This is a genomic window from Dyella sp. GSA-30, assembly GCF_027924605.1.
Classification (GTDB): Bacteria; Pseudomonadota; Gammaproteobacteria; order Xanthomonadales; family Rhodanobacteraceae; genus GSA-30.
The window spans coordinates 2,240,021-2,355,363 of the sequence record NZ_AP027042.1; the positions used below are offsets into that span (position 1 = coordinate 2,240,021).

At 62.0% G+C, this 115,343-nt stretch carries 97 protein-coding genes and 2 tRNA genes (2 of these 99 running past the window's edge); 63 read left to right on the plus strand and 36 right to left on the minus strand.

Annotation, left to right across the window (positions count from 1 at the left end; genetic code table 11):
• Positions 1–214, minus strand: partial view of an aminotransferase class III-fold pyridoxal phosphate-dependent enzyme gene (locus tag QMG46_RS09880; protein ID WP_281852342.1) — the 5' end (the start) only. The gene continues 1,286 nt to the left of window position 1, outside the view; only the first 214 of its 1,500 coding nucleotides appear in the window; the start codon lies at positions 212–214; the stop codon falls past the left edge of the window.
• A gap of 302 nt (positions 215–516) precedes the next feature.
• Here QMG46_RS09880 and QMG46_RS09885 point away from each other — a divergent pair, with 302 nt between their 5' ends.
• The 12 genes from QMG46_RS09885 to tgt all read left to right on the plus strand — a co-directional run bounded on the left by QMG46_RS09885 (position 517) and on the right by tgt (position 13,744).
• Positions 517–1,443 carry an ABC transporter ATP-binding protein gene (locus QMG46_RS09885; protein ID WP_281852343.1) on the plus strand — a complete coding sequence of 309 codons (927 nt, stop codon included), beginning with the start codon at positions 517–519 and terminating at the stop codon, positions 1,441–1,443.
• Positions 1,443–2,237, plus strand: a complete 795-nt coding sequence (locus tag QMG46_RS09890) for an ABC transporter permease (protein WP_281852344.1) — start codon at positions 1,443–1,445, stop codon at positions 2,235–2,237. The genes QMG46_RS09885 and QMG46_RS09890 overlap by 1 nt, the downstream gene beginning before the upstream one ends.
• A gap of 29 nt (positions 2,238–2,266) precedes the next feature.
• Positions 2,267–3,481, plus strand: a complete 1,215-nt coding sequence (locus QMG46_RS09895; RefSeq protein WP_281852345.1) for a sensor histidine kinase — start codon at positions 2,267–2,269, stop codon at positions 3,479–3,481.
• Positions 3,478–4,080, plus strand: a complete 603-nt coding sequence (locus tag QMG46_RS09900) for a response regulator transcription factor (RefSeq protein ID WP_281852346.1) — start codon at positions 3,478–3,480, stop codon at positions 4,078–4,080. The genes QMG46_RS09895 and QMG46_RS09900 overlap by 4 nt, the downstream gene beginning before the upstream one ends.
• A 624-nt stretch (positions 4,081–4,704) precedes the next feature.
• Positions 4,705–4,770 (plus strand) — tRNA-OTHER (locus QMG46_RS09905).
• Positions 4,771–4,777: 7 nt separating this feature from the next.
• Positions 4,778–4,844, plus strand: a tRNA-Ile gene (locus QMG46_RS09910).
• Between the two features lie 393 nt (positions 4,845–5,237).
• Positions 5,238–6,356: a slipin family protein gene (locus QMG46_RS09915; RefSeq protein ID WP_281852347.1), complete on the plus strand. Its 1,119-nt coding sequence runs from the start codon at positions 5,238–5,240 to the stop codon at positions 6,354–6,356.
• Between the two features lie 54 nt (positions 6,357–6,410).
• A complete protein-coding gene (locus QMG46_RS09920) occupies positions 6,411–7,631 on the plus strand; it encodes an RtcB family protein (RefSeq protein WP_281852348.1) in 1,221 nt (406 codons plus the stop codon).
• 91 nt (positions 7,632–7,722) lie between these two features.
• Positions 7,723–8,913 (plus strand): DUF3142 domain-containing protein, encoded by a 1,191-nt coding sequence (locus QMG46_RS09925; RefSeq protein WP_281852349.1) that lies wholly within the window; start codon positions 7,723–7,725, stop codon positions 8,911–8,913.
• Between the two features lie 37 nt (positions 8,914–8,950).
• Positions 8,951–11,431, plus strand: a complete 2,481-nt coding sequence (locus QMG46_RS09930) for a hypothetical protein (protein WP_281852350.1) — start codon at positions 8,951–8,953, stop codon at positions 11,429–11,431.
• Positions 11,432–11,532: 101 nt separating this feature from the next.
• Positions 11,533–12,555 (plus strand): tRNA preQ1(34) S-adenosylmethionine ribosyltransferase-isomerase QueA, encoded by a 1,023-nt coding sequence (gene queA, locus QMG46_RS09935; protein ID WP_281852857.1) that lies wholly within the window; start codon positions 11,533–11,535, stop codon positions 12,553–12,555.
• A gap of 58 nt (positions 12,556–12,613) precedes the next feature.
• Entirely contained in the window at positions 12,614–13,744 is a 1,131-nt protein-coding gene (gene tgt / locus QMG46_RS09940; protein WP_281852351.1) for a tRNA guanosine(34) transglycosylase Tgt, read from the plus strand.
• Between the two features lie 261 nt (positions 13,745–14,005).
• Here tgt and QMG46_RS09945 read toward each other — a convergent pair whose 3' ends face one another.
• Positions 14,006–15,445, minus strand: a complete 1,440-nt coding sequence (locus QMG46_RS09945; RefSeq protein WP_281852352.1) for a porin — start codon at positions 15,443–15,445, stop codon at positions 14,006–14,008.
• A gap of 275 nt (positions 15,446–15,720) precedes the next feature.
• Here QMG46_RS09945 and yajC point away from each other — a divergent pair, with 275 nt between their 5' ends.
• The 4 genes from yajC (at position 15,721) to QMG46_RS09965 (ending at position 19,647) form a co-directional block, all read left to right on the plus strand.
• On the plus strand, positions 15,721–16,065 hold the full coding sequence (gene yajC / locus QMG46_RS09950; protein WP_281852353.1) for a preprotein translocase subunit YajC: 345 nt from the start codon (positions 15,721–15,723) through the stop codon (positions 16,063–16,065).
• A gap of 86 nt (positions 16,066–16,151) precedes the next feature.
• Positions 16,152–18,032, plus strand: a complete 1,881-nt coding sequence (gene secD / locus QMG46_RS09955; protein WP_281852354.1) for a protein translocase subunit SecD — start codon at positions 16,152–16,154, stop codon at positions 18,030–18,032.
• Positions 18,033–18,047: 15 nt separating this feature from the next.
• A complete protein-coding gene (secF, locus tag QMG46_RS09960; protein ID WP_281852355.1) occupies positions 18,048–19,004 on the plus strand; it encodes a protein translocase subunit SecF in 957 nt (318 codons plus the stop codon).
• Positions 19,005–19,077: 73 nt separating this feature from the next.
• Positions 19,078–19,647 carry a DUF4339 domain-containing protein gene (locus QMG46_RS09965; RefSeq protein WP_281852356.1) on the plus strand — a complete coding sequence of 190 codons (570 nt, stop codon included), beginning with the start codon at positions 19,078–19,080 and terminating at the stop codon, positions 19,645–19,647.
• 149 nt (positions 19,648–19,796) lie between these two features.
• Here the strand turns inward: QMG46_RS09965 and QMG46_RS09970 are convergent, their stop codons facing one another.
• The 4 genes from QMG46_RS09970 to QMG46_RS09985 form a co-directional block, all read right to left on the minus strand.
• On the minus strand, positions 19,797–20,912 hold the full coding sequence (locus QMG46_RS09970; RefSeq protein ID WP_281852357.1) for a sterol desaturase family protein: 1,116 nt from the start codon (positions 20,910–20,912) through the stop codon (positions 19,797–19,799).
• A 66-nt stretch (positions 20,913–20,978) separates the two neighbouring features.
• Complete coding sequence (murU, locus tag QMG46_RS09975; RefSeq protein WP_281852358.1) at positions 20,979–21,695, minus strand: N-acetylmuramate alpha-1-phosphate uridylyltransferase MurU; 717 nt, start codon at positions 21,693–21,695, stop codon at positions 20,979–20,981.
• The gene (locus QMG46_RS09980) at positions 21,692–22,705 is read right to left on the minus strand and encodes an aminoglycoside phosphotransferase family protein (protein ID WP_281852359.1); all 1,014 of its coding nucleotides are present in this window, start codon (positions 22,703–22,705) and stop codon (positions 21,692–21,694) included. The genes murU and QMG46_RS09980 overlap by 4 nt, the downstream gene beginning before the upstream one ends.
• Before the next feature lie 64 nt (positions 22,706–22,769).
• Complete coding sequence (locus tag QMG46_RS09985; RefSeq protein ID WP_281852360.1) at positions 22,770–23,120, minus strand: DUF3147 family protein; 351 nt, start codon at positions 23,118–23,120, stop codon at positions 22,770–22,772.
• 111 nt (positions 23,121–23,231) lie between these two features.
• On the opposite strand from QMG46_RS09985, the gene QMG46_RS09990 reads away from it, so the two are divergent.
• The 4 genes from QMG46_RS09990 (at position 23,232) to QMG46_RS10005 (ending at position 29,112) form a co-directional block, all read left to right on the plus strand.
• Positions 23,232–23,621, plus strand: coding sequence for a hypothetical protein (locus QMG46_RS09990; RefSeq protein WP_281852361.1), 390 nt, complete (start codon positions 23,232–23,234; stop codon positions 23,619–23,621).
• Positions 23,622–23,739: 118 nt separating this feature from the next.
• The gene (locus tag QMG46_RS09995) at positions 23,740–24,930 is read left to right on the plus strand and encodes a TolC family protein (RefSeq protein WP_281852858.1); all 1,191 of its coding nucleotides are present in this window, start codon (positions 23,740–23,742) and stop codon (positions 24,928–24,930) included.
• Positions 24,923–26,014 carry an efflux RND transporter periplasmic adaptor subunit gene (locus QMG46_RS10000; RefSeq protein ID WP_281852362.1) on the plus strand — a complete coding sequence of 364 codons (1,092 nt, stop codon included), beginning with the start codon at positions 24,923–24,925 and terminating at the stop codon, positions 26,012–26,014. Before QMG46_RS09995 ends, QMG46_RS10000 begins: the two co-directional genes overlap by 8 nt.
• Positions 26,014–29,112, plus strand: a complete 3,099-nt coding sequence (locus QMG46_RS10005; RefSeq protein ID WP_281852363.1) for an efflux RND transporter permease subunit — start codon at positions 26,014–26,016, stop codon at positions 29,110–29,112. Before QMG46_RS10000 ends, QMG46_RS10005 begins: the two co-directional genes overlap by 1 nt.
• A 202-nt stretch (positions 29,113–29,314) precedes the next feature.
• Here the strand turns inward: QMG46_RS10005 and QMG46_RS10010 are convergent, their stop codons facing one another.
• Both QMG46_RS10010 and QMG46_RS10015 read right to left on the minus strand, forming a co-directional pair.
• Entirely contained in the window at positions 29,315–30,670 is a 1,356-nt protein-coding gene (locus QMG46_RS10010) for an ammonium transporter (protein WP_281852859.1), read from the minus strand.
• A 13-nt stretch (positions 30,671–30,683) separates the two neighbouring features.
• Positions 30,684–31,022, minus strand: coding sequence for a P-II family nitrogen regulator (locus QMG46_RS10015; protein WP_281852364.1), 339 nt, complete (start codon positions 31,020–31,022; stop codon positions 30,684–30,686).
• Between the two features lie 235 nt (positions 31,023–31,257).
• Here QMG46_RS10015 and QMG46_RS10020 point away from each other — a divergent pair, with 235 nt between their 5' ends.
• The 6 genes from QMG46_RS10020 to QMG46_RS10045 all read left to right on the plus strand — a co-directional run bounded on the left by QMG46_RS10020 (position 31,258) and on the right by QMG46_RS10045 (position 37,694).
• Positions 31,258–31,734 (plus strand): SUF system Fe-S cluster assembly regulator, encoded by a 477-nt coding sequence (locus QMG46_RS10020; RefSeq protein ID WP_281852365.1) that lies wholly within the window; start codon positions 31,258–31,260, stop codon positions 31,732–31,734.
• Positions 31,731–33,197 (plus strand): Fe-S cluster assembly protein SufB, encoded by a 1,467-nt coding sequence (sufB, locus tag QMG46_RS10025; RefSeq protein ID WP_281852366.1) that lies wholly within the window; start codon positions 31,731–31,733, stop codon positions 33,195–33,197. The genes QMG46_RS10020 and sufB overlap by 4 nt, the downstream gene beginning before the upstream one ends.
• 42 nt (positions 33,198–33,239) lie before the next feature.
• A complete protein-coding gene (sufC, locus tag QMG46_RS10030; RefSeq protein ID WP_281852368.1) occupies positions 33,240–34,004 on the plus strand; it encodes a Fe-S cluster assembly ATPase SufC in 765 nt (254 codons plus the stop codon).
• Complete coding sequence (gene sufD / locus QMG46_RS10035) at positions 34,001–35,314, plus strand: Fe-S cluster assembly protein SufD (protein WP_281852369.1); 1,314 nt, start codon at positions 34,001–34,003, stop codon at positions 35,312–35,314. The genes sufC and sufD overlap by 4 nt, the downstream gene beginning before the upstream one ends.
• Positions 35,315–35,333: 19 nt before the next feature.
• On the plus strand, positions 35,334–36,578 hold the full coding sequence (locus QMG46_RS10040) for a cysteine desulfurase (protein ID WP_281852370.1): 1,245 nt from the start codon (positions 35,334–35,336) through the stop codon (positions 36,576–36,578).
• Positions 36,579–36,683: 105 nt separating this feature from the next.
• A complete protein-coding gene (locus QMG46_RS10045; RefSeq protein ID WP_281852371.1) occupies positions 36,684–37,694 on the plus strand; it encodes a TPM domain-containing protein in 1,011 nt (336 codons plus the stop codon).
• 35 nt (positions 37,695–37,729) lie between these two features.
• On the opposite strand, the gene QMG46_RS10050 is transcribed toward QMG46_RS10045, so the two are convergent.
• Positions 37,730–39,763 (minus strand): M13 family metallopeptidase, encoded by a 2,034-nt coding sequence (locus QMG46_RS10050; RefSeq protein ID WP_281852372.1) that lies wholly within the window; start codon positions 39,761–39,763, stop codon positions 37,730–37,732.
• Between the two features lie 139 nt (positions 39,764–39,902).
• On the opposite strand from QMG46_RS10050, the gene QMG46_RS10055 reads away from it, so the two are divergent.
• Both QMG46_RS10055 and QMG46_RS10060 read left to right on the plus strand, forming a co-directional pair.
• Positions 39,903–40,448 carry a GNAT family N-acetyltransferase gene (locus tag QMG46_RS10055; RefSeq protein ID WP_281852860.1) on the plus strand — a complete coding sequence of 182 codons (546 nt, stop codon included), beginning with the start codon at positions 39,903–39,905 and terminating at the stop codon, positions 40,446–40,448.
• Positions 40,445–40,762, plus strand: coding sequence for a non-heme iron oxygenase ferredoxin subunit (locus tag QMG46_RS10060; protein ID WP_281852373.1), 318 nt, complete (start codon positions 40,445–40,447; stop codon positions 40,760–40,762). The genes QMG46_RS10055 and QMG46_RS10060 overlap by 4 nt, the downstream gene beginning before the upstream one ends.
• 205 nt (positions 40,763–40,967) lie before the next feature.
• Here QMG46_RS10060 and QMG46_RS10065 read toward each other — a convergent pair whose 3' ends face one another.
• The 6 genes from QMG46_RS10065 to QMG46_RS10090 are packed head-to-tail and all read right to left on the minus strand — an operon-like array spanning position 40,968 to position 47,110.
• On the minus strand, positions 40,968–42,077 hold the full coding sequence (locus tag QMG46_RS10065; RefSeq protein WP_281852374.1) for an acyltransferase family protein: 1,110 nt from the start codon (positions 42,075–42,077) through the stop codon (positions 40,968–40,970).
• 47 nt (positions 42,078–42,124) lie between these two features.
• Entirely contained in the window at positions 42,125–42,922 is a 798-nt protein-coding gene (locus QMG46_RS10070; protein ID WP_281852375.1) for a MipA/OmpV family protein, read from the minus strand.
• The gene (locus QMG46_RS10075; protein WP_281852376.1) at positions 42,919–43,848 is read right to left on the minus strand and encodes an HlyD family secretion protein; all 930 of its coding nucleotides are present in this window, start codon (positions 43,846–43,848) and stop codon (positions 42,919–42,921) included. The genes QMG46_RS10070 and QMG46_RS10075 overlap by 4 nt, the downstream gene beginning before the upstream one ends.
• On the minus strand, positions 43,845–44,600 hold the full coding sequence (locus tag QMG46_RS10080) for an ABC transporter ATP-binding protein (RefSeq protein WP_281852377.1): 756 nt from the start codon (positions 44,598–44,600) through the stop codon (positions 43,845–43,847). The genes QMG46_RS10075 and QMG46_RS10080 overlap by 4 nt, the downstream gene beginning before the upstream one ends.
• 3 nt (positions 44,601–44,603) lie before the next feature.
• Positions 44,604–45,737, minus strand: coding sequence for an ABC transporter permease (locus QMG46_RS10085; protein ID WP_281852378.1), 1,134 nt, complete (start codon positions 45,735–45,737; stop codon positions 44,604–44,606).
• On the minus strand, positions 45,737–47,110 hold the full coding sequence (locus tag QMG46_RS10090) for a TolC family protein (protein ID WP_281852379.1): 1,374 nt from the start codon (positions 47,108–47,110) through the stop codon (positions 45,737–45,739). The genes QMG46_RS10085 and QMG46_RS10090 overlap by 1 nt, the downstream gene beginning before the upstream one ends.
• A 381-nt stretch (positions 47,111–47,491) precedes the next feature.
• Between QMG46_RS10090 and QMG46_RS10095 the strand changes: the two genes are divergently transcribed.
• The 7 genes from QMG46_RS10095 to QMG46_RS10125 all read left to right on the plus strand — a co-directional run bounded on the left by QMG46_RS10095 (position 47,492) and on the right by QMG46_RS10125 (position 57,468).
• Positions 47,492–48,190: an MtnX-like HAD-IB family phosphatase gene (locus tag QMG46_RS10095; RefSeq protein WP_281852380.1), complete on the plus strand. Its 699-nt coding sequence runs from the start codon at positions 47,492–47,494 to the stop codon at positions 48,188–48,190.
• A 42-nt stretch (positions 48,191–48,232) separates the two neighbouring features.
• A complete protein-coding gene (locus QMG46_RS10100) occupies positions 48,233–49,639 on the plus strand; it encodes an aspartate aminotransferase family protein (protein WP_281852382.1) in 1,407 nt (468 codons plus the stop codon).
• Positions 49,640–49,833: 194 nt separating this feature from the next.
• Entirely contained in the window at positions 49,834–50,499 is a 666-nt protein-coding gene (locus QMG46_RS10105; RefSeq protein ID WP_281852383.1) for a response regulator, read from the plus strand.
• A complete protein-coding gene (locus QMG46_RS10110; RefSeq protein WP_281852384.1) occupies positions 50,496–51,908 on the plus strand; it encodes a sensor histidine kinase in 1,413 nt (470 codons plus the stop codon). Before QMG46_RS10105 ends, QMG46_RS10110 begins: the two co-directional genes overlap by 4 nt.
• A 147-nt stretch (positions 51,909–52,055) precedes the next feature.
• Positions 52,056–53,396 (plus strand): TolC family protein, encoded by a 1,341-nt coding sequence (locus QMG46_RS10115; protein ID WP_281852385.1) that lies wholly within the window; start codon positions 52,056–52,058, stop codon positions 53,394–53,396.
• Positions 53,393–54,433: an efflux RND transporter periplasmic adaptor subunit gene (locus QMG46_RS10120; protein WP_281852386.1), complete on the plus strand. Its 1,041-nt coding sequence runs from the start codon at positions 53,393–53,395 to the stop codon at positions 54,431–54,433. Before QMG46_RS10115 ends, QMG46_RS10120 begins: the two co-directional genes overlap by 4 nt.
• On the plus strand, positions 54,430–57,468 hold the full coding sequence (locus QMG46_RS10125) for an efflux RND transporter permease subunit (RefSeq protein WP_281852387.1): 3,039 nt from the start codon (positions 54,430–54,432) through the stop codon (positions 57,466–57,468). The genes QMG46_RS10120 and QMG46_RS10125 overlap by 4 nt, the downstream gene beginning before the upstream one ends.
• A gap of 294 nt (positions 57,469–57,762) precedes the next feature.
• Here QMG46_RS10125 and QMG46_RS10130 read toward each other — a convergent pair whose 3' ends face one another.
• Together QMG46_RS10130 and QMG46_RS10135 are read right to left on the minus strand one after the other, a co-directional pair.
• On the minus strand, positions 57,763–59,205 hold the full coding sequence (locus QMG46_RS10130; RefSeq protein WP_281852388.1) for a sensor histidine kinase: 1,443 nt from the start codon (positions 59,203–59,205) through the stop codon (positions 57,763–57,765).
• The gene (locus tag QMG46_RS10135; protein WP_281852389.1) at positions 59,202–59,894 is read right to left on the minus strand and encodes a response regulator; all 693 of its coding nucleotides are present in this window, start codon (positions 59,892–59,894) and stop codon (positions 59,202–59,204) included. The genes QMG46_RS10130 and QMG46_RS10135 overlap by 4 nt, the downstream gene beginning before the upstream one ends.
• A 241-nt stretch (positions 59,895–60,135) precedes the next feature.
• On the opposite strand from QMG46_RS10135, the gene QMG46_RS10140 reads away from it, so the two are divergent.
• The 9 genes from QMG46_RS10140 (at position 60,136) to QMG46_RS10180 (ending at position 69,758) form a co-directional block, all read left to right on the plus strand.
• Positions 60,136–60,768 (plus strand): PepSY-associated TM helix domain-containing protein, encoded by a 633-nt coding sequence (locus QMG46_RS10140; protein ID WP_281852390.1) that lies wholly within the window; start codon positions 60,136–60,138, stop codon positions 60,766–60,768.
• Between the two features lie 11 nt (positions 60,769–60,779).
• Positions 60,780–61,295, plus strand: a complete 516-nt coding sequence (locus QMG46_RS10145; protein WP_281852391.1) for a DUF2271 domain-containing protein — start codon at positions 60,780–60,782, stop codon at positions 61,293–61,295.
• Positions 61,296–61,321: 26 nt separating this feature from the next.
• Complete coding sequence (locus tag QMG46_RS10150) at positions 61,322–62,131, plus strand: DUF4198 domain-containing protein (protein ID WP_281852861.1); 810 nt, start codon at positions 61,322–61,324, stop codon at positions 62,129–62,131.
• 10 nt (positions 62,132–62,141) lie between these two features.
• Positions 62,142–63,104: an FAD:protein FMN transferase gene (locus tag QMG46_RS10155; RefSeq protein ID WP_281852392.1), complete on the plus strand. Its 963-nt coding sequence runs from the start codon at positions 62,142–62,144 to the stop codon at positions 63,102–63,104.
• A complete protein-coding gene (locus QMG46_RS10160; protein ID WP_281852393.1) occupies positions 63,101–64,735 on the plus strand; it encodes a sulfite reductase subunit alpha in 1,635 nt (544 codons plus the stop codon). Before QMG46_RS10155 ends, QMG46_RS10160 begins: the two co-directional genes overlap by 4 nt.
• Positions 64,736–64,827: 92 nt before the next feature.
• Positions 64,828–67,065: a M1 family metallopeptidase gene (locus QMG46_RS10165; RefSeq protein ID WP_281852394.1), complete on the plus strand. Its 2,238-nt coding sequence runs from the start codon at positions 64,828–64,830 to the stop codon at positions 67,063–67,065.
• Positions 67,065–67,958 (plus strand): hypothetical protein, encoded by an 894-nt coding sequence (locus tag QMG46_RS10170; protein ID WP_281852395.1) that lies wholly within the window; start codon positions 67,065–67,067, stop codon positions 67,956–67,958. The genes QMG46_RS10165 and QMG46_RS10170 overlap by 1 nt, the downstream gene beginning before the upstream one ends.
• An 11-nt stretch (positions 67,959–67,969) precedes the next feature.
• Complete coding sequence (locus tag QMG46_RS10175) at positions 67,970–68,497, plus strand: DUF6985 domain-containing protein (protein WP_281852396.1); 528 nt, start codon at positions 67,970–67,972, stop codon at positions 68,495–68,497.
• Positions 68,498–68,597: 100 nt separating this feature from the next.
• Positions 68,598–69,758, plus strand: coding sequence for a M23 family metallopeptidase (locus QMG46_RS10180; RefSeq protein WP_281852862.1), 1,161 nt, complete (start codon positions 68,598–68,600; stop codon positions 69,756–69,758).
• Between the two features lie 138 nt (positions 69,759–69,896).
• On the opposite strand, the gene QMG46_RS10185 is transcribed toward QMG46_RS10180, so the two are convergent.
• From QMG46_RS10185 to QMG46_RS10200, 4 genes are all read right to left on the minus strand, one after another.
• Positions 69,897–70,478 (minus strand): HutD/Ves family protein, encoded by a 582-nt coding sequence (locus QMG46_RS10185; protein ID WP_281852397.1) that lies wholly within the window; start codon positions 70,476–70,478, stop codon positions 69,897–69,899.
• On the minus strand, positions 70,475–71,014 hold the full coding sequence (locus QMG46_RS10190) for a GNAT family N-acetyltransferase (protein WP_281852399.1): 540 nt from the start codon (positions 71,012–71,014) through the stop codon (positions 70,475–70,477). The genes QMG46_RS10185 and QMG46_RS10190 overlap by 4 nt, the downstream gene beginning before the upstream one ends.
• Before the next feature lie 6 nt (positions 71,015–71,020).
• On the minus strand, positions 71,021–71,497 hold the full coding sequence (locus tag QMG46_RS10195; RefSeq protein WP_281852863.1) for an SET domain-containing protein-lysine N-methyltransferase: 477 nt from the start codon (positions 71,495–71,497) through the stop codon (positions 71,021–71,023).
• A 115-nt stretch (positions 71,498–71,612) separates the two neighbouring features.
• Positions 71,613–71,945, minus strand: a complete 333-nt coding sequence (locus tag QMG46_RS10200) for a ComEA family DNA-binding protein (protein ID WP_281852400.1) — start codon at positions 71,943–71,945, stop codon at positions 71,613–71,615.
• 184 nt (positions 71,946–72,129) lie between these two features.
• On the opposite strand from QMG46_RS10200, the gene QMG46_RS10205 reads away from it, so the two are divergent.
• The 3 genes from QMG46_RS10205 (at position 72,130) to QMG46_RS10215 (ending at position 75,280) form a co-directional block, all read left to right on the plus strand.
• Positions 72,130–73,551, plus strand: coding sequence for a M20 family metallopeptidase (locus QMG46_RS10205; protein WP_281852401.1), 1,422 nt, complete (start codon positions 72,130–72,132; stop codon positions 73,549–73,551).
• A gap of 52 nt (positions 73,552–73,603) precedes the next feature.
• The gene (locus tag QMG46_RS10210; protein WP_281852402.1) at positions 73,604–74,311 is read left to right on the plus strand and encodes a YggS family pyridoxal phosphate-dependent enzyme; all 708 of its coding nucleotides are present in this window, start codon (positions 73,604–73,606) and stop codon (positions 74,309–74,311) included.
• A gap of 258 nt (positions 74,312–74,569) precedes the next feature.
• A complete protein-coding gene (locus tag QMG46_RS10215; RefSeq protein ID WP_281852403.1) occupies positions 74,570–75,280 on the plus strand; it encodes a C40 family peptidase in 711 nt (236 codons plus the stop codon).
• Positions 75,281–75,499: 219 nt separating this feature from the next.
• Here the strand turns inward: QMG46_RS10215 and QMG46_RS10220 are convergent, their stop codons facing one another.
• Both QMG46_RS10220 and QMG46_RS10225 read right to left on the minus strand, forming a co-directional pair.
• Entirely contained in the window at positions 75,500–77,074 is a 1,575-nt protein-coding gene (locus QMG46_RS10220) for a M28 family peptidase (protein WP_281852404.1), read from the minus strand.
• 145 nt (positions 77,075–77,219) lie between these two features.
• Positions 77,220–77,936 carry a response regulator transcription factor gene (locus QMG46_RS10225; protein ID WP_281852405.1) on the minus strand — a complete coding sequence of 239 codons (717 nt, stop codon included), beginning with the start codon at positions 77,934–77,936 and terminating at the stop codon, positions 77,220–77,222.
• A 171-nt stretch (positions 77,937–78,107) separates the two neighbouring features.
• On the opposite strand from QMG46_RS10225, the gene QMG46_RS10230 reads away from it, so the two are divergent.
• Both QMG46_RS10230 and QMG46_RS10235 read left to right on the plus strand, forming a co-directional pair.
• Positions 78,108–78,746: a rhomboid family intramembrane serine protease gene (locus QMG46_RS10230; RefSeq protein WP_281852406.1), complete on the plus strand. Its 639-nt coding sequence runs from the start codon at positions 78,108–78,110 to the stop codon at positions 78,744–78,746.
• Between the two features lie 17 nt (positions 78,747–78,763).
• Positions 78,764–80,116 carry an amino acid permease gene (locus QMG46_RS10235; RefSeq protein ID WP_281852407.1) on the plus strand — a complete coding sequence of 451 codons (1,353 nt, stop codon included), beginning with the start codon at positions 78,764–78,766 and terminating at the stop codon, positions 80,114–80,116.
• 404 nt (positions 80,117–80,520) lie between these two features.
• Here QMG46_RS10235 and rapA read toward each other — a convergent pair whose 3' ends face one another.
• The 5 genes from rapA to QMG46_RS10260 all read right to left on the minus strand — a co-directional run bounded on the left by rapA (position 80,521) and on the right by QMG46_RS10260 (position 91,300).
• The gene (gene rapA / locus QMG46_RS10240) at positions 80,521–83,361 is read right to left on the minus strand and encodes an RNA polymerase-associated protein RapA (protein WP_281852864.1); all 2,841 of its coding nucleotides are present in this window, start codon (positions 83,359–83,361) and stop codon (positions 80,521–80,523) included.
• An 86-nt stretch (positions 83,362–83,447) separates the two neighbouring features.
• Positions 83,448–84,125, minus strand: coding sequence for a Fe2+-dependent dioxygenase (locus QMG46_RS10245; protein WP_281852408.1), 678 nt, complete (start codon positions 84,123–84,125; stop codon positions 83,448–83,450).
• Between the two features lie 101 nt (positions 84,126–84,226).
• On the minus strand, positions 84,227–86,560 hold the full coding sequence (locus QMG46_RS10250; RefSeq protein WP_281852409.1) for a catecholate siderophore receptor Fiu: 2,334 nt from the start codon (positions 86,558–86,560) through the stop codon (positions 84,227–84,229).
• 271 nt (positions 86,561–86,831) lie between these two features.
• Positions 86,832–88,967 (minus strand): M13 family metallopeptidase, encoded by a 2,136-nt coding sequence (locus QMG46_RS10255; RefSeq protein ID WP_281852410.1) that lies wholly within the window; start codon positions 88,965–88,967, stop codon positions 86,832–86,834.
• Between the two features lie 200 nt (positions 88,968–89,167).
• Positions 89,168–91,300, minus strand: a complete 2,133-nt coding sequence (locus QMG46_RS10260) for a M13 family metallopeptidase (RefSeq protein WP_281852411.1) — start codon at positions 91,298–91,300, stop codon at positions 89,168–89,170.
• Positions 91,301–91,567: 267 nt separating this feature from the next.
• Between QMG46_RS10260 and QMG46_RS10265 the strand changes: the two genes are divergently transcribed.
• Both QMG46_RS10265 and QMG46_RS10270 read left to right on the plus strand, forming a co-directional pair.
• A complete protein-coding gene (locus QMG46_RS10265; protein WP_281852412.1) occupies positions 91,568–93,274 on the plus strand; it encodes a phospholipase C in 1,707 nt (568 codons plus the stop codon).
• A 50-nt stretch (positions 93,275–93,324) separates the two neighbouring features.
• The gene (locus QMG46_RS10270) at positions 93,325–94,944 is read left to right on the plus strand and encodes a multicopper oxidase family protein (protein ID WP_281852413.1); all 1,620 of its coding nucleotides are present in this window, start codon (positions 93,325–93,327) and stop codon (positions 94,942–94,944) included.
• A 950-nt stretch (positions 94,945–95,894) separates the two neighbouring features.
• Here QMG46_RS10270 and QMG46_RS10275 read toward each other — a convergent pair.
• The 4 genes from QMG46_RS10275 to QMG46_RS10290 all read right to left on the minus strand — a co-directional run bounded on the left by QMG46_RS10275 (position 95,895) and on the right by QMG46_RS10290 (position 100,275).
• Entirely contained in the window at positions 95,895–96,494 is a 600-nt protein-coding gene (locus QMG46_RS10275) for a histidine phosphatase family protein (protein WP_281852414.1), read from the minus strand.
• 7 nt (positions 96,495–96,501) lie between these two features.
• On the minus strand, positions 96,502–98,298 hold the full coding sequence (locus tag QMG46_RS10280; RefSeq protein ID WP_281852415.1) for a M14 family metallopeptidase: 1,797 nt from the start codon (positions 98,296–98,298) through the stop codon (positions 96,502–96,504).
• On the minus strand, positions 98,295–98,957 hold the full coding sequence (locus tag QMG46_RS10285) for a DUF502 domain-containing protein (protein WP_281852416.1): 663 nt from the start codon (positions 98,955–98,957) through the stop codon (positions 98,295–98,297). Before QMG46_RS10285 ends, QMG46_RS10280 begins: the two co-directional genes overlap by 4 nt.
• A gap of 76 nt (positions 98,958–99,033) precedes the next feature.
• The gene (locus QMG46_RS10290) at positions 99,034–100,275 is read right to left on the minus strand and encodes a Dol-P-Glc:Glc(2)Man(9)GlcNAc(2)-PP-Dol alpha-1,2-glucosyltransferase (RefSeq protein WP_281852417.1); all 1,242 of its coding nucleotides are present in this window, start codon (positions 100,273–100,275) and stop codon (positions 99,034–99,036) included.
• A gap of 153 nt (positions 100,276–100,428) precedes the next feature.
• Here QMG46_RS10290 and QMG46_RS10295 point away from each other — a divergent pair, with 153 nt between their 5' ends.
• Positions 100,429–100,953, plus strand: a complete 525-nt coding sequence (locus tag QMG46_RS10295) for an RNA polymerase sigma factor (protein WP_281852418.1) — start codon at positions 100,429–100,431, stop codon at positions 100,951–100,953.
• A 2-nt stretch (positions 100,954–100,955) separates the two neighbouring features.
• Positions 100,956–101,606 carry a serine/threonine protein kinase gene (locus tag QMG46_RS10300; protein ID WP_281852419.1) on the plus strand — a complete coding sequence of 217 codons (651 nt, stop codon included), beginning with the start codon at positions 100,956–100,958 and terminating at the stop codon, positions 101,604–101,606.
• 4 nt (positions 101,607–101,610) lie between these two features.
• Here the strand turns inward: QMG46_RS10300 and QMG46_RS10305 are convergent, their stop codons facing one another.
• Together QMG46_RS10305 and trxA are read right to left on the minus strand one after the other, a co-directional pair.
• Complete coding sequence (locus QMG46_RS10305; protein ID WP_281852420.1) at positions 101,611–102,063, minus strand: DUF4442 domain-containing protein; 453 nt, start codon at positions 102,061–102,063, stop codon at positions 101,611–101,613.
• A 173-nt stretch (positions 102,064–102,236) separates the two neighbouring features.
• On the minus strand, positions 102,237–103,103 hold the full coding sequence (gene trxA / locus QMG46_RS10310) for a thioredoxin (RefSeq protein WP_281852421.1): 867 nt from the start codon (positions 103,101–103,103) through the stop codon (positions 102,237–102,239).
• Between the two features lie 106 nt (positions 103,104–103,209).
• Here trxA and QMG46_RS10315 point away from each other — a divergent pair, with 106 nt between their 5' ends.
• The 8 genes from QMG46_RS10315 to nadD all read left to right on the plus strand — a co-directional run bounded on the left by QMG46_RS10315 (position 103,210) and on the right by nadD (position 111,856).
• Complete coding sequence (locus QMG46_RS10315; protein WP_281852422.1) at positions 103,210–103,848, plus strand: paraquat-inducible protein A; 639 nt, start codon at positions 103,210–103,212, stop codon at positions 103,846–103,848.
• Complete coding sequence (locus QMG46_RS10320) at positions 103,845–104,471, plus strand: paraquat-inducible protein A (RefSeq protein ID WP_281852423.1); 627 nt, start codon at positions 103,845–103,847, stop codon at positions 104,469–104,471. Before QMG46_RS10315 ends, QMG46_RS10320 begins: the two co-directional genes overlap by 4 nt.
• Positions 104,464–106,170, plus strand: coding sequence for a PqiB family protein (locus QMG46_RS10325; protein ID WP_281852424.1), 1,707 nt, complete (start codon positions 104,464–104,466; stop codon positions 106,168–106,170). The genes QMG46_RS10320 and QMG46_RS10325 overlap by 8 nt, the downstream gene beginning before the upstream one ends.
• On the plus strand, positions 106,167–106,796 hold the full coding sequence (locus tag QMG46_RS10330) for a PqiC family protein (RefSeq protein ID WP_281852425.1): 630 nt from the start codon (positions 106,167–106,169) through the stop codon (positions 106,794–106,796). Before QMG46_RS10325 ends, QMG46_RS10330 begins: the two co-directional genes overlap by 4 nt.
• 193 nt (positions 106,797–106,989) lie before the next feature.
• The gene (leuS, locus tag QMG46_RS10335; protein ID WP_281852426.1) at positions 106,990–109,638 is read left to right on the plus strand and encodes a leucine--tRNA ligase; all 2,649 of its coding nucleotides are present in this window, start codon (positions 106,990–106,992) and stop codon (positions 109,636–109,638) included.
• Between the two features lie 14 nt (positions 109,639–109,652).
• Positions 109,653–110,183 carry an LPS-assembly lipoprotein LptE gene (lptE, locus tag QMG46_RS10340; RefSeq protein ID WP_345781793.1) on the plus strand — a complete coding sequence of 177 codons (531 nt, stop codon included), beginning with the start codon at positions 109,653–109,655 and terminating at the stop codon, positions 110,181–110,183.
• A 22-nt stretch (positions 110,184–110,205) separates the two neighbouring features.
• The gene (gene holA / locus QMG46_RS10345) at positions 110,206–111,219 is read left to right on the plus strand and encodes a DNA polymerase III subunit delta (RefSeq protein ID WP_281852428.1); all 1,014 of its coding nucleotides are present in this window, start codon (positions 110,206–110,208) and stop codon (positions 111,217–111,219) included.
• A gap of 4 nt (positions 111,220–111,223) precedes the next feature.
• A complete protein-coding gene (nadD, locus tag QMG46_RS10350) occupies positions 111,224–111,856 on the plus strand; it encodes a nicotinate-nucleotide adenylyltransferase (RefSeq protein ID WP_281852429.1) in 633 nt (210 codons plus the stop codon).
• Between the two features lie 148 nt (positions 111,857–112,004).
• Here the strand turns inward: nadD and msrB are convergent, their stop codons facing one another.
• Together msrB and QMG46_RS10360 are read right to left on the minus strand one after the other, a co-directional pair.
• Complete coding sequence (msrB, locus tag QMG46_RS10355) at positions 112,005–112,622, minus strand: peptide-methionine (R)-S-oxide reductase MsrB (RefSeq protein WP_281852430.1); 618 nt, start codon at positions 112,620–112,622, stop codon at positions 112,005–112,007.
• Positions 112,623–112,649: 27 nt separating this feature from the next.
• The gene (locus QMG46_RS10360) at positions 112,650–114,365 is read right to left on the minus strand and encodes a cytochrome c biogenesis protein DipZ (RefSeq protein ID WP_281852431.1); all 1,716 of its coding nucleotides are present in this window, start codon (positions 114,363–114,365) and stop codon (positions 112,650–112,652) included.
• 337 nt (positions 114,366–114,702) lie between these two features.
• On the opposite strand from QMG46_RS10360, the gene QMG46_RS10365 reads away from it, so the two are divergent.
• Positions 114,703–115,227, plus strand: coding sequence for an RNA polymerase sigma factor (locus QMG46_RS10365; RefSeq protein ID WP_281852865.1), 525 nt, complete (start codon positions 114,703–114,705; stop codon positions 115,225–115,227).
• A 5-nt stretch (positions 115,228–115,232) separates the two neighbouring features.
• On the plus strand, positions 115,233–115,343 hold the 5' portion of the coding sequence (locus QMG46_RS10370; protein WP_281852432.1) for an NrsF family protein. 543 nt of this gene lie beyond the right edge of the window; the window shows 111 of its 654 coding nt (coding positions 1–111); the start codon lies at positions 115,233–115,235; its stop codon lies off the right edge, out of view.

Here is a 115,343-nt window from a genome sequence, read left to right on the forward strand (position 1 = left end):
CCTGCGCCGTTTCCAGCTGTTCGACTTCGTCGAGCTTGAGAAAATCGGACAGGTCGTTACGCAGATCGCGATGACGCGCAACCGCTTCTTCAATCGCCTGCGACAGCGCCGGGTGGCTGCTGGCAAAACGCTCGATGGTGGCGTCGTCCAGGCCGGACGTACGCGGCTTGCCACCGAATTCGCGCATTTCGCGCAACTGATCGATCACACCCATGATGTTTCTCCTCGATCCGCATCGGCTGCTTTCTTTCTGTTGAGCCGAAACGGGTATTGTGAATACATGACGGAAGGCCGAAGACGGGGATTCTCCAGGGGTTTCCGTAGCCTGCTTTTGCACAAAACCAGCGGAGCAGGCGCGCCGGCATCAAAAGTTACAGATGCGACGAATGCCCAGCATAACCTGCCGCCAAGCCGCCCGTAACCCCCGGGTGACGGCTGTCATGCCCGTACGCTGACGTTGAGGACTGCCGGAAAAGGCCGTTTTTCCCCAGTATTTCAGCCACTGGAGGAGGGGCTATGTCGAATCTGCAAATACCTGTCGCAAGGCTTGTTGGAACGATCAAAACCTACGGCGCGCTGCGTGCGCTCGATGGCGTCGATCTCATGTTGCAGCGCGGCGAACTGCTGGCGCTGCTGGGTCCTAACGGTGCCGGCAAAAGTACGGCCATCAGCCTGCTGCTTGGCCTGATCCGCGCCGATAAAGGCACCGTGGAGCTGTTCGGCCAGGATCCGCAGAGCATCGACGCGCGCCGGCGCATCGGCGTGATGCTGCAGTCGGCATCGTTGCCGCCGGTCCTGCGTGTCGGTGAATTGTTGCGGTTGACCGCGAGCTACTACCCGTCGCCGCGTTCCGTGCAAGAAAGTGCGGAGATGGCGGGTATCGCCGATTTGCTGAAGCGACCTTACGCGAAGTTGTCGGGCGGTCAGCAACGCCGCGTGCAATTTGCGATGGCGTTATGCGGCCGCCCTGAACTGCTGTTTCTGGACGAGCCGACGGTCGGCATGGACATCGAGGCGCGACAGAAATTGTGGGCGGCGATTCGTCAGCTGGTTGCCGAAGGCTGCGCCGTGGTGTTGACGACGCACTATCTCGAAGAGGCCGAAGCGCTTGCCGATCGCGTCTGCGTGATGGCGCAGGGGCGCGTGATCAGTGAAGGCAGCGTTGACGATCTGCGCGCTCGCGTTGCCCTGAAACGTGTCCGCTGCATGACGCATATCGATCCGCAACAGCTTGCCGCATGGCCTGAAGTGGTCGAGGCTCGTCGCGATGGCGCAAAAGTATGGATGTCGACCGCAAACGCGGAAGCCCTGGTGCGCCGGTTGCTGGATGCCGACAGCTCGCTGAGTGAGCTGGAAGTTCAACGTGCCGGACTTGCCGAAGCATTTACCGAGTTGACGCGAGACGCCGAGACCGCCACCACCATCGATCGCGAGGCTGCCTGATGAACGCCGTGACGCATAAGTTTTCCGTTGCGCAGGCTGGCGCGACCATGTCGCCGCAGCGCGTGATCGCTGCGTATCTCGAAGAAATTCGCAGCGAGTGTCTGCGATATCTGCGAACGCCCAGTTTCCTCTTGCCGACGTTGCTGTTTCCAACGGTCTTCTATCTCATGTTTGGCATCTTTCTCGGGCATGCGAACGGCCCGGATGCGCCGCGCTTCTTTCTGGCGGCCTACGGTACCTTCGGTGTCATGGCGCCTGGCTTGTTCGGCTTCGGTGTATCGCTGGCGATGGAGCGCGATAACGGCCTCATGACGCTCAAGCGAGCTTTGCCGATGCCACCGGCGGCCTATCTTCTAGGCAAGATGGTGATGGCCTTGATGGTGGCGGCGGTCGTCATTGTGTTGCTGTTGGTCATGGCGATTGTGCTGGCACATGTCCCGCTGAGCCCTGGTCAGGTCGTCACGACATTTTTCACCTGTGTGTTCGGCGTGCTGCCGTTCTGCGCGATGGGCCTGTTCGTCGGCAGCCTTATCAAGGGACAAGGCGCCCCCGGTGTCATCAACCTGATCTACCTGCCGATGGCGTTCCTCTCGGGCCTGTGGTTTCCCTTGTCGATCCTGCCGAAGTTCCTGCAGCAGCTTGGACCGGTCTGGCCGAGCTATCATTTGAACCAGCTGGCCCTCGAAGCAGTGGGCCTGGAGCACGGGGAAGCTTTGACGCACGTGGCCGTACTGGCGATCTACACGGTGTTCTTCACGGTGGTAGCCGCGCGGCGACTGCGCAGGTACGGGTGAGCTGCAGTGATGAGGATGGGGAGTTCGGCATGAATCTAGAAAGTCTGCGCGTCTGGTTGAAGCCGGCTCCCGACTCGTCCATGACGGAAAATATGCGCAACGGCAAGTCGCCATGGACGGATTTCGTCCATCTGCTCTGGTCGTGCTGGATCTTCGTTACGCCATTGTTCGGAACCGGCTTCGATTGGCGTTGGGCGGCGTTTACCGCTGGCAGCTTTCCGATATTCGTCGCGCTGTATCTGTTCTATATGGCGGCCTCGCGCCGCGCCGCGCAGCGGTACGCGCTGGCTATCGCAGCGTTGGGCCTGGCATTGCTTCCCTGGTACCCGAGTTCGACGAGCTATTTCATTTTCGGTTGCGTGCTGTTGCGCAGCCGCGGCGTCGGCGTCATCAGGCACATACTTGGCGTGGCCGCCTTGAGTGCCTGTTATGCAGCGGTAGCCTATTTCTCGGGTTATCCCTGGCAGCTGATGGTGTCGATGCCGATGGTGGCATTCATTATCACCACCATCATCAATGTCGAGACGATGAACGAGGTGCACAACGCGCAGCTGCGTTTGTCGCACGATGAAGTGCGCCGTCTTGCGGCAACGGCGGAGCGCGAACGGATCGGGCGCGACCTGCACGACCTGCTCGGCCATACGCTGTCGTTGATCACGCTCAAACTGGAGCTATCGCGCAAGCTGTTCGACCGCGATCCGGAAGCGGCCCGTCGTGAAATAACCGACGCAGAAAATGTCGCTCGCCATGCACTGGCCGAAGTGCGTTCGGCGGTCACCGGCATCCGTGCCACCGATCTGGCGGCCGAGTTGGCGTCGGCAAGATTGTTGCTCGAGTCGACCGGTGTGCACCTGGATTATGTGCTGCCAGCATTGACCCTGCCGCTGGATATGGAGCGCGCATTGGCGTTGATCCTGCGCGAAGCGGCGACCAATATCGCCAGGCACGCGCAGGCAACGCGTGCGCTGGTATCGCTCGAAGCGGCCGATCAGTGGGTACGCGTGGTGATCTCGGACGACGGTCGCGGCGGTGTTGGCGAGGACGGCAACGGTTTGTGCGGCATGCGAGAGCGCGTGCGTGCGCTGGGTGGGCGTATGGAGATTCAGTCTGCCAAGGGACAAGGTACGACGGTGCGTATCGATCTGCCGATGCCGGTCCACCGACCGTTCGATGTCACTGCTCCCGCCTGTTCGCAAGCCGATACTGCACTTGCCCCCCATCATGAAAACCGAGGTCTTGCATGATCCGTGTGTTGCTCGCTGAAGACCAGGCCATGGTGCGTGGTGCATTGTCGGCCCTGCTCAAGCTCGAATCCGATATCGAGGTGGTTGGCTCGGCCTCCGAAGGCGAGGGCGCGTGGCGCGAGCTGCAGCGGCTCAAGCCCGATGTGCTGGTCACCGATATCGAGATGCCGGGCCTGACCGGCCTGGAGCTGGCGCAGCGCATTCAGCGGCACGAGCTGCCGATCAAGGTGATCATCGTGACCACCTTTGCGCGTCCGGGTTTTTTGCGGCGCGCGCTGGATGCCGGCGTGTCGGGTTATCTGCTCAAGGATGCGCCCGCGGAAAATCTCGCCGAAGCGTTGCGCACAGTGCATCGCGGTGGCCGTGCGATCGATCCGCAATTGGCGCTCGAAGCCTGGTCCGATGCCGATCCGCTCAACGACCGTGAGCGGCATGTGTTGCGTTTGGCTGGCGAAGGACTCTCGGCGACCGATATTGCCGCGCAGTTGAATCTGTCCCACGGTACGGTGCGAAATTATTTGTCCGAGGCGATTGGAAAGTTGGGAGTTACCAATCGTATCGAGGCATACCGCATGGCACGGCAAAAAGGCTGGTTATAAATAAACTCAAAAAACATTAAAAAAGTGCTTGCGTATTCTCGCAGGCCATCGTAATGTTCGCGCCCATCGCCGGTGTTCGGCGACATTCAATCATTGGAAAACATCTGCCGTCATGAACGTGTTTATCGTCCACAACCTGAAGCTACGCGATCGGCGCCATCATGGCGACGCATGCTTCGTTGTGCCGCGTGAACCGCAGGCAGTCGTTTTCTAGTCCAGACCGGATTCCGCTCGCGGAGATCGGTCACCCCGATCTCCCGAGGCCAAGCGAACGCCCTCGGGTCGCCATACCCGGGGGCGTTTTGTTTTTGGCGTTTGCGGAGGATGCGCATGCATCGAACAGTTTTGCTGGATAGGTCCCGAGAGAATATCTCGCTCTGAAGCATCCGGTTGCAGGACGCAGCCGTGGCAGGGGCGCGGCTGCAACAGGCGCATGTGCGCTGCACCTTGATGCTTCGGTGCGAGTGGCGCGGGGACGATTCAAGCCAAAGGATTGCCGATTGGCGACAGTCGGCAATAAGAGGGCATAACACGACGAATCGCTATGGCCTGGGCTTGTTGCCCAGCCGGTGCGCGCGGCTTTGCCGTCAGCGTATGCCGTGGTTCGCACGAGATGTTCTCACCAAGACGTTAGCTCAGTCGGATAGAGCAGCGGGAAACCGCAGGAGGCCGGTTCGAATCCGGCACGTCATCACTGGAAAGCTCAAATGGTTAGAGCATCGAACTGATAATTCGAGTGTCGTGGGTTCGATTCCCACTCCGGAACATGACCTGTCACGTCATGACAAAGGGACGAAAGTCCCGTAACAGGAAACGCCTCGTGCGAGGTGGTGGTTCGATGCCAGGAAGGCGTTGCGCCGTTTCGCAGCGAGGGTAACGCCGGGCAGCTGCCCTTGCGTCGCTCCGGTGAAGAGGCGTCGTCGCCAGCGATTCATAAGCGACGCCAGCTCTTTCACCGCATCGATAAAAGCGCAGCCGCTTCGCGATATTCACGTCAAGAGGCGTTTCCACCTTATTTTAAAACACGGCGATAAGCGCTTTTTATTATGGCGTGTCGCATGGGTTTTTATTGCCTTGAATAAATGCTGCGCCATGGCCCGGACGCGCTGCGAATTAAATCTACGGGCCTTATCCACCAGAATAAAAAGGAGATAACCATGTTCTGGACCAAGCAAATCGTGATCGGCGACGGCGAGCGCGGTTTGCTGTATCGCAACCGTCGTGCCGAGCGCGGCCTTTCACCGGGCGTGTACCGCTTTTTCGACCCGTTCAAGCGGATCGAGGTGGTGACCCACAACGTGACCCGTGCCGAGTACTCAGGCACGGACGCCGAGACCCTGATGGCAAGCGGCCTGTTTGCCAGTGCCTTTCTTGTCGCGGATATCGGGACCGACGAGGTCGGCCTGGTGTTCAAGCACGGCAAGCTCGAAGACATCCTCGCACCGGGCACGCGCAAGCTGTACTGGAAGGCGCTGGTGCCGGTGACGGTCGAGTCGGTGTCGATGGCCCAGAACCTGGATATTCGCGCTGACGTGGCCAACCGATTGCGTCAGCTTGGTGTCTTGAGCAAAGTCGCGGTGGTGGTGGAGGTGCCGGAGGAGTCGGCTGGCCTGTTGTTTATCGACGGCAAGCTGCAGAACGTGCTCGCGCCGGGTGCGTACGCCTTCTGGAACTTCCGCAAGAACGTCGCCACGGAGGTCATCGACTTGCGCGTGCAGTCGCTGGAGGTATCGGGTCAGGAGCTGTTGACGCGCGACAAGGTCAGCCTGCGCGTCAACCTGGCCGCGAGCATGCGCGTGACCGACCCGATTGCAGCGCGTACGCGGGTGGCGAAGTATCTGGACTACCTGTACCGCGAGTTGCAGTACGGCTTGCGTAAGGCGGTATCGGCCAAGTCGCTGGATGAATTGCTCGGCGACAAGGCCTCGCTGGACGCGGATATCTTCGCGTACGTGCGTGGCCGCGTGACCGAGCTGGGCCTGGAAGTGTTGGGTGTCGGCGTCAAGGACGTGATCCTGCCGGGCGAGATGAAGGACATCCTGAACAGCGTGGTGCAGGCGGAGAAGGCGGCGCAAGCCAATGTGATCCGCCGTCGCGAGGAGGCCAACGCCACGCGTTCGTTGCTCAACACCGCCAAGCTGATCGAGGGTAGCCCGGTGCTGATGCGCCTGAAGGAGTTGGAGGCCTTGGAGAAGGTCACCGAAAAGATCGACAAGTTCACCGTGTTCGGCGGCCTCGACGGCGTATTGAACCAGGTGATCGGGTTGAAGTCGTAACAAGCCGTCGTTGCCGAAGGGAGTCGGCAGCGCGGTCCTTTCAAGGAACGATGTATGAGCGAACAGAACTATCAACTGCTGCATGCCGAAGGCGGCCGTATCCCTATCAAGGGTTGGGTGAATGGCGTGCCGCTCGAAGAGCAGGCACAACGACAATTGCAGAACCTGTCCGGGTTGCCGTTCGTGGGGCCGTGGATTGCCGCGATGCCCGACGTGCATCTGGGCAAGGGCGCGACCGTGGGGTCGGTGCTGCCGACGCGCGGAGCGATCATTCCGGCCGCGGTCGGCGTCGATATCGGCTGCGGCATGGCCGCGGTGCGCACCACGTTGAAGGCGAGCGACCTGCCCGACAGTCTGGCGCAGTTGCGTTCGTCGATCGAGCGTGGCGTGCCGGTCGGCAACGGGCGCGGTGGCGAGCATGGGCGCATGCCTGGCAGCATCACCACGCGACTGGTGCAGTCCGGCCTGGGTGATCGCCTGGCGGCGATCAAGACCAAGCATCGCCGCATCCGCACCGACAAGATCGAGCGTCAGCTCGGCACGCTCGGCGGCGGCAATCACTTCATCGAAATCTGCCTCGACGAGTCGGATGCGGTGTGGGTGATGCTGCACTCGGGCTCGCGCGGCACCGGCAACCTGATCGGCACCTACTTTATCGAACGTGCCAGACAGGAACTGGCGCATCGTGTGCTGGGCTTTCATCTGCCGGACCAGGACCTCGCCTTCTTCATGGAGGGAGAGGAACTGTTCGACGACTATGTCGAAGCGGTCTCCTGGGCGCAGGACTATGCGCGGCACAATCGTGAGGCGATGCTGGAGCGCGTGCTGGGCGAAATGCGTCACCGCCTGCCCAAGTTCCAGTTGGCGAAGATGGCGGTCAACTGCCATCACAACTATGTGCAGCGTGAAACGCACTATGACGAGTCCTTGCTGGTAACGCGCAAGGGCGCGGTCAGCGCACGCGAAGGCGAGCTGGGGATCATTCCGGGCAGCATGGGCACGCGCAGTTACATCGTGCGTGGCAAGGGCAACCCGGAAAGCTTCCACAGCTGCAGTCACGGTGCCGGCCGCGTGATGAGCCGTACCGCGGCGCGTCAGAACATCACGCTGGCGCAGCACCGCGAAGCTACGGCGCACGTCGAATGCCGCAAGGACGCGGCGGTGATCGACGAATCGCCGGCTGCTTACAAGTCGATCGATGCCGTCATGGCGGCGCAGAGCGACCTGGTGGAAGTCGTGCATACCTTGCGTCAGGTGTTGTGCGTCAAGGGATGAAGATCCCACTGCGCCGTCTCGTTCGAGGCGGCGCTTTTTTTTGCTTTACCATGCCGCCTTCAGCGCCTGACCGGCGAGTTGCGGGAATACCATGTTGCGCTGTTCGATGCGGGCTCTGCTGTGCGTGTGCTGGGTGGCCCTTGCGGCTTGCGGCCGTGCACCTGCCGTGCTCGAAAACGATGCCTATATCTGGCAGCGACAATGGACGCCACAGCTGGTCGATGCGATGCGGCAGTCGGCGGCGGATGTGCGCGACTGGCGCGTGCTGGCGGCACAGACCGATGCACAAGGCCGGCTGCGCAGCTTCTCGGCCGATCGTGCTGCGTTGGCGGCGTCGGGGCGGCCAGTCATCCTGGTCGTTCGCATCGACGGCCAACTGGCGCAATGGGACGAGAATGCCTTGCTGGCGCAGATCCTGGCGTTGCGCCAGAGCTGGCGAGGCAGCCCGATCGCGGGTATCGAGATCGATCACGACTGCGGCACGGCAAGGCTGCCGGCGTATGCCCATTTCCTGGGACGTCTGAAGGCTGGCCTCGGCGATTTGCCCTTGTCCATCACGGCGCTCCCGGCGTGGCTGGAGTCGCCGGCGCTAGACGGCTTGCTGGCGCAGGTCGACGAAGCCGTGTTGCAAGTTCATGCGGTGCAGTCTCCACATGCCGGCTTGTTCGATGCCGGCTTGGCTACCGACTGGGCCCAGCGTTTTTCCACGCGCACCCATAAGCCCTTCCGGATCGCCTTGCCCACCTATGCTAGCCGCGTCAGCTTCGATGCGGACGGGCGGCAGCTGGGGGTGCAAAGTGAGGTGCCGAATCTGGCCGGCGGCGTGTCCTTCAGCGAACTTGCCGCCTCGCCCGAGGCCGTGGCCGGGTTCGTCATGGCGATGAAAAACCGGACGCCGGAACATCTGGTCGGACTGGTCTGGTTTCGTCTGCCGACCAGTGAGGATGCGCGGGCCTGGAGCCTGTCGACCTGGCATGCCGTCATGCGTGGTTTGCCGCTATCCTCACGCTTGTCGGTGCGGGCACGGCCAGCGGCGACGGCAGGGGCGGTGGATATCTTATTGAGCAATGACGGCGACGTGGATGTGTCGTTGCCATCCGCGCTCAGCCTCCCGGCCGACTGCAAGCTGGCCGATGGCATCAACGGCTACGTATTGGTTTCCGATCGAAACGGATTGCGTCTGCAGCGTCGGCAAGACGGCTGGCTGCACGCACATCGCGAACGCGCCGTGGGTTGGGCACGTTGCGCGGGTACCGATCCCAGGATCGCCATCCAGGCGTGAGTTTCTTCCATTGAGTTGCATGACAGGGTAGTTATCCATGTTCAAACGTAAAGCGATCGTGGCCTGCGGCATCGTTGGCCTGGCAGGCGCCGTGGCCTGGGCCTGCGGTCCGATGTTTCCCAACCAGCTGCTGGACAATCGCACCGCGACGCTCAATGCGGCGCCCGTGAACAGCTTCGCTTTCGAAGCGGCGCGGCTGCTGCCGGCCACCGACCAGCTCAAGCCGGTCGAGGCCGATACGTCCATCTATGCCGACAACAAGAAGGTCGAGCCCGACCTGGGCCTGACGGCTGCGCAGCAGGCCGATGTCGAAGCGATGAAAAAGCTCGACGACGATGATTCGGCCTATGCTGTAGGCAAGGATCTGCCCGAGGACGTGCGCCTGTACACCCTCGGCGCCAAACAGTTCGGCAAGGCGATGGACAGCTGCAATGCGCCGCAGGACAAGGACGCGAACGCCGAGACAGATCCGTATGGCGCCAGCAGCGAAGACCCCAATGATCAGCCGCGTCGCTGCATCGGTGCCGATCCGGCCTTGTTGGACAAGGCCGTGGCGAGTTTCGAAAAGGTCGCTGCGTTGCCACCCGAGCAGGCCACGCTGCGCTCGGTGTGGGCGGCCTACATGCTCGGCCGCATTCATGCCTTGCGCGCGCTATCACAAGCCGGCGACGCCGCCGCATTCAAGCGCGAGCGCGATGCGGCGGCAAAGGCCTTCGAACTGGCACGTACGCGCGCCGTTGCGGGCGCCTCCGATACACAGGGATTGGGCGTGGCCAGTTTCGGCGAACAGGCGCAGCTCTATCTCTACAGCGGCAAGACCTTGTGCAGCTGGGGCGATTTCTACAATGCCAACGATTGCGCCAAGAGCGTCGCACCGGCGGATCTGAAGCATGCCATCGCCCTGTATGCGGCACAGGCCGGACACGGCTCGGACAATGCCGTGCGCTCGTTGCAGCAGATCGCCTTTACCGTCCTGCAAAGTAGCGACCTGACCGAGGGCATCGTGGACGGCCCGCTGTCGCAACGGCTGATGGTGGTCTACGCGTTGTCGAGCGGCGGGTCGAGTTCGTCCTACGATCCGGCTACCGACAAGACGGATGCCAAGCCCGATAGCGCACTGACGAATCTGGTCGATGCGATCGTGGCAAAAGGAGGCGAACCCGCCGCCGGCGCCGACCGTCTTGCGGTACTTTGCTACAGCGCGGGACGTTACGACCTGGCCGAGAAGCTGGTGGCCAAAACCAGTGGCCCGCTGAGCAGCTGGTTGCGCGCCAAGCTGGCTTTGCAGAAGGGCGATTTGGTTGCCGCGGCTGCTGCATATGCCGATGCCGCCAAGGCTTTCCCGAAAGCCGATGATCCGCAGGCCACCATCGAAACGGCCAACACGCAGTTGATCCTGGGCGAGCAAGGTGTGCTTGCCTTGGCTCGCGGCGAGTATCTCGAAGCGATGAACCATCTCTACGATGCGGCCAATCGCGTCGGCGGCGACGGCAACGAGATTGGCGATGAGATGAATCCCGACGATCCGGGCATCGGTTATGGCAACGACATGCACTACGTCGCCGAGCGCGTGCTTACTGTCGACGAACTGAAAGCCTTTGTCGATGCACATGCGCCGGCCTCGCCCGCACCCGTCAAGGACAAGGATAAAAAGTCCGACGAGGGCGGCTACAGCCCCGCGCCGGTTGCCGACCATCTCCGTTGGTTGCTGGCGCGTCGCCTGATGCGCGCCGGACGTTACGACGAAGCATTCAACTATTTTCCCGCCAGCGGCGATTCGCGTTTCGGTGAGGTGGATCTGCGCGCCAAGGCACAGGAATACGCCAAGGATCTGCACGACGCCGAGCACAACTGGACCGATATCGGCAAGGCCGAAGCCGGTTACGCCGCCGCGGCGATTGCGCGTGAAAACGGCATGGAAATCCTCGGCTTCGAGCAGAATCCCGACTTTACCGACAACGGCGGTTCCTTCCCCGGCGGCAGCGGTCAGGAGCCCAAGAGCATGGAACAGAAGTTCGTCACCGACGGCGAACGCCAGCGCTACAAGGATTCCATGGCCAAGCCCGATCTGCGTTTCCACTATCGGTACGCAGCGGTCGACCAGGCATCTAAAGCCGCCGACTTGCTGCCGCCGCGTTCGCAGGCCTTCGCCGCCGTCCTGTGCAAGGCCACCGGTTGGATGATGGATGGTCCGGGTGACGGTTACGCGGACTATAGCGATCAGCCTTCGCCGGAAAAGCAGGAAGACGAGCGCAGCAAACGTATCAAGGCGCTGTACGCGCGCTACGTGAAGCAGGGGCCGTATGTGGATTGGGCGGACGACTTCGGTCAGAGCTGCCCGGCCCCGGATTTCGATGCTGCGCGCAAGCTCAAGCGGGCCCAACAGATTCGCGCGGTCAGGCACGCTATCCGTCGCCACCTTCCGCTCGAGATCGGTGGCTTGCTCCTGGTGTCGGGCGCCGTAGCATTCCTGGTCGCGCGTCGCCGCAAGAAGAAAAACGCGGCCAAGGCCGGGTAAAACGCGGGTCCGGTAGGGACGGTGAAGCCGTTCCTGCCGGGCCATGCCGGTGTCCGGCACGCTTTGCGCGATAATGCGTGTTCAATGACGCAGATATCGCCGTGAAAAAGTCCGATTTCGATTTCGAATTACCGCCCGAACTGATCGCCCAGTCGCCGCTGCCTGAGCGCTCGGCCAGCCGCCTGCTATGCCTCGATCCCAAGGCCGGTTCACGGCAGGACCGCATGTTCCGGGAGCTGCCGCAATTCGTGCGTCCCGGCGATTTACTGGTTTTCAACGATACCCGGGTGCTGCCGGCACGTCTTTACGGCCGCAAGGACACCGGTGGGGCAGTCGAAATCCTGATCGAGCGTGTGACCGGTGCGCACGAAGCCACCGTGCAATTGGGCGTGAGCAAAAAGCCCAGAGAGGGCGGCAAGATCGAGCTGGCCGATGGCAGTCATGCCACCGTGTTGGGCCGTGATGGTGCGTTCTTCAAGTTGCGCTTCGAGTCGCCGGAGCCGCTGGAAAAGCTCCTGTTGAAGCTGGGCGAAATGCCGCTGCCGCCGTATATCGAGCGACATGCCGATGCCAGCGATATGGAGCGCTACCAGACGGTCTTTGCGCGTGAGCCCGGTGCCGTCGCCGCGCCGACTGCGGGGCTGCATTTCGATGAAGCGATGCTGGCAAGCCTGCGCGAGCAGGGTGTGGATTTCGGTTACGTCACCCTGCATGTCGGCGCGGGCACGTTTCAGCCGGTGCGTGCGGACGATATCAAAGACCACCATATGCACCGCGAATGGCTCAATGTCGGGGCGAGCCTGGTCGAGCAGATTCGTCGTACCCGTGCCGCCGGCGGGCGTGTCATCGCGGTGGGTACTACGGTCGTGCGAGCGCTCGAAAGCGCAACCCGCGACGGCGAACTGCATCCCTTTGCCGGCGAGACGCAGATCTTTATTTTCCCCGGCTATCGCATCACGAGCATCGATGGCTTGCTGACCAACTTTCATTTACCGCAGTCGACCTTGCTGATGCTGGTATCGGCGCTGGCGGGACGGGAGTTTGTGCTGGATTCGTATCGGCACGCGGTGGCGCGGGGGTATCGGTTTTTTTCGTATGGGGATGCGATGTTGATTTTGGGGTAAAGGCCAGGGTTGCAGGGCCAGGAGGCAAAAGTCCCCCAAACGCGCGATAATTGCCTTTATGACCCCCCTGCAATTCGACATCTCCGCCACCGACGGCGCGGCGCGCCGCGGCCGTGTCACCCTCAATCACGGCACCGTGGAAACCCCGGCCTTCATGCCGGTGGGTACCTATGGTTCGGTCAAAGCCATGACGCCGCGCGATATCCGCGATATTGGCGCCGAGATCATCCTGGGCAATACTTTCCATCTGTTTCTGCGCCCCGGCCTGGAGGTAGTGGAGCAATTCGGCGGGCTGCACCGCTTTATCGGCTGGGACAAGCCGATCCTCACCGATTCGGGCGGCTTTCAGGTGTTTTCGCTGGCGCACAAGCGAAAAATCACCGAAGAGGGCGTGACGTTCGCTTCGCCAGTCGACGGCTCGAAGGTGTTCCTGTCGCCCGAAGTGTCGATGAAGATCCAGACGGTGCTCAACTCCGATATCGCGATGATCTTCGACGAGTGCACGCCTTATCCGGCGACGGAACAGGTGGCGCAGACGTCGATGGAGCTGAGCCTGCGCTGGGCCGAGCGTTCGCGTCGCAGCTTCAATGAACTGCATAACCCCAATGCGCTGTTCGGCATCGTGCAAGGCAGCGTGTATGAAAACCTGCGCCGCCGCTCCGCCGAGGGTCTGGTACAGATCGGTTTCGACGGTTACGCCGTCGGAGGGCTCGCGGTGGGCGAAACCGAGGCAGAGCGTAACCACACGCTGGATTTCACCGTGCCGCTGCTACCGCAGGATCGTCCGCGTTATCTGATGGGTGTGGGGCGGCCCGAAGACATCGTCGAGGCTGTGCGACGCGGTATCGACATGTTCGATTGCGTGATGCCCACGCGCAATGCACGCAACGGCTTCCTGTTTACCGCCGAAGGGACGCTGCGCATTCGCAATGCCAAGTTCATCGCCGATACGCGGGTGATCGAGGAGGGTTGCGATTGCTATGCCTGTGCAAACGGTTTTTCGCGTGCCTATCTGCGCCATCTGGACCGTTGCAACGAAATCCTTGCCAGCCAGTTGGCGACGATGCATAACCTGCGGCATTACCAGCGGCTGATGGCGGGGTTGCGCGATGCGATTGCCAATGCCAGGCTGGAGAGCTTTGTCGCCGAGTTTTATGCGCGGCGCCAGGTGTCGGAGCAAAAAGCATAACCTCAGATCTTTGTAGGAGCGGCTTCAGCCGCGACAAGCCGTGACGTAACCGTGTGTCGCGACTGAAGGGGACCTCGAATAACCTCAGTTCTCTTATCGTCATCCCGGCGCAGGCCGGGATCCATTCCTCAGTTGCCGCTTGTCAGACAGCTTATGGTAAGCATCTGCGCTGAGGAGTGGATTCCGGCCTGCGCCGGAATGACGAATAGGAAAGGTTTCTAGAGGTTCCCTGAAGTCGCGCCTACAAAAATGTAGCCGTCTTCAGTAATTGATCTGCAACTGCATCCGCAACAAATCTCCCTTCACACGCGCATACGGTGCAGCCGTGAGATTGCTCCGACGCATATTCGCGTAAGCAACGGCGATTTCCAGTGCCGATGACGGCCGCCATTCCATGCCGACCTCGGTTTCGTCGAGCAGGAAGCTCGGCGAGTTGGTGTCGAATTTCGACGCACCCCGAAAGGTCTGCCACTTCACGTAGGGAATCAGCGAGCCGTACGAGCCATCCATCTTGTACATGGCCTGCACATAACCGCCGCGCAGCGATCGCGTGCGAATCTTGCGTTGACTCAGATCCAGCTCCGGTCCACGTCCTACCGTCCATTCCGCCTGGAAACCGAACGGCTGCGGGTAATAGATGATGTGCGCGGCGACACGCTGATCGAGCGCACCGTTGGATGGCGCGGTGTCCTTGGGCGTGAAGGTCTGGTTGTTGACCGTGATGGAGGCCGGTGTGGCGACCTTGAAACGGCCCGAATAGGCGTCGGCACCGACTTCCAGGTACTGCCCGTTATCGAACTTGAACGGATAGGTCAGATGCAGCACGGTGTGCAGGCTATTGTTCTGCTCCGCACGATTGGCACCCTGGCCGTTATAAAGGCCAAGGCCGACGATGCCATAGTCGCCCGAGCCCTTCAGGCCCGACTGCACCAGATATTTGAAGCGTTCGGCGATCGGCTTGGGCGTGTAGTAGAAGAACAGCCCGATATCGCGCTCGTCGCGTACGCCGGTGTTCATGGCGTCAGCCCGGTCCGGGGCGATGCGGTTCTGGCTCGACTGCAGGTTTTCCCAGCCGTAGGGGACTTTGGACTGGCCCGCGCGCACGCGCCATTCCTTGCTAGCGTCGAAATAGATATCGGCGTAGGCATCGCGCAGCTGGGCGAAGTTGGACGTGCTCGAGCCGGTCGGCGTGCTGCCGAAATCCGGTTGGAGGTACAGCGAGACGTAGTCGTTCAGATCGCCGCTCAGCACGACACGGGCGCGGCGGATGCCGAAGCCCTGATTGCTGCCGATAAAGCGGTCGCCCGGTGAGCGCAGCAGACCCGCGTCGCCGCTGAGCTCATGGTTGTAACGCATCTGGACGTAGCCGCGCAGGCTGATCCTGTCGTACCACTTCTTGTCCGCGCTGGCGGGCTTGGCCGATGCGATGGCCGGTTTGGCCGGGGCGACGTCCTCGGTTGTCGCCGGCTTCCTGCCGTCTGCTGGGGAAGCGTTTTGAGCTGTCTGGGGAACCGTGGCGGCCGGCTGCTTGTCTTCAACCCGGACGAAGGTGCCGAGCTTGTCGCGGCCGGGGCCCGGCTCGGCGAAGATCTGTTGGGTCTTGCGATCGACGTAGAACTCGATCGCCGCGGTCGGGGCCGTTTCCGCCATGGCATTGGCACCCATGGTCCAAAGAATCGAGGCGAGGGCTTTTTTCTTCACAAGGTTTCCTGGCGGCGGGCCGCAAAGCAGGTCGGCTGCGGGGTCTTTGGGTGTGGGGTAGGGGAATCGCAATATCTTGCGATTCGGTCGCCAACCTTAGATTCCGCCTATGTCCGCTTTATGACAGGACTGAACCGCGTCACAGGCCCGCTCCGAGCGCGGGCTGGTGCCGATGACCAGCCATGCAAGCGTTCAGGTCGCATGGCATAATCGGCGATCTTTTTCATGGTGGCGGCAAAAAATCGCGCCGACACCGCAACTTGCGAGACATAACGATGAATTTGCCGATCTCTTTCATGCTGGCCCAGGCTGCCGCTCCGGCTGCCGGCGCGCAGAGCCCGGGTGGCCTGCTCAGCTTCCCGATCCTGATGATCCTGATGTTCGGCGTCATGTACTTCATCATGATCCGTCCGCAGATGAAGCGGCAGAAAGAGCATCGCGCGCTGTTGTCGGCCCTTTCCAAGGGCGACGAAGTGGTGACGAACGGTGGCATCGCCGGCCGCATCGACGAGGTGGGGGAGACGTTTGTTACCGTCGAGATCGCGTCGAATGTGAAGGTCAAGGTGCAGAAGGGGGCCGTGTCGCAGGTGTTGCCCAAGGGCGCACTCAAGGCCGACTAAGCAGCGGCTTAGCTTATCGCCACCGACTACGGTGCAATGACGCTTCCGCCGCAGCCTGAGTGCTGCGGCTTTTATGGATTCAAGGCATGAGTGATTTTCCACGCTGGAAATATGCGCTGGTTGTGATCGTACTGATACTCGGCATCGTCTATGCGTTGCCGAACGTATTCCTGCCGATTCAGGCCGTGCAGATCACCGCGAACCACAACGCGCCGGTCGATCAGGCGTTGCAGCAGAAAGTCGCTGCCGCGCTGACGCAGCAGAAGGTGGCCTATAAGGACATCAGCATCACCGGCGACCACCTGACGGTGGGCTTCGTCAACGGCGATATGCAAAAGGCCGGTGCCGATGTGATTCGTCCGGTGCTGGGCGACGACTACACCATCGCCTTCAACCTGGAGTCGAGCGCGCCCAAGTGGTTCCGCTCGATCGGCGCGAACGCCATGCCGCTGGGCCTGGACTTGCAGGGCGGCGTGCACTTTCTGATGGAAGTGGACCAGGACGGCGTGCTGGACAAGAAAGAAACCAGCTACGCCGACGACATCCGTTCGCTGCTGCGCCAGAAGAACATCCGTTACGACTCGGTGACCCGCAGCGCAACGCGCGGCCAGGGCATCAATATCGTGCTGCGTTCGGCTGACGATCGCACCACGGTATCGAATGCGATCGCCACGGAGTATCCGGACCTCAACGTCAAGGATGGTCCTTCGACCGGCGACCGCTTCGTGGTCAACGCCAGTATGAAGCCGGAAAAGCTGCGCGATCTCTCGCAGAACACCATTCGCCAGAACCTGGGCACGCTGCGCAATCGTATCAATGCGCTGGGCGTATCCGAGCCGATCATCCAGCAGCAGGGCGACAGCCGCATCGTGGTCGAGCTGGCCGGTGTGCAGGATACCGCCGAGGCCAAGAAGCTGATCGGTGCGGTCGCTACGCTGGAATATCGCGCCAGTATCGGTTTCCCGGGCGATCCGCGTGCGGTAGATGCGGCCAAGACCGGCAATGTGCCGCCGGATGCCAACCTGTACTACATGCGCGACAGCAAGCTGCCGGTGCTGGTAGCCAAGCGCGCGATTGTTACCGGTGACGAGCTGGTCGATGCCTCGTCGTCTTTCGACTCGCAATCGGGTTCGGCGGCCGTATCGGTGACGCTCAACTCCGCCGGCGCGAAGAAAATGCTGGACTTCACCACCAACAACATCAATCAACCGATGGCGGTGGTGTATATCGAGCGTGTGGTCGATACCAAGATGGTCGACGGCAAGGAAGTACGCACGCCGACGATCACCTACTCGGTGATCAACGACGCCAAGATCAATGGCGCGTTCGGCAAGAACTTCCAGACCACCGGCCTCAACGGCGCCAAGGAAGCCTCCGGTCTCGCCCTGCTGCTGAAGGGTGGTTCGCTGGCCGCGCCGGTCGACATCGTCGAAGAGCGCGTGATCGGTCCGAGTCTGGGTGCGGACAACATCGACAAGGGCCTCAAGGCCGTGTTGATCGGTCTGGGCCTGGTGCTGCTGGCCGCCGCGATCTACTACAAGCTGTTCGGTCTGGTCGCCGATATCGCGCTGTTCTTCAACCTGGTGATCCTGATCGCGGTGATGTCGATGATCGGCGTGACCCTGACCATGCCAGGTATCGCCGGTATCGTGCTTACCCTCGGTATGGCGATCGACGCCAACGTGCTGATCTGCGAACGCATCCGCGAAGAACTGCGCAACGGTTCGACGCCGCTGGCCTCGATTCGTGCCGGTTACGACAAGGCGTGGGCAACGATTCTCGATGCCAACGTTACCCACCTTATCGCCGCGCTTGCGCTGACGACGATGGGTTCGGGTCCGATCAAGGGCTTCGGCGTGACGCTGCTGATCGGTATCCTGACCTCGATGTTCACCTCGGTAACCCTGACCCACGCGATCACCGCGCTGATTCACGGTAACCGCAAGCTCAAGACCTTGTCGGTCTAAGGGGCACAGGGACTCATGGAAATTTTCAATCCCCATAGCAACATCAACTTCCTCGGCATCCGCAAGCTCTCGATCGGGATTGCCGTCCTGTTGATGATCGCCTCCGTCGCACTGATCGGCGTGCGCGGCCTTAACTACGGTCTGGATTTCACCGGCGGTATTTCGATCGTTGCCGACTATCAGCAGCCCGTGGCGATCAGCGACGTGCGTCTGGCTTTGAACAAGATCGGGGTAGAAAACCCGACGGTCACCAGCCTGGGCGGCACGCGCGAAGTGTCGATCCGCCTGCAGCCGACCGCCGGCATGCTCGACGAAAAGGGCAAGGTCAACCTGGACAAGGTGGTGTCGGTCGTAGCGCCCGCGCTGCAGGCTTCACGCCAGGATGCCTCGATCAAGAGCCGCGACTATGTCGGTTCGCAGGTCGGCGACGAGCTGCGCAGCGACGGCATCATCGCGGTGATCATGGTGATCACCGGCATCATGATCTACCTGTGGATCCGCTTCGAATGGCGCTTCGCCGTCGCGGCGCTGATCACCGAGGTGCATGACGCCCTGGTCACGGTCGGCATTTTCGCGCTGACCCAACGCGAGTTCGACCTGACCGTGTTGGCCTCGGTGCTGGCGGTGGTCGGTTACTCGATCAACGACAAGGTGGTGGTGTTCGACCGTATCCGCGAACTGTTCCGCCTGGCGCGCAAGGCCGAGCCGGAAGAAGTGCTGAATCGTTCGATCAACAGCACCCTGTCGCGAACCATCATCACCTCGCTGTTTACCGGTATCACGATGGCCGCGCTGTATTTCTTCGGCGGCCCGGTGGTGCACGGCTTCGCGATCACCATGTTGATCGGTATCGTGGTCGGTACCTTGTCCTCGATCTTCGTTGCCAGCCCGATCCTGTTGTGGCTCGGCGTATCGAAGAAGGACCTGATGCCCAAGACTCGCGAGAACCCAGAGTTGGCACGTCGCCCTTAAGCGTCGCACAGACAGTTACGCAGAGCCCGGTTATGCCGGGCTCTTTTTTTTCGAAGACAAGGAGCACAGAGGGATGAGTGAAGCGTCTTGGCACTACCAGGATGGCGACAAGCCTGCCGGTCCGGTGAGCGCGGCAGTGATTCGCGAAAAGATTCGCGAGGGCCATATTCGTCGTGGCACATTGTTGTGGAAAGAGGGTTCACCCGATTGGGTGTCGGCCGAACAGACGGAGTTTGCGCAGGACGCGGACTCGGCCTTGAACAACCCGTATGCGTCGAGCACCTCGGCCAGCGAGTACGCGCCTGAACTGCAGCGGACGTTGAAGCCGGTCAGTGCGGCGCCCGCCTGGGCGATCGCGTTGGCGCCGCTGTTCCTGATTCCGCTGGCCTTCGTTTCCTATACCGGTTTCATAGGCTTTGCGATCTATGTGAGCCTGTCCATCTGGGATCGCAACCAGATCAAGGAGTCGGGGCGCGAACCGTCGATGGCTTTCCTTTGGACGATTCTGCTGGGTGCTCTTGGTGCGCCGGTCTATCTGTTCCTGCGGGCGGCACGTATCGATCGTCAATGGGCTTATGCGATCGTGAGTATCGTTACGGTGTTGATTTTCTTCGCGGCGGTTTTCTACAAGACGATGCCGTAAGGACTCCGAAAAACCTTTCCTACTCGTCATCCCGGCGCAGGCCGGGATCCATCCCTTAGTCCTCGCCTGTCAGACAGCATGTAGCAAGCGTCCACGTTGAGGAATGGATTCCGGCCTACGCCGGAATGACGAGTAGGAGATGCAGTGGTTTATCCCACCGTCGAAGCAGACTCGGGAGTCCCCATCGGCAACTCTTCTTCCGCATCTTGCCGGTGCGCTTCTTGCGGATGGTGCCCCACCCCATGCGCTTCCCATTCCGCGATCGGAATCGGCCGATAGCTTTCGCCGAAGGCTACCTCGCCAAGCTTCCAGCCGGCCGGGCGGCGCACCGCGCCCCAGAAACGCTTGAGCGCGTTCCAGTGCAGGCCGATCAGGCCGTGTTCGTTATCGTTGTCCACCAGCGGATCGCCCACGCCGGTCGGGCGCGGCGCAAGACCGTAGAGCGCGGTGCCGAAGATCACGTCCCAGATCGAGAACACCTGGCCGTAATTGCAGTTGTGCAGGGTGGGGCGCTCCGGATCGACCAGCATGTGATGCAGGCGATGGAACTTCGGGTCGACGAAGATACGGCCGAAGACCTTGCCGAAACCAATGCGCACGTTGGCATGCGAGAAATTCTGCACCAGCTCGCCAAACAGCATCAGCCAGGCGAACTGATCGGGCTCCACGCCCATGACGATGCCGACCACGGCCAGAATGATCGACTGAATAAAACCGTCGACCGGGCTGCCGCGATCGTTGGTCCAGCAGCTCATCTGTCGCGTGCTGTGATGCATGCTGTGCAGCGCCCACCACCATGGCAGCGCGTGCTGCAGGCGGTGCATCCAGTAGTACACCAGGTCGTAGATGATGTAGTAGACGAAGAACAGCATCAGCGGATGCTGGTTCAGTACCGGGAACCAGTGCGTGATCGCCAACGGCGAAGCGCTCGCATCGCTGGGGCCGGTGTCCGGGCCGCCGAAGTAATTGGCGATCGGCGTAAGCACCAGAAAACTGAAGAGCGGGAAGATGCCCACCAGCATCATCACGGTGTACTGGAAGTCCACGCGGGTGAGTTTGCGATCGGCCCATTGCTCGGCCGGCACGATGCTTTCCAGCGGGCGGAAAATAAAGCCGATGATGCACAGCTGCAGCGTCGCGATCAGCAGCGAAGCGGCAATGTCATGGGGGTCGCCGGCCAAGCCTGCCAGGTGCAGGAAGTTCAGTACCGGGATAACCCCGTGCACGCTCAGCCAAGTAACCAGGTGGGACCACAACTCGGACATCGGAACACCATCAAAAAAAGAGGCTGCCAACCCCTCGCGAGCATACCGCCGCCATGGCGCTAACGATCACTCGCGAGATGTTGCGTTCAGTGCCGCGTCGAGCGTCGCCAGGCGTTCAGGCGTCCCGACATCGGTCCAGGCGCCGGTATGGAGGCTGCCAGAGACCGCGTGCTCGGTCATCGCGGCGCTGAGCACCGGCCTAAGCTTGAAGCGAGGCGGTTTCGCGGTGCTTTCAGCGGTCTCGCCGACCGCCGATCGCCAGTCGGCCAGCAGCTCGGGCCGATAGACCCCAACGCCGCTGAAGGTGAGGCGCGGTGAGCCACCGTCGACGAGTTGGCCATCGGGGCCGATCGCGAAGTCGCCCCCGGGATGGTGCGCTGGATTGTCGACCATCAGCAGATGGGCCAGCCCGGCAGGCTCGGCCGGTAGCGTCGCGAAATCGGCGTCGGTCCAGATATCGCCGTTGACCGCCAGAAAGGGCTCCGGTCCAAGCAAGGGCAGGGCGTTCAGCATGCCGCCGCCGGTTTCCAGCGGGATGGCACCCTCATAGGCATAGCGAATACGCAGTCCCCAGCGAGAACCGTCGCCGAGCAGATCGGGAAACTGATCGGCCAGATGCGAGGTATTGATCACCACATAGCGCACGTCGATAGCCGCGAGTTTTTCCAGATGCCACACGATCAGCGGTTTGCCGCCGGCCATCAACAACGGCTTGGGCGTGCGATCGGTGAGCGGACGCATGCGTTCGCCCAGGCCCGCGGCAAAGATCAGCGCGTGTCTCATGCGATCGGCTCGCGCAGATCGCGTCCGCTCGCATGACGCTGTAGCAGCGCTGCGAAATCCGCGAGCTCGTGATAACGGCTGGCGACACCAACGATGTAGTCGTAAACGCGAGGCAGGTCGTTGAGGTAACCGCGCTTCCCGTCGCGATACCACAGCCGGCAAAACAGCCCGAGCACCTTGATGTGACGCTGCAGCCCGATCAGATCGAACCAACGCTGGAAACGGTCGGTGTCGATGTCATCGCCGATCAGGCGTGCTTCGCGTAGACGCATGCGATAGTTCTCGACCCAGCCTTCGACACGCTCGCGGTCCCACACGATGTAGCAGTCGCGCAGCAGCGAGGCGAGGTCGTAGGTGATCGGGCCGACCAGTGCGCCCTGAAAATCGATCACGCCCGGATTGCCGCCTTGCCCGACGATCAGCAGATTGCGGCTGTGGAAATCGCGGTGCACGAAACAGCGCGGCTGATCGAGTGCATTGCGCAACAGCACGGCGAACGCGTTTTCCAGCACATCCCAGTCGGCGCCTGCAGGCGGATGACCAAGATGCTTGCCAAGAAACCATTCCGGCATGATCTCCAGTTCGCGACTCAGGAAGGCGTAGTCGTAGGGCTGCATGCCGCTGACATCGGCGTGCAATTGCATGCGCAGCATGGCATCCATGGCATCGCCATAGAGCCTTTCCACGCTGGCATCGTCCAGCGCAGGCAGATACAGCCGGGAGCCCAGGTCTTCGATCAGCAGCAGACCAAGGTCGAGATCGTGTGCGTAGACCTCGGGAACATGCAAGCCCGCTGCCGCCAGCTTCGCGCCTATTTCCAGCCACGGGCGCGGGTCTTCCTGCGCCGGCGGCGAGTCCATCACGATCCAGCTCTTGCCCTGATACTCGGTGCGCGAGTAGCTGCGAAAGCTGGCATCAGCCGATGCCGATTCCAGTTGCAAGCTGGGATCGTTCAGCACGCTGCGTACCCAGGCCAGGCGAACATCGGCGCGGTCGGTGAGGTGATTCATAAAAACCCGCAAGATCAAGTGTGTCGAGCTTAACGCCGAACCGGCGCGGTGCAAACGCAACCGATCAAAGCAGCTTGATGCCAAAGGGACGAACCGCAAGCGCGAAGGCCCCGAAGCACGCGATCGTGAGCAGTGCGCTGAAACCTAGCGCAGGCCAGAAGCCGAAACGCGCCAACAGGCGCGGAAACGCCAGAAACATGGGGAGTGTCGGCACCACATACCAGAAGGTATACCAGGCGTGGTTGGCGATCTTTTCCGTCGGCTGTTTGTCGACGTAAAGCCAGGTCAAGGCCAGCAGGGTCACCAGTGGCAGCGATGCGAGCAGGGCGCCCAGACGATCGCTACGTTTGGCCAGTTCGGAAACGGCCACGACAAGAGCGGCCGTAATCAGGTACTTGGTGATGATCCAGGGCATGGGGATACCGCCAGCAAGCGTGCAGTGGAGGATGGCATGACGGCTGGTACGCGGACGCCATGCGACGATGCAATTGTCTAACACACGGGCCGGCATTTAGCATGCGTGCCCATGTCCCGCGCATCACTGCCCCTGCTAACTCGCCTGCGCCGCCATCGCGGCCTGTGGCTGTTGGCGATGGCTGTGTTGATGATCAAGCTTGCCAGCGGCACCTTGTGCCTCGCCGATGGTCCCAATGCCCGACTTGCCGCGGATATGGCCGCGATGGGGACGACAGCGCTGGTGCTGGATAATGCTTCGGCTGCTGTCTCCGGCAGCCTCGACGATTGTTTGTTGGGCGAAGGCGCCGGTTGCCATTGCTCCTGCGCTCATTCGATCGCGCTACCGATGAGCGTGGCGCTGTCGGTGCAGGCGATGCCTGCTTCTTTTCATGTGCCGGTGACATCGCCCGGCTTTGTGCCCGCCATGACGGGCACCGAACTGCGCCCACCTATCGCCTGAGAACGTCCGTCCCTGCGCGCCCTTTATGCAAGGGCGTGCTTTCGACCGTTTCTCAGGAGAAAGTTTCATGTCCATCTGTCGAGCGGCCCTTATCGGGGTCGCCTGCTTGCTGCATGCCATGGCAGCGAGCGCTACTACGCCGTCCCTGCGGGACGCCATCCATTCGCTATGGGATAGCAACCCCGAAGTACAGGCTGCACGTGCCGATCTCGAGGCAGCCAGCGCACGTGCACGGGCGGCGGCTCAACCGCTCTATAACCCCTCCGTGGCTTTCGAGGCGGAGAACGCCGACGTCAATCGGCGTACCGCTGGTATCAGCCTGAGCTTGGATGTTTCGGGTAAGCGCAAAGCGCGCACCGAACAAGGGCTGGCAGAACTGACAGCGAGCCAGGCGAGCTATGACCTCTTGCGCAGGGATGTGGCAGCGCGCTGGTTGAAAGCCTGGTCAGCGGCCACGCTTGCCGAGCAACAACGTGAACTGGGTCAACGGCGCGTCGCATTGATGCAGCGTTTCGATACTCTGGCCGCACAGCGCTTGAAGATCGGCGACATCAGCAGCCCGGAGCGGGATTTGGCCGCGCTTGCGCTCGGCGAAGCGCAAATCCAGCTGGCGACGTTACAAGCCAACGAGGCTTCAGCGCGTGCTGCATTGCTGGCGCTTATTGGCGAAACGCCCACGCAACCGGTCGCTCTCGAGCAGAGCCTGCCGCCCGCATCCGTGGCGATAACGCCGCTGCCGCTCGATCGCCGGCCGGAATTGCTACAGGCCCGGGCGATGCAAGCGAGTGCCGAAGCAAGCATCCAGGTGGCACAGCGCGCACGCCGGCCCGATCCGACAGTCAGTCTTACCGGCGGCCAGGTGCGCGCGGGGCCGATGAACGATCGGGTGATCGGCATCAGCGTGTCGATCCCCTTGCCGATTCTCAATACCGGACGCGCCGAGATCGATGCTGCCCGTGCACAGGCCGATGCGGCTACGGCCGGCGTGCGTGCAAGGCAATGGACAACTCGCGCCTCCTTGCAGGAAAGCCAGGCTCGTTACGACGCGCTGCGCGATGCGGCGAATGCTTTCGGGCAAGGACGTGCCGCTGCATTTGGCGACCGCGTCGCGTTGCTGGAGAAGCTCTGGCGCGCCGGCGAAATCGGTACTTCCGACTATCTCGTACAGCTCAAACAGAGCGTCGATACGGCGCTGTCGGCGCTCGAGCTGCAAAGCCAGGTCTGGCAGGCCTGGTTCGACTATCTCTCCGCCGCCGGTCGTTTGACCGATTGGGTTGACGGCCGTACCGAGGAACCGGGCAATGAATAATTTTCTAAAGAAGAGTCGGCTGGCCTGGCTGGTCATGGTGATGCTCGGCATCACGCCCTTGATGGCGCAAGAGGCCAATCATCCACTCAGTCTCGATGCGCGAGCCATCAGCGATGCCGGTATCGTCGTCGATCGCGCCACCGTGCGCGAACTGACCGAAGAGCTTAAAGCACCGGGCGAAGTCAAAGCCGATGCGTACTCGACCGAGCTGGTATCGCCACGCATCGATTCGATGGTGCTGGCGCGCAAGGTCCGGCTGGGCGATGTCGTCAAGGCGGGGCAGCCGCTGGTGATGCTGTCGAGTGTGCAGGTGGCCGAGACGCAGGGGGCGCTGATTGTTGCCGAGCAGGATTGGCAGCGCGTCGCCTCGTTGGGGGCTCAGGCGGTATCCGGGCGGCGTTATACCGAAGTCAAGGTTCAGCGCGATCAGGCGCGCGCCAAACTGCGTGCGTACGGCCTCTCCGATGCGCAGATCGCCGGCGTATTGCGCGCCGGCTCTGCGCGTGCGGATGGCAGCTATGCCTTGCTTGCGCCGACCGATGGCCGCATCACCACCGATCAGTTTCTGGTGGGCGAGCGGGTCGAGCCCGGCCGAACCTTGTTCACCCTGGTGAAGGAGGACTCGGTCTGGGTCGATGCGCAGTTGTCGCCGGCCGATGCCGGTAGCGTCAGTGCGGGTGGAAGTGCGCGGATTCTTGTGCACGGCACGAGCTTGCCCGGCAAGGTGGTGCAGCGAGCGCATCAGACCGACGAGCGCACGCGTACCGTGCCTGTTCGGATCCAGGTCGACAATAGCCGCGACCTTCTGCATCCCGGCGAGTTGGTGGATGCACGGCTTTCGACCGGTTCGCCAAGCCGGGCTGTTGCAGTGCCTGCCGATGCCATCGTGATGGTGCAAAACCAGGCAACGATCTTCGTCATGAAAGGCGAAGGTCAGTTTGAACCCGCCCCTGTTGCCGTCGGCGAAAACCGTGACGGCTGGGTGGAAATCAAACAGGGTCTGAAACCTGGTGTGGCTTACGTGAGTAAAGGTGCCTTTGTACTCAAGGCGCGCATGTTGCGTTCGCAGCTGGGAGAAGAGTGATGCTGCAGCGACTTGTCGACGTATCCCTTCGCTACAAGGTACTGGTGCTGATCCTTTTCCTGGTGGTCGGTTTTCTGGGTTATCGCGCGCTTGGACGGTTGCCCATCGATGCCTTCCCTGACGTTACGCCGGTGCAGGTCAACATCTACACGGAAGCGGCCGGTCTGGCCGCCGAAGATGTGGAATCGCTGTTGACGACGCCGGTGGAGTCGGCGCTCGCCGGCTTGCCCAAGGTGCACGAAATTCGCTCCGTGAGTCTGTTCGGCCTGTCGTATGTCGCGGTGTACTTCGACGACGATATGGACATATATTTCGCGCGTCAGTTGGTCAACGAGCGTCTGCAACAAGTCGGCGATCGCCTGCCTGCCGGTTACGGCAAGCCCGAGATGGGGCCCAATACGTCCGGGCTTGGACAGGTGTTCTGGTACACCGTGGAGCGCGCCGACGATGCGCTGGCGCAAGCGCCCAGCGATATGGATCTGCGTACGCTGCAGGACTGGTCGATCCGGTTGATGCTTCGCACCGCACCGGGCGTCGACGATGTCACATCGTGGGGTGGGCAGGAGAAGCAGTACCAGGTGCGGATCGATCCAATGAAATTGATCGCGCACAAGCTGGGCTTCAAGGACGTGATCGATGCGCTGCAGGCAAACAATGCCCAGGTCGGCGGCAACTTTGTCGACGTCGGACGTGAGCAGTATCTGGTGCGTGGACTCGGGCTGGTCAGGAATGCAGCAGACCTGGGCCAGATCGTCCTCAAGACCGAGGACGGCACGCCGGCCTACGTGCGCGATGTGGCGACGATTGTCGAAGCCGGTGCGCCCCGTACGGGTGCGGTAACCCGTGACGGCAAGGAGGTTGTCATGGGGCAGGCGCTGGCGCGGATCGGCGAAAACGCCAAGAGCGTTGTCGATGCAGTCAAGGTCAAGCTGGACACGGTCAAGCAGGCTTTGCCCGATGGTGTACGGATCAAGCCGGTCTACGAACGCACCGAGCTGGTGAATCAGGCCGTGGGCACCGCGGTGCGTGCACTGATTGAGGGCTCGATCCTCGTGGCGCTAGTGCTTTTTCTGTTTCTGGGCGAATGGCGTAGTGCGCTGGTGGTGGTCGTCGCCTTGCCGCTGGCGATGTTGATCGCGTTCATCTGCATGGACATGGCGGGACTGTCGGCCAATCTGATGTCGTTGGCGGGCCTGGCGATCGGTATCGGCATGATGGTCGACGGTGCGGTGGTCATGGTGGAGAACGCCTTCCGCATCATGGCCGAGCAAAAGTCTCGCGGCATGCCGGTCAACCGTAGCGCTGCGGTATTGGAGGCCGCGCGGGAAGTAGCCAACCCGATCGCCTTCGCGATCATGATCATCATCGTGGTGTTCCTGCCGCTGTTCGGCCTGCAGGGGCTGGAAGGCAAGATGTTCAAGCCGATGGCCTTCAATATCAGCTTCGCGATGGCCGGCTCGCTCTTATTGGCGCTGACGTTGATCCCAGTGCTGGCGGCTCTGGTGCTCAAGCCCAAGGAGGAAAAGGACACACGCTTGGTGGCTTTCCTGAAGCGCCGCTACGAGGCGGTGTTGTCCTGGTCCTTACGCAGACGTACCTGGGTGCTGGCCATGGCGGGTGCAGCTCTGCTCGGCAGCGTGGCGTTGTTTCCCTTCCTCGGCAAGGAGTTCATGCCGAACTTGAAGGAGGGCGCGATCATGTGGCGCATCACGTCGATTCCATCGGCGTCGCTCGATGAGTCGATCGATATTTCGAAGCGTGTCGCTGAACGCATCCGGCAAAAGTTTCCCGAGGTGGAAACTACCCTGGCGATGATCGGCCGGGCGGAAAAGGGTGAAACCGCCGACGTGAACTACATGGAGGTCTACACGCCGCTCAAGCCCAAGGCGCAATGGCGAAAGGGCCAGACGCTCGAAAGCATCGAGGCGGACATGCAGAAGACGTTGAGCGATGCCTTGCCCACGGCGGTGGTCGGTTATACCCAGCCGATTCAGATGCGTATCGAGGAGCTTATCTCCGGTGTACGTGCCACGCTGGCGCTGAAGCTTTACGGCGACGACCTTGGCGAGCTCGATCGGCTGAGTGCGCAGCTCAAGGACGTGCTGGCCGGTATTCCCGGTGCCGCGGATCTGGCGCTGGAGGCCAATATCGGCAAGCCGCAGATCCGCATTCGTGTCGACCGCGACGCCTTGGCGCGCTACGGCCTGAACGCCGACGACGTGCTCACGGTAGTCAAGAACGGTATCGGCGGCGAGCCGATCAGCAGTCTGATCGACGGCGTGAAGCGTTTCGATATCGCCGTACGCCTCGATGATGCGGACAAGGCGTCGTTGCGTGCGATCGAGCGTATTCCGATTCGCTCGGCCAGCGGTGCGATCGTGCAGCTGTCGCAAGTGGCGGAGGTCGACGATGCCGAGGGTTACTCGTTTATTCGACGCGAACAGTTGCAGCGCTATGCAGTGATCCAGATGGACGTGCGCGGCCGCGATATCGATGGCTTCGTGCGGGATGCGAACGCGGCGATCGCGCAGAAGATAAAACTTCCCACCGGCTACTACACGGAGTGGGGCGGCGCGTTCGAAAACCAGCAGCGCGCCTTGAAGCGGCTCGCTTTGATCGTGCCGGCAACGATCCTCTTTATCTTTATCCTGCTGTACACCGCGTTCAACTCGGTGAAGTATGCGGCCTTGATTCTGGCCAATGTGCCCTTCGCCACGATCGGCGGTATCGTCGCGCTGGCCATGACCGGGCAGTATCTCTCCGTACCCTCGGCGATCGGTTTTATCGCCGTATTCGGTGTGGCGATGTTGAACGGCATCGTGCTGATCAGTTTCTTGAACGAACAGCGTGCGAAAGGCTTGTCCGTGCGCGATGCGGTGATGCGCGGTACGGCGTTACGTTTGCGACCTGTGCTGATGACGGCCAGCGTGGCGATTCTCGGCCTGGTACCGATGTTGTTGTCCAGCGGCGTCGGCGCGGAAACTCAGCGACCGTTGGCCACGGTAGTAGTGGGCGGCTTGATCACGTCGACCTTGCTAACTCTGGTGCTGTTGCCGGTCTTGTATGACTGGATTGAGCAGCGCCGCTCGCGACGCTAAAAAGAAAGGCCGATAGGGAGGGCTTAGAATCGCCTCAGTTTTTATGATCGTCATCCCGGCGCAGGCCGGGACCCAGTGACTTTGTGATTGATTGTCGCGAAAGCCAACAAGATTCCGCTCCATCGCGACAACCAGAAACCGAAGCCACTGGGTCCCGGCCTGCGCCGGGATGACGACTAGGGGAGGCTTCCCGAGGCACCCATCAGGAAAGGTTGTAAGCCTTCTCCTCATGCAGCGAGAGATCCAGGCCAACCTGTTCCTGTTCGTCATCGACACGCAGGCCGAGCGTGAGGTCGAGCAGCTTCAGGATCACATAGCTCAGTACCGCACTCCACGCGATGGTGAACATGACGCCCTTGGTCTGAATCCATAGCTGCGTGCCCAACTCGGTGACCGTGCCGAAGCCGCCAAGCACGGGTGCGGCCAGTGGACCGGTGAGAATGCCACCGAGAATGCCCGCCACCGCATGCACGCCGAAGACATCGAGCGAGTCGTCATAGCCAAGCTTGTGCTTGAGCCGGGTCGCGGTGAAAAAGCACAGCACGCCGGCCGCACCGCCCAGCGCGAGCGCGCCGCCAGGACCTGCCGTACCCGCCGCCGGCGTTACCGCCACCAGGCCGGCAACGGCGCCCGATACAATGCCCAGCACGCTGGGACGTCCATGCATGATCCATTCGGCGGCGAGCCAGCCAAGGGCGGCGGCGGCGGTGGCGATCTGTGTCACCAGCATCGCCATACCGGCGCTGCCGTTGGCGGCTACCGCCGAACCGGCATTGAAGCCAAACCAGCCAAGCCACAGCAGGCTCGCGCCGACCACCGTATAGCCGAGGTTGTGCGGCGGCATCGGCGTATGCGGATAACCCCGGCGCTTGCCGATCACCAGACAGGCCACCAGGCCCGCAATACCGGCGTTGATATGCACCACCGTGCCGCCGGCGAAATCGAGCACGCCCAGATCGCCGAGCAGCGAGCCCGGGCCGCTCCACACCATATGCGCCATCGGCAGATACACGATGGTCAGCCACAAGCCACTGAACCACAGCAGCGCACTGAACTTCATGCGTTCGGCGAACGCACCGATGATCAGCGCCGGCGTGATGATCGCGAAGGTGAGCTGGAACATCACGAAGACCGCTTCGGGTACGGTCTGGTAAAGCGTGTCCGGTTTCAGGCCGGCCAGCATGATCCGATCGAAGCCGCCGATGATCGAATGCACATTGGTCACATGCGCTTGCATGCCCTGCGTGCTGAAAGCAACCGAGTAACCGTAAACCAGCCACAACACGGTCACCAGCGCCGTGATGGCGAAACACTGCATCAATACCGACAACAGATTCTTCGCCCGCACCATGCCGCCATAAAATAGCGCCAACCCCGGAATCGTCATCAACAACACCAGCATGGTCGCCGTAAGCATCCACGCCGTATCACCGGCACTGAGCACGGGCGCCGGCGTGGCCTGAGCAAACGCCGAAGTGGCTACCAGACTTCCGGCTACGATCAACGCGAGTGCCACAACACGCGACCACCGCGCCGTTCCCCGTTCCCCATCCACCATTCCCCGCTTCACCTCAAAGCGCATCGACGTCGACCTCCTGCGTGCGGATACGGATGGCCTGCTCCAGTTCGCTCACGAAGATCTTGCCGTCCCCGATCTTGCCGGTACGTGCCGCCGTAGTGATCGCTTCGATGGCGTGCTCGAGCTGTTCGTCGGCGACAGCGATTTCCACTTTCAGTTTGGGTAGAAAGTCGACGACGTACTCGGCCCCGCGGTAGAGCTCGGTATGGCCATGCTGGCGGCCAAAGCCCTTGACCTCGGTCACTGTCATGCCGGAGATGCCGACCTCGGTCAGTGCCTGGCGCACGTCATCGAGGGTGAATGGTTTGATGATCGCTGTGATCCACTTCATCCCGCATCCTCTCAAGGGAACTCTGTCGCAGCGCAGCAGGATGCGTGCCAGGACAAGGTACGCCTCTGGTCTTAATTGATTCAATAACTTAGGGATACGCTGTTTAGCGCTTTGCGCGGTTTTGGGGCAAGCTGGCGGCTCGGCCGGGCGCTTGCGGTGCAATGCGGCACATTGACCCTGGGGGCTTAAATCAGTACCATTTTAGTCCCGATTCAACAGGTGCTCCCCAGCCGCCATGCTCCGCGTCAGCCGCCTAACCGATTACGCCACGGTGGTGATGACCTGCATGGCCGCACACCCGGACGACGTACTCAGCACCGCGCAGATCGCCGACGAAGCACGGCTGGAACTGCCGACGGTGAGCAAGCTGCTCAAGGCGCTTGGGCATGCCGGGCTGGTGGAGTCCTTTCGTGGCGTCAACGGCGGCTATCGCCTGGCGCGACCGGCTGGAGAGATTTCCCTCGCGCAGATCGTCGAGGCGATGGAAGGACCCATCGGCATGACCGAATGCAGCATGGCCGAAGGCCAATGCGAACGCGCGCCGCAATGTTCCGTGCGCGGCAGCTGGCAACAGGTCAACCATGTGGTCGAGCGCGCGCTCAAGGCGATGAGCCTTGCCGACATGCTGACGCCACCGCAACCCATCGCGCTTTCCATCGGCCATGCCGATGCACAGCATGCCAATGAACGAAAGGGCACCACCGCATCATGAGCATCGAAACCAGCGAAAACACCTTGCTACGCGATAACGCCGAAGTCGCTTCGGCGCTCGGTCGCCGCTATGAGGCCGGTTTCGTCACGGATATCGAAACCGACAGCCTGCCGCCGGGACTGTCCGAAGACATCGTGCGCCAGTTGTCCGCGCTCAAGCAGGAGCCGGAGTGGATGACCGAGTGGCGCCTGAAGGCGTACCGCCATTGGTTGACCATGCCGGAGCCGCATTGGGCCAAGCTGAAGATCGGCGCGATCGACTTCCAGGCGATCAGCTATTACGCCTCGCCGAAGAATCGCCCGAAGTCGCTCGCCGACGTCGACCCGAAACTGCTCGAAGCTTACGACAAGCTCGGCGTGCCGCTGCACGAGCGCGCCAAGCTCGCCGGTGTCGCCGTCGATGCGGTGTTCGACTCGGTGTCCGTGGGCACGACGTTCCGCAAGGAGCTGGCCGAGGTCGGCGTGATCTTCTGCTCGATGAGCGAGGCGATTCGCGAGCATCCCGAGCTGGTGCGGCAGTACCTCGGCAGTGTGGTGCCGGTAGGCGACAACTATTTCGCCGCGTTGAACTCGGCTGTGTTCTCCGATGGCTCCTTCGTGTTCATTCCCAAGGGCGTGCGTTGCCCGATGGAACTGTCGACTTATTTCCGTATCAACGCCGGCCACACCGGGCAGTTCGAGCGCACGCTGATCATTGCCGAGGACGCCGCTTACGTGTCCTATCTCGAAGGCTGCACCGCGCCGATGCGCGACGAGAATCAGCTGCATGCGGCGGTGGTCGAACTGGTCACGCTGGAAAAGGCGCAGATCAAATATTCCACCGTGCAGAACTGGTACCCGGGCGACGAAGAAGGTCGCGGTGGCATTTACAACTTCGTCACCAAGCGCGGCGATTGCCGCGGTGACGATTCCAAGATCTCCTGGACCCAGGTCGAAACCGGTTCGGCGATCACCTGGAAATACCCCAGCTGCGTGCTGCGCGGTGATCGCTCGGTGGGCGAGTTCTATTCGGTGGCGCTGACGCATCATCGTCAGCAGGCCGACACCGGTACCAAGATGATCCACATCGGCAAGAACACCAAGTCGAAGATCGTCTCCAAGGGCATCAGCGCGGGCCGCAGTTCCAATGCGTATCGCGGGCTGGTGAAAGTGGAGAAGGGTGCAGAAGGTGCGCGCAACTACACGCAGTGCGATTCGCTGTTGATCGGCAAGCGCTGCGGTGCCCACACCTTCCCGTATATGGAAGTGAAGAACCCGACCGCGATCGTCGAGCACGAGGCCACGACCTCGAAGATCTCCGATGATCAGCTGTTCTACTGCCGCGCGCGCGGCATCGGCGAAGAAGACGCTGTATCGATGATCGTCGACGGCTTCTGCAAACAGGTGTTCCGCGAACTGCCGATGGAGTTCGCCGTGGAGGCCAAGAAGCTGCTGGAAATTTCGCTGGAAGGTGCGGTCGGCTAAGCCGCCGTTCGCCCTCCACACATTCATTGCGGATTTGAAGACATGTTGAAGATCGAAAACCTGCACGCCCGTGTCGAGGGCAAGGACATCCTCAAGGGCCTGAGCCTTACCGTGAACCCGGGCGAGGTGCACGCCATCATGGGTCCGAACGGCGCCGGCAAGTCGACCCTGGGCAATGTATTGTCCGGCCGCGACGGCTATGAAGTGACGCAGGGTTCGGTGATGTTCGAAGGTCGCGATCTGTTGGCGCTCGATCCGGAAGACCGTGCGGCCGCGGGTGTGTTTCTCGCGTTCCAGTACCCGGTAGAAATTCCCGGCGTCAACAATACCTATTTCCTGCGCGCGGCCCTGAACGCACAGCGCAAGCAGCGTGGCGAGCAGGAGCTCGACTCCATGCAGTTCCTTAAGCTGGTGCGCGAGAAACTGAAAGTGATGCAGATTTCCGGCGAGCTGCTGCATCGCGCCGTGAATGAAGGCTTCTCCGGCGGCGAGAAAAAGCGCAACGAGATTTTCCAGATGGCCGTGCTCGAGCCGAAGCTGGCGATTCTGGACGAAACCGACTCGGGCCTGGATATCGACGCGCTCAAGCAGGTGTCGCAAGGCGTCAACGCGCTGCGTTCGCCCGACCGTGCCTTCCTGATGATTACCCATTACCAGCGTCTGCTCGATTACGTGCAGCCGGATTTCGTGCATGTGCTGGCCGATGGCCGCATTATCGAAAGCGGCGACAAGTCGCTGGCACTGAAGCTGGAAGAACACGGTTACGCCTGGATTGCCGAGCGTGAGCCAGCCGGAGCGCAGGCATGAGTCAGCAGCCGGCCCGCCCGCCGTTGCTGGAGTCGCTGCTCGATGCGCCGCTGCCGCAAGGCGCGGCATGGCTCGATGCCATCCGGCGCGAAAATCTCGACGCCTTGAGTGCCACCGGACTGCCCGATAGCCGTAACGAAGCCTGGAAATACACGGCACTGCGCGCGCTGGGGCAGCGCCGCTTTGTACAGGGCGATGCGCAGGCCTCGACACGTGATATCGATGTTGCGGCGCTCTCGCTGCCGGGTGTTGCCGGACCGCGCCTGGTCTTCGTCAATGGCGTGTTTCGCGAAGACCTGTCGCAACTCGATAACCTGCCCGATGGCCTGGAAGTATTGCCGCTGTCGCGCGCGTTGGCGCAGGACGACGAGCCGTTGCGTTTTGCACTCGGTCATCGCTATCGCGAGGCGGCTGATGCCTTTGCGCAGCTCAACGCGGCGTACGCGCAGGAAGGCGTGGTGCTGCGTGTCGCTGCCGGTGCCGTTATCGAACAGCCTGTCCATTTCAGTTTCATAGGTGCTTTCGCCGAACAAGCGGCCTGGCATCTACGCCATGTCATTGCGTTAGGTGACGGTGCCGAGCTCAGCCTTGTCGAGCACCACCTGGGCTTCGGTGACGCACAGCAACTGGCTACCTCGGTCGCCGATATCGTGTTGGGCGAACGGGCCAGGCTCGATATGACGCTGTTGCAGCAGGCAGCCACCGATGCCTCCCTGATCCGCCGTACCAGTGTGCAACTGGGCGTGGCCGCTCATGCGACGCTTAATGTCGTGGAGTTGGGCGGCGCCTTGGTGCGCCATGATCTGCATGCGACCATCAAGGGCGATAACGCGCGTCTGGATACGCGTGGCGTGTTCGCCTTGCGTGGCCGGCAACACGTGGATACGCAGCTGTCGATCCGACACGATGCCTTGAACTCGGCATCGGAATCGATCTGGCGTGGCGTCGCCGACGAGCGTTCGCGCGGAGTGTTCCGTGGCGCGATCCTGGTCGCCGAGGGTGCCGACGGTAGCGATGCCAGCCTGAGCAACAAGAATCTCCTGCTGTCTTCGCAAGCCGAAATCGATACCAAGCCGGAGCTGGAAATCTACGCCGACGAGGTCAAGGCCGCGCACGGCGCCACAGTCGGCCAGCTCGACGAGCGTTCGCTGTTTTACCTGCGTTCGCGCGGTATTCCCTTGGCCGAGGCGCGCAGCCTGCTGACGGCGGCCTTTTGCCGCGCGGTGTTCGCATCGATGCCGAACGAAACCCTGCGCGATCATATTTCACAGCTGCTGCTCCTGCAGTTGCCAGTCGATCAGGTCGCCTGAGCGGCCAGCGAGTCCCTTCATGAATGCTCAAGCCCAGCTAGCCACCGCTTTCGACGTCGAACGTATTCGCGCGGACTTTCCGCTGCTCAAGCGCACCGTGCACGGCAAGCCGTTGGTGTATTTCGACAATGCCAATACCAGCCAGAAGCCGGTGTCGGTGATCGAGGCGGTGGACCGGCACTATCGCGAGCACAATGCCAACGTGGCGCGCGCCGTGCATCAGCTTGGCGAAGAGGCAACGGCAGCGTATGAGAGCGCTCGCGATGGTCTGGCGCGTTTTATCAACGCCGGCTCACGCAACGATATCGTGCTGACCTCCGGTACGACGCAGTCGATCAATCTGGTGGCCTATAGTTTCGCGTTGCCGCGGCTGAAGCCAGGCGATGTGATCCTCACCACCGTCATGGAGCATCACGCCAATATCGTGCCTTGGCAGCTGGTCGCCGCGCGCAGCGGGGCCACCGTCAAGGCGGCGCCGATCGACCAGCATGGCGAGCTGATCCTCGAAGAATTCATCAAGCTGCTGACGCCGGACGTAAAACTGGCCTGCGTTGCGCACGTGTCCAATGTGCTCGGTACGGTCAACCCGGTGCGCGAGATCGCGCGCGAGTGCAAAAAGCGCGGTATTCCGCTGCTGGTCGACGGCTCGCAGGCCGTGCCGCATCGCCCGGTGGACGTGCAGGCGCTCGGCTGCGATTTCTATGCGATTACCGGGCACAAGATGCTTGGGCCTACCGGCACGGGCGCACTGTGGGCCAAGCGCGAACACCTGCAGGCGATGCCGCCATTTTTTGGCGGTGGCGAGATGATTCGCGAGGTGAGTTTCAGCGGCACCACGTTTGCCGAGCCTCCGCACAAGTTCGAAGCGGGCACGCCCAATATCGCGGGCTTCGCCGGATTGTCGGCGGCGATGGACTACTACCAGTCCATTGGGTTCGACGCGATCCGTGCCTGGGAAGATCGCTTGCTTTCGTATGCGACGGAGCGTCTGCGCGATATCCCCGGCTTGCGCATCATTGGCGAAGCCAAGGACAAGGAACCGGTGATCTCGTTCCTGATCGATGGCGCCCAGGCGACCGACCTGGCAACCCTGCTGGACCTGGAAGGCGTTGCCGTACGGTCGGGCCATCACTGTGCCCATCCGTTGATGCAGTTCTACGGCGTTCCCGCGACTTTGCGTGCATCGCTGGCGTTCTACAACACGCGTGAAGAAATCGATGCGTTCATCACGGCCTTGCTGAAGGTGCGCAAGCTGTTGCTTTGAATAAGAGGCTGCGGGTCGTGACTGAAGTCGCTCCTCCAGAAAAGCCGAGGGAATTGGGCTAAAGTCGAACCTGCCACGACAGGGATGGCGTCTGGGGAGGTCTTTATGCGGCAAGCTTTGGGCCGGGCCGGGTTGGCCCGATGGCTGGCATTGTTGGTTTTTTGCGCATGGATGCTTCCGGCTTCCGCTGGGGCGCAGGACGTCCCGGAGCTGCGCGGACGCGTCAATGACTACGCTGGCGTGCTGGGCAATACGTCCGCACTGGAAGCCAAGCTCGCTGCGGAAGAACAACGCGCCGGCAATCAGGTCGTCGTGCTGACTGTGGCCGACCTTGCCGGCCAGGATATCGAGAGCTACGCCAACGCGGCGTTCCATCAATGGCGGCTCGGACACAAGGGTGTCGATAACGGCGTGTTGATCGTTCTTGCGGTCAAGGATCGGCGTGCACGTATCGAAGTCGGTTATGGCCTCGAAGGCGATCTGACCGATGTGACCAGCTCGCTGATTCTGCGCGAGCAGATGCATCCATTGTTTGCAAAAGGCGATTACGCGGGCGGCATCAATGCCGGCGTCGATGCCGTGCTGGGCGTGCTTGCCGGTGCAACGGTCACGGGTACGCCCGAAAGCACGCCACACAAGGACAGCGTGCCGATATGGGTATCTATTTTCTTGATGGTGCTTACGGTGATTTTCAGCCTGATGGCCGCCAGCGGCGGCGGCCTGGCCACGCTGTGGGTCACGCCGTTGTGCAGTATTTTTCTGTTCGTGCTTTGGCCGTGGTATTGGGCTCTGGCAGCCTTATTGGCTTGCCTGATGGGCGTCTATGCGATGCGCCGGCAAAACATGCGCAAGGCTTTTACGCGCAAGGGCATGGTAAGGAAGGCGTTTGCATCGAATCACCTCACCGATTGGCCGCCTTCGCTCTGGCAGGTCATGCTTTGGGTCGGTGCGTGGACGTCTACGGGCTCGAGATCGTCGTCCAGTAGCGACAGTTCGAGTTGGAGCAGTTCGAGCTCGTCCAGCGACTGGTCGTCGTCATCGGGCTCATCGTCGGATTCGAGTTTTTCCGGCGACGGTGGCGATTCGGGTGGCGGCGGTTCGTCCGATAGCTGGTAATACGCAGGCGGCGAGCGCCGCCTGCGTATCGGGCCTTACCAGATCTTTACCTGCTTATCGCTGGCGCGGACCATGTTCGAGCCGGCCTTGCACTGGAACGCCTGCGCGAAAGCGGCCATGTTCGACGGCGCACCGATAGCGCGGAACTGCGCCGGTGCGTGCGGATCGGTGTTGAGCGAGGTGAGCTGCGCTTCGGGACGGATATTGCCGCGCCATACGCGCGCCCAGTTGAGAAAGAAGCGCTGGTCCTGCGTGTAGCCGTCGATCTTCTCGTTCGCTTCTTTCGGATTGTTCTTCAACGCCATCTGCAAGGCGTCGTAGGCTGCGTTGAGGCCGCCCAGATCGCCGATGTTCTCGCCCATGGTCAGCTGGCCGTTGACGAACTTGCCGGGCAACGCCTCATAACCGTTGAACTGAGCGGCCAGCTTGGCGGTGCGTTCCTCGAACGCCTTGCGATCGGCATCGGTCCACCAGTTGACGTTATTGCCCTTGGCGTCGAACTTGCTGCCCTGGTCGTCATAGCCATGGCCCATTTCATGGCCAATCACCGCGCCGATGCCGCCGTAGTTGAGTGCATCGTCGGCGGTCGCCGAGAAGAACGGCGGCTGCAGGATGGCGGCAGGGAAGACAATCTCGTTCTTCTGCGAGTTGTAATAGGCGTTGACCGTTTGCGGCGTCATGCCCCACTCAGTGCGGTCGACCGGCTTGCCGATCTTGCCGACCATATAATCGTAGTTGAACTTGTCGGCGGCGTGGACGTTGGCAAAGTAGTTGTCCGGCGTCAGCTGCAGGCCGCTCCAGTCGCGCCACTTGTCCGGGTAGCCGATCTTCGGTACGAAGGTCGCCCATTTTTCCAGCGCCTTCTGCTTGGTTGCTGCGCTCATCCATTCCAGGTTCTCGATGCGCGACTTATAGGCGGCGCGCAGGTTGTTCACCAGTTGCTCGGCGCGCTGCTTGGAATCGGGCGAGAAGTTCTTCGCGACATAGAGCTCGCCGAGCGCCATGCCCATGCTCTCGTTGACCGTGGCCAGCGAAATTTTCCAGCGCACTTCCATTTCCTTCTGGCCATTCAAGGTGCTCTTGTTGAAGGCGAAGTCTTCCTGCTGGAACGGCTTGGACAGATAGGCTGCGGCATTATTGATCGCGTGGAAGCGCAGATAGGCCTGCCATTGGGCCGCCGGTACATCGGTAAGCATCTTGTCCACTTCGCCGAAGAACGCCGGCTGCGACAGCGAGAAGCCGTCGGTAACGTCTGCATGCTGCGTCTTGAAGAACGTGGCCCAGTCGAAATGCGGCGTCACCTTGTCGGCATCGGCGATGCTGATGAAGTGATAGCGGTTTTCCGGCTTGCGCATCTCGGTCGGCGGCAACGAGACAGCTGCCAGGCGGGTTTCGAATTTCATGGCCGCATCGGCCTGCGTCTTTGCGTCGGCAGCCGACACGCCGGTCAATTGCAGGAGCTTGGCGATATGTGCGACATAGGCGACACGGATCTTTTCGTAGTCGGGCTTGGTGTAGTAATCGGGAGTGGGCAAGCCCAGGCCGCCCTGGCCGGCATAGGCGATCTGCTTGTCCGAATCCTTGAAGTCGGCGTTGCCGCCGAAGCGGAACAGCACCGGCGTGCCTTGGGCGTAGGTATCGCTGATATAGGTTGCGATATCCGCCGGGGTTTTCAGTGCGGCGATGCGCGCCAGCTGCGGCTTGATCGGATCGAAGCCGGCTTTGTCGATGGCCGCTTCGTTCATGCCGGTGGCGTACAGATAGCCGATCTTCTGTTCGATCGACCCTGCCTTGGCATCCGCGGCGCTCTTGGCCGCCGCTTCCACAATGATTCGCTGCGCCTTGAGGCTGTCTTCGCGCAGAGCGTCGAACGAACCCCAGCGCGTGCGATCGGCAGGGATCGGGTTGGCCGCGACCCACTTGGCGTTGACGAAGCCGTTGAAGTCGGAGCAGGGATCGATCTTGCTGTTCAGATCCTGGATGTTGAATGTGTCCGTCGCGGCTGCGGCGACGCCGCAAAGGCTTAAGGTCACCGCGAAGGCCAGCGGCTTGAGAAGGCTCTTTTTCATGTGTGCTCCCACTTTGAGATCTGTCCGGATTGCCCGAGCCCCACGCGCAGGCAAATCAGGGCAGGCTAGGCAGCGGGGGACCATGGCCGACAGTGTCGAAGGTCATTGCTGCGTTGCGCTACGCGGTTATCATGTGGCCATGTCACACGCCATTACACTCAGCTTCCGACCGGCCGTCGTGGCCGATGTCCCTGCCATCGTGCCCCTGGTCGAATCCGCCTATCGCGGCGAATCGGGCCTGCGCGGCTGGACCACCGAATCGCATCTGCTCGACGGTCAGCGCACCGATCCGCCAGCTGTGGCGGCCATTATCGAGGCGCCCGACAGCATGGTGCTGCTTGCCGAAAGTAACGGCGCGTTACAGGCTTGCTGCCAGCTGGAGCGGCAAGAGCGGGCCGGCTACTTCGGCATGTTCGCTGTGGTTCCGACGCTGCAAGGTGCCGGTATCGGCAAGGCTGTACTGGCTGAGGCCGAGCGATTCGCACGTGAGGTCTGGGGTTGCGAAGCGATGCGCATGACGGTGATCGAACAGCGCGATGAATTGATTCAATGGTATGAGCGGCGCGGCTATCGACTGACCGGCGAGCATGAGCCGTTTCCCTATGGCCAGGAGCGTTTCGGCATACCGCGCCGCGACGACCTGCGTTTTGTCGTGCTGTCCAAGTTGTTGACGGTGGCTGCATGAACGACTGGATCTATGTCGGTACGCGCAGCGAATTGCTGCCGGGCGAGTTCAAGGTGGTGTGGGATGGCGATGTCGCTATCGCGGTCTACAATATCGATGGCGATCTCTACGCTATCGAAGACGTCTGTACCCACGATGGTGGGGAGCTTGCCGGTGGTCCGTTGCAAGGTTTCGAGGTCGAATGCCCGCGGCATGGGGCGCGTTTTGACTTGCGCAATGGTGAAGTGACTTGTCCGCCTGCGTATGAACCGGTGGCGTGTTTTCCGGTGCGTGAAGAGCACGGTGGAATCTGGACCAAGGATGATCGTGGCTGATCTGTTTGGGAGCGGCGTAAAGGAGCTTCCAAAAACCTTTCCTATTCGTCATTCCGGCGAAGGCCGGAATCCATTACTCAGCGTAGATGCTTGCCGCATGCTGCCTGACGAGCGATAACTGAGGAATGGCTCCCGGCCTTCGCCGGGATGACGACAAAAACTGAGGTTATGCCGGGGTTCTTTTCAGTCGCGGCTGATGCCGCTCCTACAAAGTGTCGAGCGCCACGGATCTACGAAAGTCCGACACCTTCTTGCCGAATGCGTTGACGGGGACTTCGACATATCGATGCACAAGGAAGGCGACGAGCATGGCCAGGCCAACGCTGACCATCCATGCGAACGTATAGGACATACCCTTGTCGATCAGGATCGGCATGGCGACGTACCCGATCATCGAGTGAACCAGGTAGAGCGGAAAGCTGATGTCGGCCAGGAAGTCGAGAACCTTGTTGTCCCTGAAGCTATCTCTTAGTAGATAACAGGCCCAGAACAGAATCAGCGCATAGCTATAGTTCTTCACCAACGGGCCGAAGAATGCATTCTCATAGAACGCATTGATCGTGACGAACAGGGCGTAGATGATGACGCCATAACCCAGCGCAGCCCTTGCGCTCAGCTCGCCGTAGAGTACGTAGTAGAACAGGCAGCCGAGGAACATGAGCGTCATATACCTCATGTCCGAGACCAGGTACGAAAAGAAAGCCTCCTGGCCGGATCCGTGCGTGGCGAAATAAGCGCCGATACAACACAAGGCAAGAAAAGCCGTCGAGGTCATCATGACCTGGTGCGCTTGCCTGCCTATGAAGAAGATCAGGGCAACGATCGCGTAGAACTTGATTTCCACGGCCAGCGACCAGCAGACGAAATCCAGCGATGGGATGCCCGTTGCGCTATGAAGGAGTGTCAGGTTCTTCAGCAGAAACGGCCAACTGATGCGATCGGATAATGGCGTCGACCAGTACCATGAGCAAAGGACGTACATGCCGATGCTTATCAACAGGCAAAACCAGTAGACGGGATAGATGCGGAAGAATCGCCGTATCAGGAACTTGCCCGTCGACAGGCTTCTCAAGCTGATCGGGATGACAAGCCCGCTGATCATAAAAAAGACGGCGACGCCGAAAACGCCGTAGAAGAATTCACCGAATGGGGGCGACAGCACATGTCGTGTATACCCAGGTGGTACCGGCACAAAGCTCGCAGGCGTTCCCACGATCGAGCGTATGACAGGGGAGAAGAAAATGCCCCAATAGTGATAGATGACGACCGATAGAGCGGCAACGGCGCGTAGTTGATGAGCAAATCTAAGCTTCATGTCGTGCCGGCTGCCCTAGCTCGTTACATGCTTGCGTTCACCTGCCATCAAAAGCGATAGACGAAACCCAGCGACGTAGTCACCTGGTTGGCCGAGCCGAAGCGCTTCACCAGGGGGCTGTCGGCGGCATCACCAAGCAGGCGCGCGTAATCCACCGATAGCAATACGGCCGTGCGCCGGGTTACCGGGATCAATGCATCGTATTCCAGCTCGATCTGTTGATTGCCGGCGCTCGGGTTCCAGGCGTAAGTGCCCAATTGTGCCGCCTGGGTTGCGGTGACGCCGAAGAAACGGCGCATGGCCGGTGCATTCATCGCCTGCCATTGCAACTGTATGGACTCCTCGATCCCCCACAACGGCGGCAATCCGCTGTCGACATAGAGGTTGAGATAGGCACCGGCACCTTCGGTATCGTGACTGAGCGTGGCGCCGAAATTCACGATGTCGTTCGGGTGATATTCGATATAGCCGCCCGCATTGAGCCGCGGCGACAGCGAGTCGACGATGCCGGCCAGGCGCGGGCCCAGATCTTCGTGGCTGCGGCCCCACATGTAATTGCCGTAAAAACCGCCTTGCCAGCCGTCGCGGTGGATGAAATCGACGGTGAGCCCGTCGGACGTGGACAAGGTGATGTTCTTATCCACCGTCACCTGGATAAACGGCGCCAATTGATCGCGGTGGTTGTCCGAGCCTATCCATCCGGGCATGCGCATCACACCGGCGCCGACGTAATTGGTGAAATCACCGGTCGGCTCGTTATCGGCGTGTGCAAGCGATGGCATGCCGGTCAATCCGAGCATGCAAAGCGCCAGCAACGCGAGCGCCGGCCGATGTTGCGGTATCACGATGCGGGCGTTCCTGCCTTGCTGTTGGCGGGGAAGCGCACGAGCACACGTTGTCCGATGCGCAACGACGCCGGCGGGGCCTGGTCGAACACCAGCACGCATTCCACCGAGCGCGTGGTCGAGCGAACCATGGGGTCCTCTTCCAGGGTGCTGGCGCCGAACACGGCGCCGATGCGAAGCACGCGTGCATGCAGTGGCGTGCCACCGCTGCCGCCGTCTTCAATGACCTCGGCCTGCATGCCTTCATGGACGACGCCGACGAAGGACTCGTTGAGTTCGGCGCGCACGATTCGCGGGGCATCGGGAAGCAGCACGAAGGCGGGGCCCGAGGACGTAGATACGGTCGCGCCAGGCTGGATCGTACGGCTGACGATCTGGCCGTCCACCGGCGCGTTGAGGCTGCGCTGGGTCAGCTCATAGCGTGCGGCCGCGAGTTTCTGTGCCGCCAACGTGGCTGCAGCGCGGGTATTTTCCAGCTCACCCTGCAACTGGTCGGCGGCCTGGCGCGCGTCGTCCGCGCTCTGGCCATCGGCCGCTCCGGCAGCCGCGGCACTGGCCAGGCGTTGTGCGCGCTGTTGTGCGGCCTTGATGCGTGTCTGCAGCAAGGTCGCCTGAGCTTGTGCCTGTTGTTGCTCGGCCTGCGCGGCGTCGATGGCCAACTGCGCCGGCTGCGTATCCAGTCGAGCGAGCAACTGGCCTTTGTGTACGTTGTCGCCCTCGTGCACCTTGATCTCGGCCACTACGCCATCGCGCGGCATGGCAAGGCGCAGCAGACCGCCCTCGATGTCGACACGACCGCGCGCAACGGCTTGGTAGGCCGGCGCGGCGGCCTGTGCCGTGGTCTGGTTCGAGTCCCTGCCCGAGCAGGCCGCCAGGCTGGCGGCTGCGATCAACAGCAGCGACGGGTAAAACAAGCGCGAACTCATGTAGAAGGTTCCTCGATATCGTCGCCGGCGGTGCCGGTCGCGATGGCTGGCCGATGATCGCTCAATATGCGGCCATCCTCCATGGTCAGAACGCGGTCAGCGTGGCCGACCAGGCGTGGATCATGCGTGACGCAGAGCACCGTGGTGCCGTGCGTGCGGGCGATGCGATGCAGTATGTCGATGACGATCTGGCCGTTGGCGGCATCCAGCGCGCTGGTCGGCTCGTCGGCGAACAGCAGCTCCGGCTCCTTGGCCAGCGCGCGCGCGATCGCCACGCGTTGTTTCTCGCCACCGGAGAGCTCGGACGGGCGCAGCTCCATGCGCGGGCCCAGGCCGACCTCTTCGAGTGATTCGGCCGCCCGGCGGCGAGCCTCGGCATCGGACAGGCCCAGATAGCTCAGCGGTAGCGCGACCTGTTCCAGTGCATTCAGGGCTGGGAACAGATTGAAGCCCTGAAACACGAAGCCGGTGTGATGCAGGCGGAAACGCTCGAGCTCACGCGTATTCAATTCGCCCAGGTCCTGACCGAGCGCGCTGACGCCGCCCTGGTCGGGCCGTTGCAGGCCGCTCAGGATCGAGAGCAGGGTGCTCTTGCCGCAACCGGACGGGCCGGAAATCAGGGTCAGCTCGCCTGCGCCTACATCGAGGCTGAGGTCCTGCAGCACGGCCGAACGGAGCTTTCCGTTGGTGAAAGCCTTGCTCACGCTGCGCGCTTGCAGCGATGTCGACGGAATGGATGGCTGGCTCGACATCGCTTATCTCAACAAGGTGGCCGGATCGGCACGGCGCAGGCTGCGCATCGCGGCGAGACCCGAAACGATGGCCAGGCCAAGAATCAGCACGACGCAGGCGATGATCGCGGCAAACGAAAAGGCCACCGGCACGCTGTAGCTGCGCGCCAGCAGAAACAGCACGCCACCCAATATGAGGCTGCCAAGCAGGCCCAGCGCACCGACCCAGAACGCCTGTTCGAGTACGACCTTGCGCAATGCGCCCACACCCACGCCTAATGCATTGAGCGTGGCGTATTCGCGCACCGAGCCGACCACGGCCGCGACCAGTGTCTGGCTGGTGATCACCGCGCCGACCAGGAACACGATACCCGCCAGAAACAGCACGGCGGCACCGGCGCCGGTGTCCAGCATCCAGTACATCTTCGAGCGGCGTGCGAAATTCTTGGCCGTCCATACCTCGTACGGACCGAAACTGGTGGCCCCGCGCAAGCGCTTGGCCACCACGCGCGCATCGGCCGGGTTATGCAGCTTGGCGACGAAGTAGGTCATGCGACCGACATTGGCCGAATCGGTGTCCAGGTCACGTGCGGTAGCGAGCGAAGCCACCACATTGACGCCGCCGAGTGCGCGCAAGCCGGAGCCCACGCCAACGACCTGCACGCGGCGACCGTTAATGATGGCGCTGTCGCCGACGTTGACGCCCAGGCTGCTCAGATCGGCGCGATCGACGACCACCGCATTGGGTTCGTTCAAGCGTTGCCGCAGCTCGGGCGATAGCGCTTGCGAAAACATCAGGCCGTCCGGGCGCGGATCGATGCCCGATACGAATACCGATACGCCACCGTTGTCGCTGGGGCCGCGCCAGTCGGCATCGACCCAATGGAACGGCTCGACGCGGCTTATCGCCGGATCCATCAGCAAGCGCATTTCCACGTCGGTATCGATCGATCGGCCCAGGTTGACGCTCTGCGTACCCGGATAACCGGCCCAAAGGTCGGCCGACGATCCGGTGATATAGACGCTGGCGCTGCCGAAAATGCCCAGCACTAGGGCGGCCTGCAGCAACTGCAGCAACCCGGCGAAGCACACGGCGAGGATGGCGGGCAGAAAGCGGCGCCATTCGTAGACCAGCGTCTTGCGCGCGAGAGCGACCATCAGTTCTTTCCCGCCGCATGCTTGTCGTGTGGTTTGTCGGCGGCGATCGGCGCTCCACCGAGCGCTTTATAAAGCGAGACATAGGCAAGATCGCGTGCGGCCCGGGCACTGATCAGATCGAGCTGGGCACGCTGTTGTTCGAGCACGCTGTCCTGCAGATCGAGTGTGCTGCTCAGTTGCAGTTCGGTACGTTTCTGCGCGGCGGCGGTGCTCTGATCCAGGGAATCCAGCGCCGACTGCGAGAACTGTTCGCGACCGCGCAACTGTTCCAGATCGCCCATCGCCATTTCCACTTCGGCCACGCCCTGCAACACCGCCTGGCGATAGGCCAGCACGGCTGCCTGCAGCTGATGATCCTTGGCGTGGGCGGTAGCCAACCGTTGGCCCCAATCGAACAGCGGCATGTCGATCACCGGGCCAACCGAAAAAATGCCTTCGCCTGTATGCACGCGATGGTTGCGTGCGATGTTGGTGGACCATTGCAGCGACGTGCCGATGCCGATATGCGGCAGGACGTCGGCATGGCTCAGGCCTGCCTCGCCCGCTGTGCGCAGCACTTCGGCCTCGGCGGCGGCGATTTCCGGCCGGGTGCGCAGCAGGTCGCCGGGCGCCTTGGTGACTTGCCAGTCGCCCAGTTGCGGCTGCGGCCCCGGTTGCAGCCACGCGTCGTCGGGTTCGTTCTGGCCAAGCAACACCGCCAGCTGCTGTGCGCTGTTATTGATGGCTTGCTGCGGTTCGGCCAGGGCCGCCTGGGCACGTGCCAGTTCGGCTTGGGCGCGCGCCACCTCGGCCGGAGGGCTCAGCTTCAACTGTTCACGTACGCCAAGCAGGCGCACTTTTTCTTGTTGCGCGTCGCGCATCGCGGTCAGTGTGCGCATCTGCTGTTGGGCTGAGCGCAGTTCGACCCAGCGTCGCGTGACCTCGGCCACCAGGGAGACGCGCGCGCCACGCATGGCGGCGGCGGCCTGGTTTTCCTGGCTCTGGGCAACGCGACCGGCGTTTTTCCAGGTCCCGAAAAGCGGGAGTTCCCATAGCGCATCGAAACCGACCACGAAGAACGACGCGCTGGTATCCGGGTCGATCACGTCATTGGTGCGCAGGCTCAGCGACGGCAGGTAGCTGTCGTGGCTATGGCCGTTCAAGATTCGCGCGGCGCGCAGGCGCTCCGCTGCCTGAGCCAGATCCAGGTTGTTCTGCAAGGCGCGGTCGATCAGGGTATCCAGCTCCGGATCGCCCAGCGCTTTCCACCATTCGCGCAGGTCGGCCTGCGCGGGGCGCGCATCGGCCGGCATATTGCGCCAGGCATCGGGTACGGACGGTTTCAGTGCGGGCAGGGGGGCGGCGGAGCAGCCCGCCAGCAGCACCAGGCCCATGCACAGCAACCATGGCGATCCGCCAGGCGGGAGCCATCGCCGGGGGGCGGCGCCGAACAATGAGTGCAGCTTGAACGGAAACAGGGCGAAACTCCCGAGGCCTGCGACGAGGAAAGCCATCAGATGACGAGGGTTGCCGTGAGTTCCCAGCCGGTATCCGTCGCCCGAGGCGAGGTCGGCCGGACCCAACCGGCATCTGCCGCCAGCCCCTGAGGGCTTCAGGCAGAGGAGAAGCATAACCGCTGAACCTTGACGGCGTCCTTAGTGCGGCCGGGATTATCGCAATCATTTATGAATAAAAAAGGCAGCGGCGGCAAAAGAAAGGGGGCCGAAAGGGGGGTACACCCAAGATGCGCCAACCTTAACGTTGGAGTGGCGTGCGTGACTGCGTGGAAAATCCTCTGCGATTTCGATGGCACCATCTCCGTCGAAGACGTGATCGACTCGCTGCTGGATCGTTTCGGCCGTCCCGGTTGGGAGACGCTGGAGCGGGATTGGCGTGCGGGCAAGATCGGTTCGCGTGAGTGCATGACCGGACAGGTTGACTTGCTCGACATGACCCGGGTTGAGCTGGACAAGCATCTGTCCACGTTGTGGATCGATCATGCCTTCCCGGATTTCGTCGCCAAGGCGCGCGAATTGAACACGCCGATCCGCGTGGTCAGCGACGGTCTCGATTACGCCATTCACCAGATCCTGGGGCGTTACGGTCTGGATGACCTGCCGCTGGCCGCCAATCACCTGGCGCCCGCCACGCCGCAGCGTCAATGGCAGCTGACCTCGCCCTTCCAGGCCGAAGGTTGCCGCAGCGGCACCTGCAAGTGCGCCTGTGTCGAGCAGGCCCGCCAGGGTGGCCACAAGACCCTTCTGATCGGTGACGGTGCGTCCGACTTCTGCGCCGCCGACCGCGTCGATTTTGTTTTTGCCAAGCATCGCCTGATCGAGCATTGCCGCCACGCCGGCATTCCCTACGTGCCGATCACCGGCTTCGAAGATGCCTTGGAGCTGTTGCCCAAGTTGCTCGATGGCAGCCTCACCGAATACGTCGTCCCTGCGGTCGCCACGGCTGCGATCCGCTAAGTCCCCCTTTCGCCTGAACCTGAAAAATCCGGATTTCTCTCGATGAATGTTTACGACAAGAACGCGGACGTCGTGATCGACGACGCGCAGCTGCTTGCTGACGAAGCCCAGTACAGCTCGTTCGGCGACACCGTGCATTATGTGGACCCGCCCAAGATCTTCCGCCACGGCGAGGGCAGCTACATGTACGACACGGCCGGCGTGCCGTTCCTCGATTTGCAGATGTGGTACTCGGCGGTCAACTTCGGCTACGGCAACAAGCGCCTGAACGACACGCTCAAGCGCCAGATCGACGTGCTGCCGCAGGTCGCCAGCCAGTACCTGCATCAGACCCGCATCCAGCTGGCCAAGACGATCGCGGTCGATGCGCAGGAAAAGTTCGGCTTGAAGGGCCGCGTGCACTTCAATGTCGGCGGTGCGCAGGCGGTCGAAGACTCGCTCAAGCTGGTGCGTAACTACTCCAACGGCAAGAGCCTGATGTTCGCCTTCGAAGGCGGTTATCACGGCCGCACGCTGGGTGCTTCGTCGATCACCTCGAGCTACCGCTACCGTCGTCGCTTCGGCCACTTCGGCGAGCGCGCCATGTTCATCCCGTTCCCGTATCCGTTCCGGCGCCCGAAGGGCATGACGCCGGAAGAGTATTCGGACGCCTGCGTGCGCCAGTTCGAGCGCCTGTTCGAAACCGAATACAACGGTGTGTGGGACCCCAAGGTCAATCAGGCCGAATACGCCGCGTTCTACGTCGAGCCGATCCAGGGCACCGGCGGTTACGTGATCCCGCCGAAGAACTTCTTCAAGGACCTGAAGAAGGTGCTGGACAAGTACGGCATCCTGATGGTCGTCGACGAAATTCAGATGGGTTTCTGGCGTACCGGCAAGCTGTGGTCGATCGAGCACTTCGGCGTGACGCCGGATGCGATCGTCTTCGGCAAGGCGCTGACCAACGGTCTCAACCCGTTGTCGGGTCTGTGGGCCCGTGAAGAGCTGATCAACCCGACCATCTTCCCGCCGGGTTCGACCCACTCGACCTTCAACTCCAACCCGCTGGGTACCTCGCTGGGTCTGGAAGTGATCAAGATGGGTTACGAGCTGAACTACGAGAAGACCGTCGCCGAGAAGGGCGCCCACTTCCTCGATGGCCTGAAGGACCTGCAGAAGCGCCACAAGGAAATCGGCGACGTCGATGGCCTCGGTCTGGCGCTGCGTGCGGAAATCTGCACCGACGACGGCTTCACGCCGAACAAGGCACTGCTCGACAAGATGGTCGACATCGGCTTGGCCGGCGATCTGCAGCACAACGGCAAGAAGATCGGCCTGGTGCTCGATGTCGGCGGTTGGTACAAGAACGTCATCACCTTTGCCCCGTCGCTGGATATCAGCCACGAGGAAATCGACCTGGCCATGGCGCTGCTCGATCAGCTGCTGACCAAGGCGAAAAAGGCCATGTAAGTTTCCGGAGCGAGTGCGCTGCTCGCCTCGCTCCGTCTTTTTATGTCCGTAATTTCCCGTGCAGGGGAAGTGTGACAGCGGCGGCGCCTTCGGGGCGTCGCCGTTTTTTTGTGTCTTTTTTGTGGGCAGGCCTTTTAAGGTTTTTATAAGCGACACCCGGGATAATTCCGGGGTGGCTCACGAAGGCGCCGGGCATGCATATCTTGGTAGTAGAGGACGACGTGCCGCTGGGAACCGCGATCCAGCGCGCCTTGACGCGCCTGAGCTATACGGTCAGTTGGTTCCGTGACGGCAAGGAAGCCAGCCTGGCATTGCGCGACCAGACCGCCGATCTGGTACTGCTGGACCTTGGCCTGCCCGGCAAGGACGGCTTTGACCTGCTGGTCGAGGCGCGCCGCATGCATGTGAAAACCCCGATCATCGTGATGACGGCACGCGATGGCCTGGATGCGCGCGTTCGAGGCCTGGATGCCGGCGCCGACGATTACCTGATCAAGCCGTTCCATCTGGACGAGCTGGCGGCGCGTATCCGCTCGCTCGCACGGCGAGCGCAGGGCCTGGCGGCCAACACCATCGAGGTGGGGGCGATCGGCATGGATATGGGCACGCTGCAGGTGACGTTTCGTGGCGAACCGGTGGAACTGACCAAGCGCGAATTTTCGCTGCTGCAGATACTGATGGAGCGTGCCGGTCGCATCGTGCGCCGCGAAAGCCTCGAAAACTCGCTCTATGGCCTGGATACCGAAGTGGGCACCGGCGCACTGGACGTGCTGATTCACGCGCTGCGTCGCAAGCTCAGCTTCGACACGATCAAGACCGTCCGTGGCTTCGGCTACATGATTCCGCTGGAGCCCAAATGACTGCGCCGAGCCTGAGCTCCCGGCTGCGTTGGCTGATCATTGCCGTGCTGGCGGCAGTACTGGTGCCGTTGGCCGTTCTCAGTTTCAAGCGCACGCTATCGGAAGTGGACGAGCTTTCCGATGGACGTCTTGCACAATCGGCGCGCACGCTCGATGTGTTGATCGAGCATGCGGGCGTGAATGTGCTGCGCAGCAAGGACGGCGAGATGGTGCAGGTGCCGATCAAGCCAGCCGATACCAACACCGTCACGTTGTATGGGCATACCTACGAATCGGAGGTGGGATTCCAGGTATTCGATGCCCATGGCCAGATGATCCTGGCCACGGCGAATCTTGCAACGATGCTGCCGCCCGCACCGCATGAAGTCGGCTTTCAGGATGTGCGCCATGCCGGTTATCGATGGCGGGTATTTACGCTGGCGAGCAATCCCGACGGTGTCACCATTCGCGCGGCGGAACGATACGACAGCCGGCACGACATCACGCAGGCTCTGCTGATCGAGCATGGCGTGCCCTTGATCATCGGCCTTCCGCTGCTGGCGCTATTGGTAGGGCTGGCCATACGTCGCGGGCTGCGACCGCTGTCGCGGCTGGCTCAACTGTTGTCGACGCGTGAAGTCGGCAGCCATGCGCCGGTGCTCCTGCCGCGCGCGCCGCAGGAGCTGCAGCCCGTACTGACCGCGTTGAACGACCAGCTTTCGCGACTCGATGACGCGCTCGAACGCGAACGTCGCTTCAGCGCCGATGTCGCTCATGAGCTGCGTACACCGTTGGCGTCGACCATGATCAATCTGGAAAACGCCATGGCGAGCAGCGACCCCGGCGAGGCAGGTGCTGCCTTGCAGGGTGCGCAGGAGTGTCTGGTATCGCTGGCGCGTCGCACCGAGCAATTGCTGGCACTGGCGCGACTCGAATCGAGCCTGCGCGCAACGCAGCGGACAAGCATCGATCTGGCCAGCGTCGCCAGCGCGGTGATCGAGGAAATGGCGCCCTTGATCGCCGACAGCGGTGTGGAGCTCAGCGTCTTGCCGTTGCCGGACGACCTGATCGTGCAGGGTGACGAAACCGCGCTGCGCGCACTGCTGCGCAACCTGATCGAGAACGCGCTGCGACATGTGCCCGCGGGTGGTCAGGTGCAGCTGTCGATGGAGAAGACAGCGCTGGATGTCTGGATCGACGTGATCGACGACGGTCCGGGTATTCCCCCCGAGCGTCGAGAGGAAGTCTTTGCCCGTTTTCATCGCGAGTCCAGCAGCCGCGGCGAGGGCTACGGGCTGGGGCTGTCGATCGTGCAGCGCGCCGCCCAGTTGCACGGGGCGACGATCCAGTTGCTCGATTCGCCGTTTGGTCATGGCTTGCGTGTTCGTGTGGCCATTCCCCGTGAAGCCGCGGCTGCGGGAAATCCCTAAAACCTCTCCTATCCGTCATCCCGGCCTTCGCTGGGGCGACGATGAAAACGGGGGTTATTTGGGGGGAGGGGGCCATCGGTTGCAAAGTCGATGCTAAGACGCGGCTACTATCGTGGCGTCCTTAGTTTCCACTGGAGGCGGCACGCCTTGTTGGTACCGACCGGATCAAGAGCAGCTTGGCGAAGCGCCTCGCGTGCATGGCGATGGGGCGCGCTGGCGTTGTTATCGGGCTGTGCCACTTATCGCCCCTTGCCGCTGCCCGAACAGGCCGCTCCCAGTGCCGAACTCGGGCAATTGACGGCTGGCCCGTTGAGCATGGCGGACGTCGAGCGCCAGGTCCTGCTCAACAATCCGGATCTGCGTACGGCACGTGCACAGCACGCCGTGGCCCAGGCGCAGATGCTGCAGGCCTCGCTGCTGCCCAACCCCTCGTTGAACGGCAGCGCCGGATACCTCATTTCCGGGGTAGGCAACGCCACCGCCTGGACGGCAGGCATCAGCGAAAACATCCAGTCCTTGATTACCTTGCGGCCGCGCCGCGAAGCCGCGCGCGCCCAAGCCGCCGAGGTCGATGCGACACTGTTATGGGAAGAGTGGCAGGTGATCGGCAAGGCGCGTTTGCTGGTCGTGGATATCGTAGAAGATCAACGCCTGCTTGAAGTTCAGCAGGCTGCCCTGCAACGACTTGAGCAACGCAGCGAACGCCTGCGCCACAGCATCGAGCAGGGCAATAGCGAGAACCTCACGGCCACACCCGATCTGGCCGCGGCTGCCGATGCGCGTGCAGCGCTGGACGATCTGCAGCGCCAGTTGTTGTCGCAGCGCCACGCGTTGGCTGCGTTGATGGGCGTGGCGCCGGACACCGTCATTCCCTTGCAAACGCATATCGACCTGGGTCCGCTGGATGCGGATCAAGTGCGCCAGCAAGCGGCGACGTTGGCACAGCGACGTCCCGATCTGATCGCCCTGCAACTGGGTTATCGCGCACAGGAAGCCCAGGTGCGTGCGGCGATCCTGGCGCAGTTTCCACCGCTGTCGTTCGGCTACAGCGCGTCGCAGGACAATAGTCGTGTGCGTAACGGCGGTCCGGCGATCACCTTCGACTTGCCGATCTTCGACCGCAACCAGGGCAACATCGCGATCGAGCGCGCCACACGGCAGCAACTGCACGATGAATATGCCATTCGCCTGCAGACCTCGCGCGACGAAGTGCTGGCTTTGCTGGCCGAGCATGCGCAGCTCGATGCACAGCGAACAGCGCTGGTCCCGCTGAATATCGATGCCGAGCATCGCATGGCGCAGGCCGATAGCGCCTGGCACGCCGGGCTGATCGACATGCGCAGTTACGTGGACGTCGCAACGGCCGTTTCCAGCCGACAGGCCGCGATGATCACGTTGGAAAAGAACCAATACGAAGGGCAGGTGGCGTTGGCCACCCTGCTTGGCGCGGGCATGCCCGACGCGCTGCCACATGAGGTGACCGAGTGAACCGTCGTAGCTGTTATTTCTTGCCCTGGGTGCTGATTCTGGCCGGTTGCGGGCAGCAGCCCGACACCGCGCCCGAGCCTGCGCGCGCCGAAGTCCAGGCGGTGCCGGTGGCGCAGGCGAGCCTGCCCGACAGCGTACCTGCGTACGGCATGGCGATACCGGCACCGGACGCCAAAACCACACTCAACGTACAGGTGGCAGGAGTGGTGACGCGTTTGGATGTTTCTCAGGGACTGGCGGTCAAGCGTGGCCAGCGTTTGCTCACGCTGAGCCTGACCCCGGCGGCGGTCGCGGCCTATCGGCAAGCGCAGAGTGCGGTACGCGTAGCCGACGATGCACGGGTACACACCGAGCAACTGCTGGCTCAGCAATTGGCGACGCGCGACCAGCTCAACCAGGCAAACAAGGCAGCCAGCGACGCGCGCACGAATCTCGATGCTTTGCGCCAGCAGCAGGGTGACGGCCCGACGATAAACATCACTGCACCGTTCGACGGCGTTGTCGAAAGCGTGTCGGTCGCCCAAGGCGACGCTCTGCAAGCGGGCGCTGCGTTGCTTGCGTTGACTCAGCCGGAACGGGTCATCGTGCGCGTGGGTGTCGAACTCGACGCATTGGGCAAGGTTGCGTCCGGCGAGAGCGCGACACTGACCCCGTTGGGCGGCGGGCAGCCGATCACGGGCAAGGTTACGCGTGTGGCGACAGCACTCGATCCGCATACCCATCAGCTCGACGTGGATATCGCAGCGGACCAGCCGATCATCGGTGGTGCGGGTTTTCGCGCCGACATTGTCACTGGCCGGCAACAAGGCTGGCTGGTGCCACGCGATGCGCTCGTCGGCGACGACCAGGACTGGCAGGTCTATCAGGTCGATGGCGATAAGGCAGTACGGGTGCCGGTCAAGGTGTTGGGCGAGCAGGGCGAGAAAAGCGTGGTCGCTGGAGCGCTCGATGCCAAGCGTCCCTTGATAACAGTGGGCGCGACGCAACTCGATGATGGCATGGCCGTGCACGTCGCGGCGGCGGGAGCTGCGCAATGAACCCAGCGTCATGGTTGTCACGCCATGCGCGCACGCTGGTCATCGTCACGCTTGCCTTAGCGATCGCGGGTCTGATCGCCGCGATCGGTCTGCCGGTCGGTCTGTTTCCGCAGGTATCGTTTCCGCGCGTGGTGGTCGATCTGGATGCGGGCGATCGCCCGGCCGACCAGACCGCACTGCTGTTGACGCGGCCGGTGGAGGAAGCCATCCGTACCGTGCCTGGTGTGGCCGGACTGCGTTCGGAGACCACGCGCGGTTCGGCGCAGATTTCGATCGACTTCGGTTGGGGGCGCGATATGACGGCGTCGACCCTGTTGGTCGATGCGGCCATTGCCAAAGTGCTGCCGACGCTGCCCAGCGGTAGTTCGTATGGTGTGCGGCGGATGGATCCCACCGTATTTCCGATCATCTCTTATGCGCTGCAGGCGGACAGGATGTCGCCCGTCGCATTGCGCGACCTTGCGCAGTATCAGATCGTGCCGTTGCTCGCTTCCGTGCCCGGGTTGGCGCGCGTCGACGTGCAAGGCGGCGAAACCGCGGAGATCCAGGTCGAGTCCGATCCGCATCGCCTGGCCAGCTACGATCTTGGTCTTGCCGATCTGGTGAGCGCCTTGAACAAGGCCAATGTGCTGCAGGCCGTTGGGCGCGTGCAGGATCACAACAAACTCTATCTTGTCGTCGCCGATCACTCGTTGCATGGCGTGGAGGCGATCGGCAATGTCGTGGTCAAGAGCGAGGCCGGCCGGCAAGTGAAGCTGTCCGACGTCGCTACCGTGCGCAACGGCTATGTACCGCAGTGGATCAAGGTGGCCGAAGACGGCAAGCCGGCGGTGTTGTTCAACGTCTATGAGCAGCCGGACGGCAACGCCGTGCAGGTCGCCGCGCAGGTGCGCCAGCGTCTGACGCAGTTGCATCTGCCACCCGGCGTGCGTCTGGTGAACTGGTACGACCAGAGCGAACTGGTGGTGGAGTCGGCCGACGGCGTGCGCGACGCGATCGTCATTGGCCTCGTTCTGGCCGCTGTCGTGCTGCTGGTGTTCTTGCGCAACTTGCGTATCACCGTCATCGCCTTGCTGGTGGTGCCGGCCACCCTGGCCATCACCGTGTTGTTGCTGCATGTGATGGGCATGAGCTTCAACATCATGACGCTGGGCGGCATGGCTGCAGCGGTCGGGCTGGTGATCGACGACGCGATCGTGATGATCGAGCATATTGCGCGACGCGCGGGTGCCAGGGAAGGTGGTGGCGTCGACGCGGTGCTCCCAGCGGCAAGGGAGTTTATCCGCCCCTTGTCGGGCTCCAGTCTGGCGACCTTGATCGTATTCGTACCGCTGGGTTTTCTCGACGGCGTGACCGGCGCGTTTTCCAAGGCCTTGTCGATCACCATGGCGTGCGCGCTGATCGTCTCCTGGTCGATCACTGTCTTGATCGTGCCGGTGCTGGCGCGGCGGATGGTGGATTTCACGCGCTGGCACGATCCCGGCTTGCACGGGCGACATCCCTTGCTGCGCACACATGGATGGATCTATCGGAAGCTGTCGGCGTCGCCGCTGTGGCTGGCGCTTGTTCTGTCGCTGTTGCTGGTGTTCGGTTATCTCGGCTACACGCATGTGGCGACCGGTTTCATGCCCTCGGTGGACGAGAGCGGCTTTGTGATGGATTACTACACCAAGCCCGGCACCTCGTTGCCGGAGAGTTCGCGGCAGATCGCGCAGATCGAAAGCATCCTGCGCGATACGCCCGAAGTGGCGACGTTTTCGCGCCGCCTGGGCACCGGCCTGGGTGGCGATCTGGGGCAGTCCTATCACGGCGATTTCTTTGTGCGCCTGAAGCCGGATCATGACCGCGCTACCGATGAAGTGATGAGCGATGTGCGTCAGCGCATCGAGCGCGGCGTGCCTGGCGTGGATATCGAACTGGCACAGTTGATGGAAGACCTGATCGGCGATCTGACAGCGGTGCCGCAGCCGATCGAAATCAAACTCTATGCGGTCGATCCCAGCGGCCTCGGCGACCAGGCCGACAAGGTCGCCAAGGCGATCGCCGATATCCCGGGCGTGGTCGATATCAAGAATGGCCTGCAGCTGGCCGGCGATGCTTTGAACGTCAATATCGATGCAGCCAAGGCCGCCTTCGAAGGTGTTACCGCGGACGACATTACCCAGGCGGTCGATCAGGCGTTGAGCGGTGTGGTGGCGACCCAGCTACCTGCTGCGAACAAGAGCATCGGTGTTCGTGTGCGCATGCCAGACGCGGAGCGCTGGCGTATTCCCGATCTGGCTGAGCTGCCGATTCGCGCGCCCGATGGCCATATCTTTCCGCTCAAACGCGTTGCGTCGATCGTTCCGGTCAGTGGCCAGCCGCAGATAGCTCGCGAAAACCTGCAGCCGATGGTGGCCGTCACCGCACGCATCGAAGGGCGTGGCATCAGCGCGGCGGTGGCCGATGTGCAGCAGCGTCTGGCGCGGCCTGGGTTGCTCGCCAATGGCGTGCGCTATGAACTGGGTGGTCTCTATCAACAACAGCAGATCGCCTTTGTCGGTCTGAGCAAGGTGTTTGCGCTGGCGTTGGTGGCGGAGTTCGTGCTGCTGCTGTTTCTCTACCAGCGCATCGTGCTGGCCGCGCTGGTGATCGGCTGTTCGCTGCTTTCCTCCACGGCGGTGTTCATCGCCCTGTGGATCAGTCAGGTCGATCTCAACATCACGGCGATGATGGGCATGACGATGATCATCGGCATGGGCACGGAGATGGCGATTTTCTATGTGTCCGAATATGTCTGGCTCGAACAGCGGATGGATTCGGCGCAGGCCTTGCAGCTGGCCAGCCAGGATCGCTTGCGTCCGATCACCATGACTACCCTCGCGGCGGTTCTGACGCTGCTGCCGCTGGCGTTTGCGATCGGCCCGGGCTCCGGTATTCAGCAGCCGCTGGCTATCGCGATCATCGCTGGCCTGCTGTTGCAGTATCCGATGGTATTGCTGGTGTTGCCGATTTTGATCAAGCTGGTGCTTGGGCGACCGGCCAAGGTGTCGTGAGGGAACGGTCGCGATTTCAGGAAATCTCGCATGACCTCAGATTTTCCTATCGTCATCCCGGCGCAGGCCGGGACCCAGTGGCATCAGTTTTCAGTTTTCGCGATACAGCTGACTTGTGCGAACTCTCGCGACAACCGATCACAAAGCCACTGGGTTACTCACTTCGTTCGCCCCTTCGGGGCCGCCCTCCGGGCGTTCTACGCGCAAGCGCTTGTCCGGCCTGCGCCGGAATGACGAGTAGGGGGAGTCTTTCGAGGTTCCCTGATGTCGCGATCACACCGCAACAAGCTAGCTCTAGCTATTCCTGCGAGCCGTCCGCGCAGGCGGAAACACCACCTCCACACGCAACCCGCCTTCATTTCCCCGCAAGAACAACACCTGCGCACGATGCCGTTCCGCAATACGCTGCACGATCGCCAGCCCAAGCCCCGTGCCTTCTTCACAGCTACCCGGGACGCGGAAGAACCGTTCACCCAGGCGTGCGAGAAATTCCGGCGGTACGCCCGGCCCATTGTCTTCGATGCTCAGCGATGGCCGTCCATTCGACAGACTGACCGCGACGGTCACGATGCTGCGTCGGCCGGCATAGCGCAGGCAATTGTCGAGCAGGTTGTCGAGCAGCTCCTGCAAGGTGGTGCGATCGCCATCGATCCACACCGGTTCGTTGGCGCTGTCATAGCCCAGGTCGACCCCGGCGGCGAGCGCTTCGTGCACACGCAGGCTGAGCAGGTCGGGGATCAGGCGATTGAGGTCGATGAGATCCAGCGGATGGGTTTCGTGTTCAGGTGACTGCGCACGCGTCAACGCCAGCAACTGGGTCGAGGTGCGACTGGCGCGATGCGTCAGCCGCTGGATATGTTCCAGCGCGTCGCGCACGGTGGCCGGACTGGGATCGCCTTGCGCACGCTCCACATGTACACGCAGGCCCGCCAGCGGCGTACGCAATTGATGTGCGGCATCGGCGATAAAGCGGTCCTGCAAGGCAAGCGTGCCGCGCAGGCGTGCGAACAGGCCGTCGATGGTGCGCGTCAACGGCAGGATCTCCACCGGCACATCGATATCGCCGATCGGTGCCAGATCGTGCTCGCGTGCGGCCAGGCGTTCGGTCAACGGGTCGAGCACGCGCAGGCCAATGCGTACGCCGTACCACACCAGCGCGAAGACGCCGGCGATCAACATCGCTTGCGCCGGGATGCTGAGCAGCAGGATTTCCTTGGCGCGTTCATGGCGGTCATGCAGCGTTTCGCCGATGGTCAGGGTGAGCTGGTCCCCCGGGTCGTGGCTGCTGGGAATACGTACCGTCGCCGCGCGTACCGTGTGACGGTCGATGACGAGGTTGTAAAGCCGTGGCTCGCTATCGACGGTCAACGTCATGTCGGCGGGCGGAAGCAGTGTCTCGGTGCCGGCGAGTAAACCGTGCTTCTGGCTGCTGACGTTGAAATAATTGTGACCTTGTGGATCGTACTCGAGCAGAAACCGCGCCTGCTCGGAGATCTGGTCGTTCATGTCCTGCTTGCTGAGCATCTCCGCCAACGTCCCAACGTTGTCGGCCAGGTCGCTGTCGTGCACATGATTGGAATAGATCAACGCGCCGCTATAGGTGACCAGGCTCTCCACCAGCAGCATCAGCATCAACGGCACCAGCAGAAACGACAGCAAGCGCCGATGCAGGCTCTGCCGGCCATCGGGCGTGAGCTTGCGGTAAAGCCAGGGCTGCGATGGCCGCGCGCGGTTCATGAGGCGCCTTCGTCGGCGCCATCCTTGGCTTGTTCGAGCAGATAGCCAAGACCACGAATCGTGCGCACTTGTGTGCCGGAGTCGGTGAGCTTGCGACGCAGGCGGTAGATGGCGATATCCAGGCCGTTATCGGTCAGTTCCTCGTCCCAGCTGCACAGTGCTTCGACCAGCTGGGCACGGCTGGTGACGCGATCGGGACGGGCGGCCAGCGCCTCCAGCAGGCCGAACTCGCGCGCGGTGAGCTCCAGCGGAATATTGTCGACCCAGGCGCGGTGACCGGGCAGGTCCAGGCGCAGGCGCCCGATCGTCAGCTCGGGTGCGCCTTGCGAGGTGTAGCGACGCAGCAGCGCCCGTACGCGTGCCTCGAACTCGGCCAGCGCGAAGGGTTTGACCAGGTAGTCGTCGGCACCCAGATCCAGTACCCGCACGCGTTCGCGCAAGCCCTCGCGCGCGGTGATGACCAGGACCGGCAACCCGGTACCACGCCGGCGCAAGCGCTGGAGTACTTCGCTGCCGTCCAGGGCGGGCAGGCCCAGGTCGAGCACCAGCAGGTCGTAGGGGGTGTCACGCAGGGCGCTGTCGGCGCGGGCGCCATCGGCGACATGGTCGACGGCATGGCCGCCCTGACGCAGCGAGGCGCAGACCCCGGCAGCAATGGCCGGATCGTCCTCGGCTATCAGAATGCGCATGCTTCCTCCTTAATAACTGTGTTGACGTGCGTCGTCCTGGCGCACGGGGCAAAATTGCGAGTGATTCTCATTTGTGACAACATGCTGCCGGATATCGCCGGCCGAATCCAGGCTGGCGAGGCGTCGTCCAGCTTAAGGGGAACGGCGAACACGGCATAGATGATCAGGGCGGTTGCGATTGTTTTCATCCCCGTAGTCGTTTTCCTTTCGGTTAGCGTTTCGTATTCATAGAGGATCCCCGTTGTCGACGCCGTCCATCCAGCGCACTCCCGGCCGGGCTTTCTGGCTCAAGCAGCTGCATCAATGGCACTGGATCAGCTCGGCGCTCTGCCTGATCGGCATGCTGTTGTTCGCCATCACGGGGTTCACCTTGAATCACGCGGGCCAGATCGAAGCCAGCCCCCGGACCGTGCATCGTCAGGCGCAGCTGCCGGCGCCGCTGTTGCACGCCATCGCCGGCGATGACGAACGCAAGGGCGTGGCTGTGCCTGCAGTCATTGCCGACTGGGTGCATGGCGCGCTGGACGTCGATCTGGCCGGTCGCAGTGGCGATCTGTCCGAAGACGAATTCTATGTGTCGATGCCGCGGCCGGGCGGCGACGCCTGGCTCAGCATCGACCGCGAAAGTGGCAAGGTCGAATACGAGCGTACCGACCGCGGTTGGATTTCCTATTTGAACGACCTGCACAAGGGCCGCAATGCCGGCTCGGCATGGGGATGGTTTATCGATGTCTTCGCGCTGGCCTGCGTGATCTTTTCGGTGACCGGCCTGCTGCTTCTGAAAATGCACGCCGCACAACGCGGCGCCACCTGGCCGCTGGTGGCGTTCGGTTTGTTGCTGCCGTTGTTGCTTGCCCTGATCTTTATCCATTGACGAGGTTATCGATGCGCCGCCTGCTGATTTCCGTTCCCGCCGTGATGCTTGCCGCGCCGGCGCTGGCCGCCGACATGAACGTCACCGTGACCGTTCCGCAACTCACCGTGGCCGAGTATCACCGGCCGTATGTGTCGGTATGGATCGAGCGCGCCGACAAGACCATCGCTTCGCAGCTGGCCGTCTGGTACGCACAAAAAGAAAGCAAGGAAGGCGCCGGCACCAAGTGGCTGCCCGAATTGCGCCTGTGGTGGCGTCATGGCGGCCGCGACCAGCAGATGCCGGTCGATGGCGTATCGGGTGCGACCCGTCCGGCAGGCGATCAGACGCTGAAATTCCAGAGCGGCAAGGCGCCGTTGGGCGACCTGCCTGCCGGTAAATACGACCTCGTCGTGGAGGCGGCGCGCGAAACCGGTGGTCGCGAAGTGGTGCACGTGCCGTTCGAATGGCCGGTGACTACAGCACAGCATCTGGACAAGTCGGGCAGTGTCGAGCTGGGCACGGTCAAGCTCGATCTGGCGCCCTGAGCATCGAGATACGGAGAATGAGCATGTTGAAGCGTCCCTTGAAATACCTCGCCATCGTGACGGCCTTGTCGCTGCCGTTGGCCGCGCAGGCACACAAGATGTGGCTGCTGCCCTCGGCCACCAATGTGGCGGGTGACGATCCGTGGGTAACAGTCGATGCGGCAGTATCGAACGATCTGTTCTTTGCCGACCATATGCCGGGTTCGCTCGATCGCCTGGTCATTACCGCACCGGACGGCCAGGTCGCCAAACCCGAGAACGCATCCACCGGCAAATATCGCAGCGTCTTCGATGTGCATCTGACCCAGCCTGGTACTTACAAGATCGCCTTGATCAACAGCGGTGCTTTCGCTACGTACGAATTGAACGGCGAGAAAAAACGCTGGCGCGGTAGTGCTGCCGATATGGCCAGGGAAATGCCGGCCGGCGCGAAAAATATCGACGTGACCGAATCGAGCAATCGTGTCGAGACGTTCGTGAGCAATGGCAAACCGAACGACACCGCACTCAGGCCGACCGGCGATGGCATCGAGCTGGTGCCGGTGACCCAGGTGAACGATCTGGTCTCGGGCGAGGCGGCTACGTTCCAGCTGTTGCTCGATGGCAAGCCCGCGTCGGACCTGAAAGTGACGGCGATCGCCGGCGCCACGCGTTATCGCAATGCGCCGGAAGAGATCAATACGAGCACCGACAAGAACGGCAAGTTCACCGTCACCTGGCCGCATGCGGGGATGTACTGGATCAACGCCAGCGCACAGGATGGGAATACGCAGATCAAGCAGGCCAAGCAGCGTCGCGTGTCCTATTCGGCGACGCTGGAAGTGCTGCCCGAGTAAACGCTGCGTCATGTCCACGATCGATGCATCGGCGCAGGTATATGGCCTGCGCGGTCAGACCATGGGTACGTTCTGGTCGCTGCGTTTTGCCGCAGCGGCCGGCTTTCCAACGCACGCCATACAATCGGGCGTGCAGGCCGAACTCGATCGCGTCGATGCATCGATGAGCACCTATAAGCGCGATTCGGAGTTGTCGCGTTTCAATGCGGCGGCCGCAGGTAGTTGGCACACCCTGTCGGGCGCGTGTTTCGATGTTGTCGAGCACGCGCTCCAGCTCGCCCGCGATACCGACGGTGCGTACGATCCTACCGTTGGGCCCCTGGTCAATGCCTGGGGGTTCGGCCCCGATGGCTCGCAAGACAGTGTGCCCTCCGACGAAGTCATCGCCGCGGCACGCGAGCGCATCGGTTGGTGGCGCATCGAGCGTGATGCAACGACGCGTCGTATCAGGCAACCGGGTGGCGCCTATATCGACCTTTCCTCGATCGCCAAGGGCTATGCGGTGGATGTCGTCGGCGACTGGCTGACCGTACAGGGCGTGACCGCCTGGTTGATCGAGGTCGGCGGCGAGATGAAGGCGCACGGTTCCAAGCCGGACGGTTCGAGCTGGCGCGTCGGCATCGAAATGCCCGATGTGCCGGATCGTTATTTCTGCACGCTGGCATTGAAGGACATGGCGATCGCGACCTCCGGCGATTACCGACGCCGTTTTGCCGAGGGCGATGGCCGGTATTCGCATCACATCAATGCACGCAGCGGCCGGCCGGTGCCACATGCCGTGGCGTCAGTCAGCGTGCTCGCGCCGAGCGCCTTGCAGGCCGATCCACTGGGTACGGCGATGACCTTGCTCGGCCCGGATCGGGGTCTTGCGTACGCGCAAGCCCGCGATCTCGCCGTGCTGTTTGTGCTGCGTGCGCAGGACGGTTTGGAGCCGCGCCTGACACCGGCTTTTGCCGCAGCCTTGCAGGCATGAGTACATCGGCGATCAGGCGAGAGCGTGTCGCCGTCGGTAATCTGATTCTGCTGACGGCGCTGGCGATGTTGATCGTCGTGCTGTGGATCTGGCATGCGCGTGAGCTGATCTGGACATGGCCGGGCGAACGTCGAGTGTTTGCTGCATCGCTGTGCGCAGCTGCGTGGTGCGGTTTCGTTGCGCTCGTTGCTTGGCGCCGCCGTGCGATATCGACCGAAAGCCATGCAGATGTCTCCGGGCCGGCAGGGGCTGTGACGCTTCTTGCTTATGCGAGCCAGACCGGTTTCGCCGCGGAACTGGCTCGACAGACTGCGCAGAGTCTGCAATCGGCATCCACACGCGTCCGGCTGTGTGAGCTGGGGCAGCTTGATGCATCCATGCTCGCCACCGCCGAACGCGTGCTGTTTATTGTCAGCACGACGGGCGAAGGCGACGCGCCCGATGCTGCGGCAGGCTTTGTGCGGCAGACGATGGCCCGGTCCGTGGATTTGTCGAGGCTGCGTTTTGGCCTGCTGGCGCTAGGCGATAGCGACTATGCCGATTTCTGTGGTTTCGGCCGGCGCCTGGAGCATTGGCTACGTGCTTGCGGTGCGCAGGCATGGTTCGATCCGGTGCAGGTGGATAACGGCGACCCGTCCGCACTACGTCATTGGCAGCATCATCTCTCGCTGTTGACCGGCACGCTGGACATGCCCGATTGGCAGCGCCCGCACTATCGACGCTGGCAACTGGTCGAACGCCGGCACCTGAATCCGGGCAGCCTCGGCGAGGCCTGCTTCCACCTCGCATTGCATTCGCTCGAGGGTGAGGTGAGCTGGCAGGCGGGCGATCTGGTCGAGATCGGTCCGCAGCACGGAGCCAATGATGTCACGCGTTGGCTGGAGCAGGCCGGTCTGGATGGCCAGGCGCTGGTCGCCAGCGACGATGGCGAGGTTCGCTTTGCCGACTTGCTTGCGCGAAGCCGTCTGCCCGATATGGCCGAGGTGGTGGGAGTCCCGATGCAACGCGTGGCCGATGACTTGCAGTTGCTGCCGCATCGCGAGTATTCGATCGCGTCGGTGCCCGAGGACGGCGCTATCCATCTGTTGGTGCGCCAGATGCGGCGCGAGGATGGCCAACTCGGCCTGGGCTCGGCGTGGCTGACGGTTCACGCGGCGCTGGGTGCCGACATGGCTGTGCGCATCCGCAGCAATCCCCCATTCCATGCTCCTGATGACGCCCGGCCGATGATCCTGATCGGCAATGGCACCGGCATAGCCGGACTGCGTGCGTTGCTCAAGGCACGTGTCGCGGCAGGGCATCGGCGCAACTGGCTGTTGTTTGGCGAACGTCGGCCCGAACACGACAACTACTACCGGGACGAGATCGAGCGATGGCAGGCCGCGGGCATGATCGAACAGCTCGATCTGGTCTGGTCTCGTGCTGGGCCTGAGCGTGTCTATGTTCAAGACCGTCTGCGCGAGCGCGCGGTTTCTTTGCATGGCTGGGTCGATGCGGGCGCCGCCATCTACGTATGCGGCAGCCTCGCCGGTATGGCGCCCGGCGTAGAGGCGTCGCTTGTCGATGTGCTTGGTACCGAGACCGTCGAGCAACTGCGTATGGAAGGTCGATATCGCCGAGACGTTTACTAGTCCGCAGTAAGTTTCGACGCTATCCGTGACCTTTGGCCTATGCCACGCGTATGCGCTTGTCGCACGCTGGCTTGTCACGTGGGGAGGCACAGATGGTCATTGGGAAAGGCAGGGCACGTTGTCTGATTGCAGCGTGGGTTTGTGGTGTCGGTCTCAGTCCGATGGCCTGGGCGCAGCAGGCCGGTCCTGCGCCGGCAGCATCGCTGCCCGCTGCGGCAAGTACCGTGGCTTCGGTGCCCAAAGAGATCCCGCTGGTGCATGCCGATGCGGCCGCCGTTGCCGCACCGAGCGCGCCCAATGCCTGGGGCGGCGAGCGTAGCGGCACCGAAGCGACCTTGTCCGATCGGGTGGTCGCCTACCGTATCGATGCGGAGCTTGATGCAACCAAGCATGCCATCACAGGCAGGGAACAGCTGACCTGGCGCAATCGCAGCGATCGCGAAGTGCGCAGCATCTATGTGCATCTGTATCTCAATGCCTTCCAGAACGCGCAAAGCACGTTCTTCACCGAACGCGACCTGTTGACCGCGCATGGCAGTTCGCGTGGCGTGGCCCAGGTGAAGAAAGGCGAATGGGGCTGGATCGAACTGAAGCAGGTGCAGCAGGGCAACGACACGCTGAAGTGGTCGTTCGTCCATCCCGATGGCGGTCCCGAGACCGACCAGACGGTCGCACGCATCGATCTGGCGCAGCCGGTGCCGGCCGGCGGTACGCTGACCCTGGACATCGGCTTTCTCAGCCAGTTGCCGCGCGTGATCGAGCGCACCGGTTACTTCGGCGACTTCAACCTGGTCGGCCAGTGGTTCCCCAAGATCGGCGTGCTTGAATTGCCGGGCGAGCGCGGTGCCACCGAGGTTCGCTGGAACGTGCACGAGTTCCATTTCAATAGCGAGTTCTACGCTGACTTCGGCAGCTATGACGTGCAACTGACCGTGCCCTCCGATTACACGGTCGGCGCGGTCGGGCAACAGCAGGGCGAGCCGCTGCAGCAGGGCGGCAAGTCGACCTATCACTTCAAGCAGGACGATGTGCACGACTTTGCCTGGGTGGCGGCCAAGGGCTACAAGACCCTCGACGGCAGCTATGAAGGGCCGGGCAGTCCGAAGGTGGCGGTGCGGGTGATCTATCCACCCGAGTACGTCGCCAGTGCGCAGCCGGTGCTGAAGGCATCGATCGATTCGCTCGGCTTCTTCTCGCGTACATTGGGGGCCTATCCGTATCACACGGTCACCGCAGTGGTGCCGCCCTATAACGCTACCGAAGCGGGCGGCATGGAGTACCCCACGTTCTTTACCGCGGAGGGCTACGACAAGGTCAATCCGGAAACCTCCGATACCTACGAGCTCGACTTCGTCACGATCCATGAGTTCGGCCACGGCTATTTCTATGGCTTGCTCGCATCGAACGAATTCGAAGAGCCCATGCTCGACGAAGGCCTGAACGAGTACTGGGACCAGCGCATGCTGCGTGAGCGCAAGCAGCGCGTGCTGACCCTGGTCGATTGGATGCATTGGCTGGGCATGGACTATTCGTCCGATGTCTTTGTGCTGGAGCGCATCCTTGCCGGGTTGAACGAACCGGTCGACCCGCTGGGCGAAAACAGCTGGAACCGCCTGTCCAGCACCAGCTACGGCACGGTGTATTCGCGTACGGCCACGGCCATGCACGATCTCGAAGAACGCCTTGGCCATGACGTGATGGAGCGTGGCTTTCGCGAGTACTACAAGCGTTGGCACTTCCGTCATCCGTCGGCGGCGGATCTTCGCCAGGCGCTGATCGATACCTCGGGCGACGCAAAGACGGTCAACCAGGTATTCGACCAGTATGTCTACGGTACGGCGCGCATCGACGACCGTGTCGATGCGATCGACAACGAGGAAGTGCTGCCGCAGCCGGGGACCTACGTGAAAGGCGGTCAGCGGACCGAAGCCGATCAGGCGACGCTGGACAAGCAGGTGGACAAGCAGCGTGACGACTGGAGCGATGCGCATCCGAAGGCAAAGGACAGCGCCGGGCCGTTCTCATGGCGCGGCATCGTGACGGTGGTGCGCGATGGTGCGCCCGTGCCGCAGCTGTTGCGTGTGAAGTTTGCCGATGGCAGCAGCGAAGACGTGCATTGGAACGACAATCGACGATGGGCGCGTTTTACCTTTATCAAGCCATCGAAGGTGGTGTCGGCCGAGCTCGATCCCGAGCAGAAGATCTATCTGGACGATAACAAGCTCAACGACAGCCGCACGGAAGACAGTCATGGCGCCGCGTCGCGACGCTGGAGTGCCGATGTGAGTGCATTGGTGCAGGCCTTCTACTCTTTCCTGGTGACGATGTAATGGCCTACAACAATGCACGTCGTGTCGATATGGGTGCGGTCTTCCGCGCGTTGTTTACCGCCGTACAGTGGCGCCTGTTGCTGATCTGGCTGCTGCTTTTGCTGATTCCAACGCTGGTGGTTGCCTTGCCGGTGTGGGGGACATTGAGCGAGCTGCTCGATCACTCCGTGCATGCCGATGCCTGGGCCAAGCAATTTGATGCCATGATGGCCGGCGATGTCGTGCACATCGTCTCCGAGCACAGCGGTGGGTTGAAGGCGGCAGCGATAGCGGGCACGGTCGTTACGCTTTTGCTGTCGCCCTGGCTCAACGGCATGATCGTCGGGGCAGGGCGCTCCGGCCGTACGCCGAGCATGGGCGAGCATCTGCACAATGGCTTGAGCATGTACGGAAAAATGTTCCGCCTGCTGCTGTGGTCGGTGCTGTTGTATGCCGGCGCGGCCTGGCTGGTAAGCCATGGCATGGATTTCGCCGATAAGCACGACGAGAAAGCGGTGCTGAAATCGCAGGGCGACCAATGGGAGCACAGCGTCTATTGGCTGATCGGCGTGTTGTTCGTGCTGGTTCACGCGATCGTCGATTCGGCGCGCTCGGCCTATATCGCCGATCCGTCGTTGCGCTCGGCAACGATCGCGTTGGTTCGGGGCGTGATGCAGCTGTTGCGGCGTCCGCTGACGACGCTGTTCACCTATGTGCTGATCAGCGCCATTGGTTACGGTCTGATTTTGTTGCTCGGAATGCTGCGCATCCAGTGGAGCGCGGCAAGCTGGATCGGGCTGATCGGTGGCGTGCTGCTGGTGCAGTTGCTGTCCGCGGTGACGGGGTGGACCCAGGCGGCGCGTGTGTTCGCGCTGGCGGAAGTCGCTCGTTCGTTGGGTCGGCGTTCGTTCTAGGAAGCGGCGAAATGGAGATCCCTGGGCTTGGCGTCATTGAGGAAGACGAAGGTACGGGTTGGTGGCTGAGCAGCGAGCGTCCGGTCACCGTGCTCGGCGGTGCGTTGTGCCGCATCGTGGTCGACGGCTATCTCGAAGATGACAACAAGCAGGATTTTCATCGCACCATCGCCAACTTTCTCGCCGCCGACGAGGCTGTCCTGAAGGCAGCCTCGTCGGAAGTGTTCGCTTACTACCAGGACATGGTCGCGTATACATCACCCGGCGATGAGGCGTATGTGCAGATCGCCTCGCCGGATGACGTGTGGTCGTATGTGCAGCTCGGTGACGAGCCGATAGTCAGCCGGCAGGCCTATGGTGACAAGCAGGTTTATGTGTCGCTGGAATGCAACTGCGATTGGGAGCCCGAGCACGGCTTGCAGATCGTATTCCGTGATGGCAGCCGTGTGAGCAAGGTCGGCCCGTACGATGGTCACCTGACCAACGGCAGTGCCTTTGACGATGCGTCGTTGCAGGACGTGATCTACCGTCGTTTATAGCGCGGGTCATCGCCCGGCACTGGTCACTGTCCGGGGAGCTGTGATCAGCTGCGTGCCTGGGGCACCATGCGTGTGCCTTTGAGGGGATGCGGGTGTGACGATGCGCAAGATGGCGTTGGGATGGTTGTGGGTTCTGGGCGCGGTATTTTCTTTGGCACATGCTCAGGATGCATTGGCACCGGTCGAGGCGCGCGTACCATTCGCGCCGACCGCGTTTGTCGGCAGCGATGGCGCAACGCATCTGGCGTATGAGCTGCACATCACCAACTTCTATGGCGATACCGGTCCGCTCAAGCCTGAGGGGCTGGAAGTCTTCGGCGACCAGGCCGGCACACCGTTGCTTAGCCTTTCCGCCGAGCAACTGGCGTCCTGGGTGCGGCCGGCTCCGGAAGAGCACGCGCCTGTTTCGATCGCGCCGGGCAAGCGCGCGGTGGTCTTTGTGTGGATCACCTTGCCTGCAGGCGCAGTCGTACCGCATACCCTGCATCACCGCATGATGTTCGAGACCGACAAGAAGACTCCGGTATTGCTCGACGGCGCATCGGTGGAGGTGAATTCGGCCAAGGCGATGGTGCTCGGGCCGCCCTTGCGCAGCGGTCGTTGGCTGGCGCATGAAGGTCCCGGCGCATCGCAATCGCATCACTGGGGGAGCCTGGTGGCTGTCAACGGACAGCTGACCATCCCGCAGCGATACGCCATCGATCTGGTCGGTGTGGATGCGCGCGGGCGAGCGATGAGCGACAAGGTCACCGACATCCACCAGAGTCGTCACGCCGACTGGTTCGGTTATGGTGCCGAGGTGATTGCCGTCGCCGACGGTGTGGTGGTCAGTACGCGCAGCGATCAGCCCGAACACAAACCGCTCGAAGCGCAGCCCGAGCCGGTTGCGCTGACCACCGATGGTTTGTTCGGCAACTATGTCGTGTTGAAGATTGCGCCTGGCGTCTTTGCCGGCTATGCCCATTTGCAACGCGGTAGCGCCGCGGTCAAGCCCGGCGATCATGTGCATCGGGGCCAGTTGCTGGGGCGTCTTGGTCAGTCCGGGAATTCGGCTGCGCCGCATCTGCATTTTCAGCTGGCGAATACCGCGACGTTCGAGGGCTCCGAAGGCATCCCTTATGTATTCGATCGTTTCGATCTGCTCGGTCCGGAAACGGAAGGGCAGTTGTTCGGGATGGGGGATGCCTGGAAGGCTGCTGGCACCGAGGCGCGGCGCTCGCAGTTGCCGTTGAACGATATCGTTGTTGAGTTTGGAAACTAAGAGCCCCCCTCACCCCAACCCTCTCCCCCGGCAAAGCCAGGGGAGAGGGGGCCTACCGAGGCGAGCCTCAACATTTCGCACTGCTCCCTCTCCCCTGGCTTTGCCGGGGGAGAGGGCTGGGGTGAGGGGGGCTTTTGGTTATGAAGACACGCCCACACCACCCAACTCGACCAGTATCACTTCGCCGCCACCTTCCAGTTGCACACGCATCCCCGGCTCCGGCGCTGCCCACACATGATCGCCACTATCCAGCGCATACGTCTCACCCGCGACATGCAACTGCGCACGCCCGGAAAGCAGATGCACATACCAGCGTGAGTTCGCGCGCGCTGGCAACAACATCGAACCGTTCAACGGCCGCGCGATCAGCTGAGCCTGAGCATCGCCACGCAGCATCAGGTTGAACGCACGCGTCGCGCCGTCGATAAGTTCGGCATGCGGCGCATCGCCGCCATCGAATGTCATCAGGCTCAATCGAAGCAGTTCGCGTTCGCGGCCATCCTGAAAACATAAACGAATCGGGGCATCAAGCGGAACAAATGCACGCCGCGTATCGGGCAGCGTCGAAAAAGGGCCGTCGCGTTCGATGCGCGCCATGCTCAGGCGCCATTGCCACTGATCCGGATCGGGGCCGCTGTCGATCAACAGCGTACTACCCGTGCCGTTGGCCCAAGGCTGCTCGCGCAGCGCATCGGTGTCCAGACGGCGGACAAAACTCATGCGTAGGAAACACGCCGTGTCTGGCAGGGAGTGTAGTAGGCGAAGACGTGGTTGGAGTTGCCGTGGAAATCCATGTCTTCGATATGCTCGCCGCCCAGGCGTTCGGCGACACGGTCGGAGGCTTCGTTGCCGATGCGTACCAGGCTGATGACGCGCTGCAGTCGCAGGTGGTTCCAGGCGTAATCGAGAATCGCCTGGCCCGCTTCCGTTGCGTAACCATGGTGACGATGATCGGGCTTGAGCATCCAGCCGAGCTCGGTGTCGGGCCAGCCTTCCGGGTGCATCAGGCCGGCGCGGCCGATGAACTCGTTCGTGCCTTTGAGCTCGATCGCCCACATGCCGAAGCCGCGCAGTTGCCAGTGACCCAACAGCATCGCCAGCGAACGCCAGGCGGTCGTGCGGTCGAGCGGCTCGCCATCGCCGAGCCAGCGCGTATTGGCCGGGTCCGCCAGCATGGCGGCGTAGTCGTCGAAGTGGCGCTCAGTGAGTGCCGTGAGACGCAGACGCGGAGTTTCGAGGGTGGGTATATCGGACATCGCAGATCAACGAGGGTGGGCGGAGTCCAGCAGCGCACTAAGCGCCCGGGTGCTCGAGGACAAGCTTTCGTGCCAGGACAAGCCGATGATTTTCTCACCAGTAGCCGTGTCGATAAAGTCTTCTTCCTGCCCCGGCGGCAGTAGATGGCGGTAGTCGACCGTTACTTCGGCACCGACAGGCAAATCCTTGAGCGCAAAGATAAAACCCAGGTGCCACAGGCCGGTGGGCGTAAAACTGTGGTTGATATAGCACTCGTCAGGCCAATCGGGCGACAAGGTGTAGCGGTCCTCGAACCAGCGTGCCGCAGCGTACATCTGGGCTTTCAGCTCGGGGTCGCTGTCCAGCTCGTCGTGGCGCCAGGTGCGATCGATCGTATCGGGTGCGGTAATGATGCGTCCGGCGGCCACTTTTTCTTCTAGAAACAATCCCTTGCCTGCGCCGCTTATGGTGGAGGCGGCAATGCTGTAACGCGGCAATATCATGGCGGCAGGGGTGGTTGAAGTGCGGCGAGTGTAATGCAACTGCATCGCTTCGCCAGGGCCGTAGCGGACAGGGCGAGGGATTTCCCGTGCCGGTGCCGGCACGGGAAGGTCGGGCTTATTCCTTGGCCTTGGCGGATTTCGCCGCGGCCTTGCTGGCCGACGCCGGTGCCGCGTCGGCGAGGCGAAGGGCGTCGCGGTTGCGCTCGACCAGGCTGGTGCTGATGCCCTTCACCTGGGCCAGCTCGTCCACGTTTTTGTAGGGTCCATGGGCCTCGCGTTGCGCAACGATCGCCTGTGCCTTGGTCAAGCCGATCCCGTCGAGCGAATCGGCGAGGGTTTGGGCATCGGCCGTGTTGATATTGACCGGGGTCGCGGCATGGACGGATTGAACGAACAGCAGCGACGACATCATCAATGGTGCGATGAAGACGAGAAACGGACGGAACATGCGAAATCCTCTTGATGGGTGTCTTCGCACTTTGGCTTTTTCGCCTAAGGGTTTCAGCCGGCTTGGGCGCCGTTGAGGCTTGTTTCTGACGGCAAGCAGCTGTCGGCGAGGACTGGCGTGGGCGTCATCGTTCAGCTTGGTGGTCGCGTTACAATGCCCGCTTTTCCGCTTTCGAGGACCCGCCATGGATACCGCTCGCCTTTCCAGCTTTATCAGCGGATTGTGGGATGAGGAAATTGTTCCGCAATTGGTGGAGTACATCCGTATTCCGAACAAGTCGCCGATGTTCGACAGCAAGTGGGTCGAGCACGGTTACATGGATGCGGCGGTCAAGCTGATGGAAACCTGGGCGCGCTCGAAGCTGTCGTCGCTGCCCGGTGCCACGCTGGAAGTCGTACGGCTGGAGGGGCGCACGCCGCTGATCTATATCGAAGTGCCCGGGCAGAACGACGACACCGTCGTGCTGTACGGCCATCTCGACAAGCAGCCGGAAATGACCGGTTGGGCCGAAGGGCTGGGACCGTGGACGCCGGTGATCAAGGGCGACAAGCTCTACGGTCGCGGCGGCGCGGACGATGGTTACGCGATCTTCGGTTCGCTCGCCGCCCTGTTGGCCCTGCATGAACAAGGCATTCCGCATGCGCGTTGCGTAGTGTTGATCGAGGCCTGCGAGGAATCAGGTAGCTATGACTTGCCGTATTACGTCGATCATCTGGCATCGCGCATCGGTAACCCCTCGCTGGTGGTATGCCTGGATTCCGGTTGCGGCAACTACGATCAGTTGTGGTTGACCACGTCACTGCGCGGCATGACCGGTGGTGAGTTGACCGTGCAGGTATTGGAAGAAGGCGTGCATTCGGGTGACGCGTCGGGCGTGGTTCCGTCGAGTTTCCGCATTCTGCGCGAACTGCTCAGCCGCCTTGAAGACCAGGAAACCGGCAAGATCAAGCCGCAGGAGCTGTACGTCGAGATCCCGGCCCAGCGCGTCGAACAAGCCAGGCGTTCGGCCGAAGTGCTGGGTACGGCGGTGTACGACAAGTTCCCGTTTGTCGAAGGCATGAAGCCGGTCACCGAAGATCTCACTGAGCTGGTACTCAACCGCACCTGGCGCCCGCAATTGGCGGTGACTGGTGTGGACGGCATGCCGCCGCTGGAAAGCGCCGGCAATGTGTTGCGCCCGAAGACCTCGGTGAAACTCAGCTTGCGCGTACCGCCGACCTTGTCGGGCGCGAAGGCCGGCCAGTTCGTCAAGGCGTTGCTCGAAAAAGATCCGCCGTACGGTGCGAAAGTCAGTTTCAAGCTGGAGAAGGACGGCAGCGGTTGGAATGCGCCGCAGCTTTCGCCGTGGCTGGAAAAGGCGGTGGCCGACGCATCCGAGCACTACTTCGGCACGCCTGCCGCTTACATGGGCGAGGGTGGCAGCATTCCGTTCATGGGCATGTTGGGCGAGAAATTTCCGCAGGCGCAGTTCTTGATCACCGGCGTGCTTGGCCCGCACTCGAACGCGCATGGGCCGAACGAGTTCCTGCATATTCCGACCGGCAAGAAGGTCAGCATGGTGGTGGCCGAAGTGGTGGCGCGTCATTTCGCGCAGCGCGCAGGCTGATGGATGGTGTGAAGCCGGCGGCAGTACCGCCGTCGGCTTATGCTCGATAGCCATGTCCGATAACCAGCACAACGATTTTTCCTATCTGGCCGCGAACTGGGCAGCCATGCGCGAGCGCGTCGATGCGGCGTGCGTGGGGGCGGGGCGCGCCCCTGCCGAAGTATCGATCCTGCCGGTCAGCAAGACCTTTCCCGCCGAGGCGGTACGCGCTGCCGTCGCGCTTGGACTGCATCGCTTCGGCGAGAACAAGGTGCAGGAGATTCGCGAGAAAGCCGGCCCCTTGAGCGATTGCGCCATCGACTGGGTGGTGATCGGGCATCTGCAGACCAACAAGGCCAAGGACGTGGCGCGGCTGGCTACCGAAGTGCAGTCGCTGGACCGATGGGAACTGGCCGACGCCCTGCACAAGCGGTTGCAGATCGAAGGACGCACACTGGACGTGCTGGTCCAGGTGAAAACCTCGCCGGAGGAAAGCAAGTCGGGTCTGGACCCGGCCGAGCTACCGGCTTTTCTGGACGCGCTCGATGACTTGCCGACGCTGCGCGTCGGCGGGCTGATGACCATGGCGGTGAACTCCGACGACGCCGATGCCGTACGCGCCTGCTTTCGCCAGCTGCGCGACTTGCGGGACCAGGCCGTGGCCCGGGGCAGGTCATTGCCACGGCTGTCCATGGGCATGAGTGGCGATTTCGCGCAGGCCATCGCTGAGGGGGCGACCGAGGTGCGCATCGGTACCGCCATTTTCGGGCGTAGGACTTAAGTTCTAGGCGGTAATTGGCACACTGACGGAGCTATCAGGTTCATTTATTCCGTCTCCACGTCGTGATAACAATAGAAAACTGTTATTTTTCATTGAGTTGACATGGAATTGGGCGCGCCAATGAGTTTTGGAACGATGGAGTTCAGTTAACCGCGATCGAACAAACGGGCTATGTCTTTTTGCTAACTTCACTCCCTTGTCACGGTCGTCAGCCCTGCAGGCGGCCAATCTTTGAATAGCAACAGGGGAAAGTCCCGCATGCCGCTCAAGCGATTGTCCGTAGCTACCGCCCTGGCTGCCGCTTTCTTCATCTCCGCTCCGCTTCTCGCTCAAACCGCTCCCGAAGCTTCCGCAGACGTCTCCGCATCGCAGTTCGCGACCGCTGCGCCGTTGCTGATGACCCAGTTGCCGGTGTTTGCTCCGGCCCCGGGCCTGGCCCAGTCGGTGGTGCCGAGCAGCCTGACTGCCGAACTGCCGGCGTCGGCCAACGATGCCAAGAGCAATTCGGTCGACGCAATGGCCGACGCCGACGATGACGGCGAACTGGATAATGCCAACGGCATGGATCTGCGCCACGCGCTGATCGGTCTGGCGATGAAGCTTCGTGACATCCGCTATGTGCGTGGCGGTCATGATCCCTCCACCGGTTTCGATTGCAGCGGTTTTGTCCGCTACGTGTTCGCCCATGCGGTCGGCTTGGAACTGCCCACCAACTCGGCATCCCAGTTTGTCGCCGGTCTGGCCGTGAAGCGCGCCGATATGCGCCCGGGCGATCTGGTGTTCTTCCGCACCGCCGGTCGTGGCGGCCGCGGTCGCATCTCCCATGTCGGTATCTATATCGACAACGGCCAGTTCATTCATTCGCCTTCGCGCGGCAAGACCGTGCGCGTGGACAATCTGCAGGAGGCCTACTGGGCCAAGCGCTTCGCCGGCGCCAAGCGCCCGGAAGGCATCCTGCAGAACGGTTAAAGTCTCAAGTTGTGTTCCACAGTTCAAAGCCGCCCTCTGGGCGGCTTTTTTTATGGGCGGAGCTAATGGCATGACGGATTTCGGGATGCCTCAAAAAAACTCTCCGTCGCCCCGGCGAAAGCCGGGGCCCAGCGTCTTACGTCTGAACATGTTGAAGACTCTGGACCCCGGCCTTCGCCGGGGCGACGATGAAAACCGAGTTTTTTTTGAGGCTCTACTTCAACGCCCCGAAATCGTTGCCGGCCGCTTGAAATCGCTATGCGGCTTCCACTGCGGGTAGCTCGTTTCCATCGAGAGCTTGTCGCCGACCGTGTAGAGCATGCGCAAATCTTCTATCGCGCCATGCATATCGAAGCTCTGCTCGCCGGCATCGGCGGTTCGCTGTGCCGACGAACTGGCGTAAAGCACGGGAATGCCCGCATTGGCGAAATTGATCTGATCGGAGCGGAAGAAAAAACCGCGCTCGGGCGCCTGGTCGGGCGTCACGCTGCGGTGATGCATCTTTGCCGCCGCTTCCAGGTAATCATCGAGCTGCGACTGGCCGTAGCCGATCAGCGCGATGGTGCGGTCGGGGCCTGCGATCGGCAACGTGTCCAGATTGATGGCCGCGACGGTCTGCTGCAGCGGAATCGGCGGGTGCTCGATATAAAAGCGCGAACCCAGCATGCCCGAATCGCCCATCGCAGTGGCAAGGAACAACACGCTGCGATGCGGCTTGGGTGCGCTGTGCACGAATGCTTCGGCAATCTCCAGCATGCCGGCCATACCCGAGCTGCTGTCGACCATACGGCGGATCGGATTGCCGTCGTGACTGATCTTGTCCCAATGCGCGGAATAGACGATCGCCTCATTGGGCTGACGCGTCCCGGTCAGCCTGCCGACGATGTTGGACGTGTGTTTCTGCACGATGTCGCTATCGATGGTGATGCTGGCTTGCAGCTTCATCGGTATGGCTTTGAAACCGCGTTGCGATGCTTGTTGACGCAGTGTCGCGAAGTCCAGTCCGGCCTGGGCAAAAAGGGCTTGTGCAGCCGCGGTGCTCAACCAGCCGGCGATGGGCAGGCGCGCCTCGTTCTCGCGTTGCGGCAGGCTGCGTTGCGGCCGCTTCCAGCCATTCTGGATAGCGTTCCAGGACGATCCGGTGGCCGCCTGGTCGTAAACGATAAAGGCTGCCTTGGCGCCTTGCCTGGCAGCTTCTTCCAGCTTGTAGGCCCAGAGGCCGTAGTGGGTAAAGTTGCGGCCTTTGAAGAAATTGGGATCCTGGCCGCTCCAACCAGGATCGTTGCTGAGCACGATCACGGTCTTGCCACGTACATCGATGCCGGCGTAGTCGTTCCATTGTTGATCGGGCGCATCGACACCGTAACCCACGAAGACCAGCGGCGATTGCGCCAATGTGACATGCGCGAGGTTGGCCGGCGAGCTGGCAAGCATATCGGTGCCGTAGGCGAGACGTGTCGTGCCGTTGGGGCCTTCAAGACTCAGCTGCGTATCTTGCGGCGCGTGCAGGGATGCTTCGAGATAAGGCACGTCCTGCAGCCAACTGCCGTTATTGCCCGGCTCCAGACCCATGCGCTGAAATTGTGCGACAACATAATCGACGACCTGTTGATTGTCGTCGCCATGGCCATTGCGTTCGGCGAGTGCACGAAGGTGCTGGGCGAGGTCGGGTGCGACGATACCCGGAGAGAAGAGTGCCTCCGATGATGACGTGGCAGCCTTCTCGTTGTTCGGATGATGATGGCAACCGCAGACCAACAATGCGGTCATGATGGCTACTGATAAACGGCGCATGCGCGCCTCTCCTCATTGTCCCCAGCAGACAATGTAGCGAGGTCGGGATTGGCTGAAAACGCGCAAGATCATGCGACTATTCCAGTGATTTTCGCCATGCCTCATCTTGCAACGCAGCAGAAAGTTACGCGCAAGCTATCGTGCATCATGTGCCCGGTTCGACGTGCGCCGTCAGCATATAACCGACATGACGCACCGTGCGGATCAGCTGCGGGCGCGTGGAATGGTTGTCCAGATGCCGTCGTAGTCGACTGATGCTCATGTCTATCGCACGGTCGCTTGGCAAGTAGTTCTTCTGAAAAATATGTTCGACCAGATACTCGCGGCTGACTTCGCAATTGGCGTGATCGAGCAGGGCGCACAACACCTGGTGATCGGTTCGGCCCAGGGCGATGGCCTGGCCTCGTGGCGAGATCAGTCGGGCTCGCCGCCGGTCGAGCTGCCAGCCGTCGAAGCTCAACAGGCCGAGATTGTCGGCGCCATCGTTCTGCGCCTGCATGCGGCGCAGCAGCGCCCTGATCCTGGCCAGCAGCTGGCGCGGGTCGACGGGCTTGGCGACGTAGTCGTCTGCGCCCGTTTCCAATGTAGTGATGCGCTCGGCAGGCGCATCGAGCGCTCCCAGCACGATCACCGCAGGGTGGCCATGCGCTTGCAGGCGGCGGCACAGGGCAAGGCCGTCTTCGCCAGGGAGCGTCATGTCCAGCACGATCAAGGTGGGCTGTGAGCGGGCTATCAATTGCCACATGGCGGCGGCGTCCCGGGCCGTATCGACCTGGTAGCCCGCCTGGGCCAGATGGTCGCTGAGCATCGAGCGGACGTCGGGGTCATCGTCCACCACCAGGATGCGTTGCGGTTGCGTCATGAATTAAGCCCTGGATGGGAAGTAAAGATGAATGCGTGGCGTTGATGCCACTTTCTCGTGCCAAGGTTCATGAACGGTGGTGACCCGCCAAAGCTGCGGCACGATGCCGCGACATGACGGGAGGGGCGGCAACCGTTAGTCTTGGCTGGCTGATTTGAATGGATTTTTCGCATGCCGCTGGACCTCCCCCCCGTTACCCGTAACCTGCTGATCGCCAATATCGCGGTCTATCTGCTGCAGCAGTTCATGGGAACGGCCCTGTTGCTCTATTTCGCGCTCTGGCCGCTAGGGCCGGACCGGATCGGCGACGACTTCTCGGTGGGTTTTCGTCCGTGGCAGCTAATCAGTTACGCCTTCATGCACGGCGACATCAAGCACTTGTTGTTCAACATGCTTGCGCTGTTCATGTTTGGCGGCACCATTGAGCGCACTTTTGGTGGTCGCGACTACACGATTTATTACTTCGTCTGCTTGATCGTGGCGGCGTTGGCGCAACTCTTGGTCATGTATTGGTTTCCCACCGGCTTTTATCCGACGGTCGGTGCAAGCGGCGCGATTTTCGGCTTGCTACTCGCATTCGGCCTGATGTATCCGCATGAGAAAATCATGCTCTTCCTGTTGCCGATACCGATGCCGGCTTGGCTATTCGTCACGGGTTACGCCGCAATCGAATTGTTTTTCGGCGTCACCGGTACACAATCGGGCGTGGCCCACTTCGCGCATCTGGGCGGCATGGTGGGCGGCTACCTGCTCATTCAGTACTGGCGCGGCAAATTTCCGATCAAACCCAAGCGTCGTTTGATGCGCTGACCCCTGCTGGATTTTTCATGAGCAACCATCTTCAGCGCAGGCTGCGGCCGCGTCATATCGCCTTCATGGCCTTGGGTATGGCGATTGGCGCGGGCCTGTTCCTCGGTTCGGCCAGCGCCATCAACCTGGCCGGTCCATCGGTCTTGTTCGCCTACATGATCGGCGGCGTGATGATCTTCATCATCATGCGCGCGCTGGGCGAAATGGCCGTGCACGATCCGGTGGCCGGTTCGTTCGGCACCTATGCGCATCGGTATCTGGGCCCGTTTGCCGGCTATCTCACCGGCTGGAACTACTGGATCCTGATGGTCGGCGTAGGCATTGCCGAAAGCACGGCCGTGGGCATCTACATGAAGCCGTGGTTTCCCGATCTGCCGCAGTGGATCTGGGTATTGGGCTCGGTCGTCATGATCGGCGGCCTGAACCTGATGACGGTGAGGGTCTACGGCGAGCTCGAATTCTGGTTCACCGCGATCAAGGTCGTGACCGTGATCCTGATGATCGCCGGTGGCGCCACCATGATCTGGCTGGGCTGGGGTAATGGCGGCAAGCCGGTGGGCCTGGGGAATCTCTGGCAACACGGCGGCTGGTTCCCGCATGGGATCACCGGCATGGTGCTGGCGCTACCCGTGGTGGTGTTCGCCTTCGGCGGCATCGAAACCATCGGTATGGCCGCAGCCGAAGCCGCCGAACCGCAACGCACGATTCCGCGCGCGGTCAATTCGGTGCTGTGGCGCATTCTGATTTTTTACATCGGCGCGCTGTTCGTGATCATGGCGCTGTACCCGTGGAATCAGCTGGGTACCACCGGCAGTCCGTTCGTTACCACGTTCGCGAAGCTGGGCATCCCGCAAGCCGCCGGTCTGATCAATTTCGTGGTGATCACGGCAGCACTATCGGGCTTCAACAGCACCACATTCAGCGCCAGCCGCATGCTGCAAAGCCTGTCGAGCAAGCGTCAGGCACCGCAATGGTTGGCGCATGTAGGCGACCATGGCGTACCGGTGCGTAGCATCCTGGTGACACTCGTCTGCCTGATCCTTGGCGTGCTGCTCAATTTCCTGCTGCCCGAACGCATCTTCGCCATGATGATGTCGATCCTCGCCTTCAACACCGTATGGACATGGTCGATGGTGCTGATCGCGCATTTCAGCTTTCGGCGCAAGCAAGTCACGCCCACCGCATTCCCGTTGCGTCTATGGCCGTTAAGCAGCGTGGTGTGCCTGGCCTTCTTCGCCTTCGTGGTGTTCATGCTCGGCTACAGCCCTGATACGCGCGTTGCGCTGTATGTGGGTGTCGCGTGGGTGTTGTTGCTGTCGGTGGCTTATGTCGGGCTAGGCGTGAAGGCACGAATGACGATGGAGCAGTAACAGCGCGCGAGCTTTAAGTCCTCATCGCCACGACGCTTCGCGCACAAATCCGGCGTACCTCAGAAGCGCCAGAAGTGTCCCCTGACGATTCGAGTAGACGGCACGAACGGTTTTATCTCTCAATGCTGCTCAGAGCCTTGGCTCTAAAGGCCATTCTCTCTTTGGTTACTTTCTCTTTGGGCCAGCAAAGAGAAAGTGACTCGGACGCCGGCAGGCGTTCGAAACGCCCGCTGCGTAAGCGGCCAGGTCGTCCGAACACCCAGGCAAGAACCAAACACTGACGCCACTGGGTTCCGGCCTACGCCGGAATGACGAAGTAGGAAAGCCTGTCGGAACATGAAAGACGCTGGGTCCCGGCCTTCGCCGGGACGACGAGAGTGAGAGGGTGAGGTAGAACCGAGCGCTCAGCGCAGCGCCAGGAAATCCGCACTGACCACAAACCTGACCGCATCCAACCGCAGCCGCGACAACGGCAACGCCGCCAGCAACGCACTGCGTTCCTCCGACACCGCGGCAATCTCCGCCTCGCTGATCGACGGATTCACCGCCCGCAGCGACAGCAGTCGCGAAAGATCGGCATCCAGCGTATCGGTAGCCAACGCAACGGCATCGTCGATCAGCGCCTGCCCCCGTTGTCCGGCGACAACCTCCGCCTTCTCCAGCATCGGCGGTACAAGCTTGGTGAGAAACTTGCGATAGCGCGCCACTTCGATATTGCGATCCGCTGCCTTGCGCAGCGCGATATCGCTGGGCTCGAAATCCGCACGCTCGGCCAGGCGTGTATCGATCGTCACGACGATCGGTGACGTCGGCAGGAAACGCTCCGGATCGAGCTTGCGATCGGCGACGCATTCGAGCAGGAACACGGCCTGCAGCAGCGCACTGCGTGGCGGCAATACATCGTCCACCATGAAGGCGGCATTGCCTTGCTCGCCGGACAGCGCCAGATCGAGCGCAGCGGCAACCATCGGATGATCGAAACGCAACAACGGCAATTCTTCACGTGCCAGGGCAACGTCGCGATCGAAGGTTACCGATTGCGGGCCTTCGGCAAAGCCGGGCAGGGCATCGGTGGAAAGGTACTGAGGATCGAGCAACACCACCTTCGAGCCCAGGTCTTCGGCGTGGATGCCGTACTGTTCGAGCAGGCGCTGCACGAAAGCATCGCGAGCCGGATCGTTGTCTTCGCGGGTAAAGGCCGAATGCAGGTCGTCGGCATGCGGATCGCGACTGGAGGCCAGCTCCAGCAAATGATCGCGGCCGGCGCGGATCAACTCGGCCATTTCTTCATGGCTGGCGCGCGTTTCGGCGATCAGCGCATCCAGTTCCTGATCACGGCCGTCGCTTCCGCGCGCATGTTCGTCGGCCAGTCTTGCCAGCGACTCGCCATAGCGGCGCAACAGCTCGCGTCCATCAGAAGGGCTGGAACGGAATGCATCGATACCCTGGTCGTACCAGCGTGCCAGCACGTGCTGCGCACTGTCGGTCACGGCCAGGATGTGGATGCTGATGTCGTGTTTCTGACCGATACGGTCGAGACGACCGATACGTTGCTCGAGCAGGTCGGGATCGAGCGGCAAGTCCCACAGCACTAGACGGTGCGCGAACTGGAAGTTGCGGCCTTCCGAGCCGATTTCCGAGCACAGCAATAGACGCGCGCCATCGGGTTGCGCGAAATACGCGGCATTGCGATCGCGCTGCACGATCCCCAGGCCCTCGTGGAAACGAGCCACGCCGACACCGCTCTTGGTGCGCAGCGCTTCTTCCAGTGCAAGCACCTTGGCCTGACTGCGGCAGATCAGCAGGAACTTGTCCTGTGCATGTTCCTGCAGCAGTTCGACCAAAGCGTCCACACGCGGATCGTTGGCGTAATCGAGCTCCAGCACCGGCGACGGTTGCTGAATATCGGCATGGAATTCGGCCAGCAGCATCTGGCGCGTATTGTCGTCCACGTTGTCTGCATCGAGCAGATGCCATACCGGCAGGCGTTTGGGAAAACCACCAATACCGGCGCGGCGATTGCGGAACATCGAGCGGCCGGTGCCGTGGCGATCGATCAGCGCCGCGAGAATTTCGCGGGCGTTTTCCGGCTTGGTCGTATCGGCCAGGCGAGCGGTCAGCGCTTCGTCGTTGCGGAAGGCGTCGGCAAGCATGGCGCGTTGTTCGGCGTCGAGCGATTCGCCGTCGAGCAAGGCATCGGTCATGCGCGACAAATTCTGAAAACTGTCGGCTTCGGCAAGATAGCCGTCGAGGTCGTGGTAGCGCTGCGGATCGAGCAGGCGCAGACGCGCGAAATGACCGCTGCGTCCCAGTTGTTCCGGTGTCGCAGTGAGCAGGATGACGCCGGGCGTTACCGCAGCAAGCTTTTCCACCAGCGTATAGCGCGGGCTGGCGGTATCGGGCGACCATGCCAGATGGTGGGCTTCGTCGACCACCAGCAAATCCCATGGCGCTTGCAGCAACTGCTCCGCACGCTTGGGCGACTGCTCGAGAAAACTGAAGTCGGCGATGACGAGCTGTTCGTCCTCGAACGGATTGCTGGTGCTATCGGATTGCTCCAGTGCCTCGCAACGCTCCTCGTCGTAGATGGCGAAGCTGAGGTTGAAGCGGCGAAACAGTTCGACGAACCATTGATAGACCAGCGTGTCGGGCAGCAGGATCAGCACGCGCTGCGCACGGCCGGTGGCCAGCTGGCGGGCCAGGATCATGCCCGCTTCGATGGTCTTGCCCAGGCCAACCTCGTCGGCAAGCAGGATGCGCGGCGGCCGGCGCGATGCGGCGATGCCCGCCACGCGCAGCTGATGCGGCACCAGGCCGATGCGTGCCGCGCCCAGGCCCCAGGAGGGCGAGCGGCGCGCCGCAGCGCGGCGGCGCAGACCTTCCAGGCGCAGCTCGAATTGCGAAATCGGATCGGTGCGGCCGCCGACCAGGCGGTCGTCGGCCTGGCTGACGCTCTGCTCGTCGTCAAGCTGACCTTCGTGCAGTTCGCGACCTTCGCCGCGATAGATCAGCAGCTCTTCCTTGATCTCCACGCGCTCGACCAGGAAGGCGATGCCTTTGCCCGCGACACGCTGGCCGGCGCGAAACTCCGCGCGGACCAGTGGCGCCGAATCGACCGCATAGGGGCGAAGTACACCTGCTTTGGCGAAAAGGACCTGTACGCCGCGTCCTTCGACGCGCAGTACGGTACCGAGGCCGAGCTCGGGCTCGGCAGTGGAAATCCAACGTTGACCGGGGACAAACATCAAGGGGAGGGCTACCGACCTGCAAGGGTCGTCGATTATCCGCTGATGGGAGCCGGGTGGGAACCCGAACGTCCAGCTTGGCCTTTTTAGCTCTCAGCCCATTGCCGGAGCAGGTTGTGATAGATCCCGGTCAACTGGATCACTGCGGCGGCATCCGCCCCGGTGTGGGTAAGGGTCTGGATCGAGGTGTCCAGCTCGAACAGCATGCGCCGCCTGGCGTCGTCGCGGATCAGGCTCTGCACCCAGAAAAATGCCGCCACGCGTGCGCCGCGGGTCACCGGCAGCACGCGATGCAGGCTGCTGGAGGGGTAGACGATCAGATCGCCGGCCGGGAGCTTGATCTCGTGTTCGCCATAGGTGTCGCTGACGATCAGCTCGCCGCCGTCGTACGTCTCCGGATCGGCCAGGAACAGCGTGCAGGAGATATCGCTGCGGAGCTGCTCGCCGTTGGGCAGCGCCATGACTGCGCCATCGACGTGAAAACCATACTCACCACCGCCCTCGTAGCGGTTGAAGCGCGGAGGCAGGGTACGCAGCGGAAGTGTGGCGGCGTGGTAGAGCGGGTTTGACGCCAGCGCCTTGAGTACTTCGCGGGCCAGTTCTTCACGTAGCGGCGAGGTATCGGGCAGCTGCAGGTTGCGTTTGACCTTGGCGCCTTGCGCGCCGACGGTTTCGCGCCCGTCGGTCCAGTCGGCCGCATCCAGGCGCTGGCGGATATGCGCCACCTGGTCGGCAGTGAGGACGTCGGGGATGTGTAGCAGCATGGGGTTATCTTGGGGCAATCGAGACGTTGCGAGAAGCCCACAAAAGTTCGTCATCCCGGCCTGCGCCGGGATGACGAGTAGGGGGCGCTACTGCGATCTCCTCAGAACCGAATATTCGCTGTCAACATCGCCGAACGCGGCGAACCCGGGGTGTAGCGGTAGCCGCTCTTGTTGATCGCCGCGACGTAGTTCTTGTCGAACAGGTTGTAGAGATTCAACTGCAGGTCGAAGTGCTTGGTCACCGGATACATCGCCACCGCATCGAACACCCAGTACGAGCTGACGAAAGCGGGCGTGCCGACTGCAGCGTCGGTGCCGCGCTTCAACTCGCCGTTGTAGCGCGCGCCGCCGCCGATGCTCAGTCCGAACGGCAAGTGGTAGGTGGTCCAGGCCGTGAAGGCGCTCTTGGGCGTATAGGCCAGATCGTCGGTGCCGTCCTGGGACACGTTGGTGCCGTTGACCACCTTGGCGTTCATGGTGGTGAAACCGGCAGTCACTGCCCAGTTGTCGGTGATCTTGCCGACTGCGCTCAGTTCGATGCCTTCCACGCGCTTCTTGCCGATCTGGTAGTACAGCAGGTCGACCGGATCCTGCACGAGGTCGTTGGTGACCACGGTGCGGTAGATCGCGCCGGTCAGCAGCAGCTTGCTGTCGGCCACTTCCCACTTGGTGCCCACCTCGACGGTGTGCGCGCGCTGCGGATCGAAGTTGGGATTGTCGGCGCTGTTGACCGAGCTGCTGAGCGTCAGCGTGCTGCCACCCGGCGGCTGCTCCGACACGGCGTAGTTGAAGTAGATGCTGCCGTTAGGCGCCGGCTTGTACAGCACGCCGACCTTCCAGTTCGGCAGGTTGCCGCTCTTTTTGGCATCCAGGCCGGGGACCACCGAGCCGGTCGGCAGCTTGCCGCAAACCGGACCGTTCTTGGCACCGCAGGCGACCATGCTGGAGAAGTCGGTGTTGTAGTGATCCAGGCGCACGCCGCCATTCACTTCCCACGCCGTACCGAACTTCAGCGTGTCGAATACATAGGCCGAAGCCGTGTCGGTCTGGCCGTTGGTGTACGCACCGTTACGACCATAGATCAAACCGGTGACATTCTCGTTCGGGTCGTACAGATTGGCCGCGGGCCAGGTCGTGCCATTGAGCGGCACGATGCCGATGGTGGTGGCTTTCTCCTGGGTCAGCTCAATGCCGGTGCTCAGGTTGTGCGTGATCGCGCCGGTCTCGAAGTTGGCCGTGATGTTGGCCTGATCGGTGATGATGCGATTGCTCTGGTGCTTGAAGGTCGGCAGGCTGCGCGTGATCGTCCAGGTGGACGGATCGTTGATATTGGGCGTGGCCAGCGTGGTGGCCGACAACTGATACGAAGTCAGCAGGTAGTCTTCGGTGGTGCGGCCCCAGCGCAGCGTGTTGTGCAGGACCACGTCCGGGTTGAAGTCGTGGTCGAGGCGCACGGTGAACATGTCCGCCTTGACGTGATCGTGGTCGGCGGTCGTGCCGTAGAAATTCGACGGGTCGACCGGGCGTGCATTGCCCAGCTGCGGGCGCAGCGGATCGGGCGTGCTGAAACCGGGCAGGCCGATCGTCGGCACGCCGCCGTCGGGCACATTGGCCTGCTTCACATGCAGAAAGTCGACATACACACGCGTCGGCGAGCCCAGGCCGAAGGCGAAGGTCGGCGCGACACCCCAGCGGTTGTTCTGGATCGCGTCGCGACCTGGCACGCCGCTGTCCTGGGCCATGACGTTGAGGCGGAAGGCGGAGGTATCGCCGGTGACCTGGTTCCAGTCGGCGGTGACGCGTCGACGGTTGGCACTGCCATACGACAACGAGGCCGAGGTGGCGTTGTCCAGTTCCGGCTGCTTGCTGACCAGGTTGACCGCGCCGGTCGGCGCTGTGCGGCCGTTGTCGGTGCCGGCCGGGCCCTTGGTGACTTCGACCTGTTCGATGTTGAACACATCGCGCGAGATCGTGCCGAGGTCGCGCACGCCATCGACAAAGATGCTGCTCGAGGTATCGAAGCCGCGCATGTAGATGCCGTCGCCGGTCGTCGTGCTGCCGTTCTCGCCGACGAAATACGTACCCACGCCCGGGCTGTTGCGCAGCGCTTCGGTCAGCGTGCTGGCGCCTTGCTCCTGAATCAGCTCCTTGCTGATGACCTGGATGGTCTGCGTGGTATCGAGCAGCGGCTGGGTGAATTTGGGCGAAGAAACCTTGTCGACCTTGTAGTTGCTGGTGGTCGAGGCGTCGACCTGCAGGCCCGGCAGGTTCTTGGTGGTCTTGGTATCCGTGGGCACCGTGGTATCGACATCGGTGGCAGCGACGGACGAGGCGAATGCAAGTCCGGTCAGCAGGCTCGCCGTGGTCGCCATGCTCAGGACGGTGTGGGGCAGACGACGGGCGACAGGGTGCTTGCGGCTATGGATGTGGGCCATGATTTCTTCGCTGAAATAAAAACGAGCGGATCGACGGCCGGGCCGGCAAATCGTTGCGGCTGACCTGGCGATCCATGAGTTCGGGCGGCGGCCAGGTGAACTCCCAATGTTCTGGACGCCAATGATTCAGCGAATGTTATTTTTAATGAGAATGATTTGCAATACTAAAGATGAGGCGGCGAGCGGCGCGGCCTTACTCCTGTTCTGACTCCTGACCAAAAAAAGCCCCGCATCGCTGCGGGGCTTTTTATCGATCAGGACGAAGACTGGCTTACCAGATCTTCACCTGCTTATCGCCCGAACGGACCATGGCATCGCCCGGCTTGCACTGGAACGCCGATGCGAAGGCTTCCATGTTCGACGGGGCGCCGATCGCACGCAGCGAGGACGGTGCATGCGGATCGGTGTTGAGATACAGGACGGCCTGCTTCTCACGTACGCTGCCGCGCCACACGCGAGCCCAGTTCAGGAAGAAGCGCTGGTCCGGGGTGTAGCCGTCGACCTTCTGGGCTGCATCGTCCGGATGGGCCTTCAGCGCTGCCTGCAGTGCGTCATAGGCCACATTCAGGCCGCCCAGGTCGGCGATGTTCTCGCCCAGGGTCAGCTTGCCGTTGACGTGCAGATCGGGCTTGTCCTTGAGCGGGGCGTAGTCGTTGAACTGCTGCACCAGCTTGTCGGTACGGGCCTCGAACTTGGCCTTGTCGTCCTTGGTCCACCAGTCCTTGTTGTTGCCGTCGCCGTCGAACTGGGCACCTTCGTCGTCGAAGCCATGGCTGGCTTCGTGACCGATCACCGCGCCGATACCGCCGTAGTTGATCGCATCGTCGGCGCTGGCATCGAAGAACGGCGGCTGCAGGATCGCGGCCGGGAAGTTGATCGTGTTGTCGGTCGGGTTGTAGTACGCATTGACCGTCTGCGGGGTCATGCCCCAATCCTTGCGGTCGGTCGGCTTGCCGATCTTGGCGATGTCGTAGTCGTAGTTGAACTTGGCCGCGGCCTGCGCGTTGGCGTAGTAGTTATCCGGGGTGATCTTCAGGTCGGCCCAATCGCGCCAATGATCCGGATAGCCGATCTTCGGCAGGAAGGTGTTCCACTTGGCGATCGCCTTTTCTTTGGTCTCGGCGCTCATCCAGTCGAGGTTCTCGATGCGGGCCTTCAACGCGTTACGCACGTTGGTGACCAGCTCTTCGGCGCGCTGCTTGGCTTCGGGCTTGAACACCTTGTTCACGTAGAGCTGGCCCAGCGCTTCGCCCATTTCGCCGTTGACGGCGCCCAGGACGCGCTTCCAGCGCGGCTTCTGCTTCGGCTGGCCGGCGAGGGTCTGGCCGTAGAAACCGAACTTGGTGTCCTGGAAATCCTGCGACAGGTAGTTCGCTGAATCGTCGATCGCATGGAAGCGCAGGTAAGCCTGCCACTGGGCGATCGGTGCGGTGGCGAGCAGCTTGTCGAACTCGGCGAAGAACTTCGGCTGCGACAGCGAGAAGCCCTTCTCGACCTTCACGCCCTGGTCGGAGAAGAAGGTGTCCCAGTTGAAATGCGGGGTCACCTTGTTCGCTTCCTTGACGGTCACGAAGTGGTACTGGTTCTTCGGGTCACGCTCTTCGACCGGTGCCAGCGAGGCGGCGGCCAATTGCGTTTCGAACTTCAGCACCTGGTCGGCCTGGGCCTTGGCATCGGCTTCGGACACGCCGGTCAGCTGCAGCAGCTTGGCGATATAGGCCACGTACGCGGTGCGGATTTCGGCGTACTTCGGATCGGTGTAGTAATCCTTGGTCGGCAGACCCAGGCCCGCCTGGTTGGCGTAGCCGATCTGCATCTTGGCGTCCTGGAAATCCGGGCTCGAGCCGAAGCCGAACACGTAACCGTTGCCCTCGGCGTAGTCCTTGCTGATGAAGCTGGCGACGTCGCCGCCGTTCTTCAGTGCGGCGATCTTGTCCAGTTCCGGCTTCAACGGCTCGAAACCGGCCTTGTTGATCGCGTCTTCGTTCATGCCCGAGCGATACAGCCAGCCGATCTTCTGTTCGATCGAGCCGGCCTGGGCCTGTTCGGCACCCTTGTCGGCGGCGTCGACGATCTCGTGCTGAGTGTTGAGGCTGTTCTCGGCCAACTGGTCGAAGGCGCCCCAGCGGGTGCGGTCATCGGGGATCGGGTTGGCGGCAACCCACTTGGAATTGACGAAGCCGTTCAGGTCGTTACACGCGTTGAGATTGGTGTCCAGCTCGCTGATGTCGAAGACGCTCTTCTTGGCGCCAGCGGCGGCAGCAGCGGTGCCGGCGGCGGCCGGAGCGGCAGCGGTGGTGGACTTGGCAGGTGCGGCCTGGTCGGCTTGCTCCTGCTTGCCGCAGGCCGTCAGGGCCAGGGCAACGCTAACCGCAAAGGCGAGCGGTTTCAGAAACGGCTTGGTCATAGATGTCCCTCTAAAGTAAAACGCCCCCGCGGGCGGTCATGTCGTATCGATCAAGCCGCGCCGGGTGATCCCGGTCACGGTCATGACTCTCCAAGCTAGGTCAATAGTCATGGAGCGGACAGTGTCAAAGGTCAGGGGCCAAACGGCAACAGCAAAACGGCCCTGTACACAGGTACAGGGCCGTTTTTGATGCGGTCGGGCTACCAGATCTTGACCTGTTTATCGGCCGGGCGAACCATGGCGTCGCCCGGCTTGCACTGGAAGGCCTTGGCGAAGGCTTCCATGTTCGACGGCGGGCCGATGGTGCGCAGTGCGGCAGGCGAGTGCGGGTCGGAGTTGATCAATACGATCAACAGCTTCTCTCGCACATTGTCGCGCCACACACGTGCCCAGTTCAGAAAGAAGCGCTGGTCGGGCGTATAGCCGTCGATCGACTGGGCGGCTTCTTCCGGATGCTGCTTCAGAACGTTCTGCAGGGCATCGTAGGAAACGTTCAGGCCACCGAGATCGGCAATGTTCTCGCCCAGGGTCAGCTTGCCATTGACGTGCAGATCGGGCTTGTCCTTGAGCGGGGTGTAGTCGTTGAATTGCTGCACCAGCTTGGCGGTGCGCGCCTCGAACTGCGCGCGATCCTGTTTGGTCCACCAGTTCTTGTTGTTGCCGTCGCCGTCGAACTGGCTGCCTTCGTCGTCGAAGCCATGGCTGGATTCGTGGCCGATCACCGCGCCGATGCCGCCGTAATTGATCGCATCGTCGGCGCTGGCGTCGAAGAACGGCGGTTGCAGGATCGCGGCGGGGAAGTTGATCGTGTTGTCCTGCGAGCTGTAGTACGCATTGACCGTCTGCGGGGTCATGCCCCAGTCCTTGCGATCGGTCGGCTTGCCGATCTTGGCCAGGTCGTAGTGATAGTTGAACTTCTGCGTGGCCAGCATGTTGCCGTAATAGTCGTCCGGCTTGATCTGAAGGCCCGACCAGTCGCGCCACTTGTCCGGATAACCGATCTTGGGCAGGAAGGTCTGCCACTTGGCGATCGCCTTGGCCTTGGTTTCGGCGCTCATCCAGTCGACGTTTTCGATGCGCGTTTTCAGCGCGTTGTGGATGTTCTCGACCAGTTCCTCGGCACGCTGTTTCGCCTCGGGCTTGAAGACCTTGGCCACGTACAACTGGCCCAGTGCTTCGCCCATGCCGCCGTTGACCGCATCGAGCGTGCGTTTCCAGCGGGGCTTCTGCTTGGGTTGCCCCGACAGCGTCTGACCATAGAACGCGAAGCGCGCATCCTGGAAATCCTGCGACAGCAGGTTGGCCGAGCCATCGATGGCGTGGAAACGCAGATACGCCTGCCACTGTGCGATCGGCGCGCTCGCCAGGAGCTTGTCGAACTCGGCGAAGAACTTCGGCTGCGACAACGAGAAGCCCTTGTCGATGGTGATGCCCTGCGCGGCAAAGAACTTGTCCCAGCTGAAATGCGGGGTGATCTTGTCGGCTTCTTTCACCGTGGCAAAGTGATACTGGTTTTTCGGATCGCGCTCGTCCACCGGCGACAGCGACGCGGCAGCCAGCGCGGTTTCGAACTTCAGCACGTCGTTGGCCTGGCTTTTTGCATCGGCTTCGCTCACGCCGGTCAACTGCAGCAGCTTGGCAATGTAGGCAACGTAGGCCGCGCGAATATCGGCGTACTTGGGATCGCTGTAGTAATCCTTGGTCGGCAGGGTCAAGCCACCTTCATTGGCGTAGCCGATCTGGATCTTCGCGTTCTGGAAATCCGGGCCCGGGCCGAAGTTGAAGACGTAGCTGTCGCCTTCGTTGTAACGCTGGGCGATAAAGTCGGCGACATCGCCGCCGTTCTTGAGCGCGGCGATCTGGTCGAGCTCGGGTTTCAACGGCGCGGCGCCGGCTTTGTTGATCGTCGCCTCGTCCATGCCTGAGCGATACAGCCAACCGATCTTCTGTTCGATCGATCCGGCCTGCGCGCTGTCCGCGCTCTTGTTCATCGCATCGACGATGTCGTGCTGGGTCGCGAGGCTGTTTTCTTCCAGCTCGGAGAAGGCGCCCCAACTGGAGAAGTCGTCGGGAATCGGGTGCGCAGCGGCCCATTTCGCGTTGACGAAGCCGTTGAAGTCCTGGCAGGCGCTGATGTTCGGATCGAGTTCGCTGATATCGAACGGATTCTTTTTCACCACCGGTGCGGCGGCTGTCGTCGTGGCCGTGGCCGGCACGGAAGCGTTGGTGGCCGGTTTGGCCGGCGCCGTCGCCTGTTCGGATTGGCCGCAGGCGCTCAACATCAAGGTGGCGCCGATCGCCAGGCAAAGCGGCTTAAGGTACGGCTTGTTCATTGATTTCCCCTGTCATGAAGCCCGAACGGGTAGCCCGCACGGTGCGGCGAGATGTTATTAAGTAACGAAAATTAGGCGGAAGCGCAGGCGCGGGTGAGTGTCGGAAGTCAGGGTAGGGTGCGCAAGAAATTGCGACACAAACGGGCGTATGGACGTCCGAATGCATGTCTTGCCGCTGTTACTGGCGTGTCATCTGTGCTGTCTAAGCTGCGGGAGTTTCGTGCGTAGGGGGCGTGCGCAAACCCACCCATCCGGAGACTCACAGCCATGCGCAATCGTCTTGCCGCTTGCCTAGCCGCCTGCATCCTTACCGCGTCCGCCGCCTCGTTCGGGCAGTCGCAACAAACCGTCGATGCTTCGCTGCACCGCGGCCCCCAGGCACCGAAGACCGCCACCCCGATCAAACATCTCGTGGTGATCTTCCAGGAGAACGTTTCCTTCGATCATTACTTCGGCAGCTATCCCCTCGCCGCCAACGGCAAGGGCGAGCCGACGTTCTATGCGAAGCCTTTCACGCCCGACGTCAACGGCTTCACCGCGAAGCTGCTGACCAAGAATCCGAACAAGCTCAATAGCGAAAACGGCGACGGTGCGATCAACCCGTTCCGCCTGAGCCGCGCCCAGGCCGCCACGGCCGACCAGGACCACGACTACGCTGCCGAACAGCTCGCCTTCGACGGCGGCAAGATGGACCTGTTCCCGAAGAACACCGGTTCGGGCGAAACCCTGCCGGGCGGTTCGGCCGCCGAAAACGGCGTCGGCCAGGTGATGGGCTACTACGACGGCAACACCGTCACCGCCTACTGGAACTACGCCCAGAACTTCGCCATGAGCGACAACAGCTATGGCACCACGTTCGGTCCGTCGACGCCCGGCGCGATCAATCTGATTTCCGGCCAGACCAACGGTATCAGTCAGACCCTCAACGGCACCGGTGCCGAGGTCGACGATGGTCACGGTGGGTTGACCCTGATCAGCGACGCCGATCCGATCGACGATGTGTGTTCGTCGCCCAGCGGCAACCAGGTGCAGTTCACCGGCAAGAACGTCGGCGATCTGCTCAACGACAAGAACATCACCTGGGGCTTCTTCGAAGGCGGCTTCGATCTGACCAAGACCAATGCCGACGGTAGCACCGGTTGCGGGCGTCATAGTCACTCGGACGTGACCAACACCACCAAGGCCGACTACATCCCGCATCACCAGCCGTTCCAGTACTACACCTCCACTGCCAACCCGACCCACGCGCGTCCCAGCTCGGTCGCCAAGATCGGCAGCACCGACCAGGCCAATCATCAGTACGACATCGATGATTTCTACGCTGCGGTGGACAACGGCAACATGCCGTCGGTGAGCTTCCTCAAGGCGCCGGGTTTCCAGGACGGTCATGCTGGGTACTCCGATCCGCTGGACGAGCAGCAGTTCGTCGTGCACGTGATCAACTTCCTGCAGCAGCACGACGAATGGAACGACACCGCGGTGGTCATCGCCTATGACGACTCCGACGGCTGGTACGACCACCAGGCTGCGCCGCGCGTCAATGCGTCCAGCACCAGCGACGATGCGCTCGATGGCGCCGGCGCCTGCAACGCTCGCGATACGCTGCCGGGCGTTGCCCAGGGCAACGGTCATGCACAGGGCCGCTGTGGTTACGGCCCGCGCCTGCCGCTGCTGGTGGTCTCGCCGTGGGCTCGCCAGAACTTTGTCGACCACAACGTGAGCGACCAGAGTTCGATCACCCGCTTCATCGAAGACAACTGGCTGGGCAGCAAGCGCCTGGGCGGCGGTTCGTTCGATGCGATCGCCGGCAAGATCGACAGCATGTTCGATTTCCACCAGCCGTTCATTTTTGAGCGTAAGCTGATCCTGGACGAACAGACCGGTCAGCCGAAGAAGCCGTGGTGGTGGCCGTTCTCGTTCAATGCACCCGAAGCATGGAATCATCGCTCGCACCACACCACCAAGCTGGGTTGATGCATGGCCGAATGCAGTAACGGAATTCATACGACAGGGAAAGCCGCGTCTTGGATCTGACGCGGCGTCGATTGCTCAAGTGGACCGCGTTCGGCCTGACGGCCGGCGCGGTTCCTGCACGCCTGCTGGCGCACTCGATGAGCATGCCGGCGGGAAAGATGACCGGCAGTGCACTGTGCAAGCACGCGGCGACCGAGCCGGTGACCTTGCCGCCCATGCTCGACCCGACCCGGCTCAAGGCGTTCGTCGATCCGCTGCCGATTCCCTCAGTAATGCGCGCGACCCATGGCGAGACGCTGAAAATCGCCATGCGCGAAACCGAACAGCGCCTGCATCGCGATCTCAAGCCGACGCGTGTGTGGACCTATGGTGGCTGCATGCCTGGTCCGACGCTGGAAATGACCAGCGGCCAGCGGCTGCGCGTGGAGTTTCCCAACGATCTTCCGGGCAAGCATTTTCTGCCGATCGACCACAATATTCATGGCGCCGAGAAAGATCAGCCCGAAGTGCGTGCCATCGTGCATTTGCATGGCGGACGTACGCCGACATCCAGCGACGGTTATCCGGACGACTGGTATGTGCCGGGCAAGTCGCGCGTCTATGAGTATCCGAACAAGCAGGATGCGGCGACGCTGTGGTATCACGACCACGCGATGGGCATTAACCGGCTCAACATCTACGCAGGCATGTTCGGTCTGGCGCTGCTGCGCGACAAGCACGAAGCATCATTGAACCTGCCGCAGGGCGAGCAGGAAATTCCGCTGGTGCTGTGCGACCGCCTGCTCACTCAGGATGCCCAGCTTTATTACCCGGTCTCCGGTCAGCTCGATGCACCGTGGGTGCCCGAAGTGTTCGGCAATGCCGTGCTGGTCAACGGCGCTTTGTTGCCCTATCTCGATGTGCAGCCGCGTCGTTATCGCTTTCGCGTGCTCAATACCGCGAATGGGCGCTTCTTTCATTTGAGTTTGCGCGGTCGCCGTCCGTTTCTGCAGATCGGCAGCGATCAGGGACTGCTCGCCGCACCGGTCACGCAGACGAACCTGTTGTTGGCACCGGGCGAGCGGGTTGATCTGGTGATCGATTTTGCCGAGCTTGCCGGCCAGAGCATCGAGCTGATGAACGACGCATTGCCGGTCATGCAGTTTCATATCCGTAGCGGAAAGGCGAACGACACCAGTCAGGTACCGGCCAAGCTGCGCGATGTTCCGCGCACGGCCGAATCATCGGCAGTGAAGACGCGGCTGCTCACCCTGGACGAGTACGCCGATTGCGTTGCCGAGCCGATGCTGATGTTGCTCGACGGCAAGCGTTGGCATGAACCGGTGACGGAACGGCCGAAGCTTGGCAGCACGGAAATCTGGAGCTTCGTGAATCTCACTGAAGATACGCATCCGATTCATTTGCATCTGGTGCGGTTTCAGGTGCTCGATCGGCGGCCCTTCGATATCAATACCTGGATGGATTCCAAGACCGTTCGCTACAAGGGGCCGGCGCAAGTGCCGCCGGCGCACGAGCAAGGCTGGAAGGATGTGGTGCAGGTTTATCCAGGGATGGTGACGCGCATTATTGCGACGTTCGATGGGTATGCCGGGCGGTATGCGTGGCATTGTCATCTGCTTGAGCATGAGGCCAATGAGATGATGCGGCCGTTTGAGGTGGTTGCTGGGTAGGTCGTTGCTTCAGTCCCACAACATCGTCATCCCGGCGTAGGCCGGGATCCAGTGGCTTCGGTGGTAGGTTGTCGCTGGAGCGTGCATCGCTCTGGCTTGGCGTTCGTGCCAGAAAGTCGCCTGCGGCGTGTTTCGCCCGCCTGCCGGCGGCCGAGTTACTTTCTTTGCTTGTCCAAAGAAAGTAACCCAAGAAAGGACACCCCTAGTCCGCCGTCCCTCCGCGCCTTCGGCGCTCCAGGACCGTGAGGTTTGGCCGGGCTTTAGGACGGGACATCCGTGTCCCGTCCTAAAGGCATCGACGTCCTGTCGATGCCCCCTTCGGGGCCTGATCGTCCAAACCTCACTCGGCTCTCGAGGGGGCCCGAAGAGCTGACGGCTCGCTGCGCATCGCTTGTCGAGAGCAAAGCTGCGCTGTGGTGATGTTCTCGCGAGCACCCGGCCCCCTCACCCCAGCCCTCTCCCCCGACAAAGCCAGGGGAGAGGGAGCAGGTAGCGAGAAGACGCAACACTGAGGTTCCCTCAGTCAGTCCCCTCTCCCCTGGCTCCGCCGGGGGAGAGGGCTAGGGTGAGGGGGAACGCTTTAAGTCCTCACTGCCACGACGCCTCGCGCACAAATCCGGCGCACCTCAGAAGCGCCAGAAGTGTCCCCTGACGAGTCGAGTAGGCGGCACGAACGGTTTTATCTCCCAATGCTGCTCAGAGTCTTGGCTCTAAAGGCCATTCTCTCTTTGGTTACTTTCTCTTTGGGCCAGCAAAGAGAAAGTGACTCGCTCGCCGGCAGGCGAGTGAAACGCCCGCTGCGTAAGCGGCCAGGTCGCCAAAGCACCCAGGCAAGAACCAAACACTGACGCCACTGGGTTCCGGCCTACGCCGGAATGACAAAGTAGGAGAGGCTGCGTTGCGTAAGCGGCCAGGTCGCCCAAACACAACAAGGCCACCAAGAAACCAAATCAATCCCCCCGAGAATTCCACCGCCGCAACGCCCGCGTCTCCCTCTCAAACCCAAGCACACTCACCGTAGCCGTATCCAACAACAAGTGCGAACCCGTCAAAGCAAGCCCATTCATCCAACATCCTCCAAGCACCCGCAAAAAGTGCCCATGCGAAAACAACGCAACACGCCCCCGCATGGCCAACAACCGCTGGATCAAGGCATTCGCTCGCAGCTGAATCTGTTCAATGCTCTCGCCTTCGGGCACCGGCGAATTCCACACCGTCCACCCCGGCACGGTTGCGCGTATCTCCGTCGTAGTACGACCTTCATAGATGCCGTAGTTCCACTCGCTGAGATCGGGTTCGACCCGCGAGCCAACCCCAAGTCCCGCCTCACGACACGTCTCGATCGCCCGCGACATCGGACTGGTCAGCACGACATCGAACGATTGCTTCGCCAATAACGGCGCAAGCGAACGAGCCTGCTCGCGACCATGTTCGGTCAGCGGAACATTGGTGCGACCCGTATGTTGCCCCGACAGACTCCACTCGGTTTCGCCATGACGGATCAGCCAGATCTCCAGCGTGGGATGTTCATTCAATGCGGTGATGTTCATGCGATACCTAGTGCTGTAGCGTGCGGAGCAATTCGTTGGTTTGCGCGGAGTCCAGGCGAAGTACCGGATACGCACCCACCTCCTGCGTGGTGTACCAGGGCGAGCGCTGGTAGAAGAAACTCAGGCGCGCATTGCTGTCCTTGGCGAAGGCGGGATCGTCCTTGAGCTTCTGTTCGAACTGCGCTTTCAACGTTGGATCCTTGCTCATCATGTCGCGCGCCAACTTCTCCAGGACGCGCGACTCGCCATACTCCTTCTGCTCGAAGATGGCATTGAGATAACCCCAGCGCAGCAACGAATCAGGTGCCTGCGGTTCAAGCAGCTCGATCGCAACGTTCGCCGTACGCTGGTCCATCGGCACGATCACCGAGCCGGGCGGCAGTTCGACTTTGCGCGTCATGGGCGTCATCGTAAAGTCGCGCAGCATCAGGTGATCTTCGAACGGCTTGCTGGCCCACTGTGGATGGTCGATCTGATAACTGCCGGCAGTCACGTCCTGCGCAATTTTCAGGCGGCGGTAGGCGATGCCATGTGCGTCGAGCTTCTCGATGATTTGCGTCCATTGCGCAGGTATGACGTACGCCGCGGGTGGGTCGATCGAGATATCCGGCAACAGGCCGTTTCGGTTGTCGATGATGTATGTCTGTGGCTTGCTCGGGTCGTACTGGATCCAGTTCGTGTCCGATACATCGCTATGCGTGGTCGAGAAGGCATAGCCCTTCAGCTGGAACGGTTCGGCGCTGGGGTCGGGCTTGAACGTCAATGGCACGGACGCCTTGGCGTCGCTGGCGCGTGCAATGATCTGTTCGTCGGCGTGCTTGTTCACGGCCAATAATGACTTCGGATCGCGGCCGATATTTTCCAGCAGCAGTTCGACCAGGTCGTAGGTGCCGCGCACGCGTACTTCGTATGGCTTGAGCATATGCGTTTCGATCAACAGCGCAGGTCGATTCTGCAGGGCCACATAGCCGGTGGAAAAACGCGGCCCGGAACCGAAGTTCTCGATGCCCTTGCGCGGGTCGCGGCCGTCGACGAGCTCGAGATAGATCGACGCAAGATGTTCGCGTTTTTCGTAAGCAGGTATCGCCTGGTCGACCATCAGATGCCGTTGCCATTTCGCCACGCCAGGATCGAGCTTGTGCGGGTCTTCGGTGTACCAGGTCAGGTCGTATTGGTAATCGGCGCCATCGGTGGTGTGCACGTCGACGAAGAAGTCAGGCAGCCATTGCTGCCAGAGTTTCAGCCACGCCTGTATTTCGGGTGCATCGGCCTTGACATAGTCGCGATTGAGATTCAGGTACTGCGACTGACCGCGAAAGCCCATGCTGTTCGGGCCGTTCTGATTGATGCGGTTGTACGGACTGGCATGCTCATGGCCGTCGACGCTGAAGACGGGAATGTAGATGAGCACGACATGATCGAGCAGATGCGGCAGCTTGCCGGTCACGGCGAAGTCGCGCAGCAACATGAGCCCCGCATCCTTACCTTCGATTTCGCCAGGGTGAATGCCCGCCTGCACCAATACGATGGGCTTGCCCGTGCGGCGCGCGGCATCCGGCGTAAACGTGCCGTCGCCGCTGGCGACCACGGCCATCATCGGACGGTCTTGCGGTGTCGTGCCGAAACGTACGAGTTTCAGTTTGTCCGGCGCCGCGGCGACGAGTCGCTCCAGGTAGCCAAGTGTCGTGGCGTAGTCGGGCGTGGTGCGGAAATGAGCGGCTTCGGCTGGCGTGGTCCAGTCGGTCGCATGGGTGATTGGAGCAAGTCCCAGCAGGCTGAGCAAGGCAAGTTGATGCAGCTTCATTCGCGGTTCTCTGACAGGGCAGGTGAAGCGGGCAGGGTATCGGGTGCCACCGCGCCGCCGGAAATGATGAAAGCCATGGCCTGGTCCATGGTCCAGTCGGTCGGTGTCAATTCGTCGACCGGAACCAGCTCCAGATAGCCGCCCGTGGGATTGGGCGTCGTCGGAATATAGACGGCGGCCATCTCGCGGCCGCTGCCCTCTTCGATCATCAGGCGCGTGACGAAGCCGACCACCTTCATGCCTGGGCGCGGGAAGTCGACCAGCACGACGCGCTGAAGACCCGAAGGTTTTTGCTGTAGCACCGCCATCAGCTTCTTGGTACCGCCATAGATCGTCTGCACCAGCGGAATCCGCGCCAGCAATCCGTCGAACGCCAACAGCAGGCGCTGGCCGATCACGCGGGTCGCCAGCCAACCAAGCAGGTACAACGCCAGCACGGTAATCAGCAGGGCCAATAGCGAGGTTGCCCAGGAGTTCTGCAAAGCCGCAGCCGCGTCCGGCGAGTGGGTCGACGCCGCACCCAGCAAGGCGTCAACCAGCGGCGTGCCGATGCCGGCGAGCAGACCGAACACGAACTTGAATACCGCCCAGGTCACCCAGAGCGGGATGAAAGTCAGCAGGCCGGTAATGAGATAGCGTTTTACGCGCAGGTGCGTCATGGGAATGGCCGGGGCGGAGCTTGGGGAGCGGCCATTGTAGTGCCCGAGCTGCGTCAGCTACGCACTTTCCATCCCGCTAGAGCATGAATCGGTTGTTGAAGATGCCCCAGCCAAGGAACAGGCACACGGCTATCCAGCCAACCAGGGTATACCGCTCCGCTTTTTGGTTATCGACTTTTCTCAATGCCATCCAGAGGGCGAACGGGATGATGGCGTAGCGATTTTCGATAAGCCACGACGACGACAGATAGAACGCCGCAAACGGATAGATGAGCACGCCTGACGGATGTTCGAATCGGGTCAATGCGATGCTGCACGCGGCCAGCCCTATCAATGCGGCAAAGAGCCGCCGCGGGAGGTCGTGTTGCACCATGGCGATAAAGTGGTTGCGAGCAAAGTAATACTCCGGCGTTACGACGTTGTCATAGCTGCCATTGAGCTTGGCGAAACAGACAAACAGCACCACGATCGCCAGAACCCAGAGTGCGGTTTTCCGCTGGGAAAGAAGGCGCTTTGTTCCGGACCACATCGGGTAAGGGAAAAACAACGCGAAGAGAAACAGCGCGAAGTAGATATTGCCGGCGTGCAAGCTGGCATCCGGGTGGTAAGTCGTCAACGCAGTGGACAGGGAAATGCTGCCGTTCCAGATCCAATAGGCAACGAATACCGCGACCGGCAGCAGGTAGGGTGCGACAACGCGGATAGCTTCGCGCCAGTACCGCGAAGGTGTCCAAAGGCGGCCCTGTATGCTTGGCCAGAGTGAAACCAGGGGGAGAAATCCGGCCCAGACGACATTGTTTTGGCGCACCAGGATGGAGGTGGTTATGGCGATGGCTGCCAAGAGATGTCGCCGCTTCAATGAAGCGAATGTCGCGGCAAGCACAAGCGCCATCGATAGAACATCGGTATAGATGAGGAAGTAATAAGGGAATAGAAAGGGAAGGAAGAAGAACAATGCCGCGGACTGGAGGACGTTGTGGTCTCCCAGAGACCGTCTGATGGCAAAAAAGAAGGCGGCGGCAGCAAGGCTGAACAGCGAGCTGACGATTCGCATGGCGGCGATGGAGTTGCTGAAAGAGATTTTCAGCAGTATCGCGACGAGGCCGTGATACCCGGGGATCATTGCCAGATAGGGGTAGAAAACGAACTTTCCGTTTAGAAAATACTGGATTTGCGGAATGTGGACGCCTTCGTCGCAGCACGGTTGAAAAGCCGATATGGCGTAGATCAACCCGCAGGTCCACAGCAATGCGATCAGGCACGGCCATAGGGCCTGTTGCCGCCAGGTTTTCGTCGGAACCATTGATTTCATTTCCATGATGAGGCTCGCAATCCCCCTTGGATGGCTATGTCCGATGCCTTTTTGCGAGCTTGGGGAGTGTGGCAGATGTCGGGTATCGGACCAAGGTCAGGTGTGATTTTTTTCGCGGGCCTGCGAATCATGGTCTGAACGGGGAACGGCGAAGGACACATGGCTAGACGTATCGATCAACGGGATTTTGAAACGCGTTTACGCGAGCATCGAGGCCTGATCGCCAAGGTGGCCAGCGTCTATGCGTTCTCGCGCGAGGACCGGCTGGACCTCGAGCAGGAGATCAGCGTGCAGCTATGGCGTGCCTTTGGCAGTTACGACGAGCGACGCGCGAAGTTCTCTACCTGGCTGTACCGGATTGCCTTGAACGTGGCGATTTCGCAGGCGCGCCGTCGTCGCGACGATGGGCGGCTGGAGCCGCTGGAGGCGTATCACATGGAAAGCGTAGCAGGCGAAGAGCGACCCGAGCCGGACGAACGGTTGCAGGCGCTGTACGGGTTTATCGGCGAACTGGATGCGCTCAATCGCGCCTTGATCCTGCTGTACCTGGAAGATCGCAGCTATGTGGAGATCGCCGACATCCTGGGCATCAGCGAAACCAATGTGGCAACCAAGATCAACCGCATCAAGCAGAAGCTGCGCGGGCAAATGACCGCGGCATCCACTCATTTGACGAGGGCATAGGCATGGAACTGGACGAACTCAAGCAGGCCTGGCAGGTGTTGGACCAACGGCTGCAGCAACAGCACACGCTCAATGTGCAGTTCTTTCGCGATAGCCGGCTGGACAAACTGCAGCGAGGATTACGCCCGCTGGTCTGGGGGCAGGCGATTCAGATCATCATCGGTGTCCTGGGCGCGCTGTTTTTCGCGCCGATCTGGATCGCGCATCGACATGAGCCGGCCGTGTTGATCGCAGGCCTGGTCATGCACCTGTATTGCATCGGCATGATCGTGGTCGGTGCCGTGGTCCAGGCGCAGGTCGCGCGCATTGATTACAGTGCGCCGGTGGTCGCCATCCAACGACAGCTGCTGCGGCTGCGAAAGAGCTATTCGGTTGCCGGGGCATGCGTCGTCGGCCTGCCTTGGTGGTTTCTGACGGCACCTTTGCTGGTGGTACTGACGCGAGGAGGGATCATGGTGGCCGCGCCTTCGGCCATCTGGATCCAACTGGCTGTGGGTGCCCTGGGCTTGTTGGCCACGGCCTGGTTCTATCGTTGGTCGCATCGTCCCGAGCGCGCGGAACTGGCACGCAGGATCGACGACAGCACGGTAGGCGGGAGCATCCGCCGAGCGCAGGCCGCGCTCGACGATATCGCTCGCTTCGAGCGCGAGTGAGAACTCAGCGCGCGCGCGGCTTCAGGCGGACGTATATCTGCTTGCGTACCCGTGCCACCAGCTCGCCCGCCGCGGTCTTGATCTCGGTTTCGAACCACTGCAGTACTTTTTCGCCATTGGCGGCGGCCGCGCGCAATTGCTCGACGGCCGCATCGTCCATATGGAAGTCCGCATAGACATCGGCCTTTCCCGGTGCGACGAATTCGATCTCGCCGGCCTTGTCCCAGACGTAGTAGTCAGGCCCCAGCCGATGCATCGCCAGCAACATGTACATCGGATCGGCCATCGCAAACAGATTGCCGCCGAACTGCGAGCGCACGTAATTGCGGTTCCACGGGCGCAGCTTCAGCACCACCTTGGCTTCGCGCCAGTCCTCGCTCAGCCGCAGCACGCGGATGCTGTTGAAGAGGTAGGGCGGCCACAGGTTCATGAGGTGGCGAAGGGTGGATGCGCGCATGGGGACGGGTTCGGGTGCGGGACCGAAAGGCTACCATACGGATGAGTATGTTGCGCGCCAGGGCGATCTTTGTAGGAGCGACTTCAGTCGCGACCGGCCGTGAGGTAACGGTGGGTCGCGACTGAAGTCGCTCCTGCAAATTCAGGATGGTTCTCGCGTTTTCGGACGGCTGCTCAGAACAGCAGCGACGCCATCCGACGGCGATATCGCCCGACCAGCTCGGCGTCGTCCAGCGTGCTGAACGCGGCCAGCAGGCGTTTCTTGGCCTGGCCATCGTTCCAGTCGCGGGCTTTTTGCAGAATGGCGAGGAACTGATCCAGGCCCGCGGCAGCGTCGTCTTCCAGCAAGAGGCGTACGCCGAGCAGATCGCGTGCCTCCCAATCGTTGCCATCGGCCTCGACGCGCTGGCGCAACGCGCCCAGCGATGGCGCACCTTGCAGGGCCCGCGATAGCTCCAACTGATTGCGCAGACGTACCGCACGCGCATCGGTCGCGAGATTGGCCGGCAGCGCCTTGAGCTCGGCATCGGCGGCATCGGTCTGGCCGGCGCGCATCAAGGCCAGGGCCAGGTCGAGCTTCAGTTCCGTGCGATCGGGCTCATGGGCAATGTCCTGCTGCAGCCGCGCAACGATCTCTTCAGGGCTTTCTTCCGGCGTCTCGGCCACGTCGTTTGCGGCTTCGCCGTCGAGCGGCTGGACATGACGGGAGAGAAATTCACGCAGTTGACCTTCGGGCAACGCACCGGCAAAGCCATCGGCGATCTGCCCATCCTTCACCAGCATTACCGTAGGAATGGAGCGAATGCCGAACATCGCCGCCAGCTGCTGGTGCTTGTCCACGTCCACCTTGCCCAGGCGGAAAGCGCCGTTGTATTCGGCGGTGAGCTTTTCCAGCATCGGCCCCAGCGTCTTGCAGGGGCCGCACCATTCTGCCCAGAAATCGATCAGGACGGGGGTGTCGAGCGAGGCCTGCAGCACGTCGGTTTCGAAATTGTCCTGGCCGACATCGAAGACATGGGGATTGGCGGTGGTGCTGGTCACTTAGGGAGACTCCTGTGCGATCCGGGAGAAAATCAGGGCGGGGCGCAGCATATCAAGAGCGCGCCCATTTCCCCGCCGGTCATCAAGATTTGCGAGAATCCGCGCCATGAACGCGCCCCAGCAGGCCTTGAACGGCAAGGAAGCAAACAATCTGATGATTTGCGAGCACTGCGATACCGTCTATCGCAGGCGTGAACTCGCACGTGGCGAAACCGCGCGCTGCCTGCGCTGCGACGCTGTGCTCGAACGCCATCAGCGCATCGGCACCAACGGCATGCTCGCCCTGGTGCTGACCGCGATGGTGGTGTTTATCCAGGCCAATATCTGGCCGATCGTCACCCTGGGACTCAACGGCCAGGAGATCAGCACCACCTTGTGGGGCACGATCATCATGATGTGGAACGATCATTCGCAGGTGGTCTCCATCCTTGCTGCTGCCACCCTGTTCTTTTTCCCGCTGGCCAAGATGCTGACCCTGGGGTGGGTGCTGTTTTTCGCCCGGCGTGGCGAGCGCGCTCCCGGCTTTGCCACCGCCATGACGATCCTGCACTACGTAGGCCCCTGGACCATGAACGAGGTTTTCGTGCTCGGCGCCTTGGTGGCCATCGTCAAGGCGCATGTGTATTTCGACGTGCTGCCTAACCCGGGCATCTTTGCGTACGCGGTCCTGATGCTGCTGATCACCATCTTCGCCAGTGTCGACATGCGCCGCCTGTGGGACCTGACCGAGGCGCCGCCGGCATGAGCAGCTTGCCGCGTGCACATGAATTGGGATTGATCGGCTGCCATGTCTGCGGGCTGGTCTGCCGCGACGTACCGGATTTGCATGACGCGACCTGTCCCCGCTGCGGGGCTGCGTTGCATCGGCGCAAGCTGGGCAGTTTCGCGCGTACCTGGGCACTGCTGATCGCGGCCTTCTTTTTCTACATTCCGGCCAATGTGCTGCCGATCATGCGCACGGTCAGCCTGGGCGACGTGGACGACAACACCATTCTCAGCGGCGTGCTGGAACTGTGGGTCAAGGGCTCGCCGGACCTGGCGATCATCGTCTTCACGGCGTCCATCGTGGTGCCGATGTTGAAGTTCCTGGCGATGAGCCTGTTGCTGATCAGCGCCCACCGCCGTACCGCCTGGGCGCAGCGGCAACGTGCCAAGCTGTACCGCCTGGTGGAGTTCATCGGCTACTGGTCGATGCTGGACGTTTTCGTGGTCGCTTTGCTGACGGCCCTGGTGCAGTTTGGAATACTGAGCCTGGTCGAGCCCTTGCCGGGCGTCGTGTTCTTCGGTCTGACCGTGGTGCTGACGATGCTGGCGTCGATGAGTTTTGACCCCCGTTTGATCTGGGATAGCAAGGAAACCCATGACTGACCAACCTAAGCCGCCGCAAGGCCATAGCGACCTGCCCGAGCCGGTCGTACGACAGCGGCGACGATTCAGCGCATCGGCGATCTGGCTGGTGCCGGTGCTGGCCGCACTGGTGGGTCTTTCGCTGGTCATCAATGCCTGGGTGCAGGCCGGTCCGACCATCTCGGTGAGTTTTCAGACCGCTTCGGGCCTGGAGGCGGGCAAGACCCCGGTGAAGTACAAGAACGTGGTGATCGGCAAGGTCACCTCGATCCGGCTGAGCAAGGACCGCAGCCATGTGATCACCCGAATCTCGCTGGAAAAGAACGCCGAGAGCTTCGCCACCAAGGACACCCGTTTCTGGGTGGTGCGCCCGCGTATCGGTCTGGGGGGCGTGTCGGGCATCGATACCCTGCTTTCCGGCGCCTTTATTGGCGCAGACGTGGGTGAATCGAAAGACGCCGAGGACGAATTCACGGGTCTGGAGACGCCGCCGGCCATTACCCATGGCGCGCCGGGCAAGAGTTTCGCCCTTCACTCGGACGACCTGGGCTCGCTGGATATCGGCTCGCCGGTTTACTTTCGCCGTATCCAGGTGGGTCGCGTGGCGTCCTATGAGCTCGATCGCGACGGTAAGGGCGTATCGGTGCAGATTTTCATCGACAGCCCGAACGACGGTTTCGTGACCAAGTCCAGCCGTTTCTGGAATGCCAGTGGCGTCGATGTGCAATTGGGCGCCAATGGCCTGAAGCTCAATACGCAATCGCTGGCGACCGTGCTTGCCGGCGGCGTCGCGTTCCAGGACCCGGCCGGTCCCCACGACGCCACCCCGGCGGCCGAGGATGCGCAATTCCAGTTGTTCAACGATCAGGCCACGGCGATGGCGCCGCCCGATGGCGAGCCGCGTTATATCCGCATGCGCTTCGACCACTCGCTGCGCGGCCTGGCGATCGACGCGCCGGTGGAATTCCAGGGCATCAATATCGGTCGGGTGGTATCGATCAATCTCGATTACGACGAAAAGGCGCAGCGCTTCCCGCTGGTTGTCGGTGCCGTGGTCTATCCGCAGCGACTTGGCCGTGTGCATGACAAGCTGGTGGCCATCGCGCAGGCGCGTGGCGAAGACGCCGATCTGGCACAGATGATGGGCAAGCTGGTCGAGCATGGTCTGCGTGCGCAGGCGCGCTCGGGCAACCTGCTGACCGGCCAGTTGTATATCGCGCTCGATTTCATCCCGAATGCGCCGAAGGTCGACTTCGACATCAACGCCAGGCCGATGCAGATTCCCACCGCGCCGGGTAGCTTCGACAAGCTGCAGGAGCAGTTGGGCGTGATCGTCGACAAGGTGCAGAAGATTCCCTTCGACAGTATCGGCAAGCATCTGGATCAGACGCTGGCGGATCTGGACGGTACGCTCAAGCAGGTCAATGGGAAGGTGTTGCCGGAGTTCCATAACACCTTGAAGGGGGCGCAGCAGACGCTAGGTACGGCCAACAACGCGTTGTCGTCGGATTCGCCGCTGCAGCAGAACCTGGGCGCCACCATGCAGGAGTTGCAGCGCGCCGCGCGTTCGCTGCGTGTGCTTACCGATTACCTGGGCGGCCATCCGGAAGCCCTGATCCGTGGCCGCAAGGCCGACCCGGCGCCGCCCAAGCCGACGCCGGTCGATACGCCCACGCCGCCGCCATCGGGCCCGTCGCAGCCCAAAGGGAGCAAGCCATGATTCGCCTCGGATATCGCGCATTGACGCTGGGCGCGGCCGTGACCCTGGGCGCCTGTGCCTCGGCGCCGCTGCATTACTACACGTTGATCCAACCCGCGGGCGGCTACGTGCCCACCGCCACCCGGGCGGCGATTCCCGCGCAGCCGGCGGCATTCAAGTTCGAGCTGTTGCCGGTGGCCGTGCCGCCCCAGGTGGATCAGCCACAGCTGGTCGTGCGCAGCGGCGACCAGGGCATGCAGATGCTTGAGGGCGAGCGCTGGATCGCCCCCCTGGCCGACGAAGTGCGCGGGGCCTTGTCGGCCGATCTTGCGCGTACGCTCGACACCCAGGACGTCACCGGCTTGCCGGTCGGCAACCAGCCGATCTTGCGGATCAAGGTCGATATCCGTCGTTTCGACTCCGCGCCGGGCAACTATGCCCTGATCGACGCCGCCTGGAGCCTGCGGGCGCTGAAGGGCGAGGGCACGTTGGCATGCACCACCCAGGTCACTACCCAGGTCGGCGCCGGCTATGACGCCCTGGTCCAGGGCCACCAGCAGTTGCTGGCGCAACTGGCCGACCAGATCGCCAGTGCCGCCCGGCCGTTTGCCGAAGGGCAGGGCGCGCAGTGCCCGGCAGCACACTAAGCGACATACCCCTCACATCGTCCCGGCGAAGGCCGGGGCGACGTGAGGAGCCTGGAAGTTGTCCGAAACACACGCCGCACAGACACGCCAGACTTGGCGCTGAGCCGGCGCTCGGCTAGTCTGCTGCGTTCCCCGCGGCGCGTCGGCCATTGAGTCCGGCGCGGGCCGCGCAAGCACATTGGCGCCCGGAATCATGCAGGACATTCAAGACCCCAACACCCAGGACGACAGCCGGGAAACGGCCGGCGGCTACGATCCGCAGGCTGTGGAAACAGGCGCGCAGCAGTATTGGGCGGCCAGCCACGCCTATGAAGTGAACGAGTCGTCGAACAAGCCCAAGTACTATTGCCTCTCGATGCTGCCCTACCCCTCGGGGGCGCTGCACATGGGCCACGTGCGCAACTACACCATTGGCGACGTGATCAGCCGCTTCCAGCGCATGAACGGCCGCAACGTGTTGCAGCCGATGGGCTGGGATGCGTTCGGCCTGCCGGCGGAAAACGCCGCGATCAAGAACAACACCGCGCCGGCCAAGTGGACCTATCAGAACATCGAGCACATGCGCGAGCAGTTGAAGCGCCTGGGCTTCGCCTACGACTGGACCCGCGAGTTCGCCACTTGCCGTCCGGAGTACTACCGCTGGGAACAGTTGATGTTCACGCGGTTGATGAAAAAGGGCATTGCCTATCGCAAGAACGCGGTAGTGAACTGGGATCCGGTCGACCAGACCGTGCTGGCCAACGAACAGGTCATCGACGGCCGCGGCTGGCGCTCCGGCGCGCTGGTGGAAAAGCGCGAGATCCCGCAGTGGTTCCTGAAGATCACCGCTTACGCGCAAGAATTGCTCGACGGCCTGGATACGCTCAGCGGCTGGCCCGATGCGGTCAAGACCATGCAGCGCAACTGGATCGGCCGTTCCGAGGGCCTGGAAATCCAGTTCGCGGTACCCAACGAAGCCGAGCCGCTGACCGTGTTCACCACGCGTCCGGACACGCTGATGGGCGTGACGTTCGTGTCCATCGCCGGCGAGCACCCACTGGCGCTCAAGGCGGCCGAGAACAATCCGCAACTGGCTGCTTTCCTGGCCGAACTCAAGCACGGCGGCGTGTCCGAGGCCGAGCTGGAAACCCAGGAAAAGCGCGGCATGGCTACCGGCCTGTTTGCCACGCATCCGATCAGCGGCGAGCAGGTGCCGATCTGGATCGCCAACTTCGTGCTGATGGGCTACGGCACCGGCGCGGTGATGGCCGTGCCCGGCCACGACGAGCGCGATTTCGAATTTGCCACCAAGTACGGTCTGCCGATCAAGCAGGTGATCGCGGTCGAGGGCGAAACCTTCGATGCCGGCACCTGGCACGACTGGTATACCGACAAGACGCGCGCCGATATGCGCGTGGTCAACTCCGGCGACATGGACGGCAAGAACTATCGCGAGGCGTTCGATTACCTTGCCGACAAGCTGGCCGCCGCCAACAAGGGCGAACGCCGCGTCAACTGGCGCTTGCGCGACTGGGGCGTCAGTCGCCAGCGTTACTGGGGTTGTCCGATCCCGGTGATCTACTGCGCGAGCTGCGGTGCCCTGCCGGTGCCGGAAGACCAGCTTCCCGTCGTGCTGCCCGAAGACGTCGCTTTCTCCGGCGTGGTCTCGCCGATCAAGGCCGATCCCGAGTGGCGCAAGACGACCTGCCCGCAATGCGGCGGCGCGGCCGAGCGCGAAACCGACACCTTCGATACCTTCATGGAGTCGAGCTGGTACGTCGCGCGTTACACCAGCCCGGGTGCGCAGTCGATGGTCGATGAGCGCGCCAATTACTGGATGCCGGCCGACCAGTACATCGGCGGTATCGAGCACGCCATCCTGCATCTGCTGTACTTCCGCTTCTTCCACAAGCTGATGCGCGACGAGGGCATGGTTGCCAGCGACGAGCCGGTGAAGAACCTGCTCACCCAGGGCATGGTGATCGCCGAAACCTACTATCGCGAAGAAGCCAACGGCGCCAAGCACTGGTACAACCCGGCCGACGTCGATGTGCAGCGTGACGAGCGTGGCCGCGTTACCGGTGCGAGCTTGCGCGCGGATGGCCAGCCGGTGTTGATCGGCGGCATCGAGAAGATGTCCAAGTCGAAGAACAACGGCGTCGATCCGCAGTCGATGGTCGAAAAGTTCGGTGCCGACACGGTGCGTCTGTTCTCGATGTTCGCTTCGCCGCCGGAGCAGTCGCTGGAATGGAGCGAGGCCGGCGTCGAGGGCATGGCGCGCTTCCTGCGTCGTTTCTGGCGCGAAGTGACCACGCATGCGGCCGGCCCCGATCATGTCGACGTCGATCCGTCGGTATTGAACGCCGGCCAAAAGACCTTGCGTCGCCAGGTGCATGAAACCATCCAGAAGGTCGGCGACGATTTCGGCCGCCGCCACTCCTTCAACACCGCCATCGCGGCGCTGATGGAACTGCTCAATGCGTTGAACAAGTTCAACGACGACAGCGAGCAGGGTCGTGCCGTGCGCCACGAAGCGCTCGAGGCGATGGTGTTGTTGCTCAATCCGGTCGTGCCGCATGTCAGCCATGCGTTGTGGCAGGTGCTGGGCCATCCGGCGGGCGTTTTGGAAGACCAGTCCTGGCCGCAGGTGGATACGGCCGCGCTGGTACGCGACTCGCTGACGCTTGCGGTTCAGGTGAACGGCAAATTGCGCGGTACCATCGAGGTCGCGGCCAACGCCTCGAAGGAAGAGGCCGAGGTACTGGCCCGTGCGCACCCGCAGGTCGCGGCCTTCCTGGAAGGTCAGACCGTGCGCAAGGTCATCGTGGTACCCGGCAAGATCGTCAACATCGTCGCAGGATGAACTCAATGAGCCGCATGTCCAAAGCTTTGCTGTTGCTGTCGCTACTCGCACTGACGGCGTGCGGCTTCCATCTGCGTGGCAGCGCGGCGCTGCCGCCGTCGATGCAACGTGTACACATTGCCGGCAATGGTGACTTGCAGCGCAGCCTGAGCCGCACCCTGGCCAGTTCCGGTGTCACGGTCGAGGACCATGCGGGTAACGGCATTGCCGAGCTGAATATCCCGGCCGCGGCGTTCACCACCGATACGCTCACTGTCGGTGGCGATGCGCGCGTGACGGAATACGCGGTGCACTACCACGTGCAGTTCAGCGTCAATGACATGAACGCCATTCCGCTGATACCGCCGCAGACGATCAATATGTCGCGCGAGTTCAGCTACGACGCCTTCAACACCATCGGCAACCAGTCGCAGATCGACCAGATTCAGCGCAGCCTGATCGACGACATGGTGCAGGCAATCCTGTTCCGCCTGCAGGCCGCCGGCAAGCACCAGGCTGCCCAGGACGTGACGCCCGGCCCGGCGCCGGCAAGCAGCACGCACTGAAACCCAGGTTGTCCTGACGGCCATGCCGCTCAATCCCGCTCAATGGCACAAGGCGCTGGCCGCCGATAGCTTGCAGCCCGTCTATCTTCTGGCGGGCGAGGAACTGCTGGTACTCGAAGCGGCCGATGCGTTGCGTGCGCAGGCCCGCAAGCTCGGCTACGCCGAACGCGAAGTACTCGAAGTAGGCAACCACTTCGACTGGAACGATCTGGCTCGCGCCGCTGCCGGCATGTCGTTGTTCGCGACGCGCCGTCTGCTGGACCTGCGCCTGCCTACCGGTCGCCCTGGCACCGAAGGCGCCAAGGCGATCAACGAGTTCTGCGCCAACCCGCCACCGGATGTGACCTTGCTGATCACGGCGGTGGAGTGGAGCAATAAACACGAAGGCGCCTGGACCAAAAACCTCGATGCCGCGGGCGCTTTGGTGGTATTCAATGCGCCGCGCCAGAACGAGTGGGCCTCCTGGATCAGCGCGCGGCTCTCCTCGCGCGGGCTTTCCGCCACGCCCGATGCCGCCGCGTTACTGGCCGAGCGCGTGGAAGGCAACTTGCTCGCCGCGGCGCAGGAAATCGACAAGCTGGTCGTGCTGCACACGCAGGGCGGCCGTATTGATGCGACCGAGATGGAGCATCTCGTCGCCGACAGTGCTCGTTATGACGCGTTCAAGCTCACCGACGCGGCGTTTGCGGGTGAGGGCGGGCGAGCCTTGCATATTCTTGCCGGCCTGCATGCCGAAGGCGACGAACTGATCGCGCTGATGGGGTGGCTGGTCAATCAACTGCAGCTGGCCCTGCGTCTGGCCAATGCGCGTGATTTTTCCGCGCAGGCACGCGCCGAGCGTTTGTGGCCGGCGCGCGAACAGCTGTTTCGCAAGGCGCTGCGTCGCGCGCCGCGCGAGCATTGGCTGCAATGCCTGGCGCGTGCGGCACGTATCGACCGCATGGCCAAGGGCCGCGAAGGCGGCGATCCGTGGCTGGAGGCGGAGCGGCTGATTGCCGCGATCGCCGAGCCACGTGCCGCGCTCACCATGGGATAACGGTGTGAAGCCTCTGGCCTTGTTCGGTGGCACATTCGATCCGGTGCATCTGGGTCACCTGAGTGTTTCCTGGGAAGCGGCCGAGTTGCTCGATGCCGAAGTGCGGTTGATGCCGGCCCATGTGCCGCCGCATCGCCATGCTCCGACTGCTTCGCCAGCACAACGCGTTGCGATGCTGCGCGCCGCATTGCAGGGACAGTCGCGCCTGACGCTCGATACGCGCGAACTGGAGCGCGAGGGCCCGTCGTATACGATCGATACCTTGCGTCAGTTGCGTGCGGAGCAGGGCGATCGGCCACTGATACTGCTGCTCGGCGCCGATGCCTTCGCCGGATTGCCGAGCTGGCATGGTTGGCGTGATTTGTTCGACTACGCGCATATCGGTGTGCTCAACCGTCCGGGTATCGATGCGGCGTGGTCGGTCGAGCTGGCGTTCGAAATTGCGTCGCGTCGCGTGTCTGATCCCGAGCTGTTGCACGACACGCCTGCCGGCAAGGTTGTCGAGCTGGAGGTGACGCCGTTGGAAATCTCGGCCACTCGTATTCGCGAGCTGCTTGCCGAAGGGCGCGACCCACGCTACCTGCTGCCGGCGGGCCTGTTCGACGAACCGTCTTTGCTGGCGCCATATCGGCATTAGACCGGCGTGCCCCCTCACCCCAACCCTCTCCCCCGGCAAAGCCAGGGGAGAGGGGCACACTGAGGCAAGTTTGAATCTTGCGTGCTTTTAGCTCCCTCTCCCCTGGCTTTGCCGGGGGAGAGGGCTGGGGTGAGGGTGCTCTAGACCATCAACTGACCCGCCGCGGTACAAACCTCAGCGCCACCGAATTCATGCAGTAGCGCAACCCGGTCGGATCAGGGCCATCGTCGAACACATGTCCGAGATGACTGTCGCACCCCGCACAGCGAATCTCCGTACGCTCCCAGCCAAAGCTGTTGTCGCGTTTCTCAACGACGTTTTCCTTGGCGATCGGCTGCCAGAAGCTCGGCCACCCCGTGCCCGAATCGAATTGCGTAGCGGCGTCATATAGCGCGGTATCGCAGCCCGGACAACGGTACAAGCCTGGCACCCTGGGCTTCTCATGTTCGCCGCTGAAGGCGCGCTCGGTGCCGTCGCGACGCATCACGTAGTACGCATTGTCCGACAGCCGCTGATGCCACTGCGCATCACTTAGCACAAGCTTTTGAACATGGCAGGGACCAAGATGGCGCCCATCGTCATCGGCGAAACACTGCAGCAACAGATCCTGCGTGGATACGGATTTTGCCGCCGGCATCGGGTTGGCTTTCTTGTCGTCGGCCAGCAGACGCATCGACCATATGCCACCGACGGCGAGCGCACTGCCGCCGGCCAGCGTGCTCCAGAGAAAGCGGCGGCGAGCAGGTTGGAAGGATTTTTCAGTCATGGGTAACCTCAGCGTTCATGCGTTCGATCAACCGAAGGTAAAGGCGTAAGCCTTGACACCGGGGTCAAGAAATTCGATCTCGAACAGTCGCTCGCCACTGCCGTTGTTCTGGCGAATCAGTTGATAAAGGCGCTGTTCGGTTACCGTGCCGTTGCCATCGGCGTCGATATCCGAGCCGTGATCGAGTGCGGGCGCCTTGCCGTCGATGCGCACGCGGAAGCGCACGGGCTTGTTATCGCTGCCGGGACCAAGCACCAGATGAAGGTCGCGGCCGCGGAAGCGATACACAATGCGCCCCCCGGCCTTGTCCAGTTGCGCGTCTTCTTCGTTCACGGTCCAGCGGCCGTCCAGCGTCCACTGTCCGCTTTGCAGCTCGGCCGGCGCGTGATAGTTCCAGCTGTCGTCGTGCGCGATCTTGCCGGCGAAATTGGCGGTGCGTGCATAACCGACATAGGTCTCGGGCGAGCGGCTGTAGTCACCCGAGCCGGCAGCTTCGGCGCCCTTGGCATTCGGTTGCACGTAACCGCCGGGCAGATCCTTGTAACCAGCTTCGGTGAGCAACTGGCGGATCACGTCTTCGCTTTGCTGATATTCGCCTTCGCCGAAATGGTGATGGCGAATCTGTCCCTTCGCATCGATGAAGTAATGCGCCGGCCAGTATTCGTTGCTGAATGCTTTCCAGATCGCGTAATTGCTGTCCACGGCGACGGGATAGTGAATATCGAAGTTCTTCACCGCATCGCGCACGTTGTCCGCATCTTTCTCGAAGGCGAATTCGGGCGAGTGCACGCCGATCACCACCAGGCCGTGATCCTTGTACTTGTCCGCCCAGGCGCGGGTGTACGGCAGGGCGCGGATGCAGTTGATGCAGGAGTAGGTCCAGAAATCGACCACCACGACCTTGCCGCGCAGCGCCGCGGCGGTCAGCGGCGGACTGTTGAACCATTGCGTGGCCCCGTCGATGGAGGGCATCTCGCCTTCCACCGGCAATGGCTCGCCTTGCTTGCGCGCAGGTTGTGGCGCCGGTGCGGGGCGTGCCGCGTCCACCAGCTTCTGTTCGATACCGCCGGTGCTGGCCAACGAAAGGCGCGTCAGCAAACCGGTATCCAGGCCCATGGCGATGGCAGCTACACCAGCCAGTACGAGCACGCCCAGCACACGGCGTACCCACTCGCCCGCACCGAGCGACCGCTTCATCACCGAAAACACCTTGCCGCCGATCGCCAGCGCCAGCGCCAGCGAGGTGGCGGCGCCTGCCGCGTAGGTAAGCAGCAACAGCGTGGTTTGTACGCTGGCGCCGTTGAGGGCCGCCCCGGTCAGCAGCAGGCCGAGGATCGGACCCGCGCAAGGCGCCCATAAAAGACCCGTCGCCACACCGAGTCCAGCGGCCGAGAGCACCGAGTCCTTTTCTTCCGAGCGTTGCGAAAGCTTGTTGCCGAGCGCGACGAACGGACGCGCGATCCATTCGGCGACATGCGAAGAAATCAGGGTCAGGCCAAGCAGCCCCAGAATCACCAGCGCCACGATGCGCCCGTATTGATTGGCCCGAATCGCCCAGCCACCGCCGACCGCCGCCAGTGTTGCCACGAGCGCGAAGGTCACCGCCATACCAATCAGCATCGGCAGACCGCTGCGCATGAACGGGCGGTCGGCGCGTGCGAACACGAACGGCAGCACCGGCAGGATGCACGGGCTGAGGATGGTCAGCGCACCACCAAGATAAGCGAGGAACAGGATGAGCATGGGTGAATCCTTGAGGGTTACGGTGACTATTTCGCTGGTCGTGGGACGAGAGTTACCGGGCCCGGTAGAAATGAGCGTCCAGGAGCGAGAAAAGAGTAAAAGCCGTCGGCTCTCATTCACGCGTCACGCTTTTTTTCGCCCCCCCTGTAACCCTGGCGCAACCCGTGACGAATACCCGATCGAACTTCAAACGCAAAGGACAGCAATGCCCGGCTTGACGACAGCCGGCACGATGGGTCTATATATCGACTTTCCCCGCCAGGCGAGTCCCATTTCCCACGTGTCCGACAACATCCAAAGCTCTCAGGAGCAAGCATCGCAGCGACGCTCTGCGTGGATGGCTGCTGCCCAGGATGGCGACCGTCGGGCGTATGAGAAGGTGCTGGCCGATTCGGTCGGGCTGATTCGCGCGGTGGCGCGGCGGCAGGGCGTGGCGATCGACTCGCTCGACGATGTGGTGCAGGAGACGTTGTTGACTGTGCATCGCGTCCGCCATACCTACGATCCGACGCGTTCCTACGATGCGTGGCTGGCGGCGATCGCGGCCCGGCGCGCGATTGATCTCCTGCGCAGCCATGGCCGCCATGGGGCGCGCGAGGTCAGCGATGAGTTTGCGCTGGACATGCACCCGGATGTTGGCGACGCCACCACGCAGACCGAGCGCTCCCAGGAGGCGGCACGCCTACGCCAGGCGGTATCGGAGTTGCCGCCGGGACAGCGTGAAGCCGTCGAGCAACTGGGTTTGAAGGAACAATCGCTGGCCGAAGCTGCCGAGTCCACCGGTCGCAATACCGGTGCGCTGAAAGTCAATTTGCATCGCGCGTTGAAGACGCTGCGTCAACGTTTGCACGGAGATTCCTGAAGTCCATGGCCGAACCGTTTCCCATCGACAGCTTGATCAAGTCGCTAGGCGCCCAGGCGGCACCGGTGCGGCGACTGCTGTCTCCAGGACGGCGTACCGTCGGCTGGACGCTGGCT

Coding starts and splice junctions, on each gene's coding strand:
- QMG46_RS09885 (WP_281852343.1), top strand. CDS start 517: ATGTCGAATCTGCAAATACCTGTCGCAAGGCTTGTTGGAACGATCAAA.
- QMG46_RS09890 (WP_281852344.1), top strand. CDS start 1,443: ATGAACGCCGTGACGCATAAGTTTTCCGTTGCGCAGGCTGGCGCGACC.
- QMG46_RS09895 (WP_281852345.1), top strand. CDS start 2,267: ATGAATCTAGAAAGTCTGCGCGTCTGGTTGAAGCCGGCTCCCGACTCG.
- QMG46_RS09900 (WP_281852346.1), top strand. CDS start 3,478: ATGATCCGTGTGTTGCTCGCTGAAGACCAGGCCATGGTGCGTGGTGCA.
- QMG46_RS09915 (WP_281852347.1), top strand. CDS start 5,238: ATGTTCTGGACCAAGCAAATCGTGATCGGCGACGGCGAGCGCGGTTTG.
- QMG46_RS09920 (WP_281852348.1), top strand. CDS start 6,411: ATGAGCGAACAGAACTATCAACTGCTGCATGCCGAAGGCGGCCGTATC.
- QMG46_RS09925 (WP_281852349.1), top strand. CDS start 7,723: ATGTTGCGCTGTTCGATGCGGGCTCTGCTGTGCGTGTGCTGGGTGGCC.
- QMG46_RS09930 (WP_281852350.1), top strand. CDS start 8,951: ATGTTCAAACGTAAAGCGATCGTGGCCTGCGGCATCGTTGGCCTGGCA.
- tgt (WP_281852351.1), top strand. CDS start 12,614: ATGACCCCCCTGCAATTCGACATCTCCGCCACCGACGGCGCGGCGCGC.
- yajC (WP_281852353.1), top strand. CDS start 15,721: ATGAATTTGCCGATCTCTTTCATGCTGGCCCAGGCTGCCGCTCCGGCT.
- secD (WP_281852354.1), top strand. CDS start 16,152: ATGAGTGATTTTCCACGCTGGAAATATGCGCTGGTTGTGATCGTACTG.
- secF (WP_281852355.1), top strand. CDS start 18,048: ATGGAAATTTTCAATCCCCATAGCAACATCAACTTCCTCGGCATCCGC.
- QMG46_RS09965 (WP_281852356.1), top strand. CDS start 19,078: ATGAGTGAAGCGTCTTGGCACTACCAGGATGGCGACAAGCCTGCCGGT.
- QMG46_RS09970 (WP_281852357.1), bottom strand. CDS start 20,912: ATGTCCGAGTTGTGGTCCCACCTGGTTACTTGGCTGAGCGTGCACGGG.
- murU (WP_281852358.1), bottom strand. CDS start 21,695: ATGAGACACGCGCTGATCTTTGCCGCGGGCCTGGGCGAACGCATGCGT.
- QMG46_RS09980 (WP_281852359.1), bottom strand. CDS start 22,705: ATGAATCACCTCACCGACCGCGCCGATGTTCGCCTGGCCTGGGTACGC.
- QMG46_RS09985 (WP_281852360.1), bottom strand. CDS start 23,120: ATGCCCTGGATCATCACCAAGTACCTGATTACGGCCGCTCTTGTCGTG.
- QMG46_RS09990 (WP_281852361.1), top strand. CDS start 23,232: ATGTCCCGCGCATCACTGCCCCTGCTAACTCGCCTGCGCCGCCATCGC.
- QMG46_RS09995 (WP_281852858.1), top strand. CDS start 23,740: ATGGCAGCGAGCGCTACTACGCCGTCCCTGCGGGACGCCATCCATTCG.
- QMG46_RS10000 (WP_281852362.1), top strand. CDS start 24,923: ATGAATAATTTTCTAAAGAAGAGTCGGCTGGCCTGGCTGGTCATGGTG.
- QMG46_RS10005 (WP_281852363.1), top strand. CDS start 26,014: ATGCTGCAGCGACTTGTCGACGTATCCCTTCGCTACAAGGTACTGGTG.
- QMG46_RS10010 (WP_281852859.1), bottom strand. CDS start 30,670: ATGGTGGATGGGGAACGGGGAACGGCGCGGTGGTCGCGTGTTGTGGCA.
- QMG46_RS10015 (WP_281852364.1), bottom strand. CDS start 31,022: ATGAAGTGGATCACAGCGATCATCAAACCATTCACCCTCGATGACGTG.
- QMG46_RS10020 (WP_281852365.1), top strand. CDS start 31,258: ATGCTCCGCGTCAGCCGCCTAACCGATTACGCCACGGTGGTGATGACC.
- sufB (WP_281852366.1), top strand. CDS start 31,731: ATGAGCATCGAAACCAGCGAAAACACCTTGCTACGCGATAACGCCGAA.
- sufC (WP_281852368.1), top strand. CDS start 33,240: ATGTTGAAGATCGAAAACCTGCACGCCCGTGTCGAGGGCAAGGACATC.
- sufD (WP_281852369.1), top strand. CDS start 34,001: ATGAGTCAGCAGCCGGCCCGCCCGCCGTTGCTGGAGTCGCTGCTCGAT.
- QMG46_RS10040 (WP_281852370.1), top strand. CDS start 35,334: ATGAATGCTCAAGCCCAGCTAGCCACCGCTTTCGACGTCGAACGTATT.
- QMG46_RS10045 (WP_281852371.1), top strand. CDS start 36,684: ATGCGGCAAGCTTTGGGCCGGGCCGGGTTGGCCCGATGGCTGGCATTG.
- QMG46_RS10050 (WP_281852372.1), bottom strand. CDS start 39,763: ATGAAAAAGAGCCTTCTCAAGCCGCTGGCCTTCGCGGTGACCTTAAGC.
- QMG46_RS10055 (WP_281852860.1), top strand. CDS start 39,903: ATGTCACACGCCATTACACTCAGCTTCCGACCGGCCGTCGTGGCCGAT.
- QMG46_RS10060 (WP_281852373.1), top strand. CDS start 40,445: ATGAACGACTGGATCTATGTCGGTACGCGCAGCGAATTGCTGCCGGGC.
- QMG46_RS10065 (WP_281852374.1), bottom strand. CDS start 42,077: ATGAAGCTTAGATTTGCTCATCAACTACGCGCCGTTGCCGCTCTATCG.
- QMG46_RS10075 (WP_281852376.1), bottom strand. CDS start 43,848: ATGAGTTCGCGCTTGTTTTACCCGTCGCTGCTGTTGATCGCAGCCGCC.
- QMG46_RS10080 (WP_281852377.1), bottom strand. CDS start 44,600: ATGTCGAGCCAGCCATCCATTCCGTCGACATCGCTGCAAGCGCGCAGC.
- QMG46_RS10085 (WP_281852378.1), bottom strand. CDS start 45,737: ATGGTCGCTCTCGCGCGCAAGACGCTGGTCTACGAATGGCGCCGCTTT.
- QMG46_RS10090 (WP_281852379.1), bottom strand. CDS start 47,110: ATGGGCCTGGTGCTGCTGGCGGGCTGCTCCGCCGCCCCCCTGCCCGCA.
- QMG46_RS10100 (WP_281852382.1), top strand. CDS start 48,233: ATGAATGTTTACGACAAGAACGCGGACGTCGTGATCGACGACGCGCAG.
- QMG46_RS10105 (WP_281852383.1), top strand. CDS start 49,834: ATGCATATCTTGGTAGTAGAGGACGACGTGCCGCTGGGAACCGCGATC.
- QMG46_RS10110 (WP_281852384.1), top strand. CDS start 50,496: ATGACTGCGCCGAGCCTGAGCTCCCGGCTGCGTTGGCTGATCATTGCC.
- QMG46_RS10125 (WP_281852387.1), top strand. CDS start 54,430: ATGAACCCAGCGTCATGGTTGTCACGCCATGCGCGCACGCTGGTCATC.
- QMG46_RS10130 (WP_281852388.1), bottom strand. CDS start 59,205: ATGAACCGCGCGCGGCCATCGCAGCCCTGGCTTTACCGCAAGCTCACG.
- QMG46_RS10135 (WP_281852389.1), bottom strand. CDS start 59,894: ATGCGCATTCTGATAGCCGAGGACGATCCGGCCATTGCTGCCGGGGTC.
- QMG46_RS10145 (WP_281852391.1), top strand. CDS start 60,780: ATGCGCCGCCTGCTGATTTCCGTTCCCGCCGTGATGCTTGCCGCGCCG.
- QMG46_RS10155 (WP_281852392.1), top strand. CDS start 62,142: ATGTCCACGATCGATGCATCGGCGCAGGTATATGGCCTGCGCGGTCAG.
- QMG46_RS10160 (WP_281852393.1), top strand. CDS start 63,101: ATGAGTACATCGGCGATCAGGCGAGAGCGTGTCGCCGTCGGTAATCTG.
- QMG46_RS10165 (WP_281852394.1), top strand. CDS start 64,828: ATGGTCATTGGGAAAGGCAGGGCACGTTGTCTGATTGCAGCGTGGGTT.
- QMG46_RS10170 (WP_281852395.1), top strand. CDS start 67,065: ATGGCCTACAACAATGCACGTCGTGTCGATATGGGTGCGGTCTTCCGC.
- QMG46_RS10175 (WP_281852396.1), top strand. CDS start 67,970: ATGGAGATCCCTGGGCTTGGCGTCATTGAGGAAGACGAAGGTACGGGT.
- QMG46_RS10180 (WP_281852862.1), top strand. CDS start 68,598: ATGCGCAAGATGGCGTTGGGATGGTTGTGGGTTCTGGGCGCGGTATTT.
- QMG46_RS10185 (WP_281852397.1), bottom strand. CDS start 70,478: ATGAGTTTTGTCCGCCGTCTGGACACCGATGCGCTGCGCGAGCAGCCT.
- QMG46_RS10190 (WP_281852399.1), bottom strand. CDS start 71,014: ATGTCCGATATACCCACCCTCGAAACTCCGCGTCTGCGTCTCACGGCA.
- QMG46_RS10195 (WP_281852863.1), bottom strand. CDS start 71,497: ATGATATTGCCGCGTTACAGCATTGCCGCCTCCACCATAAGCGGCGCA.
- QMG46_RS10200 (WP_281852400.1), bottom strand. CDS start 71,945: ATGTTCCGTCCGTTTCTCGTCTTCATCGCACCATTGATGATGTCGTCG.
- QMG46_RS10205 (WP_281852401.1), top strand. CDS start 72,130: ATGGATACCGCTCGCCTTTCCAGCTTTATCAGCGGATTGTGGGATGAG.
- QMG46_RS10210 (WP_281852402.1), top strand. CDS start 73,604: ATGTCCGATAACCAGCACAACGATTTTTCCTATCTGGCCGCGAACTGG.
- QMG46_RS10215 (WP_281852403.1), top strand. CDS start 74,570: ATGCCGCTCAAGCGATTGTCCGTAGCTACCGCCCTGGCTGCCGCTTTC.
- QMG46_RS10220 (WP_281852404.1), bottom strand. CDS start 77,074: ATGCGCCGTTTATCAGTAGCCATCATGACCGCATTGTTGGTCTGCGGT.
- QMG46_RS10225 (WP_281852405.1), bottom strand. CDS start 77,936: ATGACGCAACCGCAACGCATCCTGGTGGTGGACGATGACCCCGACGTC.
- QMG46_RS10230 (WP_281852406.1), top strand. CDS start 78,108: ATGCCGCTGGACCTCCCCCCCGTTACCCGTAACCTGCTGATCGCCAAT.
- QMG46_RS10235 (WP_281852407.1), top strand. CDS start 78,764: ATGAGCAACCATCTTCAGCGCAGGCTGCGGCCGCGTCATATCGCCTTC.
- rapA (WP_281852864.1), bottom strand. CDS start 83,361: ATGTTTGTCCCCGGTCAACGTTGGATTTCCACTGCCGAGCCCGAGCTC.
- QMG46_RS10245 (WP_281852408.1), bottom strand. CDS start 84,125: ATGCTGCTACACATCCCCGACGTCCTCACTGCCGACCAGGTGGCGCAT.
- QMG46_RS10250 (WP_281852409.1), bottom strand. CDS start 86,560: ATGGCCCACATCCATAGCCGCAAGCACCCTGTCGCCCGTCGTCTGCCC.
- QMG46_RS10255 (WP_281852410.1), bottom strand. CDS start 88,967: ATGACCAAGCCGTTTCTGAAACCGCTCGCCTTTGCGGTTAGCGTTGCC.
- QMG46_RS10260 (WP_281852411.1), bottom strand. CDS start 91,300: ATGAACAAGCCGTACCTTAAGCCGCTTTGCCTGGCGATCGGCGCCACC.
- QMG46_RS10265 (WP_281852412.1), top strand. CDS start 91,568: ATGCGCAATCGTCTTGCCGCTTGCCTAGCCGCCTGCATCCTTACCGCG.
- QMG46_RS10275 (WP_281852414.1), bottom strand. CDS start 96,494: ATGAACATCACCGCATTGAATGAACATCCCACGCTGGAGATCTGGCTG.
- QMG46_RS10280 (WP_281852415.1), bottom strand. CDS start 98,298: ATGAAGCTGCATCAACTTGCCTTGCTCAGCCTGCTGGGACTTGCTCCA.
- QMG46_RS10285 (WP_281852416.1), bottom strand. CDS start 98,957: ATGACGCACCTGCGCGTAAAACGCTATCTCATTACCGGCCTGCTGACT.
- QMG46_RS10290 (WP_281852417.1), bottom strand. CDS start 100,275: ATGGAAATGAAATCAATGGTTCCGACGAAAACCTGGCGGCAACAGGCC.
- QMG46_RS10295 (WP_281852418.1), top strand. CDS start 100,429: ATGGCTAGACGTATCGATCAACGGGATTTTGAAACGCGTTTACGCGAG.
- QMG46_RS10300 (WP_281852419.1), top strand. CDS start 100,956: ATGGAACTGGACGAACTCAAGCAGGCCTGGCAGGTGTTGGACCAACGG.
- QMG46_RS10305 (WP_281852420.1), bottom strand. CDS start 102,063: ATGCGCGCATCCACCCTTCGCCACCTCATGAACCTGTGGCCGCCCTAC.
- QMG46_RS10315 (WP_281852422.1), top strand. CDS start 103,210: ATGAACGCGCCCCAGCAGGCCTTGAACGGCAAGGAAGCAAACAATCTG.
- QMG46_RS10320 (WP_281852423.1), top strand. CDS start 103,845: ATGAGCAGCTTGCCGCGTGCACATGAATTGGGATTGATCGGCTGCCAT.
- QMG46_RS10325 (WP_281852424.1), top strand. CDS start 104,464: ATGACTGACCAACCTAAGCCGCCGCAAGGCCATAGCGACCTGCCCGAG.
- QMG46_RS10330 (WP_281852425.1), top strand. CDS start 106,167: ATGATTCGCCTCGGATATCGCGCATTGACGCTGGGCGCGGCCGTGACC.
- leuS (WP_281852426.1), top strand. CDS start 106,990: ATGCAGGACATTCAAGACCCCAACACCCAGGACGACAGCCGGGAAACG.
- lptE (WP_345781793.1), top strand. CDS start 109,653: ATGTCCAAAGCTTTGCTGTTGCTGTCGCTACTCGCACTGACGGCGTGC.
- holA (WP_281852428.1), top strand. CDS start 110,206: ATGCCGCTCAATCCCGCTCAATGGCACAAGGCGCTGGCCGCCGATAGC.
- msrB (WP_281852430.1), bottom strand. CDS start 112,622: ATGACTGAAAAATCCTTCCAACCTGCTCGCCGCCGCTTTCTCTGGAGC.
- QMG46_RS10360 (WP_281852431.1), bottom strand. CDS start 114,365: ATGCTCATCCTGTTCCTCGCTTATCTTGGTGGTGCGCTGACCATCCTC.
- QMG46_RS10365 (WP_281852865.1), top strand. CDS start 114,703: ATGGCTGCTGCCCAGGATGGCGACCGTCGGGCGTATGAGAAGGTGCTG.